The organism is Glaciecola punicea (assembly GCF_001756615.1).
Taxonomy (GTDB): domain Bacteria; phylum Pseudomonadota; class Gammaproteobacteria; order Enterobacterales; family Alteromonadaceae; genus Glaciecola; species Glaciecola punicea.
Window position 1 is genome coordinate 115,344 of sequence record NZ_LZXY01000001.1, and the last position, 115,343, is coordinate 230,686.

127 protein-coding genes, 4 tRNA genes and 6 pseudogenes (2 of these 137 cut by a window edge) are annotated in these 115,343 nt (G+C 39.2%); 92 read left to right on the forward strand and 45 right to left on the reverse strand.

The annotated features are described in order from the left end of the window. Both BAE46_RS00445 and BAE46_RS14190 read left to right on the forward strand, forming a co-directional pair. A protein-coding gene (locus BAE46_RS00445; protein WP_083256749.1) for a cryptochrome/photolyase family protein crosses the window boundary here: on the forward strand, positions 1-1,505 show its 3' portion. It extends 34 nt beyond the left edge of the window; only the last 1,505 of its 1,539 coding nucleotides appear in the window; its start codon lies beyond the left edge, outside the window; its stop codon occupies positions 1,503-1,505. Continuing rightward, complete coding sequence (locus BAE46_RS14190; RefSeq protein WP_081483890.1) at positions 1,492-1,626, forward strand: DUF2256 domain-containing protein; 135 nt, start codon at positions 1,492-1,494, stop codon at positions 1,624-1,626. Before BAE46_RS00445 ends, BAE46_RS14190 begins: the two co-directional genes overlap by 14 nt. A gap of 192 nt (positions 1,627-1,818) precedes the next feature. On the opposite strand, the gene BAE46_RS00450 is transcribed toward BAE46_RS14190, so the two are convergent. Together BAE46_RS00450 and BAE46_RS00455 are read right to left on the reverse strand one after the other, a co-directional pair. Then, on the reverse strand, positions 1,819-2,403 hold the full coding sequence (locus BAE46_RS00450; RefSeq protein ID WP_244884967.1) for a DUF3307 domain-containing protein: 585 nt from the start codon (positions 2,401-2,403) through the stop codon (positions 1,819-1,821). Continuing rightward, complete coding sequence (locus tag BAE46_RS00455) at positions 2,400-3,029, reverse strand: sigma-70 RNA polymerase sigma factor region 4 domain-containing protein (protein ID WP_006003565.1); 630 nt, start codon at positions 3,027-3,029, stop codon at positions 2,400-2,402. The genes BAE46_RS00450 and BAE46_RS00455 overlap by 4 nt, the downstream gene beginning before the upstream one ends. 286 nt (positions 3,030-3,315) lie before the next feature. Here BAE46_RS00455 and BAE46_RS00460 point away from each other — a divergent pair, with 286 nt between their 5' ends. From BAE46_RS00460 to BAE46_RS00480, 6 genes and pseudogenes are all read left to right on the forward strand, one after another. Further along, on the forward strand, positions 3,316-3,765 hold the full coding sequence (locus BAE46_RS00460; RefSeq protein ID WP_006003567.1) for a YaiI/YqxD family protein: 450 nt from the start codon (positions 3,316-3,318) through the stop codon (positions 3,763-3,765). Between the two features lie 521 nt (positions 3,766-4,286). Then, entirely contained in the window at positions 4,287-5,489 is a 1,203-nt protein-coding gene (locus BAE46_RS00465) for a cation:proton antiporter (protein WP_070111488.1), read from the forward strand. Positions 5,490-5,509: 20 nt separating this feature from the next. Further along, positions 5,510-6,335, forward strand: a pseudogene (locus BAE46_RS00470) (cation transporter); the annotation flags it as partial. A gap of 22 nt (positions 6,336-6,357) precedes the next feature. Then, the gene (locus tag BAE46_RS15150; RefSeq protein ID WP_425307084.1) at positions 6,358-6,501 is read left to right on the forward strand and encodes a hypothetical protein; all 144 of its coding nucleotides are present in this window, start codon (positions 6,358-6,360) and stop codon (positions 6,499-6,501) included. Between the two features lie 156 nt (positions 6,502-6,657). After that, positions 6,658-7,467: an SDR family oxidoreductase gene (locus BAE46_RS00475; RefSeq protein ID WP_006003578.1), complete on the forward strand. Its 810-nt coding sequence runs from the start codon at positions 6,658-6,660 to the stop codon at positions 7,465-7,467. A 161-nt stretch (positions 7,468-7,628) separates the two neighbouring features. Next, the gene (locus tag BAE46_RS00480; protein ID WP_006003581.1) at positions 7,629-7,820 is read left to right on the forward strand and encodes a hypothetical protein; all 192 of its coding nucleotides are present in this window, start codon (positions 7,629-7,631) and stop codon (positions 7,818-7,820) included. Here BAE46_RS00480 and BAE46_RS00485 read toward each other — a convergent pair. Together BAE46_RS00485 and gdhA are read right to left on the reverse strand one after the other, a co-directional pair. Continuing rightward, positions 7,813-8,688, reverse strand: a complete 876-nt coding sequence (locus BAE46_RS00485) for an NAD(P)-dependent oxidoreductase (RefSeq protein WP_006003583.1) — start codon at positions 8,686-8,688, stop codon at positions 7,813-7,815. The two genes, BAE46_RS00480 and BAE46_RS00485, sit on opposite strands and share 8 nt — an antisense overlap. A gap of 52 nt (positions 8,689-8,740) precedes the next feature. Continuing rightward, entirely contained in the window at positions 8,741-10,099 is a 1,359-nt protein-coding gene (gene gdhA / locus BAE46_RS00490) for an NADP-specific glutamate dehydrogenase (protein WP_141567200.1), read from the reverse strand. Positions 10,100-10,406: 307 nt separating this feature from the next. Between gdhA and BAE46_RS00495 the strand changes: the two genes are divergently transcribed. Continuing rightward, positions 10,407-10,724, forward strand: a complete 318-nt coding sequence (locus BAE46_RS00495; RefSeq protein WP_070111654.1) for a DUF1840 domain-containing protein — start codon at positions 10,407-10,409, stop codon at positions 10,722-10,724. A gap of 18 nt (positions 10,725-10,742) precedes the next feature. Here the strand turns inward: BAE46_RS00495 and BAE46_RS00500 are convergent, their stop codons facing one another. Further along, on the reverse strand, positions 10,743-11,288 hold the full coding sequence (locus BAE46_RS00500) for a manganese efflux pump MntP (RefSeq protein WP_006003590.1): 546 nt from the start codon (positions 11,286-11,288) through the stop codon (positions 10,743-10,745). 106 nt (positions 11,289-11,394) lie between these two features. On the opposite strand from BAE46_RS00500, the pseudogene BAE46_RS15155 reads away from it, so the two are divergent. The 3 genes and pseudogenes from BAE46_RS15155 to BAE46_RS00510 form a co-directional block, all read left to right on the forward strand. Further along, positions 11,395-11,460 (forward strand): annotated as a pseudogene (locus BAE46_RS15155) (Fic family protein); the annotation flags it as partial. Between the two features lie 1,098 nt (positions 11,461-12,558). Further along, positions 12,559-12,777, forward strand: coding sequence for a hypothetical protein (locus tag BAE46_RS00505; RefSeq protein WP_070111490.1), 219 nt, complete (start codon positions 12,559-12,561; stop codon positions 12,775-12,777). Between the two features lie 193 nt (positions 12,778-12,970). After that, positions 12,971-13,168, forward strand: a pseudogene (locus tag BAE46_RS00510) (magnesium transporter); the annotation flags it as partial. Positions 13,169-13,200: 32 nt separating this feature from the next. On the opposite strand, the gene BAE46_RS00515 reads toward BAE46_RS00510, so the two are convergent. From BAE46_RS00515 to BAE46_RS00545, 7 genes are all read right to left on the reverse strand, one after another. After that, the gene (locus tag BAE46_RS00515) at positions 13,201-14,733 is read right to left on the reverse strand and encodes a carotenoid oxygenase family protein (protein ID WP_070111491.1); all 1,533 of its coding nucleotides are present in this window, start codon (positions 14,731-14,733) and stop codon (positions 13,201-13,203) included. 77 nt (positions 14,734-14,810) lie between these two features. Then, positions 14,811-15,233 carry a DUF2141 domain-containing protein gene (locus BAE46_RS00520; RefSeq protein ID WP_070111492.1) on the reverse strand — a complete coding sequence of 141 codons (423 nt, stop codon included), beginning with the start codon at positions 15,231-15,233 and terminating at the stop codon, positions 14,811-14,813. A gap of 126 nt (positions 15,234-15,359) precedes the next feature. Then, entirely contained in the window at positions 15,360-15,530 is a 171-nt protein-coding gene (locus BAE46_RS14685) for a hypothetical protein (RefSeq protein ID WP_006003603.1), read from the reverse strand. 172 nt (positions 15,531-15,702) lie between these two features. Beyond that, positions 15,703-16,398 carry an SOS response-associated peptidase family protein gene (locus BAE46_RS00530; protein WP_006003607.1) on the reverse strand — a complete coding sequence of 232 codons (696 nt, stop codon included), beginning with the start codon at positions 16,396-16,398 and terminating at the stop codon, positions 15,703-15,705. A gap of 16 nt (positions 16,399-16,414) precedes the next feature. Further along, entirely contained in the window at positions 16,415-18,415 is a 2,001-nt protein-coding gene (locus tag BAE46_RS00535; RefSeq protein ID WP_006003609.1) for a M48 family metallopeptidase, read from the reverse strand. 59 nt (positions 18,416-18,474) lie between these two features. Next, positions 18,475-19,071, reverse strand: coding sequence for a LemA family protein (locus BAE46_RS00540; protein WP_006003611.1), 597 nt, complete (start codon positions 19,069-19,071; stop codon positions 18,475-18,477). 128 nt (positions 19,072-19,199) lie between these two features. Continuing rightward, positions 19,200-19,415 carry a hypothetical protein gene (locus BAE46_RS00545; RefSeq protein ID WP_070111493.1) on the reverse strand — a complete coding sequence of 72 codons (216 nt, stop codon included), beginning with the start codon at positions 19,413-19,415 and terminating at the stop codon, positions 19,200-19,202. A gap of 254 nt (positions 19,416-19,669) precedes the next feature. Here BAE46_RS00545 and BAE46_RS00550 point away from each other — a divergent pair, with 254 nt between their 5' ends. From BAE46_RS00550 to bfr (BAE46_RS00580), 7 genes are all read left to right on the forward strand, one after another. After that, on the forward strand, positions 19,670-19,945 hold the full coding sequence (locus tag BAE46_RS00550) for a hypothetical protein (RefSeq protein ID WP_070111494.1): 276 nt from the start codon (positions 19,670-19,672) through the stop codon (positions 19,943-19,945). Between the two features lie 122 nt (positions 19,946-20,067). Next, positions 20,068-20,709, forward strand: a complete 642-nt coding sequence (locus BAE46_RS00555; protein ID WP_051987273.1) for an NAD(P)/FAD-dependent oxidoreductase — start codon at positions 20,068-20,070, stop codon at positions 20,707-20,709. A 175-nt stretch (positions 20,710-20,884) separates the two neighbouring features. Continuing rightward, positions 20,885-21,316: an NAD(P)/FAD-dependent oxidoreductase gene (locus tag BAE46_RS00560; protein WP_141567202.1), complete on the forward strand. Its 432-nt coding sequence runs from the start codon at positions 20,885-20,887 to the stop codon at positions 21,314-21,316. 3 nt (positions 21,317-21,319) lie between these two features. Next, the gene (locus tag BAE46_RS00565) at positions 21,320-22,249 is read left to right on the forward strand and encodes an alpha/beta fold hydrolase (RefSeq protein ID WP_006003619.1); all 930 of its coding nucleotides are present in this window, start codon (positions 21,320-21,322) and stop codon (positions 22,247-22,249) included. A gap of 116 nt (positions 22,250-22,365) precedes the next feature. Beyond that, a complete protein-coding gene (locus BAE46_RS00570; protein WP_006003621.1) occupies positions 22,366-23,967 on the forward strand; it encodes a cation:proton antiporter family protein in 1,602 nt (533 codons plus the stop codon). A 182-nt stretch (positions 23,968-24,149) separates the two neighbouring features. Further along, complete coding sequence (gene bfr / locus BAE46_RS00575) at positions 24,150-24,620, forward strand: bacterioferritin (protein ID WP_006003623.1); 471 nt, start codon at positions 24,150-24,152, stop codon at positions 24,618-24,620. 18 nt (positions 24,621-24,638) lie between these two features. After that, complete coding sequence (bfr, locus tag BAE46_RS00580; RefSeq protein WP_006003625.1) at positions 24,639-25,106, forward strand: bacterioferritin; 468 nt, start codon at positions 24,639-24,641, stop codon at positions 25,104-25,106. A gap of 20 nt (positions 25,107-25,126) precedes the next feature. On the opposite strand, the gene BAE46_RS00585 is transcribed toward bfr (BAE46_RS00580), so the two are convergent. Next, complete coding sequence (locus BAE46_RS00585; RefSeq protein ID WP_006003627.1) at positions 25,127-25,507, reverse strand: hypothetical protein; 381 nt, start codon at positions 25,505-25,507, stop codon at positions 25,127-25,129. A gap of 283 nt (positions 25,508-25,790) precedes the next feature. Between BAE46_RS00585 and ccoN the strand changes: the two genes are divergently transcribed. From ccoN to rssA, 10 genes are all read left to right on the forward strand, one after another. Then, on the forward strand, positions 25,791-27,236 hold the full coding sequence (gene ccoN, locus BAE46_RS00590; protein WP_040520128.1) for a cytochrome-c oxidase, cbb3-type subunit I: 1,446 nt from the start codon (positions 25,791-25,793) through the stop codon (positions 27,234-27,236). Further along, on the forward strand, positions 27,233-27,838 hold the full coding sequence (ccoO, locus tag BAE46_RS00595) for a cytochrome-c oxidase, cbb3-type subunit II (RefSeq protein ID WP_040520130.1): 606 nt from the start codon (positions 27,233-27,235) through the stop codon (positions 27,836-27,838). Before ccoN ends, ccoO begins: the two co-directional genes overlap by 4 nt. Before the next feature lie 11 nt (positions 27,839-27,849). Next, positions 27,850-28,038 carry a cbb3-type cytochrome oxidase subunit 3 gene (locus BAE46_RS00600; protein ID WP_070111495.1) on the forward strand — a complete coding sequence of 63 codons (189 nt, stop codon included), beginning with the start codon at positions 27,850-27,852 and terminating at the stop codon, positions 28,036-28,038. Between the two features lie 4 nt (positions 28,039-28,042). Then, positions 28,043-28,993 carry a cytochrome-c oxidase, cbb3-type subunit III gene (ccoP, locus tag BAE46_RS00605; RefSeq protein ID WP_006003635.1) on the forward strand — a complete coding sequence of 317 codons (951 nt, stop codon included), beginning with the start codon at positions 28,043-28,045 and terminating at the stop codon, positions 28,991-28,993. 160 nt (positions 28,994-29,153) lie between these two features. Continuing rightward, positions 29,154-29,645 carry a FixH family protein gene (locus tag BAE46_RS00610; protein WP_040520132.1) on the forward strand — a complete coding sequence of 164 codons (492 nt, stop codon included), beginning with the start codon at positions 29,154-29,156 and terminating at the stop codon, positions 29,643-29,645. 49 nt (positions 29,646-29,694) lie between these two features. Further along, positions 29,695-32,163 (forward strand): heavy metal translocating P-type ATPase, encoded by a 2,469-nt coding sequence (locus tag BAE46_RS00615; RefSeq protein ID WP_070111496.1) that lies wholly within the window; start codon positions 29,695-29,697, stop codon positions 32,161-32,163. Positions 32,164-32,212: 49 nt separating this feature from the next. After that, a complete protein-coding gene (ccoS, locus tag BAE46_RS00620; protein WP_070111497.1) occupies positions 32,213-32,491 on the forward strand; it encodes a cbb3-type cytochrome oxidase assembly protein CcoS in 279 nt (92 codons plus the stop codon). Next, a complete protein-coding gene (locus BAE46_RS00625) occupies positions 32,491-33,162 on the forward strand; it encodes a sulfite exporter TauE/SafE family protein (RefSeq protein WP_006003644.1) in 672 nt (223 codons plus the stop codon). The genes ccoS and BAE46_RS00625 overlap by 1 nt, the downstream gene beginning before the upstream one ends. A 6-nt stretch (positions 33,163-33,168) precedes the next feature. Continuing rightward, the gene (gene fnr, locus BAE46_RS00630; RefSeq protein WP_274378074.1) at positions 33,169-33,900 is read left to right on the forward strand and encodes a fumarate/nitrate reduction transcriptional regulator Fnr; all 732 of its coding nucleotides are present in this window, start codon (positions 33,169-33,171) and stop codon (positions 33,898-33,900) included. A gap of 79 nt (positions 33,901-33,979) precedes the next feature. Then, on the forward strand, positions 33,980-34,930 hold the full coding sequence (gene rssA, locus BAE46_RS00635; protein WP_006003648.1) for a patatin-like phospholipase RssA: 951 nt from the start codon (positions 33,980-33,982) through the stop codon (positions 34,928-34,930). Positions 34,931-34,948: 18 nt separating this feature from the next. On the opposite strand, the gene BAE46_RS00640 is transcribed toward rssA, so the two are convergent. The 6 genes from BAE46_RS00640 to BAE46_RS00665 form a co-directional block, all read right to left on the reverse strand. After that, positions 34,949-35,611, reverse strand: coding sequence for a DUF2987 domain-containing protein (locus BAE46_RS00640; RefSeq protein ID WP_006003651.1), 663 nt, complete (start codon positions 35,609-35,611; stop codon positions 34,949-34,951). Next, complete coding sequence (locus BAE46_RS00645) at positions 35,608-36,408, reverse strand: glucosaminidase domain-containing protein (RefSeq protein WP_006003653.1); 801 nt, start codon at positions 36,406-36,408, stop codon at positions 35,608-35,610. The genes BAE46_RS00640 and BAE46_RS00645 overlap by 4 nt, the downstream gene beginning before the upstream one ends. Beyond that, positions 36,401-37,201 carry a DUF975 family protein gene (locus BAE46_RS00650; protein WP_006003655.1) on the reverse strand — a complete coding sequence of 267 codons (801 nt, stop codon included), beginning with the start codon at positions 37,199-37,201 and terminating at the stop codon, positions 36,401-36,403. Before BAE46_RS00650 ends, BAE46_RS00645 begins: the two co-directional genes overlap by 8 nt. Positions 37,202-37,271: 70 nt before the next feature. Beyond that, on the reverse strand, positions 37,272-37,895 hold the full coding sequence (locus BAE46_RS00655) for a LysE family translocator (protein ID WP_006003657.1): 624 nt from the start codon (positions 37,893-37,895) through the stop codon (positions 37,272-37,274). Further along, positions 37,892-38,770: a sulfurtransferase gene (locus BAE46_RS00660; protein ID WP_070111498.1), complete on the reverse strand. Its 879-nt coding sequence runs from the start codon at positions 38,768-38,770 to the stop codon at positions 37,892-37,894. The genes BAE46_RS00655 and BAE46_RS00660 overlap by 4 nt, the downstream gene beginning before the upstream one ends. 117 nt (positions 38,771-38,887) lie before the next feature. Next, a tRNA-Leu gene (locus BAE46_RS00665) sits at positions 38,888-38,974 on the reverse strand. A gap of 683 nt (positions 38,975-39,657) precedes the next feature. On the opposite strand from BAE46_RS00665, the gene BAE46_RS00670 reads away from it, so the two are divergent. From BAE46_RS00670 to BAE46_RS00700, 7 genes are all read left to right on the forward strand, one after another. Further along, a complete protein-coding gene (locus BAE46_RS00670) occupies positions 39,658-40,089 on the forward strand; it encodes a hypothetical protein (RefSeq protein WP_070111499.1) in 432 nt (143 codons plus the stop codon). Positions 40,090-40,167: 78 nt separating this feature from the next. After that, on the forward strand, positions 40,168-41,154 hold the full coding sequence (locus BAE46_RS00675) for a hypothetical protein (protein ID WP_070111500.1): 987 nt from the start codon (positions 40,168-40,170) through the stop codon (positions 41,152-41,154). A gap of 6 nt (positions 41,155-41,160) precedes the next feature. Next, entirely contained in the window at positions 41,161-43,347 is a 2,187-nt protein-coding gene (locus BAE46_RS00680) for a YfjI family protein (RefSeq protein WP_083256751.1), read from the forward strand. Between the two features lie 61 nt (positions 43,348-43,408). Further along, positions 43,409-44,149, forward strand: a complete 741-nt coding sequence (locus tag BAE46_RS00685) for an AAA family ATPase (RefSeq protein ID WP_070111501.1) — start codon at positions 43,409-43,411, stop codon at positions 44,147-44,149. An 11-nt stretch (positions 44,150-44,160) separates the two neighbouring features. Beyond that, positions 44,161-44,898: a hypothetical protein gene (locus BAE46_RS00690; protein WP_070111502.1), complete on the forward strand. Its 738-nt coding sequence runs from the start codon at positions 44,161-44,163 to the stop codon at positions 44,896-44,898. After that, a complete protein-coding gene (locus tag BAE46_RS00695) occupies positions 44,898-45,455 on the forward strand; it encodes a hypothetical protein (RefSeq protein ID WP_070111503.1) in 558 nt (185 codons plus the stop codon). The genes BAE46_RS00690 and BAE46_RS00695 overlap by 1 nt, the downstream gene beginning before the upstream one ends. After that, positions 45,452-45,865 carry a hypothetical protein gene (locus BAE46_RS00700; RefSeq protein WP_070111504.1) on the forward strand — a complete coding sequence of 138 codons (414 nt, stop codon included), beginning with the start codon at positions 45,452-45,454 and terminating at the stop codon, positions 45,863-45,865. The genes BAE46_RS00695 and BAE46_RS00700 overlap by 4 nt, the downstream gene beginning before the upstream one ends. Before the next feature lie 428 nt (positions 45,866-46,293). On the opposite strand, the gene BAE46_RS00705 is transcribed toward BAE46_RS00700, so the two are convergent. The 3 genes from BAE46_RS00705 to tnpA form a co-directional block, all read right to left on the reverse strand. Further along, positions 46,294-46,947, reverse strand: a complete 654-nt coding sequence (locus BAE46_RS00705; protein ID WP_070111505.1) for a hypothetical protein — start codon at positions 46,945-46,947, stop codon at positions 46,294-46,296. 334 nt (positions 46,948-47,281) lie between these two features. After that, complete coding sequence (tnpB, locus tag BAE46_RS14200) at positions 47,282-47,446, reverse strand: IS66 family insertion sequence element accessory protein TnpB (RefSeq protein ID WP_083256752.1); 165 nt, start codon at positions 47,444-47,446, stop codon at positions 47,282-47,284. Then, the gene (gene tnpA / locus BAE46_RS14525; protein WP_070111507.1) at positions 47,446-47,730 is read right to left on the reverse strand and encodes an IS66 family insertion sequence element accessory protein TnpA; all 285 of its coding nucleotides are present in this window, start codon (positions 47,728-47,730) and stop codon (positions 47,446-47,448) included. The genes tnpB and tnpA overlap by 1 nt, the downstream gene beginning before the upstream one ends. Before the next feature lie 385 nt (positions 47,731-48,115). On the opposite strand from tnpA, the gene BAE46_RS00720 reads away from it, so the two are divergent. Both BAE46_RS00720 and BAE46_RS00725 read left to right on the forward strand, forming a co-directional pair. Further along, positions 48,116-48,883 (forward strand): hypothetical protein, encoded by a 768-nt coding sequence (locus tag BAE46_RS00720; RefSeq protein ID WP_070111508.1) that lies wholly within the window; start codon positions 48,116-48,118, stop codon positions 48,881-48,883. Positions 48,884-49,579: 696 nt separating this feature from the next. Next, a complete protein-coding gene (locus BAE46_RS00725; protein WP_070111509.1) occupies positions 49,580-49,813 on the forward strand; it encodes a hypothetical protein in 234 nt (77 codons plus the stop codon). A 137-nt stretch (positions 49,814-49,950) separates the two neighbouring features. Here the strand turns inward: BAE46_RS00725 and BAE46_RS00730 are convergent, their stop codons facing one another. The 3 genes from BAE46_RS00730 to BAE46_RS00740 form a co-directional block, all read right to left on the reverse strand. Then, positions 49,951-50,154 carry a hypothetical protein gene (locus BAE46_RS00730; protein WP_070111510.1) on the reverse strand — a complete coding sequence of 68 codons (204 nt, stop codon included), beginning with the start codon at positions 50,152-50,154 and terminating at the stop codon, positions 49,951-49,953. 384 nt (positions 50,155-50,538) lie between these two features. Next, a complete protein-coding gene (locus BAE46_RS00735) occupies positions 50,539-52,137 on the reverse strand; it encodes an MORN repeat-containing protein (RefSeq protein ID WP_141729306.1) in 1,599 nt (532 codons plus the stop codon). A 664-nt stretch (positions 52,138-52,801) separates the two neighbouring features. Next, entirely contained in the window at positions 52,802-53,197 is a 396-nt protein-coding gene (locus BAE46_RS00740; RefSeq protein WP_083256753.1) for a transposase domain-containing protein, read from the reverse strand. A gap of 88 nt (positions 53,198-53,285) precedes the next feature. On the opposite strand from BAE46_RS00740, the pseudogene BAE46_RS15160 reads away from it, so the two are divergent. Together BAE46_RS15160 and BAE46_RS00745 are read left to right on the forward strand one after the other, a co-directional pair. Beyond that, positions 53,286-53,472, forward strand: a pseudogene (locus BAE46_RS15160) (transposase domain-containing protein); the annotation flags it as partial. A gap of 291 nt (positions 53,473-53,763) precedes the next feature. Next, on the forward strand, positions 53,764-54,444 hold the full coding sequence (locus tag BAE46_RS00745) for a hypothetical protein (protein ID WP_070111513.1): 681 nt from the start codon (positions 53,764-53,766) through the stop codon (positions 54,442-54,444). Positions 54,445-55,020: 576 nt separating this feature from the next. Here BAE46_RS00745 and hhe read toward each other — a convergent pair. The 3 genes and pseudogenes from hhe to BAE46_RS00755 form a co-directional block, all read right to left on the reverse strand. Continuing rightward, entirely contained in the window at positions 55,021-60,780 is a 5,760-nt protein-coding gene (gene hhe, locus BAE46_RS00750) for a DUF4011 domain-containing anti-phage protein Hhe (RefSeq protein ID WP_425307086.1), read from the reverse strand. Between the two features lie 47 nt (positions 60,781-60,827). After that, positions 60,828-61,587: pseudogene (locus BAE46_RS14955) on the reverse strand (5'-3' exonuclease); the annotation flags it as partial. A 900-nt stretch (positions 61,588-62,487) separates the two neighbouring features. Beyond that, the gene (locus BAE46_RS00755; protein WP_244884968.1) at positions 62,488-63,423 is read right to left on the reverse strand and encodes a tetratricopeptide repeat protein; all 936 of its coding nucleotides are present in this window, start codon (positions 63,421-63,423) and stop codon (positions 62,488-62,490) included. A 1,280-nt stretch (positions 63,424-64,703) separates the two neighbouring features. On the opposite strand from BAE46_RS00755, the gene BAE46_RS00760 reads away from it, so the two are divergent. Beyond that, positions 64,704-65,063: a hypothetical protein gene (locus tag BAE46_RS00760; protein ID WP_070111515.1), complete on the forward strand. Its 360-nt coding sequence runs from the start codon at positions 64,704-64,706 to the stop codon at positions 65,061-65,063. 702 nt (positions 65,064-65,765) lie between these two features. On the opposite strand, the gene BAE46_RS00770 is transcribed toward BAE46_RS00760, so the two are convergent. Continuing rightward, positions 65,766-66,560 carry an HNH endonuclease family protein gene (locus BAE46_RS00770; protein ID WP_244884969.1) on the reverse strand — a complete coding sequence of 265 codons (795 nt, stop codon included), beginning with the start codon at positions 66,558-66,560 and terminating at the stop codon, positions 65,766-65,768. A 181-nt stretch (positions 66,561-66,741) separates the two neighbouring features. Here BAE46_RS00770 and BAE46_RS14535 point away from each other — a divergent pair, with 181 nt between their 5' ends. From BAE46_RS14535 to BAE46_RS00780, 3 genes are all read left to right on the forward strand, one after another. Further along, the gene (locus BAE46_RS14535) at positions 66,742-66,960 is read left to right on the forward strand and encodes a hypothetical protein (RefSeq protein ID WP_141729307.1); all 219 of its coding nucleotides are present in this window, start codon (positions 66,742-66,744) and stop codon (positions 66,958-66,960) included. Between the two features lie 240 nt (positions 66,961-67,200). Next, the gene (locus BAE46_RS00775; RefSeq protein ID WP_070111517.1) at positions 67,201-68,094 is read left to right on the forward strand and encodes a DUF4357 domain-containing protein; all 894 of its coding nucleotides are present in this window, start codon (positions 67,201-67,203) and stop codon (positions 68,092-68,094) included. Between the two features lie 3 nt (positions 68,095-68,097). Further along, positions 68,098-68,775 (forward strand): hypothetical protein, encoded by a 678-nt coding sequence (locus BAE46_RS00780; RefSeq protein ID WP_083256756.1) that lies wholly within the window; start codon positions 68,098-68,100, stop codon positions 68,773-68,775. A 153-nt stretch (positions 68,776-68,928) separates the two neighbouring features. On the opposite strand, the gene BAE46_RS00785 is transcribed toward BAE46_RS00780, so the two are convergent. From BAE46_RS00785 to BAE46_RS00815, 6 genes are all read right to left on the reverse strand, one after another. After that, complete coding sequence (locus tag BAE46_RS00785; RefSeq protein ID WP_070111518.1) at positions 68,929-69,168, reverse strand: hypothetical protein; 240 nt, start codon at positions 69,166-69,168, stop codon at positions 68,929-68,931. 84 nt (positions 69,169-69,252) lie between these two features. Next, positions 69,253-69,552: a GIY-YIG nuclease family protein gene (locus BAE46_RS00790; protein WP_070111519.1), complete on the reverse strand. Its 300-nt coding sequence runs from the start codon at positions 69,550-69,552 to the stop codon at positions 69,253-69,255. An 865-nt stretch (positions 69,553-70,417) separates the two neighbouring features. Continuing rightward, a complete protein-coding gene (locus BAE46_RS00800; protein WP_070111521.1) occupies positions 70,418-70,681 on the reverse strand; it encodes a hypothetical protein in 264 nt (87 codons plus the stop codon). An 86-nt stretch (positions 70,682-70,767) separates the two neighbouring features. Then, a complete protein-coding gene (locus BAE46_RS00805) occupies positions 70,768-74,031 on the reverse strand; it encodes a type I restriction endonuclease subunit R (protein WP_070111522.1) in 3,264 nt (1,087 codons plus the stop codon). After that, entirely contained in the window at positions 74,028-75,368 is a 1,341-nt protein-coding gene (locus BAE46_RS00810) for a restriction endonuclease subunit S (RefSeq protein ID WP_070111523.1), read from the reverse strand. Before BAE46_RS00810 ends, BAE46_RS00805 begins: the two co-directional genes overlap by 4 nt. Next, positions 75,368-77,731, reverse strand: coding sequence for a type I restriction-modification system subunit M (locus BAE46_RS00815; protein ID WP_070111524.1), 2,364 nt, complete (start codon positions 77,729-77,731; stop codon positions 75,368-75,370). The genes BAE46_RS00810 and BAE46_RS00815 overlap by 1 nt, the downstream gene beginning before the upstream one ends. Before the next feature lie 406 nt (positions 77,732-78,137). Here BAE46_RS00815 and BAE46_RS00820 point away from each other — a divergent pair, with 406 nt between their 5' ends. The 3 genes from BAE46_RS00820 (at position 78,138) to BAE46_RS00830 (ending at position 78,944) form a co-directional block, all read left to right on the forward strand. Then, complete coding sequence (locus BAE46_RS00820; protein ID WP_070111525.1) at positions 78,138-78,320, forward strand: hypothetical protein; 183 nt, start codon at positions 78,138-78,140, stop codon at positions 78,318-78,320. 129 nt (positions 78,321-78,449) lie between these two features. Continuing rightward, positions 78,450-78,644: a hypothetical protein gene (locus BAE46_RS00825; protein WP_070111526.1), complete on the forward strand. Its 195-nt coding sequence runs from the start codon at positions 78,450-78,452 to the stop codon at positions 78,642-78,644. Positions 78,645-78,731: 87 nt separating this feature from the next. Continuing rightward, positions 78,732-78,944, forward strand: a complete 213-nt coding sequence (locus BAE46_RS00830) for a hypothetical protein (RefSeq protein WP_070111527.1) — start codon at positions 78,732-78,734, stop codon at positions 78,942-78,944. 620 nt (positions 78,945-79,564) lie between these two features. Here the strand turns inward: BAE46_RS00830 and BAE46_RS00835 are convergent. From BAE46_RS00835 to BAE46_RS00845, 3 genes are all read right to left on the reverse strand, one after another. Continuing rightward, on the reverse strand, positions 79,565-80,098 hold the full coding sequence (locus tag BAE46_RS00835; RefSeq protein WP_070111528.1) for a hypothetical protein: 534 nt from the start codon (positions 80,096-80,098) through the stop codon (positions 79,565-79,567). A 108-nt stretch (positions 80,099-80,206) separates the two neighbouring features. Beyond that, positions 80,207-80,635 (reverse strand): hypothetical protein, encoded by a 429-nt coding sequence (locus BAE46_RS00840; RefSeq protein WP_070111529.1) that lies wholly within the window; start codon positions 80,633-80,635, stop codon positions 80,207-80,209. 126 nt (positions 80,636-80,761) lie between these two features. Further along, positions 80,762-81,298: a hypothetical protein gene (locus tag BAE46_RS00845; protein ID WP_070111530.1), complete on the reverse strand. Its 537-nt coding sequence runs from the start codon at positions 81,296-81,298 to the stop codon at positions 80,762-80,764. Positions 81,299-82,585: 1,287 nt separating this feature from the next. Here BAE46_RS00845 and BAE46_RS00855 point away from each other — a divergent pair. The 42 genes and pseudogenes from BAE46_RS00855 (at position 82,586) to BAE46_RS14960 (ending at position 108,510) form a co-directional block, all read left to right on the forward strand. After that, the gene (locus BAE46_RS00855; protein ID WP_171900993.1) at positions 82,586-83,017 is read left to right on the forward strand and encodes a hypothetical protein; all 432 of its coding nucleotides are present in this window, start codon (positions 82,586-82,588) and stop codon (positions 83,015-83,017) included. Between the two features lie 475 nt (positions 83,018-83,492). Continuing rightward, positions 83,493-84,284 (forward strand): hypothetical protein, encoded by a 792-nt coding sequence (locus tag BAE46_RS00860; RefSeq protein ID WP_070111533.1) that lies wholly within the window; start codon positions 83,493-83,495, stop codon positions 84,282-84,284. Between the two features lie 241 nt (positions 84,285-84,525). Then, on the forward strand, positions 84,526-85,026 hold the full coding sequence (locus BAE46_RS00865; protein ID WP_141729308.1) for a hypothetical protein: 501 nt from the start codon (positions 84,526-84,528) through the stop codon (positions 85,024-85,026). 159 nt (positions 85,027-85,185) lie between these two features. Continuing rightward, positions 85,186-85,344 (forward strand): annotated as a pseudogene (locus BAE46_RS14210) (Gp49 family protein); the annotation flags it as partial. Next, positions 85,344-85,829: a DUF2829 domain-containing protein gene (locus BAE46_RS00870; RefSeq protein WP_070111535.1), complete on the forward strand. Its 486-nt coding sequence runs from the start codon at positions 85,344-85,346 to the stop codon at positions 85,827-85,829. The pseudogene BAE46_RS14210 and the gene BAE46_RS00870, both read left to right, overlap by 1 nt. 350 nt (positions 85,830-86,179) lie before the next feature. After that, on the forward strand, positions 86,180-86,398 hold the full coding sequence (locus BAE46_RS00875) for a hypothetical protein (protein WP_070111536.1): 219 nt from the start codon (positions 86,180-86,182) through the stop codon (positions 86,396-86,398). A 751-nt stretch (positions 86,399-87,149) separates the two neighbouring features. Then, entirely contained in the window at positions 87,150-87,440 is a 291-nt protein-coding gene (locus tag BAE46_RS00885; protein ID WP_070111538.1) for a hypothetical protein, read from the forward strand. 412 nt (positions 87,441-87,852) lie between these two features. Then, complete coding sequence (locus BAE46_RS00895; protein WP_070111540.1) at positions 87,853-88,152, forward strand: hypothetical protein; 300 nt, start codon at positions 87,853-87,855, stop codon at positions 88,150-88,152. A 287-nt stretch (positions 88,153-88,439) separates the two neighbouring features. Continuing rightward, the gene (locus BAE46_RS00900; RefSeq protein ID WP_070111541.1) at positions 88,440-89,333 is read left to right on the forward strand and encodes a hypothetical protein; all 894 of its coding nucleotides are present in this window, start codon (positions 88,440-88,442) and stop codon (positions 89,331-89,333) included. Continuing rightward, positions 89,327-89,521, forward strand: a complete 195-nt coding sequence (locus BAE46_RS00905; protein WP_070111542.1) for a hypothetical protein — start codon at positions 89,327-89,329, stop codon at positions 89,519-89,521. Before BAE46_RS00900 ends, BAE46_RS00905 begins: the two co-directional genes overlap by 7 nt. Positions 89,522-89,622: 101 nt before the next feature. After that, the gene (locus BAE46_RS14690) at positions 89,623-89,796 is read left to right on the forward strand and encodes a hypothetical protein (protein WP_171900994.1); all 174 of its coding nucleotides are present in this window, start codon (positions 89,623-89,625) and stop codon (positions 89,794-89,796) included. After that, positions 89,789-90,031, forward strand: a complete 243-nt coding sequence (locus tag BAE46_RS00910) for a hypothetical protein (protein WP_070111543.1) — start codon at positions 89,789-89,791, stop codon at positions 90,029-90,031. The genes BAE46_RS14690 and BAE46_RS00910 overlap by 8 nt, the downstream gene beginning before the upstream one ends. A 107-nt stretch (positions 90,032-90,138) precedes the next feature. Next, entirely contained in the window at positions 90,139-90,606 is a 468-nt protein-coding gene (locus tag BAE46_RS00915; RefSeq protein WP_070111544.1) for a hypothetical protein, read from the forward strand. After that, positions 90,603-90,938: a hypothetical protein gene (locus tag BAE46_RS00920; RefSeq protein ID WP_070111545.1), complete on the forward strand. Its 336-nt coding sequence runs from the start codon at positions 90,603-90,605 to the stop codon at positions 90,936-90,938. Before BAE46_RS00915 ends, BAE46_RS00920 begins: the two co-directional genes overlap by 4 nt. Positions 90,939-90,949: 11 nt before the next feature. Beyond that, positions 90,950-91,222 (forward strand): hypothetical protein, encoded by a 273-nt coding sequence (locus BAE46_RS00925; protein WP_070111546.1) that lies wholly within the window; start codon positions 90,950-90,952, stop codon positions 91,220-91,222. Positions 91,223-91,236: 14 nt separating this feature from the next. Continuing rightward, on the forward strand, positions 91,237-92,436 hold the full coding sequence (locus BAE46_RS00930; RefSeq protein ID WP_070111547.1) for a DNA-directed RNA polymerase: 1,200 nt from the start codon (positions 91,237-91,239) through the stop codon (positions 92,434-92,436). A gap of 377 nt (positions 92,437-92,813) precedes the next feature. After that, complete coding sequence (locus tag BAE46_RS00940; RefSeq protein ID WP_070111549.1) at positions 92,814-93,161, forward strand: hypothetical protein; 348 nt, start codon at positions 92,814-92,816, stop codon at positions 93,159-93,161. A gap of 102 nt (positions 93,162-93,263) precedes the next feature. After that, a complete protein-coding gene (locus tag BAE46_RS00945; protein WP_070111550.1) occupies positions 93,264-93,458 on the forward strand; it encodes a hypothetical protein in 195 nt (64 codons plus the stop codon). Continuing rightward, entirely contained in the window at positions 93,458-93,871 is a 414-nt protein-coding gene (locus BAE46_RS00950; RefSeq protein ID WP_070111551.1) for a hypothetical protein, read from the forward strand. Before BAE46_RS00945 ends, BAE46_RS00950 begins: the two co-directional genes overlap by 1 nt. Next, on the forward strand, positions 93,868-94,260 hold the full coding sequence (locus tag BAE46_RS00955) for a hypothetical protein (protein WP_070111552.1): 393 nt from the start codon (positions 93,868-93,870) through the stop codon (positions 94,258-94,260). Before BAE46_RS00950 ends, BAE46_RS00955 begins: the two co-directional genes overlap by 4 nt. Beyond that, positions 94,257-94,754: a hypothetical protein gene (locus BAE46_RS00960; protein ID WP_070111553.1), complete on the forward strand. Its 498-nt coding sequence runs from the start codon at positions 94,257-94,259 to the stop codon at positions 94,752-94,754. The genes BAE46_RS00955 and BAE46_RS00960 overlap by 4 nt, the downstream gene beginning before the upstream one ends. Positions 94,755-94,757: 3 nt before the next feature. Further along, positions 94,758-94,940 carry a hypothetical protein gene (locus tag BAE46_RS14695; RefSeq protein ID WP_070111554.1) on the forward strand — a complete coding sequence of 61 codons (183 nt, stop codon included), beginning with the start codon at positions 94,758-94,760 and terminating at the stop codon, positions 94,938-94,940. Positions 94,941-95,010: 70 nt separating this feature from the next. After that, the gene (locus BAE46_RS00970; protein ID WP_070111555.1) at positions 95,011-96,024 is read left to right on the forward strand and encodes an AAA family ATPase; all 1,014 of its coding nucleotides are present in this window, start codon (positions 95,011-95,013) and stop codon (positions 96,022-96,024) included. A 9-nt stretch (positions 96,025-96,033) separates the two neighbouring features. Then, on the forward strand, positions 96,034-96,375 hold the full coding sequence (locus BAE46_RS00975) for a hypothetical protein (protein ID WP_070111556.1): 342 nt from the start codon (positions 96,034-96,036) through the stop codon (positions 96,373-96,375). Between the two features lie 9 nt (positions 96,376-96,384). Beyond that, entirely contained in the window at positions 96,385-96,636 is a 252-nt protein-coding gene (locus tag BAE46_RS00980) for a hypothetical protein (protein WP_070111557.1), read from the forward strand. A gap of 9 nt (positions 96,637-96,645) precedes the next feature. Beyond that, positions 96,646-97,752: a vWA domain-containing protein gene (locus BAE46_RS00985; protein ID WP_070111558.1), complete on the forward strand. Its 1,107-nt coding sequence runs from the start codon at positions 96,646-96,648 to the stop codon at positions 97,750-97,752. An 80-nt stretch (positions 97,753-97,832) separates the two neighbouring features. Then, positions 97,833-99,125, forward strand: coding sequence for an ATP-dependent DNA helicase (locus BAE46_RS00990; RefSeq protein WP_070111559.1), 1,293 nt, complete (start codon positions 97,833-97,835; stop codon positions 99,123-99,125). Beyond that, positions 99,109-99,606 carry a hypothetical protein gene (locus BAE46_RS00995; RefSeq protein ID WP_070111560.1) on the forward strand — a complete coding sequence of 166 codons (498 nt, stop codon included), beginning with the start codon at positions 99,109-99,111 and terminating at the stop codon, positions 99,604-99,606. Before BAE46_RS00990 ends, BAE46_RS00995 begins: the two co-directional genes overlap by 17 nt. Further along, on the forward strand, positions 99,607-102,174 hold the full coding sequence (locus BAE46_RS01000; protein WP_070111561.1) for a DNA polymerase: 2,568 nt from the start codon (positions 99,607-99,609) through the stop codon (positions 102,172-102,174). Positions 102,175-102,340: 166 nt separating this feature from the next. Next, entirely contained in the window at positions 102,341-102,877 is a 537-nt protein-coding gene (locus tag BAE46_RS01005; RefSeq protein WP_070111562.1) for a hypothetical protein, read from the forward strand. Next, on the forward strand, positions 102,861-103,304 hold the full coding sequence (locus BAE46_RS01010; protein WP_083256757.1) for a deoxycytidylate deaminase: 444 nt from the start codon (positions 102,861-102,863) through the stop codon (positions 103,302-103,304). Before BAE46_RS01005 ends, BAE46_RS01010 begins: the two co-directional genes overlap by 17 nt. A gap of 449 nt (positions 103,305-103,753) precedes the next feature. After that, the gene (locus BAE46_RS01025) at positions 103,754-104,275 is read left to right on the forward strand and encodes a hypothetical protein (protein ID WP_070111566.1); all 522 of its coding nucleotides are present in this window, start codon (positions 103,754-103,756) and stop codon (positions 104,273-104,275) included. Then, entirely contained in the window at positions 104,268-105,140 is an 873-nt protein-coding gene (locus BAE46_RS01030) for an FAD-dependent thymidylate synthase (RefSeq protein ID WP_216094976.1), read from the forward strand. Before BAE46_RS01025 ends, BAE46_RS01030 begins: the two co-directional genes overlap by 8 nt. A gap of 438 nt (positions 105,141-105,578) precedes the next feature. Then, a complete protein-coding gene (locus BAE46_RS14700; RefSeq protein WP_171900995.1) occupies positions 105,579-105,716 on the forward strand; it encodes a hypothetical protein in 138 nt (45 codons plus the stop codon). Next, on the forward strand, positions 105,716-106,378 hold the full coding sequence (locus BAE46_RS01035; protein WP_070111568.1) for a dUTP diphosphatase: 663 nt from the start codon (positions 105,716-105,718) through the stop codon (positions 106,376-106,378). The genes BAE46_RS14700 and BAE46_RS01035 overlap by 1 nt, the downstream gene beginning before the upstream one ends. A gap of 364 nt (positions 106,379-106,742) precedes the next feature. Beyond that, positions 106,743-106,916 carry a hypothetical protein gene (locus BAE46_RS14705; RefSeq protein ID WP_171900996.1) on the forward strand — a complete coding sequence of 58 codons (174 nt, stop codon included), beginning with the start codon at positions 106,743-106,745 and terminating at the stop codon, positions 106,914-106,916. Beyond that, entirely contained in the window at positions 106,916-107,080 is a 165-nt protein-coding gene (locus BAE46_RS14710; protein ID WP_171900997.1) for a hypothetical protein, read from the forward strand. Before BAE46_RS14705 ends, BAE46_RS14710 begins: the two co-directional genes overlap by 1 nt. Positions 107,081-107,131: 51 nt before the next feature. Further along, complete coding sequence (locus tag BAE46_RS01040; protein WP_070111569.1) at positions 107,132-107,464, forward strand: hypothetical protein; 333 nt, start codon at positions 107,132-107,134, stop codon at positions 107,462-107,464. A gap of 28 nt (positions 107,465-107,492) precedes the next feature. After that, positions 107,493-107,732 (forward strand): hypothetical protein, encoded by a 240-nt coding sequence (locus BAE46_RS01045; RefSeq protein WP_070111570.1) that lies wholly within the window; start codon positions 107,493-107,495, stop codon positions 107,730-107,732. Further along, positions 107,729-107,980 carry a hypothetical protein gene (locus BAE46_RS01050; RefSeq protein WP_070111571.1) on the forward strand — a complete coding sequence of 84 codons (252 nt, stop codon included), beginning with the start codon at positions 107,729-107,731 and terminating at the stop codon, positions 107,978-107,980. Before BAE46_RS01045 ends, BAE46_RS01050 begins: the two co-directional genes overlap by 4 nt. A 46-nt stretch (positions 107,981-108,026) precedes the next feature. Continuing rightward, entirely contained in the window at positions 108,027-108,281 is a 255-nt protein-coding gene (locus BAE46_RS01055) for a hypothetical protein (RefSeq protein ID WP_070111572.1), read from the forward strand. A gap of 49 nt (positions 108,282-108,330) precedes the next feature. Beyond that, a complete protein-coding gene (locus BAE46_RS14960; protein WP_280513150.1) occupies positions 108,331-108,510 on the forward strand; it encodes a helix-turn-helix transcriptional regulator in 180 nt (59 codons plus the stop codon). Here BAE46_RS14960 and BAE46_RS01060 read toward each other — a convergent pair. From BAE46_RS01060 to BAE46_RS01090, 7 genes are all read right to left on the reverse strand, one after another. Next, positions 108,507-109,769, reverse strand: a complete 1,263-nt coding sequence (locus BAE46_RS01060) for a tyrosine-type recombinase/integrase (RefSeq protein ID WP_070111573.1) — start codon at positions 109,767-109,769, stop codon at positions 108,507-108,509. The two genes, BAE46_RS14960 and BAE46_RS01060, sit on opposite strands and share 4 nt — an antisense overlap. Before the next feature lie 194 nt (positions 109,770-109,963). After that, positions 109,964-110,037: transfer RNA gene (locus tag BAE46_RS01065), tRNA-Cys, on the reverse strand. A gap of 93 nt (positions 110,038-110,130) precedes the next feature. Further along, a tRNA-Gly gene (locus BAE46_RS01070) sits at positions 110,131-110,206 on the reverse strand. 116 nt (positions 110,207-110,322) lie between these two features. Then, complete coding sequence (pgsA, locus tag BAE46_RS01075; RefSeq protein WP_040520270.1) at positions 110,323-110,895, reverse strand: CDP-diacylglycerol--glycerol-3-phosphate 3-phosphatidyltransferase; 573 nt, start codon at positions 110,893-110,895, stop codon at positions 110,323-110,325. Between the two features lie 63 nt (positions 110,896-110,958). Further along, a complete protein-coding gene (gene uvrC / locus BAE46_RS01080; RefSeq protein WP_070111574.1) occupies positions 110,959-112,791 on the reverse strand; it encodes an excinuclease ABC subunit UvrC in 1,833 nt (610 codons plus the stop codon). After that, entirely contained in the window at positions 112,792-113,433 is a 642-nt protein-coding gene (gene uvrY / locus BAE46_RS01085; RefSeq protein ID WP_070111575.1) for a UvrY/SirA/GacA family response regulator transcription factor, read from the reverse strand. Between the two features lie 237 nt (positions 113,434-113,670). Continuing rightward, positions 113,671-113,762: transfer RNA gene (locus tag BAE46_RS01090), tRNA-Ser, on the reverse strand. Between the two features lie 219 nt (positions 113,763-113,981). On the opposite strand from BAE46_RS01090, the gene BAE46_RS01095 reads away from it, so the two are divergent. From BAE46_RS01095 to BAE46_RS01105, 3 genes are all read left to right on the forward strand, one after another. After that, positions 113,982-114,641: a Bax inhibitor-1/YccA family protein gene (locus BAE46_RS01095; protein WP_040520138.1), complete on the forward strand. Its 660-nt coding sequence runs from the start codon at positions 113,982-113,984 to the stop codon at positions 114,639-114,641. Between the two features lie 102 nt (positions 114,642-114,743). After that, entirely contained in the window at positions 114,744-115,142 is a 399-nt protein-coding gene (gene tusD, locus BAE46_RS01100) for a sulfurtransferase complex subunit TusD (protein WP_070111576.1), read from the forward strand. After that, positions 115,139-115,343, forward strand: partial view of a DsrE family protein gene (locus BAE46_RS01105; RefSeq protein ID WP_006003739.1) — the 5' portion only. It continues 176 nt past the right edge of the window; only the first 205 of its 381 coding nucleotides appear in the window; it begins with the start codon at positions 115,139-115,141; its stop codon lies beyond the right edge, outside the window. The genes tusD and BAE46_RS01105 overlap by 4 nt, the downstream gene beginning before the upstream one ends.

A 115,343-nucleotide genomic window follows, 5' to 3' on the forward strand; every position in this document is an offset into this window, starting at 1 on the left:
TTAGCCTAAACATGTCTTCATTAAGCAGCATCAATAAACAAACCGACACGGTATTATTGTGCGAGGTGAAAGCAGAAGCCACCTATGTAAAGCATCACAAAGCCAAAATTGCATTTTTGTTTAGTGCTATGCGTCACTTTGCCATATCCCTGCAAGATAATGGTTATAAAGTCGAGTACGTTCACTACAACGATGAAAACAACCAAGGCTCGCTGTTCGCTCAGGTACAATACATGGTGAAACAGCTCGGCATTGAGAAGGTGGTGCTAGCTAAACCTGGTGAATATAGACTATTTCAAGATGTTGAGACGTGGACTGCAAAGCTTAACATTCCTGTGGTGGTAAGAGATGACAATCGCTTTATGGCCAGTGAACAGGATTTTACTGATTGGGCAGAAGGTAAAAAACAGTACCGTATGGAGTTTTTTTATCGTGAGGTGAGAAGGCGTTTTAATATTCTGATGGATGATAAGCAGCCCGTAGGCGGAAAATGGAACTTTGACGCTGACAACCGAGAAAAGTTACCTAAAAACTTATCACCGCCCGAGCCAACTACGTTCCCCCCAGATGCAATGACTAAAGACGTCATCGCTTTAGTGAAAGAAGAGTTTGGCGATCACTTTGGCGATATTAACGACTTTCATTATGCGGTTACCAGAGAGCAAGCCTTAGAAGTGCTAAAGGTGTTTATAGCCGATAGGCTGCCCAAGTTCGGGACTTACCAAGACGCTATGGTGCAGGATCAAGCGTGGATGTATCACTCACATGTTTCGTTTTACATAAACGCAGGCATGCTGCACCCTGAAGAAGCAATACTGGCGGCGCAGGAGGCTTATTATAGCGGGCATGCGCCCATTAATTCAGTGGAAGGTTTTATTCGGCAAATACTCGGATGGCGTGAGTACATGCGCGGTTTTTATTGGTACTTTATGCCAGGCCTAAAAACGGATAACTATTTGCAGGCGGTAAACGCGCTTCCCGAGTTTTACTGGGACGGTAAAACCGACATGAATTGTTTGAGCCAGTGTGTAAAGCAAACTAAAGAGCATGCCTACGCTCATCATATCCAAAGACTCATGGTACTGGGTAATTTCGCTTTATTGGCAGGGCTTGATCCTGAGCAGGTAAACGAGTGGTATCTGATTGTATATGCCGATGCTTACGAATGGGTAGAATTGCCCAATGTAAGCGGCATGATCTTATACAGCGACGGCGGTCATTTGGCCAGTAAGCCTTATGCGGCAAGTGGTTCATATATTAATAAAATGTCTAATTACTGTAGCCATTGCCACTACAGTGTGAAAGAAAAAACCGGTCCGCAGGCCTGTCCTTTCAACTACTTGTACTGGGGCTTTATTAATAAACATAAAGATAAGTTTGAGAAAAATCCACGAATGGCCATGATATATCGTACTATGGCAAAAATGGACCAAACCAAGCTAAGCCATATGCTAGACGACGCCGACAAGTTCATCATTAAATTAGAACAGAATGAAAAAGTCTGATTTACCCACTAAAACCTGCTTGGTTTGTTCCTTGCCCTTTACGTGGCGTAAGAAGTGGGAGCGAAACTGGGACAGCGTGAAATATTGCTCCCAAAGATGTAGGCGCAATAAGCGGGGATGACTACTTTTCGTTTTTGACAGGATAATCATGCCAATGAGCAAGATTAAAATAGATTTTTTATACTAAGGCCCACTAACAAGGCAAAACTAAAGCTCAATAAAGTCCCTAGCATAATATACTCAGTTAATTTTCTGTCGTTTTGACGGCGCATATCGCCAAATCTAAAGACACTTTTGGCGGCTAATAAAAAACCTATTGCGGCAAATTGACCCAATAAAAAAAAGTAATAATTAAAAATCGCTCGAGTGCTCCTATGTATTCCCCCGCGGTTTGTAAGCCTGAGTTTTCTTGAGTTGCTGCTTCAAACTGTTGAAGGTAGGGTCTTAATAGCAGTTGAATTAGGATTGACAGTGGCTTATAAGCGAGCAGATAGCCAATAATGATAGCGAAAACACCGATGGTAAATTGCGTTTGCATGAAGCTTAGTATACTGGCAAACGTTATTCCCGACAGCCACAAGCTGACACCTAGCAAGATGAGTAAATGGCCCGTTTGGTCTAACACAAAATATTTAGTCGTAAAGCCCATATAGGTTTTCCATATGTCAATCATGTAGTGAGTCACAATAATAATGAGCAAGGCTAAGGCCAATTCGCTCGACAGCGCTACACCGCCAACATATAAAGCAGTAAAGGTAAGCAAGGTATGCACGCTCATGTGCTTGAGTAGGCCCACCGATTTTATCTTATATTTTACTTTATCCATTATCCACGAATAAGGCTGTAGATAAAAATCGGCCACAATATGTGCTAGCACTAAGCAGGCAAATAACATCATAAAATCAGCTCCTTTACGTTGTCTTCAAAATAATATATAAATTGTTTGATTAAATCGGCATTACCACGCAGCAGATGCGCGTTAACATTTTGCCGCGACATATCAAGTAAGGAGGCAATTTTTTTTTGTTCAGGAAAATCGTGCTTAATGTACCAGTAAATAACCAGCGCCTGCTTGGCCGATAGCCCAGTAAGAATCCGATTTAAAAAAGCCAAACTCAAATAAGACGCGCGATTAAAGGACTCTACATACACGCCTAGTTCTGCGCTGTTTACGCTGTCTAATTTACGCCCGGACTGCACAAATACATCGTCCATTCTATCATGCAGGCTAGTCACAGGCGTACTAATAAAGCCAAGTGCCAAAGATTGGGTAATATTGACAGGAACGTTAAGAGTCGACAACATAAAGAGTTTTAATAGCAGCGAACTGCGCAGTGAGGAAACGGCATTAGGGTACATAATTTGAAATGCGTCACCTCGGTAGAACTCAATAAGACTGTCTTGTTCTGTTTGAATATTACCTAGACATTTTTTTAAAGAAGCCATTGTTAATGCCAGTTGATCCACTGGTATTGAGGTTGAACCCACCAGATCGCTGGTTTCGACTGCTATAAGGTTTTTCATTCTTGTTACTCTATTTACATTTTACGCTACATACTGAGTATGCAATAAGGCGACACTAGGTGCAAACGAAAATAATTGCTTTACCATACGCAATTGATTTAGATTGCATCACAAGCTAGCTAACTTTTTAGGCTAAGTGCAAGTGGTAAAAGCAAAAATATTGTAATTGTTGAGTGTGCAAACGAGCGTACTTAGTATTCATTTCGCATATTACTGCTTTAACAAGTCATCGCAGCATCATTATTGTATACTTTAACTAAGCCATACCTCTACAACAGTAAAATTTATGAAAATTATCGTTGATGCAGACGCTTGCCCAGTTGTCATTAAAGAAATATTATTTAAAGCAGCGCAGCGCACCGGAATATCGCTACTATTAATCGCCAATCATGCGATGAAAATACCGCCTAGCAGCAATATTCAGTTCATACAGGTGCCTGGAGGATTTGATATTGCCGACGACGAAATAGTTGAAAGAGCCCAAGCAAATGACTTGATAATAACGTCTGATATACCGTTAGCAGCAGACGTTATTGCCAAAGACGGCTTGGTGCTCTCTCCGCGCGGCGAAGTGCTCGATAAAGAAAATATAAAGGGGCGCTTAACCACGCGCGATTTTATGGATACAATGCGCGCAAGCGGCGTGCAAACTGGCGGGCCACCGCCTATGAGCCAACGCGAACGCAAAGAGTTTGCCGGGCATCTTGACCGTTTTTTAGCAAGCATCGCGCGTTAGCGTATTGTGGGTTAAGCAGCAGCCTAGCAAAAGCGATGGGCTGAAACTGCCTGCCAGTATCATAAACATCGGTATTAAAAGCGCAGAAAAAAGCGGTAAAGCTGCACAAAGCCAGTTTAGGTAAGCAACCGCGATAGAGCAGTCTAATGTAGTATTGTTGCTTTCTACTTTACAGATGGACAAATTTAATGAATAGTAAAAAGGCCTTAAGGTTACTGATAGATATAAAGATTTTGCCTTCTCTTTTACTGCAGAAAATTCAACGTCCTAACTCGATTTAATTTACGACGTTTATCTCGCTAAATTTAATTCAATCTGCTTTCACCACTTGGTGCCCGGTTCTGTTTTTTCTAAGCAGACTAAGCCATCAGTATAAATGTTTACTTTTTTCAATTGTTAATAATGCGCCAATTACGCATTATTAACGTCATTTCTTTGATACCATCAATAGTATAGAAGACCCACTGAAAGTGTTCATAATTATATTATATCACCACACATATTTTAAGGTAATTTAGCCAATGGAAATGGGTATTTTGGTCATATTGGTTTGCGTAGGCGGTTATTCAATGCTGGCTAAACGCTTATCTTCAACGGTTATTACCGCGCCAATGGTGTTCATCACCCTTGGTTTTTGTGTGTCCTACTTTGGTATTTTGCAAGTAAACGATTTTGACGAAGTGCTATACCTAACAGCCGAAGTCGCGCTTGTTGTGCTTTTATTTTTAGATGCATCACAGGTAAACCTGAGACACTTACAAAAAGAAAATAGCTTACCTCTGCGCATGTTGACAATTGGTTTACCGTTTGCCGTTTTGCTAGGCACTTTGGTCGGTATGTTGTTTTTTCCTACATGGTCACTAGCACTTATAGCACTTTGCGCAGCCATACTTGCACCTACCGATGCCGCCCTTAGTCAGGCGGTTATCACTAACAACATAGTACCTGAAAATGAGCGCCAAACCTTGTCGGTTGAAAGTGGCTTATACGACGGCCTTGCGCTACCGGTCATTTTATTTTTTGCCAGTTTTTTAACCCTGCATGAAACACAATCAAGCAATTATATTAAGTGGTTGGCCCAAGGCGGTAGCCAAATTCTTATTGGTGTTTGCGTTGGTGCAGCAGTGGGTTACGTTTGCGGACGCGTGTTTTTATTTGGTGAATCGCACAAGTTTTCCTCCAGTATTTTTGAAAGTATTGGTGTACTGGCCTTAAGTGGCACCGCTTATTTAAGCGCTACTATGTTGGGTGGCAACGAGTTTATATCTGCTTTTGTGGCTGGCCTTACCTTTGGTCAATTAGTTAAAGGACACTGTCGATTCATTTATAAATTTACTGAATCTGAAGGACAAATATTGGTTTGGGCTGCATTTACGGCCATTGGCATTGGTCTGTTACCGCAAGCTATAGATCAGCTCACGTTACCGGTAGCCGGATTTATTCTTGTGAGCTTGTTTTTTGTGCGTCCCATCGCCATCTACATATCATTATTAGGATCTAAAACCAAACCTGTCACGCGTTTGTTCATGGGCTGGTTTGGCCCAAGAGGCTTAGCCACCGCTTTGTTTGCTTTGTTAGTGTCGCGTGAAATATTACCAGAGCATAGTCAGGCGGTATTGGTTGTTGCCATTAATGCAGTTTGGATGAGTACACTACTGCACGGTATGTCAGCGGTTTTTTTAGCCAAACGCTACGGACAATTTACGGCCAAGAAACGTCGCTAATGTGTTAAAAGGAGCATTTTATGAAAAACCATAGCAGTACTGGCAAAGACCAGTTAGAACATCGTCTTATTGTTGAAGGCGCAAGTTGCGCCAGCTGCGTGAGTAAAATTGAAAAGGCGTTGAGTAATATACAAGGTGTGCAAAGTGCCCAAATGAATTTTGCACAAAGAACCGTCACGGTGGTGTGCAATGTAGCCGATGCTTCATTAATTTCATCTATAGAAATAGCAGGTTATAACGCAAAGATTGACACTAGCGAGTCAGAAGAAGCGATTGATGAAAAAGACAAAGTAGACGCTCAATACTATAAAGAGCTAATGCGTGATATGTCACTGGCACTGCTGCTGGGCGTACCGCTCATGATTTATGGGTTCACTATTGGCGAAATGACCGTCAACACGAATACCGAAAGACTCGCGTGGTTTGTAGTTGGTCTATTAACATTGGCGGTTATGGTATTTCCAGGCCGCCATTTTTATGTGGGAGCCTATCATTCGTTTAAAAATCATTCTGCTAATATGGATACGTTAATCGCGCTTGGCACGGGAATCGCTTGGTTATACTCAATGATGGTGGTTGCCTTGCCTGATTTGCTGCCACTAATGGCGCGCCATGTTTACTTTGAAGTGAGCGCCATGATAATAGGCCTCATTAATCTTGGCTTAGCGCTTGAAGTTAAAGTGCGAGGTAAAACGAGCCCAAAATTCTAAACCGCCTATTGGACGCTTAGCGGATGTTATTTCCGCCTTCTTTGTCCCTACTATCAAGATTATCGCGGTATTAAGCGCAATGGCTTGGCTGAACTTTGGGCCAACACCCAGTATTGCTTTTGCCATGGTTTCGAGTAGGCTCGGAACATTCACTGGCAATGGCAATTGTTGATAGCGCTAAAGAGCAGGGCATAGATCCGCGAATCATTAGCGATTTTATGTCAACTGCAGGGCAAGGCGTACAGGCCACTTTAGATAACAGCTCGCTTTTATTTGGAAGTGAACCTTGGGGAGTTGAGTAGTCGAGTAGTAATGTCAATAATCCACACTTAGGATTAGAAAAACAGCGTTAATTAGGCGGGACTTAAAATGTCTCGCCAAAGAAGCAATTAGTCTATAATGTGCACAATGTCAGTTAATATGCAATTTTTAAAACTCGCACAAAGGAGCAAATCAATATGTTTGATTCATCAACTCTAAAAGATAAAGTGGTTTTTATTGCTGGCGGTACCAGCGGTATAAATCTTGGGATAGCCAAGGGTATGGCAGCAGTAGGTGCGAAGGTGGCTGTACTTGGCCGAAACTCAGACAAGGCGCAGGCAGCCGCGCAAGAGATTACCCAAAGCGTTGAAAATGCTAGTGGGCACAATGCAATAGCCCTGTCTGGTGATGTTAGAGATCCCGAACAAGTAGAGATGGCTTTACAGTCTTGTGTTTCACAACTGGGCAAAATTGACTGTTTAATTTCTGGTGCCGCTGGGAACTTTCCAGCACCGGCTTTGGGGATCTCACCAAAGGGTTTTAAGACGGTTGTCGATATCGATCTGCTTGGCACATATAATGTGTTTCATTTAGGCTTCAAGCATATTAACAAAGGTGCTTCATTAATCGCGATAACGGCTCCACAGGCAGTAACAGCAATGCCGTTTCAGGTTCATGTTTGTGCAGCCAAAGCCGGTATTAATATGATGATTAAATGCTTAGCACTTGAATGGGGTGCATCTGGCATTACGGTCAATGGCATTTCGCCAGGGCCAATCAATGGCACTGAGGGCGCCGAGCGATTAGCACCTACGCCTGAAGCGAAAGCAACAATGGTGGGCCAGATTGCTAGCAAGCGGTTTGGTGAGACCAAAGACATAGCCGATGCCGCAATATATCTTGCCAGTGACATGGGTCGCTATATAAATGGGACTATTATGACAGTAGATGGAGGCACAGAACTTGGAGACGCTAGTGCAGATTGTCTTATTGTTCCATCTCGCTAATATAAGCTTTATTGACGCTAAATATGCTAATTTATCAACTTGATGCAAATTGTGAACATCTATGTTCAAGGAAACTGCAAATGCATCTATACTCATGGCGATGGCACTGTGGTTACTTCAATGATCGGGATTAATAGTTATAAGCGTTTTATGGCGCATATTTGACTTTATCTACCGACGGTTGGAAAGTCGCTAGGACGAGTCTACAAACCCGCAACGAAAACAATAAAGCTGACGCTTGGGAAATACAAACACTGCATGGCTTCAATGCGCTATATCCTAATGATCTTGCAACTGGACATGTATTAGGCGACGTAAGAGGCGCATTGACTTTGAGCAATGGCCTTAAGTAGATTTTGGCTTATTGAGTAAACTAATTAGGCTAGAGGTGTCGTAGCGATTGCCGCCGCGGGCCTGAACCTGCGCATAAAACTGATCTACGAGGGCAGTAACTGGCAGGGCGCTTTTATTTCTTTTAGCCTCGTCTAGCACAATACCTAAGTCTTTGCGCATCCAGTCTACTGCAAAGCCAAAATCAAACTCTCCTTTTATCATGGTGGACCACCTATTCTCCATTTGCCAGCTTTGCGCAGCGCCTTTGCTAATAACGTCTATGACTTTGTCTACTTCTAATTCAGCATTTTGGGCAAAATGAAGGGCTTCAGACAAACCTTGAACCACACCGGCTATGCATATTTGATTGACCATTTTAGTTAACTGGCCTGCGCCAACAGGGCCCATAAGCTGATGCTTTTGGCTATAACAATTTAAAAGCGCAATAATAGCGTCATAATGCCGCTGATCACCGCCCAGCATAACCGTCAGTTTACCATTTTGTGCACCGGCTTGACCGCCAGACACGGGTGCGTCTAAAAAGCTTATGCCTTTATCGCCGCAGGCGTGCGCTAATTCGCGCGCAAGCTCGGCAGAAGTGGTGGTATGGTCAACCAAAATACTGTTGCTGGTCATAGAGGCAAGTACACCATCTTTTCCTAGCACAACTTCTTTAACGTCAAAATCGTTGCCAACACACAAAAATACCACTTGGGCGTGTTCACATGCTAATGCGGGAGTCGCCTTGCTATGTCCGCTGTAGCTTGAAAGCCATGATTGAGATTTACTGCTGGTACGGTTATAAACCGTAACGTCATGCCCGGCGCTTGCTAAATGACCTGCGATAGGAAAACCCATCGCGCCTAAACCAATAAACGAAACTTTCATTTAATATCCTTTTTATCGTAAATAACGTGAAATAATAGTTATTCTATATAAGCTACACGACTCCCTGCGCAATCATCGCGTCAGCTACCTTAACGAAGCCAGCTATGTTGGTGCCTTTCACATAGTCAATATATTCGTCATCGCCTTTTCCATATTTGACACACTGTTTATGGATTTCCTTCATTATATTGAGCAAACGTTCTTCTAGTTTTTCAGCCGTCCAACTGTATCCAATTGAGTTTTGGCTCATTTCTAAACCAGATACTGAAACGCCGCCTGCATTAGAGGCTTTGCCTGGAGCAAATGCTATTTTGTGACTATGAAGAAGACGGACAGCATTGGGCGTGCAGGGCATGTTTGCCCCTTCTGCTACTAATATACAGCCGTTATCTATAAGTGCTTGCGCTTCTTCTTTATTTAGCTCGTTTTGAGTAGCGCAGGGAATTGCAATGTCGCAGCTTACTGACCATGGTCGTGCGTTTGCCACGTACTTTGCATCAAAAGTGTCTGTATATTCTTTGATACGTCCACGTTTGTTATTTTTTAAATTCATTATAAAATTGAGCTTTTCGTCATCTATACCATCCTCATCATAAATATAGCCAGAAGAGTCGCTCATTGTGACTACTTTAGCGCCAAGCTCTATCGCTTTTTTGCAGGAAAATTGAGCAACGTTGCCCGATCCTGAAATAACAACCACCTTATCATTGAGCGTTTGCTGCTTAGTCTTTAGCATTTCCACAACAAAGAATATGCATCCATAACCCGTTGCCTCTGGCCTAATTAACGAGCCGCTGTAAGACAAGCTTTTACCAGTTATTACTCCCGTAAACTCATTCTTTATGCGTTTGTACTGACCAAAAAGATAGCCGATCTCGCGTCCGCCAACGCCAATATCGCCCGCAGGAATGTCGGTGTTAGGCCCAATATGACGGAAAAGTTCGGTCATGAAGCTTTGGCAAAAACGCATTACTTCGTTGTCTGACTTTCCTTTTGGATCGAAATTTGATCCGCCTTTAGCACCGCCAAGGGGAAGGGTGGTTAAGCTATTTTTAAAGACTTGCTCAAAGGCTAAAAACTTTAGCACGCTTAAATTAACTGAAGGGTGAAAACGCAAGCCGCCTTTAAAGGGGCCAATTGCGCTGTTCATTTCCACTCTGTAGCCTCGATTAACCTGAACGTTACCGATATCGTCTACCCACGGCACCCTGAAAATAATAATGCGTTCTGCCTCGACCATTCTTTCAAGAATATGATTTCCCCGATATTTTTCATTTGCATGAATAAAGGGAATGATACTGTTGGCTACTTCGTCTACTGCTTGTAAAAACTCGGGTTCGTTAGGGTTACTGTCTTTAACGCGTTGAATAAATGCGTTAATGGTATTTTTTACCGATGGGTTATTTGTCATTATGCCTACTTTATTGCACCTTGAGGTGTTGGTTAAAACAGCGGTCAATTTGCGTGTAATAAATCGATAAAAAGATAATTGAGCGCGCATTATTGTTGGAAAAGATTACTATAGTAGATATTTTGATTACACATTGTATTATTTTAATAAGTTGACACTATGTAAAAAAAATATCAGTTTTCGGTAAATAATGACCTTAGACACGACGCTGATTAAGTAATTAGGCGGTGCGACTATAGTTTTTGTGTTAATCTTTAACCGTAAAATTCATCGCAATTATAACACCATACAAGCAGGAGAACCCATTATGCTAGTCACTTTTTCTAATCGTTCGCACGGTGACATAACAATGTTCGGCGATGTGGCCGTTAACTTACTTAAATTTATGGGGCACAGTGGTAAAGTACCAGGCGCGTTTTATGCGCAAGATGTCCCTGCCGCGCTAGCGAAACTCGAAGCTGAGATTGAATTAGTTAAGGAATCTGCACAATCACAAGAGCAGGAACAAGACAGTGACGATGAAACTTTTGATGTCAGTTTATCCAAGCGTTCTCTGCCATTAATTGATTTGCTGAAAGCGGCAATTCGTGACGAGACTAGCGTAATGTGGGTCGATAAGCGCTAAATTCTCATTAAATGTACGTCATAGCAGCAGCACTTTACATCCAAGTAAAACTAGCACAATACCCCCAAAAAGTTCAGCCTTATTACCCAACCAATTAGAAGTTCGTTGGCCTAAGTGTACACCTACATAACTGAATATAAACGCAGTAATGCCTAATAATAAACAGGCGTAAACACCGTTCGCGCTCATTACTGTGAGTGTAAAGCCTGCGGCGAGAGCATCTATACTTGTGGCAACTGCCAGTAGTAACAAGGCATAGTGAGAATATGTGCGCGATGTCGAGCTATTTTTATCTGCAAAAAAGATAGCTTCATAAATCATTTTAAGACCAATAATGACCAGCAATATAAATGCTATCCACTGAGCAAAACTGCCAAGCCAAGCTAATATTGCGATACCGCCAAAGTAAGTAAACAGGGGCATGATCCCTTGAAACGCCCCAAAATATAGAGCTGCAAGCCATGCTAATTTTCGCACGCGAGTGATATCGCGGACGCCTATCGTTAACGAGACTGCAAATGCATCCATACTCAAGGCAACAGCAAGGGTTATGACGTCAATCATGGTGACTATTTGTTATTTTCATGTTGTGATTTTTTAGATGTTAGATTTTATTACACTTTAACAAAGTATAACCGAAACTATGCGTAAATGATGTGGGTATTAATGATGTAATCATCCGTTTGCAGACGGCAACGGTAGAATGGCACAAGCAATATCTGGACACGCTTTATGAATAAATACAAATGTTTGCAGCTGGCGATTTGCTGCATTTAGAAAAGCTGAATAAAGTATTGTCCTAGCTGGAACATAAATAAAATTTTGCTTTCATGAAAAATTCAAAGGATATGAATTGGTCTGCTTAATGATGTGTAGGCTATTGTTTAATATAACATTACATTTATTCACATGTTATACACGAATAGTTCCAGTTATTATACACAGATATTAAAATGGCGTATAATGTATATTATGTTAAATAAGAACTTATCAAGGTTTAATCCACAATTGAGACTGTTGTGAAATTTATCGTATGATTAAGTAAAAGTGCCAGTAATTGCATTGCTCCCCTCTTTTTTACTCATCTATTTTCTATTTTAAATAAAAGTGCCTGTAATTAATCTGAATTAAATAGATAAAATTCAATTGGTTAGGAGCGTTATTAAGTGAAAATGACAGTAATTCTGAGCCTTAGGATTTTAGTATCACAAAATTGTGGGTTTTAAGGGACGCATCTGTTGAAATTAACAAGCGGTAAATCATTTATTACTTGGTCTGAAAGCTCCCGATGTCGGATAATTTTAGGATTTATATTGCTGTCATCTTGTGAGTGACCCTTGGTGGGTTTTATAGTACGTAATAACGGGACGTGATTACTTCAACTAGGTATAAATTGCAACTTCTGCACACTGTCATGTGCCTATTTTTGAGCAGCCGCCTGCGTGAAATGTAAACAACTAATTTACATAGAACAGCCGAAATAGACTATCCAAAGTATGTTGTTCTGGTCAAGTCCAACCAGGCACCCTACTCAATTTTCAACGCTTTTTTAACGATATTCAATTTCATTATCAATGCTTCGATGATGCGTGGCATTTTTAAAATAAAAATATATTAGGAGATTAAAAAAAGCTTACCAACGTCAGTAATTGGTGGTTATACTTTTTTATGCAAAGATTCTTATGTCTCGTATGGCACGTTAGATGAGCTGTTATGCCCGTTTGGTAAAAAACATAATACTAAGTGTATTACCAAGACAACAAATACAGCTGCATCCAATGGACTAGTTTACTTTACATTACGGGATAGATTTGAAAATAAACTAGAAAGTCCATTGATTAAAAATATTTCAGCGCATATAGGGTTAGGCGTTGAATATTTAAGAGAAATATCTATCTGGACAAACACCGGGAATGTCCAACATAGAAATGAACTTAAAATAATGTCTATCTCCTTAAGTGTCGATGAAGGTTTGTTGGTGCTAACATCAGTTAAAAAAAGTGAAATTGACAAACTAGAAGAAAGTAAATCAGACAAAATGAGAAAGGTTTAGGCCTAAAGAGTTTGGCAAAACATAAGCGAATAGTTATATATTCGACTGGTCAAATATTGAGCCTTAGACAAAGTAGTATCGACCAGTAAAAATGGAATAAACCATCTTCATAATTTCACCTTTTCTAATGACCGCAATATATCGATTGCGGCCTTTTTAGCCGGAGCAAGAGTGACAATTTAGTGGCAAAAGCAGTTTGCTTGATGTCGTTATAGGCATTGCAATACTCCTTAATATTATTGCAGTTGCGGTTACAGGTGTAATATTGCCGGTAGTACTGTCCAAGTTGAAAAATGACCCAGCCCTGTCGGGCCCAGTCATTTTAACTACCGTTACTGACATTGTGGGATTTGTCGCATTTTTAGGCCTAGGCAGTACTTTTCTACTGTAAGATGTGGATGACAATACCCTAATGGCATGAGCTTACCCCGCCACATATGTTCCATGAAAACCTAGAGGCAAGGTGCGTTTCATACTAGCTTGTGCGATGGGTCCGGCCTGCAAATTATTCGCTTCAAACACATTAACACCCGACTTTTTGTGTGAGCCTACATCTAAAAACGTTTGTAAAATATACCCAGCATGGGTTTCACTTGCGCCTGCTATCTGCTGCGCCGTTACCAAAATAGGCTCTTCGACCATAACCCCTTTTGGATAGCGATAACTGTCTACTTCACCATCATATGGGGTAAACGCCATCAGCGTATCGGCATGCTCAAGCGCTTGTTGACTGTGGCTAACGCCATAAATCGTACTATTTTGCATTACTGCTCGATCATCAAAGCCAGGAAACTCAAGTGTAGTTTGGCTTTTCACTAACTTTGCTTGGCCAGTGCGCATATTCGCTACTACGGTTGCAGCAAATGCCCGATCAGCGTTAATCTGATTACCAGAGCGCATCAGCTCGCTCATGCCTTGTTGCATCAAATTGGCATTGTCATACCAACACATGTTGACCTGCAAATTTCCGTTTTCTTCAGTAGCATGTCCAAAATGAAAGACAAACCCGGCCGGCAATTCAAACCACTGCTGTTGACTCAAGTCATCTTTGTTGACCACTAATAGCCTCGCTCCTAGCTGTGGCTGCCACTGAAATTTATCAACAAACGTTTTTCCTTTACCATTAGTGAAGGTATAAGGCGGCACAACAAATACAAGTGATTTTTCAGTTTGTGCAAAATCATGCATGAAACCTCTAAAAGGTAAGTCAATCACTTGGGATTTTTGCAGCCCTTTTTTAGGTTCAATATAGTAAACAATTACTTTACCGCTCTTACCCGCATAGGGCGCAAAGCCGCAATTCCACATATTGCCATCTTGATCTATTAATGGATGAGCAGAAAAAGGCATATTAGCTAATTCGTCATGCCATGTTTTTATGCCTTTCGTTTGTAAGTTTTCGGCGTCTAGACGATATGCTGAGCCTCCTTCCCACAGCGCAAGAAGTTCACTATCCCACATTTGCAATGCGGTATTGGCAGTATTAATAGTGTCGTTATTGCGCCCTGGTAGCGCATTTTCAATGACAGTTCCGGTGCCGTTGTATAGGAACCTTTGTGCTTTTTCTTCTTGTTTATATTTAAATGTATGTACGTATTGACCCGAGTGCGTAATACCGCCATCTTGTATCGAAAATTTTTGTACCATACCATCACCATCAAACCAATGCTGATAACGTACCTTGTCTCTTTGTAGCTTAGCGGGACCGTTACGCAAATAATTTCCGTTAAGCCCATGCGGCAATTTACCCTCGACCTTCATTTTTATGGGCGCAAAACTATCTTGTTCAACCGACTTCCAGCCTAGTTTCCAATCGTAGTTTGTTGCAGCGAAACATTTGCTAGCGCCCATTAATGTGCTGCTAATGCCCGCAACCGCAACGGTACTTAAACTTTGTTTAATAAAATCACGGCGTGGCAAGCTAGCTTGGTTCTTATGGCTGTTAGTAGATATCATTTTGATGCTCCAAAGGCATATTTTGTTATAATAGATAGTACTTAAATTTTGAAGGTCGTTTAAACTGCGCAAATTGACTAGCGCACAATAATTTCTATTGCTGATATGCCATCAACCGCAAACGCGGCATCAATGAAGTCAGGCTCACCGAATTTACCGACATTGTTGCTAAAGCCATATCCTTCTTGTGGTATACCAAACATATTAGTATCCATTTTGCCATTGTTGTTCACATCATGAAAAAGCTTAATAGCATAGGTTCCTTTTTCAAGATCCTTAAATGTATAACTCACTTTTTGCGCGCTAGCAGGCACGCTTGCATATTGAACAGGACTACCTTCACCTTTGTAATTAGCCTTCGAGTTGTATAAGGCAACCATTAAGTTACCCTCATTTTTTTCGATATGTTTAAACGTCACATTGAGTTGACTCGTTGTAGCGCTAACGCATAACGCAGTACTCAATAGTGTTACTGTAAGTAAAGTATTTAGAAGTTTCATTTTATTCATCCTGTTGGTTTAGTTGACAGGTGTAGAATAAGCAAAAAAGCACTTGTGCGAATGTGCCAAAGGTTGTTTTATTTAATGTGACTTTTGGCCTATCAATCTACAAAAGCGAATGCATCTTTACCATAACGAATATTCAAGGCATCGGTTAACTGAGCTTTGAGGACCAAAGCCATCGTTTTCAATTTCGATTAATCCAATAACACTCGCATCAAGAGCAACTAAGGCTTCAACTATTTTCACCAATCGTTCTTCATACTCTTTAAAGGTATCTGCGCCGCGATATAGCATTAGCAAAGTGACTCCACTAAGCGCGATAGAGCGACAAATAGCCACCTTCAAAAAACTTAGGATCAAGCCAAATAAAATAATTAAAAAACAAAAAGGCAAAGGCATTAGCCAAATGCTAATTAACTTTTTGAGGATGAATCCGACTTCTATATTTTACCTTTATTAGTTTTTATTATATCGCGGTATCTGATGTCAGCACCACGGGACTAAAACTACTGTATGCTTGCTTACCCTTATATGTTTTTACCCGCTGGACATTTAGCGTCGGGTACAACGTCGGATTATCTAAGACATAATTAATGCTCTCGTGCTGCTGAATATTTGCGTCTAGCCATACCTTTAAGAATTCATCATCTGTAGGTAAAAAACACGGAAAAGCTTTATCATGATAAGGCGCCATTTTTGGGTGTGTATCACGGGTAATAACCGCGCAACTGTACTTACCGTTGCTATGTTTTTGATACAGCACCCCTAATATAAACACAGCCCCACTAGACATATAATATTGGTGCTTGGTCTTGCCCACTTTTTTTGATTCACCAAGGCCAGTCGCAAGTAAAATAGCCCTTTTACATCGAAGACTATGCGACCAGTAAGGACTCAATAAGTTACGCGCATTGAAAGTTGTTCGAGGACCCACTATTAAAAAATCATCTTTAACGCTGCAGTCAAACCACCAGGTAGCGCTAACTTGCTTTAGAGTACCTTCTTCTTCAATGATGATATCAACCGTCTTATTGGGCTCTTGACCAAACGCAGGATAAAACGATTTATAAGAATCTGACAAGAAAGGACGCAACACAGCGCTGGTCATTAAGTATTGATCTTTACTTATTCCGGCACCATCAATCTCAACAAATCCACACATTTATTTTCCTATAAAATCAAGACCCCTTGATTTCTTTTTTACCTACTGGTCCGGTATCGAGGGGCATTGAACAACCCAAACATTCAGCAACGGCTCGCAGCACTTCATGTTCTTGTGGCGAGTATTCGTTATCTTGCGTGACTGCAAACACACATAATTGTATTACCTTTTCTTTTACATCAAAAGCCAATACCCTTAAAACACTCACTGCGCCGGCAAAATCTTCGATTGATACCTGAGCTTGCTCTCTTAACTGTAAATTACGAAGATAAAGTAAGTGTTCAGCTTTATTTAAAATAATAGGATGCTGACTCGGCTCGCAAAACTCATTGACCAGTACACTTAGCATCGTTTCAATATGCTTTCTAAGCGCGTCAATAGAAAGATATTTGACTTGTCTAGTGTCGGCTGTTTCAAATTCTGTTTTTAAATATTGCGCAACAATATTGGTAATAGACCATTCAAAAATACTCAAGGTATTATTAAAAAAGACTAAATAGCGCATTTGTTCAAGCATGCCTTCATAACGCAGACTGGGTATTTGACGAAGTTGCGGTAACGCGATTTCGAGCAAAGGAAGTCTATATTCTATTGGTAGGTCATATACCAAGTCACCAATATCGCGGGTGGTACAATATACTTCAGTTGGCAAGTAAGTTGACAAATATTGCCATTGTTTACCGATAACAGCATCATCTTGCATGCCCTCTTTTTTGTCATGCGGCTTATCTGTTAGCAATAATGCATACACATATGCTTGCGCGCCAGTAGGTGTGCGTACCGCGGCTATCAAAGATTCAGGTATTGCTTGTAAATAGGCTTTAGCAAGATCTAGTTGAGATTGATCAATCTGTCCAATGCCTGCGGTGAAGGCCAAATGGCTTTTCACGCCTTTACTGATATTTTGCTTAGGCACTTGCTGCTCGGCTTTGTGACTCCTCGAACTGCCTATAAGCTGACTAATACCAGCAGCGTTCGCGGATATTTGTGCATTATCTAAAACCCGCGTATTTTCAAATTTACCTGACCAGTTAGGCTGAAGCTGCTTGATACGTTTACCTAAGGGAGGATGTGTAGAAAATAAAGACGTAACCTTGTTAGTTAGTGCGTTTGAAAAAAACGCATGACTCATACTTTGTGCTTCAGCCGCATCAAGTTTCGAGCCTGGCTTATAACCACCGATCTTTTTAAGCGCATTCGCAATACCTTGGTTATCGCGGGTAAATTGCACCGCCGAGGCATCGGCTAAATATTCTCGCTGTCGTGATACAGATGCCTTAATAGCGTTCCCAAAAAATGTACCGCCATAGCCAATAACGATTAAGCCTAAGCCTAAAAACACCAGTTTACTGCCATCTTTAGAGCGACCTTTAAACGCCGATGCGCGCATAATGAAATAGCCAAGCAGGCCTATTAATAAAATTCCGTGCAAAATGCCCATTAAACGCATATTCAAGCGCATATCACCGTGCACAACATGACTAAATTCATGCGCGATTACGCCTTGTAATTCTTCGCGATTAAAACAATCTAATGCCCCCTGGGTAACCCCAATAACGGCGTCGTCAGTGCTAAACCCGGCAGCAAAAGCGTTAATTGCAGCTTCTTTTTGAAGCACATATACTTGTGGTACCGGCGTACCTGAAGCAATCGCCATTTCTTCTACTACGTTCAGCAGTATTTTGTATTGCAGATTATCGCTTGAATGCGTCACTAAGGTGCCCCCAAGAGATTCGGCCACTACTTTACCACCACTCGAAATCGCCACAGTTTTATATACGCTCCCGACTAATATAAAAACAAAAACAAGTGCCCCAATCACGCCAAAAACTTGCCAATCAAACTGGTTTTTAATGTAATCAACCGTGAACGGCTGGCCTTCAAGGTTCAGATATCCATTTAGACCCATAAAAAGAAAGTTGGTCAGCACAATTAGTGAAAAAACCGCCAAAGCAAAGAGTAAAATCAACTTTTTGGTTTGGCTACGCGCTTTGGCCTGAGATTGAAAAAAATTCATTAAGTCACCTAGCTACATTGCTTGAAAAACAAAACCTGTAAAGCCTTTAACTAATGGCCTTAAAATGACACTTTAGGCGCAGCTTGGATAGCCGCGCTGTCTTCAAATTCGAGTAAACTGGCATCTTGTGCATGACCGAACATGCCTGCAAAAACAGTCTGCGGAAAGCTTTGTTTGTAGGTGTTGTAGGCTAGTACTTGGTCATTATAGGCCTGGCGTGCAAAACCTACTTTGTTTTCAGTGGATGTAAGCTCTTCAGACACTTGCATCATATTTTGATTGGCTTTTAAATCAGGATAGGCTTCCATAACTACGTTCAACTTACCCATTGCCGAGCCTAATATTGCTTCAGCACCCATTAGCTCTTGCATTGCACCGGCATCGCCTGGCGCGTTTGCGGCACTAGAAAGTCCTTTTTGCGCTTGATTACGAGCAGCAATAACGTCTTCAAGCGTTTCTCTTTCATGACTCATATAGGCTTTAGCTGTTTCAACTAAATTGGGAATAAGATCATAGCGACGTTTTAGCTGCACTTCAATTTGCGCAAAACCATTTTTGAACTGGTTTTTTAGCGCAACCAGTTTGTTAAAAATAGTAATAACATACAGCACTATTAAAACGGCAATTACGATAATAACAATAGTACTAATACTCATGTAAGTTTCCTCATATAAAATTTATGTGCACATAATAGATCATCGAATTGTAGAATAAACGCTTATTCATCTATGTACAACACGCCAAAATTGCAAAAGTACTCGTTTACCGACGTCAATTAATTACACTAGCTATGTTCAGCCAACAATTCACTTTTTACACGGCATTTAGCCATGGTGTCTTGGTTCTCATGGTATTGGCTAATCGTAATTGATGCCGCAAAGTAGTTAATAAAAAAGGCGCAAAGTTGCCTTGCCCCAGCATCTCCTTTGAAAGAACACAACGTAGCCTCAAGCACACGAGAAAAGCCCGAGTCATTTTGCTTATTGGTTACATTGTTCATAAACGCATTAATAAATATAAATTAAGAGGATTGCTGTCTGCTTACAGTCTTCCGTACACAAAATGGCATTGTCAACTTTCCGAATTTAGATGATGAGAATAAGTTTTCAGTAGCTTATGCTAAATCCTGAGCGCAACTTAACCATAAGAATAAAAGCAGCCAATCAAATCGAGTGCACCAGGCAAACTGATATCGCCGTGCTTTATATATGCTATTAGAATATTTTCAAGCACATACCAATTCTGCTCTTCGAGATGAAACTTACCGGCGGGCACCTGCTGATACAAATATGTGCGGCTGGTTTTATTGTGTACGGCATGTTTGCGCTGCACTTGCTACCACAAAGGCCTGGTTTTTTAGTACTATTAGTGTCGGCCCCTCATCTTTTAATGGGCCTTGCATATGCATTGTCATCGCCTGAAGCGTCGGCGTTTTTGTATCCATTGTGGTCTATAGAACTTATGCTAATCGCCTGTTTATATGCGTATTTAGGCATTAAAACAAACAATATATTGTTCAAAATGACTTAACCTTATGTTAGCAAATGGCGCACTAACACTTACTTTTCGTCACTACCGAAACAAGCTTCTTTAAAAGTGAAAGTTATCCAAATCTGTTTGACTTGAATTACTATGAGGCGATTTTACTCAGTATGAATTGGCTAATATTAGACGCGGTATATTTGTGGCGCAAGCAGTATACCAATAAGCCAGGTTTGCACTGGGTATACGGCACAATATTAATTACGAGCAGCGCACTACTTCATAGTTACCTTAGTGTGCGCAGTAATCCATTCATCGTTTATCAAGAAACCGGATCAGGTATATTTTCTGTGTTGTATATTAATGGCTTTATTCGAGGCTTATACCACCTTGCACTTTCTTTTGTTGCATTTGATATTGGCCAACAAGAACACTACGTCTATTCAATCGTGTGGTTAGTTATTGCCGCTGGCCTTATTGTGTTCGCGCAGTCCTCTAATAAAACGCTTATTAATAAAGTAGGAACTAGTTTTCATTGCAATGACTGGGAGCAAAATTTCGACTTAGGTAATAAAACGGTCGCGATTATCGGCAGTTTTGCTAGCGCAGTTCAAATAATTTCGGCAATAGTAAACAAGGTTAAAAAGCTTCATTTAGTGCAAAGAATACCTCACTGGATATTGCCTAGGCCGGATTGGACCATTCCTATACTTTTGCGTAAGCTTTTCGCCTTAGGGCCTATTTACACTCTTATTAGAGGGCTCACTTATTGGCTTTTAGAGTTACGCGTAATCGCTTTTAATTGGCTGTAAGCGTATCTTAATATCGAACACTTATTATCCTGCCTTACAACAAGCTAACTGCACACTGCATGATCCCCACGACCATATAGTTGAATTTACTGCAAAGGGTATTCGCTTTGAAAAGTCAGGTGAAACAAACCTTGATGTTGTCATATTTGCAACAGTGTATAATGCGGTTGACGCGATGATTTCTTATTCTGTAATTGGTAAGAACGGACGAAAGTTATCATGCCAATGGCAGGAATACCCGCGGGCTTATTTAAACACCAGTATGCCGAATTTCCCCAATCACTTTGTGGTAACAGGGCCAAATACTGGCATTGGACATACCAGCGCAATATTTGTGATAGTATTTCAACTTATCTATATAATGCACTGCATACATGAAATTATTGGTAATAAAGCGCTGGCAATAGAACCCAGTGAAATAGCAGAAAGCGAATATACCACTATGATCCATCGTGAAATGTCAAAAACAGTATTGTCTTATGAACAATGCACAAGCTGGTATCAAAATGCGCAAGGTAAGGTTATTGCCATGTTTCCGGGTTTCACGTTTACGTTTCTTCGTATGTGCAAAGCATTTAAACCACATCATCACATAATTAAAAGGTAGCCTATGTTTCTTTTATTTTTAACAATTGCGTTTATCGTTTGGTGTCTTTTTTATACCAAACATCATGGTATAGGTAAGTTTATATATGAATCTAGCAATTCGCTGGAAACAAAAGCAGCTAAATTAATTCATGTAGCGCAAACCAAAAACGGCGAAGCGTTTTCGTACCTGACGAATCATCAGCCATCAAAACCTCCTATGCTGCTGCTTCACGGCTTTAGCGCTGACAAAACCATTTGGCTTAAATATGCCAAGCTAGCGAGTAAAGATTATAATCTATTCATTCCCGACTTAATGGCCCACGGTGATATTCAATATAATGAGCAGCAAAATTATAGCGCTTATGAGCAGGCCAAATACGTAAGGCGTTTTTTGGATATCATTAATTTAAAAGAGCCAATTAATATTGTGGGTAATTCCATGGGAGGTATGATTGCGGCTATTCTGGCCAAAGTCGACACTGCCAACAATGACGATGATCATAAAGCCATTGCGATAAATAAGCTTGTACTGCTAGACCCAGCTGGCGCTAAAACAGAATTGGCCTTGCAGCGCAAACAAGAAGAACACAATCCTTTTGCACACGACAGCGTAGATGAGTCTATTGCATTTTTTGACCTCACCATGCACAAGCCCCCTTTTGTGCCGCCTGCGGTGAAAGCTTATCTTGCGCACACTAATTTTCTATCAAGAAAAGAGCAGTTAACGCATATGCTCACTGATTTTTTTAATCCTGACGAATTTTTCGATGTGCCATTCACGACTCGCGCTAATCACATAATTTTAATATGGGGCAAAGAAGATCAGCTTCTGCCTGTATCTGATGCTCAGCACTGGGAAAACCTGCTTGGCTGTAAAGCGTCAGTACTTTGCGGCATTGGCCATATGCCCATGGTGGAGTGTCCAAAACAAACCTATTCATTCATACACTGATTTACACCTATATGCATTAGGTTTTGATAGAGTAGCCTGCAAATACATGTATGCTTAATACATAGCGTTAGGTCTATTTAACTGATTACATTATTAACGAGCCGGTAATCTTAGCTATGGAATTTATACTTTTACTGATTGCTTTTATATTCGGTTTTGCCTGCAAAATAATTAAGATGCCTCCCCTAATAGGTTTTTTGGCAGCTGGTTTTGTGCTAAACGCGATGGGCTACACGCTAGGTGCAGGCTTAAGTACTATAGCCAATTTAGGCATTACCGTAATGTTGTTCACTATTGGGCTTAAACTCAATATAAAAGACCTAGGAAAGACCGAAATTTGGTTTACCAGCCTCGCCCATGCTTTAGTTTGGGTACTAATTGTGTGTCTAATTATACTGCTGTTTATTAACTTGTCGTTGCCCCTCATTAGTGACCTAACTATTCAACAAGCTGCATTAATCGGCTTTGCTTTTAGCTTTAGTTCTACTGTGTGTGTTGTCAAAACTTTAGAGGAGTCGGGTGAAAGTAAAACACGTCATGGCAAAGTGGCTATCGGGATATTAATTATACAAGATATCTTGGCGGTGCTTTTTTTAGTTGCGGCTACTGGAAAACTGCCCTCTATTTATGCACTGGGACTATTTTTATTAATTCCGGCAACGCCCATTTTACGAAAACTACTAGAAGAGGCTGGTCACGGCGAACTGCTACCGCTAAGCGGATTGGTATTTGCATTAGGCGGATATTTCTTGTTTGAGCTAGTGGGCGTTAAGGGTGATTTAGGCGCATTAATAATAGGTATATTGTTGGCTCGCAGCACTAAAGCCGCTGAATTATCCAAATCGCTATTAAGCTTTAAAGATTTGTTTCTAATTGGATTTTTCTTATCTATAGGATTAACCGCGATGCCTACCCTGAACATGGTATTAATAGCGCTATTATTTAGCTTGTTACTGCCAATAAAGTACCTTTTATTTTTTAGCTTGTTCGCCGGCGCTGGCTTACGGTCTCGTACTTCCTATTTGACCAGTTTAGTAATGTCGAACTACAGCGAATTTGGCCTTATTGTGATTGCCGTGGCAGCAAGTGCAGGCATGTTGGGTAACGATTGGCTGGTGGTAATGGCAATGAGCGTTTCGTTTTCGTTCGTCATATCAAGTGTTTTGTATAAACGCTCACATAAGCTTTATATCAAGATAAAAGATAGCTTAAAGCGATTTCAGTTATCAAAAGTGCTGGCAGAGGATCAATACCCTAGCATGAGCGAGGCTGAGGTCTTAGTTATTGGCATGGGACGTGTTGGTAAAGGCGCGTTTAAAGCTCTTAACAATACTTTAGGCAATGTAGTATGGGGCATGGACGCGGATAGCGATCGCGTAAAGAGTTTAAAAAAACGCGGACAAAATACCATTGTAGGCGACGGTGAAAATATTGACCTTTGGGAAAATTTAGACATCTCCAATATAAAATTAGTGCTGTTAGCCTTACCATCAATTGACGACTCATCAAGCATCACTGCACAACTGCGTCAGGTCAACTACAAGGGGCGTATAGCCGCTATAGCCCGATATGAAGATGAAGTAGAATTCTTACTTGGAGAAGGCGTAGATCGCGTGTTTAACTTTTTCAACGACGCTGGTCTGGGTTTTGCTGAAGAAAGTATTTCGCTTCTGGATGAAATGGAAGTCGCCCAACCAAGTAACGCTAAGGATATGTAAAGATAGTAAATATGCTTTGTGGGACTGTCTGGATTGTGGCTGTTATCTTATTAATAATAGTCTAAATGAGAATGATTATATTTCATATCTATATGAAATATATACAGAAATTTTTCTAATCATTGGCGAGTGCGTTCTTTCGTGTTAGTATATCACTATCACCTTGGCCAAAGGATTATCTTATGAAAGGTTCCGCATCAGTTATTAAAGCATTAAATGAGATGCTCACCATAGAGTTGACATCTATTAATCAATATTTTTTACATGCGCGTATGCATAAAAATTGGGGGTTAGAGGGCTTAAACACCGCCGCTTACAAAAAATCGATTAAAGATATGAAGCAAGCAGACAAGCTAATCGAGCGTATTTTGTTCTTAGAAGGCCTGCCAAATTTACAGCAGCTAGGTAAGCTTTTCATCGGTGAGAACACACAAGAATCCTTAGCCTGCGATGCTAAATTCCAGCAATTACAAATTCCAAAACTGAAAGTTGCCATGGCGGTGTGTGAGAAAGAACGCGATTATGTTAGCCGTGATATTTTAAATCACATTCTTGCCTACGAAGAGGAATATTTTGATTGGTTGGAAACCCAAGAATATCAAATTACTAAAATGGGTATTGAAAACTACCTGCAGTCACAAATTGACGCTTAATCCATGAAGGAGAATATTATGAAAGGCAATCAAAAGGTTATCGATGGTTTAAACAGCCTACTTGGTTACGAGCTAGCCGCTATGGACCAATATTTTATTCATTCACAGCTTTATGATGATTGGGGGTTTACCAAGTTGTTTGAGCGTATTAGCCACGAATCTGAAGACGAAAAAGGACATGCAACCAAACTTATTGAGCGTATGATATTTCTAGGTGGCAGTCCTGACATGGTGACACGTACGGGGCTACAAATTGGTAATGAAGTCATCGACATGTTAGAAAGCGATTTGCGTATAGAATATGATGTGGCGGCTAGACTAAAAGAAGTGATGGCTTTGTGTGAGACAGAACAAGACTATGTGACGCGTGACATGCTACTTGTTTTGCTAGACGACACTGAAATGGATCATGCACGTTGGTTAGAGCAGCAACTAGGGCTTATTAAGCGCTTAGGTCTACCCAACTACTTGCAAGCTCAGCTATAGCATTTAACATGTGAAAGAGCCTATTCAGGCTCAGTTATAAATAATACAGAGTAGACTATGGTTTGCTCTGTGTTCTCGTTTTGTAGCTCAACAAAAAGTTGCCACTGCATTTTGGGTTCACTGCAACTTCCCAAAAAGGTTATGCCTGAAGTATTATCAAGATGTGTACTGCTTTGCATAATAACGGGGGTTTTACCCATATACATATTATTGCCCTGTATCCACGCAGACTTAATAATAAAACCTGATGAATACGTGAAGTCGATAGTTAGTTCCTCTTCGATAACGGGCGTGTTGGTAAATTCGACGCTTAACTCGAGTGTCTCATTACTAAAAAAACAGGCGTTATTTTGTAATTGGCATTGTGTGGTTTTCGTTAACGGTTTGTTTACATTAGCCATATATATGCCAAAAAATACTATAATTACAAGGCTTGCGAAGACTATCATTTTTAGTGCCGTAGGTTTTTTATTCACAATAAATTTACCGTAAAGATTCCTTTATTGACCAAGATCAAAGCTTAGGCAACTAAAGTATCTTTTTGTATTTAAAAATATTAATATTATACCCAGACGAGTGCTTAGTTTACTGGTTTTTATACTATTCAAGCAGTGTAAGATACTATACAAGCTAATTATCACAAGTTAAGTTTTCTACTATTTCTCGACGCGGAAGTTTCAAAAAATGAGTCAAACAAGCCAGGTTCACCCTGATTACAATTACAAGGTAGTTAGGCAGTTCACGATCATGACGGTTGTATGGGGTATTGTCGGAATGACAATTGGGGTTTTGCTGGCTGCACAGCTTTTTGCACCAGCGTTAAACTTTGACATTCCCTATTTAACATACTCTCGGTTACGTCCACTGCACACTAATTCGGTAATATTTGCTTTTGGTGGGTGCGCTCTATTCGCCACCAGTTATTATATTGTCCAGCGAACTTGCCAAACAAGGCTTTTCAGTGACAAGTTAGCAGCTTTCACCTTCTGGGGTTGGCAAGCGGTAATTGTGTCTGCGGTTATTACCTTGCCTTTAGGATTAACCTCTAGCAAAGAGTATGCAGAACTAGAATGGCCAATTGATATTCTACTTGCAATAGTCTGGATAGCCTACTGTATCAATTTCTTTGGTACATTAGTGATTAGAAAGACCTCGCATATCTATGTTGCAAACTGGTTCTTAGGCGCATTCATGCTTACGGTAGCAGTACTTCACATTGGTAACAGTATGGCGGTTCCTGTGTCAATGTTTAAGTCTTACTCCCTTTACGCCGGCGCAGTAGACGCAATGATGCAGTGGTGGTATGGACATAACGCCGTAGGTTTCTTCTTAACCGCTGGTTTCTTAGGCATGATGTACTACTTCGTACCCAAGCAGGCTGGGCGCCCAGTTTACTCATATCGCTTGTCAATAGTACATTTCTGGGCACTTATTTCTTTATATATATGGGCCGGCCCGCATCACTTGCATTACACAGCACTGCCTGATTGGACTCAATCTTTAGGCATGGTTATGTCAATCATATTATTTGTACCTTCTTGGGGCGGTATGATAAACGGCATAATGACCCTCTCGGGCGCTTGGCATAAGCTTCGTACTGACCCCATACTACGCTTTTTAATTGTATCTTTGTCGTTCTATGGAATGTCTACGTTTGAAGGTCCAATGATGGCGATAAAAACAGTAAATGCGCTGTCACACTATACCGATTGGACAATTGGTCACGTTCATTCTGGTGCACTAGGATGGGTAGCGATGATTACTATAGGCTCGGTTTATCACTTAGTGCCTATTTTGTACGGCCAGCCTAAAATGTATAGCACTAAACTGATAAACGTGCATTTCTGGTTAGCCACAATTGGCGTCGTCTTATATATCGTAGCCATGTGGATGAGTGGAGTACTTCAAGGTATGATGTGGCGTGCTGTCAACTCAGACGGTACCTTAACCTACTCGTTTGTAGAATCGTTAGAAGCCTCTAAACCTTTTTACGTAGTTCGTTTTATTGGTGGTTTATTTGTAGTCACGGGGATGCTTATTATGGCTTACAACTGTTACAAGACAATTGCTGCACCAAAGGTACAAGAAGATACAATAGACGCCAGTCTTGCTATAGGGGGTGCTAAGTGAAGAATCCACATGAGTTGATTGAAAAAAATGTCGGCTTACTGACCATTTTAGTGCTAATCGCCATTAGCTTTGGCGCTATGGCGCAAATACTGCCGCTGATGTTTCAGCAGCAGGTACTTGAACCTGTAAAGGGCCTGCGTCCTTACACAGCTCTTGAAATGGAAGGCCGTGACATTTATATACGCGAAGGCTGTGTTGGCTGTCACAGCCAAATGATCCGCCCTTTCAGATCAGAAACAGAACGCTACGGCCACTACTCAGTAGCCGGTGAGTCAGTATGGGAACGCCCTTTCTTATGGGGTTCTAAGCGAACTGGCCCTGATCTGGCGCGTGTAGGTGAACGTTATAGTGATGAGTGGCACAGAGTACATCTAATTAATCCACGTAACGTGGTACCAGAGTCAAACATGCCTGGTTACCCGTGGTTAGCGGAGAATATTCTCACTGGTAAACATACCGCGAGAAAATTAGAAGTAAACAAAATGCTAGGGGTTCCTTACACAGAAGAAGATATTGCAGGAGCAAAAGCGGCTGTTGAAGGTAAAACCGAAATGGAAGCGTTGATTGCTTATCTTCAGTCCCTTGGTACACACTTACAATAAGGAGTGATGAAATGGACCAGGGTATTATAGGAAGTATATATACTGTTATCGTGTTTGTTGCCTTCATCGGTGCTATTTGGTGGGCCTTCAACTCAAGAAATAAAGATAAGTTTGATGACGCCGCGAACATCATTTTTGAAGAAGAGAAGCAAGAGAAGCAAGATAACAATCAGTCAAGCAAAAAAGATCAGGAGTCATAATTAAATGACTATGTTTTGGACAATATGGATCAGTGTAATTAGCCTAGGCACAATTGTAGGCTGCTGGGCCCTTTTGGCATGGACTCTATCGAATAATACCGGTGTTGCTGAAGGTGAAGAAATGGGCCATGAGTTCGATGGCATTACCGAGATAAATAATCAACTCCCTAAATGGTGGACTAATATGTTTTATCTCACCATGATTTGGGGCGTGCTTTATTTAATCGCCTATCCTGGCTTGGGCGCCTACAAGGGTCTTTTAGGCTGGGAAAGTTCGAATCAAGGTATATTAACGCTGGCTCAATCCCAAGAAGAACTCTTGCTAGATATCGCTGAAGATAACCTTAATGAATATGCAATTACGATTAAAAGAGCACAAGAAAGATTTGATCCTATTTTTGAAGAGTATGCAAGAACACCTGTTGAAGAGCTTTCGTTAAATGAAGAGGCTATTCAGGTAGGTAAACGTTTATTCCTACAGAATTGTGCACAGTGTCACGGTTCAGACGGTGCTGGTCAGCGTGGTGGCTTCCCTAACTTACGCGACAATGACTGGCTATATGGCGGTTCTGGTGACAAAATAAAAGAAACCTTAATACTCGGCCGTAAAGGGGCCATGCCTGGCTGGTTAGCACCTTTTGGTGAACAAGGAATTAAAGAGATTGTTGCTTACACATTAAGCCTTAGTGGAAGAGTCGTAGACCAAGGACTTGCCACAGCAGGCAAAGCACGATTCATTACGTGTGCGGCCTGTCACGGAATGGATGGTAAAGGCAATCAAATGATTGGTTCTCCTAATCTTACCGACAACATATGGTTATATGGCGGCAGTGAGCGTGCGGTAACTGAAACGCTAAACTACGGTCGTAACGGTGTTATGCCAGCGTTTGACAAAACGTTGGGTGAAAATAAGATCCACGTTGTATCTGCCTACGTTTATAGTTTGTCTAAATAAGCGAACTATTTAATCGGCTTATCCGTTGAAAAATGATACAAAAAGCCTCGTTTATCGAGGCTTTTTTAATTAAAATAAAGAAAGTGCGCTGCGCATTCTACGCAGCGCACATCACCAATAATATCACCTATCTTAATGGGCGATATTTTATAGGATATTTATGCAAGAAAGAGACACAAAACCTTGGTATAAGCACTTTTGGCCGTGGTTTCTAATGGCTATCCCGCTTTCCTCCATGATGGTGGGATCACAAGTAATTCGCCTTGCATATGATGGCACTAATTCCCTTGTTGCAGATGATTACTACAAAGAAGGCAGAGCAATTAACGCAAGACTCGATAAAATCGAAAATGCGATTGCCCTAAATATACAAACTACTTTAGATGTGCAAGATGGTAGCATTACACTGGAATTCATCAGCGGAGCGCCTCCCACAGGCGAAGCCTTAGTACTAGATTTTTTTCACGTTACACAAGACTTTAAGGATTTTACTGTCCTGTTAACACGTGATGCTGCTGGTATATATAGAAATAATGAAGAGTTTCCAATTCAAGGCAAATGGCGTTTACGTCTGCACCCTATAGATGACGTTTGGAAAGTTCAGAAAAAACTGAGTCTACCGCAGCGTCAGGCATTTAAATTTAATCCCTAATTAAACGGCCGCTTTTTACAAGCGGCACAAGGTATATTAAGAGTCGTTAATGAGCATCGTAATAACATCTGGTCACTGCTTTCACTGCGGTTTGCCCAATACCGAAGGCAACGCGTTCCCTACTACAATTCAATCTATTCTTCACCATATGTGCTGCCCTGGCTGTCAAGCGGTTTCCCAAGCCATTGTTGAAAACGGTTTGGAAAGTTATTACGAGTTTCGTACAGAGCCTGCTGCTCGAGGCGACGCAGCGCTTGACAATACTATGTCAAAATTGGCGGTTTACGACGAACCTGAGCTGCAAGAAGAATTTGTGTTTGAGGAAGGTAAATATAAATCTATTCAGCTAACAGTTGAAGGTATAACCTGCGCTGCTTGTGGTTGGTTAATTGAAAAACAGTTGGCTAAATTAGACGGTATAAAGCAGGTATCGGTAAACGTGTCATCTCGCAGAGCGATGATTAGTTGGGATGAAAGCTTATTAAAGCTGTCGGGTGTGCTGTCTAGGCTAAAGTCGGTTGGATACGAGTCTTTACCTTTTCAGCCTGATCGACATGAGGCTTCTTATAAAAAAGAACAAAAAGCGTTTATTAAAAAGTTAGGTCTTGCAGGCATAATGACTATGCAAGTTATGATGTTGGCTATGGGGCAATATTTCGATGTATTAGGCAGTCTTGAAGATGAAACGGTGTCTTTTTTCAACGCGGTAAGTTTACTGCTGACGACGCCAGTCGTGTTATATTCAGGCAGTATTTTTTATGTGAGTGCATTTAAAGCGCTGATGGCGCGCACGGTTAATATGGATGTACCTGTAACAATTGCTATCGTAGCCACTTATATAGCCGGCATACGAGTGGTAAATAAAAACACGGGTGAAGTATATTTTGAATCCATCTGTATGTTCATATTTTTCTTGTTAATAGGACGCTACTTAGAACATCGAGCACGCCATAAAGCATCGCTTACTTCTGCCAATATGCTAAAACTTATCCCCGTTACTGCGCAAAAGCAAACAGCAGATGGCTTTGTGTCAGTATTGGCAAAACAGCTCGTTAAAGACGATATAGTGTTAGTGAAAGCAGGTGAAACAGTGCCAGTAGACGGTCAGATTACTGAAGGCAGAAGTTATTTTGATGAATCTATGTTGACTGGTGAATTTGAACCTGTGGTAAAAACGGTCGGTCAGCGAATCTATGCAGGCTCGCTTAACCAACAAGACTCTATTGTAATGGAGGTAGAAGCCTCTGTTAAATATGCGATGATGAACCAAATACTGCGCTTGCAAGAATTGGCAATGGCGAATAAACCCAAAGTAGCTGCAATTGCTGACAAACTATCCCGCTATTTTGTGGTGGTGGTGCTTGTTATAGCAGCTTTAACTTATTCGTACTGGACGATGCAAAACGATCCGCATGCGTTTTGGATTGCTATTTCAATCTTAATTGCTACCTGTCCTTGCGCACTCAGCTTGGCCACGCCTTCAGCGTTAACGTGCGCCATGGCGAAACTTAACGAACTGGGAATATTGCTCAAAAGAGCTGATGCTTTAGAGCAATTGACACAAACCACCGACATTGTGTTTGATAAAACCGGCACACTGACTCGCGGAGAATTTGCAATTGCACGCACGTGGATAAACCCAATCAGTGAAACTCACTTTGATATCCAAAAAGACACTGTTAAACCCTATGTAATGGCATTAACTAACTGCATAGAGTCTCGCTCAGAGCATCCTATTTCGAAAGCTTTCGAGCGTTATATACACGACAATAATGATACTGAATTTTCAAGTAACGATTTCTCAATAAGTGATTATACCGTGAGTATTGGCGAAGGGGTCAAGACTGCCGTAAATCAACAGCATTATCTGTTAGGCAGTCAATCAATGATATTATCTTCACTAAATGCGCCACTAAGCCGTGAAATTGGTGAGGCAATTAAAGGTGCAAATGTACTGCTGTCGTCGGGTGGCGTTGTATTAGCCGCTTTTTGGGTAACGGATACAGTGCATCCAGACGCCTTAGATATTGTGCGCCAGCTGTCGCAGCATGAGCTCACCATCTTAAGCGGTGACACACAGGTAAATGTAAACAGCATTGCCATCGAATTAGGTATCAAAAATGCGGTGGGTAATAGCACCCCAAAAGACAAACTCGACTATATTGGCAAGTTACAGGCAGATAAAAAGCGCGTAGTAATGTTAGGCGACGGCATAAACGATGCACCTGTATTGGCGGCGGCGGATGTCTCAATAGCGGTTGGCAATGCCTCTGATTTGGCCAAGAACGCTGCTGATGTCATACTGCTTAATCCAAAGCTACAGTCGGTGGTAGATGTGCTTACGATGGCTAAACGGACAAAACGCAAAATCAAACAAAATATAGCTTGGTCTTTAGGCTATAACATTTCGGTGTTACCATTTGCCGTCGTGGGTTGGTTAACACCATGGCAGGCAGCGCTTGGCATGTCGTTAAGCTCTATAATTGTGGTTTATAACTCAACCCGGCTGATGCGTTAAATGTCTAATGAATACTGTTTAATAAGGGCAATGCGATGAGAACTAAATAATGAGCATAATTTATGTATTAATACCGCTGGCAATTATTATAGTAGCTATAGCCATTGCTATATTCTTTTGGGCGGTAAAATCTAATCAGTTCGATGATTTAGAACGTCAGGGCTACAGTATTTTGTTTGATGACGACATACAGCAAAATAACACAAATAGCGCGAAATCAAGCACTAACAAAAGTGTTGAAAATGACGACGCTGATTTAGACAAAGCTTCTTCAACAGGTGAAGCCAACAGTAAAAGCAAAACGCCCATCAATAAAAGCAAGTCATAGTGTCAGAGTATATTTATTTATCGGCTTTTCTGATTGGCTTGGCAGGAGGTGTTCATTGTATTGGAATGTGCGGTGGTATTGCAGGTGCCTTTACCTTTGCTATTCCTAAAAATAAATCCCATACCCCTTATATAGCATGCTATAACGCAGGCAGAGTATTTTCGTATACTATTGCAGGCGCGGTAACTGGGTGGCTCGGCAGCTTGTTTACTTCCTCTGTTGTAACCGGGTTGTTAATACTACAAAGCCTAAGTATTGTTTTTTTATTGCTGTTGGCACTTTATATTAGTGACTTGTATAAAGGCTTAATACACTTTGAAAAAGCAGGTGCTCGTTTATGGCGACGCTTAGCCCCTGTCGCTAAAAAACTAATCCCATTTAAGAGCCCTGCCCATACCTTCCTATATGGCATGGTATGGGGTTGGCTACCCTGTGGTTTAGTATACTCCGCGCTCACCTGGTCTTTAGCTAGCGGTAGCTTTTTACAAGGCGGACTGTTTATGCTTTGTTTCGGGATAGGGACACTACCAGCGCTGGTAGCGTCTAGTATGGGAGCGAGTTTTTTAATCCCAATTCTGCAGCACAAAGCAACACGATTAGGTATTGCCGGCATATTGTTCTTGTTTGCGCTATATTTGATTGTCGATTTATTCAAGGGTGTGGCATTATAATGAATAATAAACCGTAAAAAGGAATTAGCATTTATGTCTAACACTGAAGTCGCTATTAACTGTCAAAGCTGTAGCTTTAGCCATTTATGCCTGCCTGTTAGCCTGAACGAACAAGAACTTGAATCTTTAGATGATATTATTGAACGCAAAAGGCCTTTGCATAAAAATGACAAACTCGTTAATGCAGGCGATAAATTCCACTCCTTATATGCAGTCCGTTCTGGTTCGTTTAAATCCTACATTAGCGATAAAAATGGTGTTGAACAGCTCACAAGCTTTCATTTTCCAGGTGATATCATAGGTTTCGATGCGCTTCAAAATGACATCCATCAGAGTAATACACAGGCGCTAGAAACGGCTATGGTATGCGAGCTACATTATGAAACACTTGATCAAGTGGCCAGCCAGTACCCAAAGCTTAGGAAACAAATTATGCGTTTTATGAGTTCTGAAATAAAACACGACCAAGAGTTTATGATGCTGCTCAGTAAGCGAAGCGCTGAAGAGAAACTGCTGTATTTTATTAATCACTTATCGCAGCGTTTTAATGAGCGAGGGTACTCAGCCAAGCAATTTAATCTACCAATGACCAGAAGTGAAATTGGTAATTATTTAGGTTTAACGGTTGAAACAATTTCGAGATTATTAACGCGTTTTCAAAAAGACGGATTAATTCAAGTTAACGGCAAGTTAATCACCATTACCAACTTTGATGGTGTGCAGCAGCATATTCGCTAATGCAGCAGCATATTTGCTATGAACGATATCAAAATTAGCGAAAGAAAACCGTTAACTGCGCGACCAACATAGAGACAACATGAAAATAGGATTAGCATTAGGCGCAGGTGCAGCCAGAGGTTGGGCCCACATTGGCATCATCAAAGCCCTGCAAGATCTCGGCGTGAAGATTGACGTGGTAGCCGGCTGTTCCATAGGCGCATACGTGGGGGCAGCATTCGCTAGCGGTAAACTAGACGAACTGGAAGAATGGGCTTTTACGCTGTCTGAATGGCAGGTATTTAGCCTATTGGGAATAGGCTTTAAGCGCGGCGGCCTAGCCAGTGGTCAAAAAGTTTTTATTAAGCATAAAGAAGAATTTTGTGCGCCTACATTTGAAGAAATGAACATTCCGTTTACGGCCGTTGCTACCGATTTATATTCGGGTAAAGAAGTGGTGTTCAATCAAGGCGAAGTGAACGATGCTATTAAAGCATCCTGCGCTATTCCTGCTCTTTTTCCGCCTGTAGAACATGAGGGTCGTTGGCTTGTAGATGGCGCGGTAGTAAATCCCGTACCAGTGAATCAATGCAGGCAATTAGGCGCTGATTTTGTCATTGCGATTAATTTAAGCGCTGACTTTAGACCACAGCTAATTGAAAAGTTTGAAAAGGAACACCAAGCGAATCAGCTCAAAACCGACAAACTCTTGGGTAATGCCAGCGGTGGCCTCGTGAAGCAGTGGTTCTCTCCTGATCCTAAGCCAAATAAACTGCAGGCACCGGGTATTGTGAGTGTAATGAGTAGCTCACTGGAAATTTTACAGGCTAGGGTAACCCGTTCTCGTTTGGCAGGCGATCCGCCTGACCTTCTTATTGAGCCTCAGTTAAGGGATGTGAGCTTGTTGGAGTTTCACCGCGCCCAAGAGCTATCTCAAAAAGGCCGAGACGCAGTCAACAGATTAGCGCAGCAAATAGAGTTTCAATTAAATTTAGTAGGAAAGTCGGACAGAACAGAAGGCACCGATAAGAAAGCCCTACTAATACAGTAAAGCCATTATAAAATAGGCTTAACGACTTGTTTTAGCCGTAATACGTAAAGGGACGCTTGGTAATATCACGTTGTTTAATATTGGCAGTTCGTTAGAACTCAATATTAGCTTGCCATCCTTTATTTGCATGCCATTAGACAGCGCTGCCGTTAAGTTTTTGTCTTTAAATTGAATCGTTAAACCGTCAACTTCGGGCATCATAAACGACATAAAACCACCGATATCATCAAAAAATGTGGCGAACTGGTCATACAATAAATCTAACTCTTGGCTCGTATAACTAGATTTTACATGCTCTGGTTTTGTCTCTAACTGTACCGATATATCACAAATGTTAGAGGGCTCTGTTAAATCGAGGATGACAACGGCGTCTGCGAGCCTAAGTGCCCTTTCAGATGGCAATGTAAATCGATATTCCGGCGTAATTTCTATAGGGATTTGCTGTTTTTCAGTGCTGATTCTTGCACTGTTTATTTGGCATAATGATTTGGTCCGAATATTCATAAATCCAAATGCGAACTGCAGCGCATTCGTTTCTTGTGAATCCAATTTTTTAACATGGCTGTAAAACGTTTTGTAAGCAACTTGTAATTCTTCAGATTTTGCCGTTTTTGACGCACTTAGCGACATTATTACTATTGTTAAGCTTATCGCAAAGGTCTTGCCTATTCTTACAATCATGGATTAATTAATTCCTCGTTTATTCTCATCATATGGTGTAGTTCATCAATATATTCTTCACCGCGCTCAGAATATCTGATCAAACCTTCGGCCATTGCGTGCGCGGTAATTGGTTTTTGATTCATGCGTGATTTTTCGCGTATTCTACGCATGTCTTTGTATGCAGGATGACTATTTAGATTTCTCATGTAGGCATACATGGCACTGGAGAGGTCATCGAACTTGGCCACTTCGTGAGCTGCACCGTCGGGGCGTCTGCTCGGCACGAAGCCGCAGCCTTCTCTGAAACACCATAAACCAAAAAAGTTGTACCCTTTTGTGGCAAAACGTGAGGTGCCCCAGCCTGATTCATTTGCGGTTTGCACAAGTACTAATTCGACTGGTATTATATCAATTTTGCGAAATAGCTCTGTAAAAATAGCGTCAAATGATTGACTTGTGTCAACGCGGTACTCGTTTAATAACCAATCGAACTCCGCTTGCTGCTTGCGTGAAAAGTCTTCCCCTGCTAGCTGTTTCGCCTGCAAGCCCTGCACATAGAGTCTTACATTGCGTATATAGTCATTTTGCGCTTCGGCAACAGGTTTTAGATAGCTAAAAAAAGCCTCTTTTTTATCTCTGACTTGCGTAAATTGGGTAAAGTCAGGTACAGGTTTATAAGCATGCTCAATAGTGGCAACTTCTTTAACGCTAGGAATATCGTTAAACTCATCAGGTTGAGGTTGAAAGTACATCAAACCAATAATTAATAGAAGTACAAAGCCAAGTGCAATCGATATTATTTTAAACTTATGCATTGAATAATCCTTCATTTTTAATTGATGACTCATCAGACTCTGAAGATTGATCTATACAAAATAAGTCTTGATATAAAACAGCCTTAGCGTTGAAATACAAAGGCCCAATCCACAAATACGCAATTCCAAAACTAATAAACACAACAACTAGCATAGCTAAAAATATCAAATATAGTTGTAACATTTTCCAAATATACACATTGCTCATTTTAATGGAACACATAATTGCTTTAAGTGGTCGTATTTTTTTGTCTGCAATCAAAGGCAAGGTAAAAGTGGTTACTGCAAATATATAAAAACCAGGAATAAAAAACAACGTAAAGCCAAAAGTAAACAAAATATCGACACAAATAGACGCAAGTGCAAGAGCGGGCAGTAAACGAAAGTATTGAAATATACTAAAAACGGGTACCGATTTGTCTCGCATAGTGTTTATTGCTAGCATATTCACGCCTGTCCATAAAGGGGCTAAGGCGAACGTTAAGGTTAGCTCTATCATGACTTGCTGTGTTTGTGTTAACGGCGATTCTGGCGTAATAAGTAAGGCTATGTCAGTAATGCCAAAAGCGTCGATGTATACTAAATAGATAGCTAAAGTGGTAGCCCAAATGCAGGCTAAGGCTAGTACCAAGGTCCAATTATTTTGTGAAGAAAGCGTGTGGGCTCGTTTGAGGATGCTTTTTATATCAAAATCGTAGCCGCCATTAAATCCATTGAAGCGACCATTTTCAGCAGCAGGCTCATTGGGTGAAGAGTGATTGTTTTCAGGTGGTGGCGTATTATTTTCTGACATATCGCTCTTTAGTTACGTTAAGCTTATAAGAATATATGCACTAATTATAGCAAACTATTGTGATTAGGTGCTATGCCCATAGCAGTATTATTGCCATGACTATCAATACTAGTCCCATCGCTCGATCAAACCAGTGTCCATGTGACTGATAGCTGTCGCGTATTTGTTTGAAATTGGTGATATAAGACACAAAACAGAACCAGGCACCTGTTGCTAGGGCTAAATAAACACCGTAAAAAGTTTTGGTGGCTAAATTTGTGTCAATGGGAATGGCAGCGGTAAAAAGAGCTAAAAAGAATAATGTGGCTTTAGGATTTAGGCCATTGGTAAGAAAACCAATGCCAAAAGCTTTGTACCAAATAGACTTAGTGCGCTGCTCAGGCGATTCATCTTTGAGACTGCTAGGCTTACTGCGCAATGCTGACACTCCTAGCCATATGAAATAGGCTGCGGCTAAATATAGTAAGGTTTGGTAGAGCCAAGGTGTAGTGGCGATGACCAAGCTTACTCCAAAAATAGAGTATGCAACGTGTAGTAAAATACCCGACCCAATACCTAAACTTGTCCATAATGCAGGACGCAGTCCTTTTTGCAGTGACTGCTTTAGCACTATCGCAAAATCGGGACCTGGACTAATAACCGCAACAAAATGCATCAGGGCGATTGCAGCCCAAACGCCTGCATCAATATTCATGTATTGCCTGTTGATAAAGGTAAGCTGCTATCGGCACCCCATTGCGACCAAGAACCGTCATATACCTTTATTTCATTTATGCCAGCTATATATGCTGCTTGGGCCAGAATGCAGGCCGTAACGCCACTTCCGCAGGTAAATGCTAGTGGCGCGCCCTTATAAGGATCAAACACTTCTTTTAATGCTTGCAGTGGTAAAAAGTGGCCGTGTTCATCCTGTATATTGACGTAATGAATGCTGTTTGAATTAGGAATGTGCCCTGCTCTCACATTTGGTTTTGTCTCAGGACTTAGCCCTAAAAAGCGTTCTTCGCTTCTTGCATCTAATACCGTTGTGGTTTTAGCTTGTAAATTATTGTTTATAAAGTCTTTGCCGACAAAACTAAATGCAGGATCTAATACGCAGGTGTATGTCGACTTTAGGTTTGCCACGGGCGTATGTAGCGCATCTTGAGTGGGTAAACCCGCACGCAAATAGCCAGGTAGGCCGCCATCGAGTACGCGTACATCTTTATGGCCCATCGATTTGAACATAAACCAAACTCTTGACGCGCAGAAGTTGCCATAGTCATCATAAATTATAAGGGTGTCTGTATTTTGGATACCAAGTGAGTCGGCTTCATTCGCAAACTTATGGATATCGACCATAGTATTTGACAACTCACTTTGGGGATCGGCAAACTGTACTTGAAAATCAAATAAAATTGATTTTGGAATATAGCTATTGGAATGTGACCGCACAATATCGGGTTTAAGACCTGGGCCGTCGCGCATAGTAGTGTACAATATTTTGACGTGTGTGCCTTTACTGCTATTTGCTTTAGCATAAAACAAATTGAAATTACTAAGGGATATTAGAGTATTTGTAGGGGGCATATAAATCCATAATTGATGTGGTTTTACATGATGTTGTATGTAAACTGTGTGCTTGTCAAATAGGCCTATTTGGCATGCCTATCTGAATTACAGTTTACACATGAGTTGGAGGTAGAATGGTGCCCGGGGCCGGACTTGAACCGGCACACTATTGCTAGCGAGGGATTTTAAGTCCCTTGTGTCTACCAATTTCACCACCCGGGCAACGCATATTTCACTCATTATGTCTTGCACAAAATCTGGAGGCGGAACCCGACTCCGTTAAGTTAACCTAAACTACTGTTTTAATTAACTAATTACAAAACGTCTTTCTTAATGTACCAACGTATGTACCAACAAACTTTTTTTAGCTGCTTGCTGAACAGAACCGCATTATACATATTGAACCGGACTGTGCAATAACAAAATTGAACCAAATAACTAAGTGAGCAATTTATGCACAACCAGATAACTTACGAATATTTTTGTGTTCTTGGAGGACTAGCAGATAAAAGATGTTATAAAATTTTAAACCAGAATGGTTCTTATATTTATTTTACTTATCACATTAATTTAAACTAAGGAGTGTTTATGAAATAACTACGCGCGTGTTATATATATATAAGTAATACTTAATAGTTATCTTATATATATAACCTTTATAAATAACGTGTATCCGCTTGTGCTGGCGCACCGCTTCTACACATCATTTATAAAGGGTATCTCTGCTGTGGGTTAAAACTACCATACTTTACTTAATAATACTATATATATTATATATGTATTAATACTATATATATATTAATACTATAATTATTTATTAGACTAAAGCGTATGTGTTACCATTTGCATTCGCAGTTAAAGCAATTAAGTCTAATAAGTTAATTAGTAACAAAAGGAACAACTAAATGTTTGATAGTGGTTGCCGTGATAAAAAATATCAATACTCTTTATCACAACCTAAGACAGAAAAAAAAGATTACCAAGTGATAAGTTCTTTTACCACTAATGAAGAAAATAACAAAACAGATATACTTGAGCTTATGGGAAAACTCTCCCCTGCTTCGCAAGTGTTGTTGTTGGAATTAAAACGCACTTATACACCAACAAATAATGTTGTTACTTACCCTAAATTTTCAACTACCGATTCTCAAAAATATAAGACTTTTAGTAAATACATAACGCCTATAATTAAATTAGGTATTATTAAGCGAATTGCTATTAATCATGTAAGAAATCTTGAATTGTCTGAAGATAATTATAACTACTTATTTAACCCTGAAATAATAAACTGTACCAGACAGCAACAAGCTAAGTATGTTTGGAAAATGCTTAACTAACATCTATTAGTAAATCCTTTCTATAAGCCCAACGTCCGTTGGGTTTTTTTGACTTTATAATAAATAGGCAATCTCTTTATGACTACTACGTATACAAATCGTAGCAACCTAGCATTGTCAGTTGCTACGTGGTTAGCGCATGATACTTACGATCACAACCCTGATAAAAATCACTTCTCTGCTACCGACTTACTAAAACCAGTCAAGCAATTGGTTCTTGCTACCAGAGTACCAGCATCACAAAGCATTCAAGACATATCAGGCCTAGTTGCTTCGCGTATGGGAACAGCAATACACGACAGCATTGAAGAAGCATGGGTTGGGTCAAACCGAATCAATAACCTCATAGCGTTAGGAATACCCAAGGGTGTTGCAAAGCGCATTGTAGTGAACCCTGTGCCATCTGAAGTAACAGATGACCAAATACCGGTCTACCTTGAGCAACGCTCTACAAAGTCCATTGAGGGCTTTAATATCAGCGGTAAGTTCGACTTCATTGGTGAAGGCAGAGTCGAAGACTTTAAAACCACCAGTGTATACACATACATTCATCGAACCAACGATACAAAGTACATTATGCAAGGCAGCATTTATCGCTGGCTTAACCCCGACATCATTACCCGTGATGATATGGCTATTCAGTTTATATTTACTGATTGGTCAGCAAGAGATGCAAACATACAAAAGAATTATCCACCCGCTAAAACTCTCGAACATAAACTCTTACTTAAGCCTTTACTTGAAACAGAAGCCTTTATCCGTAATAAGTTAAAGCTTTTTGTTAAGTATAAGGATGCACCTGAAGAAGCTATGCCAGCTTGTACAGATGAAGATTTATGGCGAAAAGATACCGTATGGAAATACTACAGCAAGCCAGATGCTAAACGCGCAACTAAGAACTTTGATAACCCGGCTGAAGCTAATGCTATGGCTTCCATGAAAGGTGGAATTACCAAAGAAGTCAAAGGGAAAGTTGTAGCCTGTAGATACTGCGCTTCATTCCCAGTATGTAAGCAAAAAGACGACTATTTACGCACAGGAGATTTAGAAATCTCAGGAGGATAACCACACATGCGCCAACTTAATTATTTTAATCCAGATGAACGAAAGTACCACCCCAAAGCTGAGAAGCTTGCTCAATTCCTATGTAATCACTGTGAAAATGAAAGCCCTATGTTCTTTAGAATGATAGTGTCTTATCACCTGTCTAAGATTGCCTCAGAGATGCGAGCTACTGTTAAGACTCACAAGCAGGCCAATCTACCTATTAACATGTATACGGTCAACCTAGCCCCTTCAGGCGCAGGGAAGACCAAAGCCATGAACTTCATGGAAGAACAAGTAACCAACCTATTTGCAGAACGCTTCAAAGAAGAGTTATTGCCTGAAGTTACTGAAATCAATATGGCTAAGTTAGCCGTTCAACGTGCTAATAGAAATGGTACAGATGATGATGCTGAGTTAAACCAACTTCGTGCTGAATTTAGTTTAGCCGGTGAATGGATGACTTCATTTGATAGTGCCACTCCTGCTGCATTAAAACAGTTTAGACAAAAGCTATTACTCGCTAATGCTGGAGCCTTAAACTTTGAGATAGACGAAATTGGTGACAACCTTACTGGTAACGCTGAAGCTTATTCTAAGTTCTTAGAGTTATACGATAAAGGTAAAATCAAAGGCTCATTGGTTAAGAACACCAGAGACAATGTAAGAATGTCAGAAATTAAAGGTGGCACTCCTTGTAACCTGATCATGTTTGGTACTGGCTCATCATTACTTGATGCATCCAAGACTGAAGAAGAGTTCTTTAAGATGCTCGAGAAAGGGTATGCAAGAAGATGCTTCTTTGCTTACACCAATGACGTTGTACGCGATCTTGACATGAGTGTTGAAGACATCTATGACCGTAACGTAGAAAAGTCTGCTAACGCATTTATAGATGATTTTAGTGAAGAGTTACTTGAGCTTGCTGACTCCATTAATTTCAATAAAACATTGGGAATGGATAAGAACGAAGAGTACTTGTTGCTAGAATATCAAATGCACTGCATGGATAGAGCCAACACAATAAGCCAGTATAATTTTATTGAACGTGCTGAGATGGAACATAGATATTTTAAGACGCTAAAACTAGCGGCTGTTTATGCTTTCATTGATAGCTCCAGTAAAATTACAGCAGATCACCTTTACTATGCTATTACCATAGCCGAAGAATCTGGTGCCGGTATTGGTCATTTACTCAATAGAGAAATGCCCTATGTCAAACTGGCTCGTTACTTAGGTGAAGCCAAGCGCCCTGTTACTCAAGTTGAATTACATGAGTACCTGCCCTTCTACCGTGGTGCTAAACAGCATAAAGAAGAAATGCTTGATTATGCTATTAGTCATGGGTATCAAAACAACATCATCATTAAGAAACAGTTCCATGATGGGATTATGTTTTTGCATGGTGAATCTTTGCAAGAAACCAACCTTGATGAGTTAACGGTTAGTTATTCAGACCACATGGCTTACAACTACTTTAACGATGCAATTAAATGGGAAAACCTAGAAAAGTTAACCCAGATGAAAGATATGCATTGGGTAGCTCACCATGTCAATGATGGGCATAGATGTGAAGACAAGATTATTCCTGGGACTAACTTACTTGTCCTGGATATTGATGGTGAAGTGCCATTAAGTTCAGTGCAACAGTTGCTTAGGCAATATAAGTCTATTATCTATACCACTAAACGTCATGGGATCACTGGTAACGGCTGCAACGGTGAAGACCGCTTTAGGGTAATCATTCCTATGAAGTACACACTTAAACTTGATGGGAACGATTACAAAGAGTTTATGCAAGGTGTCTATCAGTGGCTACCATTTCACTTAGATGAAAGTACAGGCCAGCGTTCAAGAAAGTGGGCTTGCTACGACAAAGGTGACATTTACACCAATGATGGTGAGTTGTTTGATCCCGTAGAGTTTATTCCTAAAACCAGTAAGAACGAGAAACGTAAAGAAAAGTTATTAGATCAATCATCTCTTAACAATTTAGAGCGTTGGTTCATTAATAATACTGGTCAGGGTAACCGTTCAAACCAGCTAATTAAATACGCCCTACTTTTAGTAGATAGCGGCAAAACAATGGTGAAGATTGAACAAGCGGTTAATTCATTAAATGATAAGTTGCAAGACTCATTACCAGATGAAGAAATCACAAACACTATTATGTTATCTGCCCGTAGAGCTTTTAATAAGTCTGTATCCCCTTAACTAAATTGCCAACATCCGTTGGCTTTTTTGATTATAAATATCTCTTGGAGAAACCAAACCAATGTCACAAAACGCACAGGTCAGTAATGACAACTTAGTTTTAATTTGCGGTAAATCAGGGGCTGGAAAGTCTGCTGCATTACGCAACATTAAAAACCCTGAAGGCGTAGTTTATCTTAATTGCGAAACAGGAAAAAAGCTTCCCTTCAAGCACAAATTCAAGCAAATAGTGATCACCGAACCTCACGAAGTTGAACAAGCGTTCGATGAAGTTGAGAACATGGATGATGTACACACCGTTGTAGTTGATTCTTTAACTTATCTTATGGATATGTACGAATCACAGTACATCTATCAAGCCACTGATGGTCAGAAAGCTTGGGGTGATTTTGCACAATTCTTTAAACGATTGATGCAGAAGTATGTTGCTTCATCATCTAAAAACGTCGTGTTTATTGCACACGTTAAAGATGTATTAAACGAAGCTGATTCTGTTATGGAAACCAGTGTACCTATAAAGGGTGCGCTTAAAAATAACGGAGTTGAGTCATATTTCTCATGCGTTATTGGGTGTAAGAAACAAACCCTAAAAAACCTTGAAGACTATGGCAGTGATTTATTGCAAATCACAGCAGAAGAAAAGGCTTTAGGTTTCAAGTATGTCTTTCAAACCAAGATTACTGCCAAGACTGTTAACGAACGTCTTCGCGGCTCTATGGGCATGTGGACAGACAAAGAAACATTTATCGACAACGACGCGCAAATGGTATTAGACCGTTTGCACGAATACTACGCAGATTAAGGAAACACACAATGAACTTATCAAACTTAAAAACAAAAGAGAACATCGTATTAGACAGTGACCGTACTGGTGGCTTTCGCACATTAGAGACTGACGTTTATGGTCTTAATATCAAATTTGCTTACTTTGCTAAGTCTAAAGGCGGTGCTATGGCACTTAACCTTGAAACTGAAACCACTGGTGGCGCTAAACTAAGTCAACAGATTTGGATTACGTCAGGCGACAAGAAAGGCAACAGCAATGTTTATAAAGACAAAGATGGTAACGAACAGTACTTACCGGGCTTTGTCGTAGCTAACTCACTTTGCTTATTGGCTTTAAAAGGCCAAGAAATTGCTGATGTAAGTGTTGAAGAAAAGACTATCAACATTTATGACTTCACAGCAAAGAAAGATTTGCCTACTAAAGTAGATATGTTAGTAGACTTAATTGGTGTTGATATTCGCGCTGCTGTACAAAAGCAATTAGTAGATAAGAACGCTAAAGATGGTAACGGTGTTTATCAACCTACTGGTGAAACCCGTGAGCAAAATGAAATTATCAAGTTCTTTAAGAACGATAACAACATGACTGTGACTGAAATTACCGCACAAGCTGAAGAAGCTCTTCACCATGACAAGTGGCTTGAAACCAACAAAGGTAATGTCTTTGACAAGTCTACCAAAACTGGTGCTACTGGTGGTGCTCCAAATAAGCCAGCCGGTAATAAAGCGGCAGGAGCTGAACCTAAAAAGTCATTATTTGCCTAATGATAATTGCAGGCCTTGATCCCAGCTTACAGAACTTCGGGATGTCAAAAGGTGTACTGTGCGAAGATACAGGCACCTTTAACCTTACCCACCTTCGCCTACAAACCACTGAACCTAGCAAAGCCAAGACGCAGCGTAAAAGTCACGACGACTTTAATCGTGCTACCACGCTCAGAAAGGCTATGTTCGACTTTATCAGTGATGTTGACCTAGTGATGGCAGAAGTTCCAATAGGCTCACAAAGCGCCAGAGCATCCGTATCCTACGGTATCTCCGTAGGGCTCTTAGCAGCAATACAAAAACCCCTCATACAAGTCAATCCAACAGAGGTTAAGTTAGCAGCCACAGGAAATAAGACAGCTACTAAAGCTGAGATGATTTCTTGGGCCATAGAAACTTACCCTGATGCAGATTGGCTTACCAAAAAAAGAAAGGGGGAATTGCAGTTTACACATGCTAATGAGCACTTGGCAGATTCTGTAGCAGTCATCCATGCGGGTGTTAAATCAGAAACATTTCAGCAGTTACTTGCATTTCAAAGGAAAGTATCACCATGAAAATAGTATTAGAAGAAAAAGACCTTAAGGCTGCTATTACACAGTACCTTCAAGGTTCAAATATATTACCCAATACAACTAGTGTCACCGCAGTTGATTTTGAAACAGAAGGGCTCTCAGTAGAAGCCACAGCGACTATTGAAACCAATCAAAGCAATGCGACCAGTTATCAAGAAAGCAAGTCTAGTCCGGTTAAGCGTACTCGTAGGTCTAAGGCTCAAATAGAGTCTGATGAAGCAGAAGAAGCTAAAGAGTTAGCGGCTGAAGAAGCGCATGAAACAGGTTTGAAAACAACTGAGCCAGAGCCTGAAGCAGTAGATGATTCTCCTGCTGAACAGGAAGAAGAAGAAGATACTGACGAAGAAGAAGTTAAGCCAGTAGCGAAAGATAAAAAATCACTGTTCGCGTAAGTGAAGAAACTATGTATAGCAATTAAGGTTCTACTTTGGACACTTATTTGCGGCATAGTGTTAGTTGTGTGTGTGGTAGGAGGTTACGTTATCGGTATATTAGGTAGCCTCCTATTCCTTTTAGGGATCATCGCACTATTTGTAACTAGCTTCTTTGTTTCAACCGACACTACAAAAACACCAAAAGACCCTTAATCGGGTCTTTTTTATTTAGGAATATTACAAATGCATAATACATACACACGCTGGACTGACGAAGATGAAAAACTAGTCATGGAACATCGACCTTGCAAAAACGGCTGACACCGACGCCCTCTAAAATTAGTGCCCACTTAAAAATAAGTGGACACTATAAATAAGATTCAGCAATATGTAACGGGCGTACGCTTTCGAATATAAAACGAGAATTGCAAATTTCTTCTTGTAAATCAGTCAATCTTAAACGGCATATTTTCGTTTGCATTATTGTATTGAAATCCAATAAATTGGCCATTATGGTCCATTTTAGGTGCTAAAACACCGTATTGCTTGCTACTTACTGCATGTGGTTCATTGCCTTCAAAATATAATTTTTTAAGTAGTAGTACCGCTTCATCATAAGACAACTTAGTTGCCACTTGATTGACCACCTGATATTCAACAACGACATTACCATCTATTAAAGTTGGTACTTCTGTTTGCTTTTCACTGTATACATCCCACTCGTTGACCTTCCAAAGCTTTGACGTGTTAGCATCCTTGTTTGCGATGTTAAACGATTTTAATACATAACCTAATGTAATTATGGAAGCCACTACGAGCGAAGTCGTGATAAGCACTTCTAAATCCTTACCTCTAAAAAAATAATTAAAACCACCTATAATTATAGCCGTAACCGCAAAATTTATGGTGTAATCTTCCTTGCCGCAAAATTCATTAATTACAGAATTTCTCTTTATATAAAACGATATTAATAGGGTTGTGACGACCCCTAAAATTATAAATATTCTCATCTCTAAAGTTAAGAAGAGCGACACTATGACTGCGGCGACCACTACGACTATTATCGTTTGGAATCCACTTGTTGATATCTCTATTCTCATTTGGTAATAATTCTTTGTATAAAAGTACATAAAATATACCCGAGTGCCACCTAAAAAGAAAATATTTAAAGTGGCAAACTCTATTCGGTCAACAAATTTGGGTAATTGTTTACCTTGCTCACTTAAAGTTTCTGTAAAATCGGGGTAATGCCGCTAGACCAAATGGTAAAGCTGATATTCCGCACCCCTTTTAAGAATAAATTTTCTGATATGCTTCCCCTAAACATTCTGTTTAGGGCTATTTTATTGTTCACACTATTAAGCTTGGCAAAGATGCCGCGCTCAAATGTTTTGGCCCATAAACAGTAACCGCCTTGATGGTAATACAATATTTTCATCTGGGTACGTTTAGTTTACGATTGATAAACACAAACCAATCGCCTAAATGCGCCTGCAACTGTAATTGATTAGTGACCATGGCCGCTAAGCCATCAAATTGCCTGCGCATATCCGTGTTGCCAGTGCACAGCCAAATTCGGCTATTGGAATTTGATAACATTAGCCTTGTGTACTTATGTTAAGCACCACTCCGTTGGGCAAGTTACGTTCAATCTCCCATTGGCGCGCGACTACTTGATTGCGTGGCTCATGATGCGAAAACGGCAACCAGTCATTGGCGGCGGGAGGCGTTAGCGTTAATTCGTTGAGTTTTTTACGCTGCAAGTAAAACGTTGACGGGTTTAGCGCATGCTGGCGGCAGAAGTCTGCAATAGACAGGCTGCTTACTTGCTGTTGTTGTATAAGGTGTTGCCATTCTTGTGGGCTTCGTCTTTTATGGGTCATTGATATTGTCTCCATGTGAAATCAATGACGCTATTGTAAGGGAATTGAGTTTTATGGGAATAACGTTCTAAAATGACCGTTTACGGTGTGTTACACACACCTACACTCATGTTATTTGATGGTATAAACGGGCTTACACTCTCATGTTAGTCTGGATTTAAATGAAAGCTAATGGATCTTATGTTTACGGAGGAATTAATACTGCAAGGTAAAATTTACTTTATTCTTACTAGTAAGTATATAGTATAGAGCAAAAATTAGACTTCTTAAAAAATAGTGTTCAAAATTGAACAAGAAACCTATAATATTCAGATGTTCAATATTAAACTAAATCTGACTTTCCCAGACCCCTCCTAGTCATACCACACAAATAGGTTATTAAAATATGAAGCTTAACAAAACAGCTCCTTCTGACTTAAAGAGGTTAGTACGTCACCCTGATATTCCATTTGATCCTGATAAAATTTATGACACACCCGAGAAAAACCCTTATGAAACAAAAAAGGAACTAACAAAACAGACGTATCTTGTAGATAAAGAAATACGAGAAAAACAAAGGCGCGACAATGCAAAAAAAGGTATCTACCCAGCCTATGTTGATTTTGATGCGTTAATGGAAATAATACCAAAATTTTTATCATTAGATGCAACTGCAGTCAGTATATTTAGACTGTATGAATCAACCTCTGATCAAGTCAATGATTGGGCAGGACGCGCCGTATATAGAGCCCCGAACAAAGACGATTTGACTCAAGTGATCAAATCATTGCTAGAGCAAAAATCCCCTGAACTTCTTCTGATGCAGAAGTACGAAGTGTTGCAAATTACGTCTATAACTCAGGCTGTTTCTTACAGTGCGGCGTTGAAAAGAATGAAATTGCAACTTGCTCTTGCGAGAAGACTTGAGCAAAAAGATAAAGAACTTCACAATAAAGATAAAATAATTACCAATTATGAAAAAGAGATCGTGTTGCTTAAAGCGTCATTAGCCGCTGGACATGGGAATGACAAGAGGCAGAACGCACTCAATCTAAAGAAACTCAATCCATGTATGTCTAAGACTGCAATAGCCAAGGCAGTTGGCTTGGGCAGAACCACAGTATCGAATCTTTTTAATCAACCAGAAAACAAGTTAGTAGACGGTTGCACTTAACCTTATTTTTATTTGCCCAACATCCGTTGGGTATTGTGATTAAATTCTATTAATACATATGCTTTAAAAAACCTGCGCTTTAACTCATAGGCCTTTGTCTGCTTACCTAATCCAAAACATATAAAGTTGAAAGTTACCTTATTTGAATTTTCGGCAAATAACGGCGCTTTTGACCGGTGTTTACAATAAATAGCCACCTGCACATTTTTAACTAATTCGACATAGCCGCAGCGCAGCGGAAGGCTATGTTTGATTAGTTAATAATGTGTAAATGGAACAAACCCAGATTATGCTTGAAGAGAGCAGATAATATAAATCACTACATTGCCAACGTTCGTTGGGTCAGGTAACACTTATTAGCGAATAAACAGAAATATACGAAATAATCAAACGCCATATTAAGTATGCCTCTTACATGATGTACTTGCCTCTTAGGTACGTTTTACGGCACTTCTTGGCTTCCACTATCATGTCTCACATCATATCAACACAGGCTCTTCTGGGGCTTTTCTTGTTTATAAACCAATCATTTATTTTAACTGCTTAAAAGGCTCAGCATGTGGCTTGCACATAGACTCAAATGCTAGGGCTACTACATGTGTAACATATTCACCAATGTCAGTTCCAAGGCTCATTTAGAGTGGCTTAAGAGCTTGATACTAATCGTACAATCAACAACAATTTAAATAGGTAATTATGAATACAAAATACCCACCCAAAGTATTAGTCGAAACGTGGTTTTTCTTAATCAACCAAAATGACGATTATGCTTTACAACAACATGCTAGAGACATGTTAACCGGCGCCTTCGGTGATATGCACAAGGCTCTTTATTATATAAATGAATTCACATTACAAAGCCATTTTGATTTTGGTACTGGCTCACAAGGCCCCTGCTCTGATCTAAATCAATGCCCCAGCATATTGTGAGTTAATTTTTATTAGGTTTAATTGCCTGCATTACTAAAGTAACGACGGTTGTTTAGATGTCATTATACTCTCTGGTTTTGGTGTACCGTCCAAGTTGAAACACCCGCTTGATACCAAAATTAATATAGACAAATGGATCATGAGTCTTTTATATCAATCAAACGCTCTCTAATAAGCTCTAAGACAATAAGTACATCGTCATGAGGCATCTTAAAGTGTTCCTCATTTGAATAGCGCCTGCCCCTTTCTATGAGCACATCTAGCAATACTTCTATTTGATCAGAGTATCTCAGTTTATTTTTGAATGCTTCTTTGCATGGTAAGTCAGTAACTATATTCATTTGGTTCTCAGATCCAGATATAACGTGAGAACATTTTAATAACTAATTAGTTACCGTATAACTGTACATTGGAACTGTTCTTTTTGGTGTTTTAAAGTATTCTTTTCAGTGTGGTGATCGCTGTATCTAACACTCCAGCCATTTGCATAACTTCGTCAACATTTAGCAAAAAACTTACCTTCCTCTGGTTTAGCCGCAAATACATCTATAATCAATATAACGTTAATGGACGTGCATGGCTTTCCATCCTACGTTCTTTGGCACTCACTTATTGGTCAGTTATTATGTGCTTACATCGCCCTACTGCTTACCTAAACTGTATATTATTGAATTTGGCAGCCGCCTCCAGAAGCATATTAACTAACGGCAGTTACACAGATTTTGTTACAGCCTCCCATTAGCCCAAGTGAATCTGCCTTCGCCTGTTCGCATGCCATCGAGGTAATCACCCTCATACACCTTACCACTAGCCCAAGTGAATCTGCCTTCGCCTGTCAGCCTCCCATCTACGTAGTCACCGTCATACATATCACCATTAGCCCAAGTGAATCTACCTTTGCCTGTTCGCATGCCATCTACGTAGTCACCCTCGTACACATTACCACTAGCCCAAGTGTATTTCCCTTTACCTGATTTCATGTCATCTACGTAGTCACCCTCGTACACATTACCATCAGCCCAAGTGTATTTCCCTCTGCCTGTCAGCCTTCCATCGACAAAGTCACCCTCGTACACATTACCATCAGCCCAAGTGTATTTCCCTCTGCCTGTCAGCCGCCAATCGACGATGTCACCCTCATACATATTACCATTAGCAAAAGTGAATCTGCCTTTGCCTGTCAGCCTCCCACCTACGAAGTCACCCACATACACATCACCACTAGCCCAAGTGAATCTACCTTTGCCTGTTCGCATGCCATTGACGAAGTCACCCTCACACACATTACCATTAGCATAAGTGTATTTCCCTTTGCCTGTCAGCCTCCAATCGACGAAGTCACCCTCATACACATCACCATTAGCACAAGTGAATCTACCTTTGCCTGTCAGCCGCCAATCGACGATGTCACCCTCATACATATTACCATTAGCACAAGTGAATCTGCCTTTGCCTGTCAGCCTCCCACCTACGAAGTCACCCTCATACACATTACCATCAGACCAAGTGAATCTACCTTCGCCTGTTTGCTTACCATCGACGAAGTCACCTTCACACACATCGTCATTAGCATAAGTGTATATCCCTTTGCCTGATTGCATGTCATCGAGATAGTCACCTTCATACACATCACCATTAGCATAAGTGTATATCCCTTTGCCTGATTGCATGTCATTGAGATAGTCACCTTCATACACATCACCATTAGCATAAGTGCATTTCCCTTTACCTGATTGCATGTCATCGAGGCAGTCACCTTCATACACATCGCCATTAGCATAAGTGTATTTCCCTTTGCCTGTCAGCCTCCCACCTATGAAGTCACCCTCATACACATTACCACTAACCCAAGTGTATTTCCCTTTGCCTGTCAGCCTCCCATCTATGTAGTCACCCTCATACACATTACCACTAGCATAAGTGTATTTCCCTTTGCCTGTCGGCCTCCCACCTACGAAGTCACCCTCATACACATCACCACTAGCCCAAGTGTATTTCCCTTTGCCTGTCAGCCTCCCACCTACGAAGTCACCCTCATACACATCACCACTAGCCCAAGTGTATTTCCCTTTGCCTGCTTTCTTGGCATCTACGTAGTCACCCTCATAAACATTACCGCTAGCATAAGTGCATTTCCCTTTGCCTGTTCTTGTGATTTTATCTCCTATAAACCAGTCCCATCCAGTTTCAGAAGCTCTGACGACTGGCTTCTCGCCAAACTTGCTGTTAATTTCTATGATCTTCTTTGGCAATGAAACATGGTGAGCGATAGGGTCAATGGTATCTAGCTTTTCGTTAAATCGGCAATCTTTCTTCACTCCCATAACATTAGTCTTACTGCTCCTTACAGATCTTTTTTCTTTCCTATTATGATTGTCAATCAACCAAATAAAAAAGACTAGTAGCAGGAGTATTAATTGCAATTCCCAGATAAAAGCTGTGAGGGCGACAATTACAAAAAAAAAGATAACACCTAGTACTGCAAAAATGTTGAATAATGCCTTACTTTTTCTATCTAACCAACCACCAATTTTCTCAAACAAAATTAATATTGTTATGCCAGCGAAAATCAACCGAAGAATTGTAAAAAATGATAAGTTCCCAGGAAAAGAATCAAAGGCACCATAGTCCGTGGGGTTGAAGCGCTCTTGCCCAGAAACTTCTAATCCTAATAAACTTAATATTAGAATCAAAACAAATTTAAACGCTACAATATACAATTTTATCACCTTTTCTACGATGGACTATTTACCTAGTATCTGAAGCATCTCTGCATGGACCAATCATTTGAATTTCATCGGAATAATCTTGATCAATTTATCAATAATACTAACAATTAATTTTTAGACATATTTTCAATAATTCTTATCAAGCCCATATCGCCTTATTCAAAACGCCGCTATGCAAGTTGCAATCTGACCTTAAAGACAGCTGTGACGATGGGTAGTGCACAGCGTTACTCTGTCCTTTACCCACCTTGTGTGGTTTTTATAGCTCATCTTCACATAGAGCTTTTAATAAATTTGGAGAGATGGGTGACGTTATGCTTTTATTTGCCGTGAGGTATCCAATAACTTTACCGCCTTTAATCATCATGGGCGGGATACTGGCGTATTCATTGAAAGGTGAATGCGAACTGTATTTACTTCCAAACGTCGTATACTCTTTCCAGATATAATTTGCACTGTATTCACTTCCATAAGTAGCGTATTCGTTAAATAGTAAGCGCTTAACCACCCTCGGTGTAGTTAATATCTTATTCTCTTTAACATGCCAAGGCAACAACGCTTCTATGTCTTCAACCGTCTCAGCATAAGGCAGCTTTTTGAACACGTAGTTGAGATAAGCATAAGGCTCAAGTCCATCTAACTTGGCTGTTTGGATAAGGCTATAATGTACTGCGTTAACGTCTGCATCGGCAGGTGTACCTGCGAATAGCCACGCTTTGCGATTAAGTTGAGCTCAACATAAAAGAAAAAATTGGTTATTTAGCCAAACCGCGACCGGCCCAAACGCCAGTGCGGTGCTTGATAGCGTTATCGAGACCTAAGGCTAACGGACTAATCCCCTTCGATTATCTTATGCACGTGCTAGAAAAATCTATCGAGCCGAATTGCAACGCAGAAAGTCTAATGCCATGGAATGTTACGCTAGACTAGGTGTAATTGGTCGGACGCTTACAATATTTTAAAATAACTCAAATAAATTTTCTCTAGCCTACGTTGATAAATTTAATCCTAGTTTACCTTCTCAGGCACTGGGAGCTTTCAAGAGGCTATTTTTCTCTACTTTATTTTTATAATTTTCTTAGATGTTCCATGTAGTTACCTACTATCCTAATTTATTAAACGTAAGCTATTTGATTTTTACGCTAAATGAAAAAGAGGAAATATTGTCCTTGTGTTGAGTTTGCGAAGAGAAACTGTTAATTTCAAAAGGTATGTAAACTAATGTTTTTTCAAGGGGCGTTTAACGAACAAACAAAGACGTTTTACTGGAGGTATGGTTTGTTTGAAATATATGTTTTTGGAGTTTTTGCTTCATTTTTAATGGCAATTTGTAATAAGGTTTTAGTGGATGTTGTGAATAGACTATTTGGAGTCTATACATATTCTCAGAATCTTCGAAAAATATTGCCATATATTTTTGATGGCAGTCCATTTATTGCCAGGCAGTTAAAAATGGTTTCGTTAGCAATACTCATATCATTGACGTCATGGATTGGTTTTTTATTTTTCCTATATACGACAATTGACGGCTGTTTTGGTGCTTTAACAGAAAAAAAACAGTTTTTGACAGAAGATTCAAAAAAGTATGCAATGCCTTTATTCAACAACCCACACCTTAGTAGAGAAAAGACTTTTGCTTACAAATGTATGTTAGACATATCCAATGGCTATGACCATAGCTTATTAGGTGAGGCTATCTATGAACGGGAAGAAGAAATTAATAATCAATTTAAACGCAAAAAAAAGTACTGTAATAGAAAAGAATTCCCTGACTTAATTAAGGAATTCTCTGGCCTAATAGCAATTTCGGAATTAGAAAAACTTGATTTTTTTGTAGATGAAACTTTAAAAGTAATCCGAAAAGACTATCAATCTTTTAAAGAGCAAGATTTAAAAGATTAACAGTGCTCTATCTTTGTTAGCTTCCCAAGTTTTTTTAATGAGAAACGCTGTGCAATCACTTTCTCTTGAGAAAATTCATCTGTGAAGCGGCATGCCATATGCTGAACCTATCAAGAGGCGGCAAAACTGACAAAGCGGTCATTCGGTAACACTCAAATAAGCGGCTAGCGTAAGCTTTCCGCGACTTCCCGCTTTTATTTGCTTTGTTAGGTCTTACTCGTTAGTTATTAAAACATTTAAATGCGACACCCATTGCTTGTGCATCCGGCGATGACCAAGCTAATTGTCGTCTAATAGCACGCACCGACGTTTAGGTCAGAATGGGTTACTGTGTCTGCATCAGGGTATCTCTCTGCAGTCTCGTCCCGCAGCCTATTTTTAATTTCCATCATTTGCTGGTTTCGGTCCCACAGCATAGTAATGCTTGCATCAACTTGAACCTGTCCGAGCATTGTGCAATTTGCAATATGAGCAGAATCTGAAGGTGTGATAAAGCCCTCTATGTCTGGATTGTTGTCGCGTCATTTTTTAATCAATGGAGACAATAATGCCGGCACATGCAAGTTTTTATTGCGTCTAATTAACACCTGAATTCAGATCTTCAAACACTGCAATAATTTCTAACACATCCCCTAAGAACATGCGCGCTTCATCTGTGGATGTATGTGTCCTCAAGTATTTAGGGATAAACTCAGAAAACTCTTCTAGATTAGTTGGTCGTTCTAAATCCAACATATCTAGCACGTCACCTCTAAGTAGTCTCTTCGCAGAAGGTGTCTGAGGAAATTCACGCTCAATAATTTGCTCGTTAAAAACTCTCAAACGAGATTTCAAGCTTTGAATAGATGAAGCTTCATCCTGAGCTAACTCATCCTTTATTTCAGATTCGCTTACTATGGTGCGTTCTAACTTAAAGGAGTCTAATTCTAAACTACTTTCTACATTACAGGTAACTTTCACAGCAGTAACTGCGTTACTAAAGGGTGTTGCTATTCGATTTAGCTCATCAATTATGGGTTTGAGCTCGGCATCTGGGTTTTTGAACCAATCCGTCGACCATATGCGTTTAATATTCCAACCTAAATCTTCCAGAACACCCTGCCGCACCCGATCACGGTCTCTAGTAGACTTATTGCTGTGATAAGTTGCACCATCACATTCAATCCCCATTAAATACCGTCCTGGCATCCCAGGATCTCGCACGCCAACATCAATTTTAAATTCTTCAACGCCTACTTGTGGCACACATTCGTAACCTGCAGCGGTCAATTGTTTCATTACAGCAATTTCAAAGTCACTATCGGGTTCTCCCTCTGAGTTTCCATTTTGCTCAATCAAGTCACCACTTTCTGCGTAGGCCAAATAATTCTTCAACGCTTTGATTCCACGGCTCTTCGTTTCGTCAACGATAATCTGCTGAGAACGCATAGAACTGTATACTTGTATGCGTTTTTTAGCTCGTGTAAATAATACATTTAAACGACGCCAGCCTTGTGCAGTATTTATTGGGAAAAACCTTTGCGGTATGCTGGTGGCACCACGGATCAGAGGACCATAAGTGAATGAAATTATAATAACGTCACGTTCATCGCCCTGAACATTTTCTAAATTCTTTATAAAGATAGGGTCTTCTGTTTGAGAATCTCGCTTTAGTCCACCATCCAGAATAGAATCGGTTGAACGTGCTGCCTCAAGTAACGATTCAATTTGATCCCGCTGCTTGGAGTTCATAGCTACTATGCCTAAGCTTTCATTTTCATTATGGATGACATGGTATTTAATCGCCTCAACTATATGCCTAGCTTCTTCGTTGTTAATACCAGTAGCAAAAACACCATTTTTTACATGATTAAACTTTATCCCAAACTCATCAGATTGAGCCCATGGAGAGGGAAAAATAACTAATTTACTGTCATAAAAATGTCTATTAGAAAAATTAATTAAGCTCTCATGACGAGACCGATAATGCCACTTGAGCATTTTTTTAGGGTAATACGAACTAATCGCCTCCAATATACTTTCTGAATCATTTATGACGGCCAAATCACCATCATCTTCCATACCGTCATTTGACGTAGCTCGCTCAAAAAAGCTAGTTGGAGGAAGCTGCTTAGGGTCACCTACAACCACTGCTTGCTTGCCCCGAGCAAAACAACTCAATGCAAATTCAGGTTTAACCTGCGAGGCCTCATCCATTACTACTAAATCAAAATGTAATTTACCAGGCGGTAAATATTTGGCGACAGCCATTGGGCTCATCATAAAACAAGGTTTGTAACCTAACATGGCGTCGCCAGCTCGCTCAACTAGCTTACGTATAGCAATATGCCCTTTTTGTTTAGATATTTCATGTTCCAATAAGAAATTACCACTAAAGCTAGATACTTTTGCTCCACTAGTGCCTTCATCAATTTCTCGCTCGAATGCTAGTTGTGCAACTCGTTTTCGTTGAAGCTCCTTTAATCCATTATCATACTTTCGAAACTGTTCTTGTATTGCTGTTTGCTCATGGCCGGAGCGGTTTGACAATTCAGGCTGCTGCGAATATACCTTGTTTGCTAAACAGGTATACATGGCAAAATTCATTACTTGCTTTCCGTATTCCAAAGTAAAGTGCGAATCAGATAAGTAGTCTTTTAGCCTACCCTGCCCACCTTCTTGCATTCGATCTTTTGCATGTAAATATTTAGTCCAGCTATCTAACCATTCAATACTTCTAACAGCTAATTCATTGCGGTCACATAGATCGGCTAAACCAAGACCAGACCCTTTAGCCCATTGCTCACGGTCAGAATCTATAGTGGACATAATAGATTTTTCTGAGCTTAAAGCGTCATTTTTTGAGTCTTGTAAGCTTTTTGAACGATTAACTAAATCAACTACAACGACTGTGCTTACTCTCTGAGTTAACAGCTTTATGAGCGTTTCGTTATTTATCGAATCGTACATATCTGACAAATAATTAACGGTTGATGTTAGAACTGAAAAGTCTTTAGGTAAGACCCCCTTTGAACCCAAGTCCAGGTTCAATGTGCTATCGAAAAAGCGTTCGCTTATTTTTGCTTGTTCAATTTTATCCCTGTGCGTACGGACTTTTTCTAGTTGGGTCAAACTATGTAATAGCTCTTTTTGGTCAATGTTAGGATTGTTCAGATACTTTTGAATTCCCTCTAAACTCAGCTGAATATTTACTAGGGCTTTCTGCAGTGGCTCTGCATTGGCAGTTAAGTTAAAATCCGAATCGGAAATACAATCAACTTTAGTGAATACTATCGCAAGAGATTTAAGGTTAGTCGTCAGTTCAGATATTTCCAAATCAATCCCACCGGATTGTAGTTGCTGAATACCTCTGAAAATATCTTTATTCAAGCTGAATAAGGCACTAGCCAAAACAGTCCTAGCACCAAAACCAATACCATACTCCTTTCGCGCAGCCTGATACCAATCCATTAGTGTTTCAATTCGATCACTATTAGTATCAATACCATTAAATTCGCGTCCTAACGCAGTTTGGTATTCGACAGCATTTTTAAGGTCGTCACACGAATCTTTCCAAGCTGCCAAATCGGCTAAAGACTTTGAGATTGTTTTTTTATTTATCTTTCGATCGTTTGTGAAGGCAACAATATCTTTTTTAGCTTTACGCCAACGGCCACTGAATACAGAAAACAAGCCACTCTCCTGCATTACATCAGATAAAAACTTTATATCTGCAGAAGCAGGTTTGCGATCTAGTTTAAAGGTTGTAGCTAAACTTTCTTTTATAGCCAACAAATCTTGTTGTTTCGTTTTAAATTCTGAAAAAATTAAAGGTAAAGACTCTTTATCATAAATATCATCGCGGTAACTCAACATTTCTGAGGGCAGTGCGATCACATGTTTAATGAAACATGCAAGCTCAGTGAATCCTGATTGTGACACTGAAAACAAGTTCTCTAATTCACCTTTATACATCGTAGGCAGGTGAGGCATTAACTCACTTCTCTTATTCGCTATAGATTGAACTATTTTGATTGTGGTCTCTAATCGTCCAATTGACCTTGCTAAATCATCAAATTGGGCTTTATTACTAACGCCTAAAGTAGCAATATTCTGAATAGACTCTTTAATCGTAGTTGATTTTACTAAATCAGATAATAAATCTTGATTGAATACAGTTCCTAATTCTTCAAAACTGGCACAAAGTACGTAGGCTGTCTTTATATAACTATTTAATTTTTCTATATGCTCTTTACTAATACTTTTAAATGCAGGTAAATACTCATCTCCACCTAAAGATTTAATAAGGCTTAACTCTTCAACCCATAGCTCTAGCTCAGGAAGTTTTAACGATCTTTCTAACTCAATGCTATGCTCATGAGATAACGTTATCAACTGCTCGTGAATCGTCTTTAACTTTTTTGTCCAGTCCTGCAACCCCGTTTGCAATTGACGCTCATCATTTCCACTTATAGATTTATTATTTACGCCGTACCAAGGATGGCTGAGCCAATTCCGAGTAAAAGGTAATTGTTGACTGACAATTTCCAAGTACTTAAAAAATAACTCTAATTGTTCTAGCTGTTCGTCTAATTCAACACGGGTAAAACTTTCTCCCGACGGCCCCTCAGGAGCTATCATTCCGTATTCCAGCGGGGCTACTTCTTTTGCATATCGAGTTGCTGCACACAAAATCTCATGAACAGTAAACCCAGTATTTTTCCATGGTTGATTAATCATAAAGCAATAATCTTGAAGTTGCTTTCTGCTTCTCTCATAGCGTTGAACTTGAACATCATAATCATCAATTTTAAATTTATGCTGATTTTCGAATTGAATGCGCTGTTTAAAACTATCCAGTACCATGCGCTTTTGCGCTTTATCGCTGTGTAGATCTAAACAGAAATCACCAAGACCCGCTTTATCTATTCGTCGCTTAACGACATCAAGAGCAGCTTGTTTTTCTGCCACAAAGAGAACCGATTTACCTTGTGATATCGCGGCAGCAATTAAATTAGTAATGGTTTGTGATTTTCCAGTACCTGGAGGTCCTACCATCACCATATTCGCCCCTCTCATAATATCGATTAGAGCGGACATTTGAGATGAGTCTGCATCTTCAACCATTGGAAAATTATCATGTAATGAGGGCACATCATCCAATATATAACTGTCGCCATAACCACTACCATTGACGCCTGAACTAGATGAGCCAGATAATTTATCCTCACTAAAAAACTTACGAATAAAATCATGCTCAACTAAATTTGCTGCTCCATCGGGCCACCGAGCAGGATCTAGATCGCGATACATTAACAATCTACCGAGACTTAATGTTGCTAAGGTTGCAAAACGGCGTACACGCCAATCTGCAAACCTCACGTCACCTTTCTTCATTTGCAGTAAGGCATCAACGTTAGAAAAGTATACTTCAGGATCAAGTAGCTTATCTTCGTCTTTCTGGTTAAATATTGAAGGCAATTCAATTTCAAAATCTTGATGAAGCTTTTCACGCAATGTAAGGTTTGCGATAATATCTTCACCAGTAAACATAATTTGGTATCGGGTGACACTTTTAGAAACGTATTTCTCTATTTTCACCGGAATCATATATAGCGGAGCTAAACGCGTCTTACCACCAATTTTATCAGCCCACTCTAAGAACCCTAGTGATAAGAACAGGATATTATTTCCTGTTTCTTCTATTGATATTTTTCCCGCGCTAGCCAGTTTTTTCATGGACGAAGTAAGAGCTGAATCAAATATAACTGTTTGAATATTATTGTCTTGATGCCTATTATCATCAGCATGGTCAGAATCGAAAGGCAGGTCATAATCAGTATTAATCCCTTTGATATTTGCCCATTTTAGAGCCGTTGGCATTGGCTTGGCTGCTATAAATTTATTTTCTTCGTCATTCCAAACTAAATATCTGTGCTCTATCAGTTCCTCTTTAGTAGGGTCGTCGACTGCATCCATAGTAAATGCCTTACCACCCAACAGATGTTCAGCAAGTTGATCCGGCAATTCATCAACTATTCTCACGAATCCTTTTGCATCTTGATTTAGATTTAATAACCGAGAACGACCACCACTTATGTCTAAAAGCTTTTTACGCATTTCTTCAAAGGTTTTTGTTAAGAAGCCATCAGGATAAGAGACTGCTGTTTTCTTGGTAATTGAAGTTGGTTTGTCGATAGCATTCATTTTATTATTCTTAATAATTGCGCTTGAATCGTTGACTGCAGAGTTGCTTTCTACTGCTTGGATATAACGGTCGGTTCCTCCGCTGACTTCATCTAACCAGCGTTTAAATTCTAATTCAGTAAACATTTCGCGCAACAGCGGTTTATCCATTTCATCAATGGTAAAAGAAGACAGCTCTAAGTTTAAGGATAATTCGGTGTCAATAGTAGCAAGCTGATACGAAAGCAAAGCTTGTTCTTTATATTGCTCCATCTTTTTTGCCATGGTTTTCGCGCCGCGAAAGTTAAGCTCAGCAATTTTATCTAAATTTTCATATATAGCTTTCACGCCGCCTATGCCGTTTAACATCGCGACTGCGCTTTTGTCATCCACACCTGGCACACCGGGGATGTTGTCGACTTTGTCACCCTTGAGGCCAAGAAAGTCGATAATAAGGTCAGCCGGCACGCCAAACTTTTTAAGCACACCGTCTATATCCATCGTGGTGCGTGTCATGGTGTTAACAAGTGTTACGTGTTTGTCTACCAACTGCGCCATATCTTTGTCACCTGTGCTAATGACGCAAGATATGCCAGCTTGTGACGCTTGACGAGCTAGTGTGCCAATAACATCGTCAGCTTCAACGCCAGGCTGCACTATCATGGTAAAACCCATTGCCTTTACTATTTTGTGCAAAGGCGCAATTTGTCTTCTTAGTTCATCGGGCATGGCGGCACGATTAGCTTTGTACTTAGGGTAAATATCATCTCTGAAGGTTTTGCCCTTGGCGTCAAACACCACTACCATATGGGTAGGCTTATAGTCTTTCACCAAAGATCGCAGCATACTAACTACGCCGTAAATCGCGCCGGTATCTACGCCTTTTGAGTTTGTTAGTGGGGGTATGCCATGAAAAGCTCTAAACAGATAAGAAGAACCATCAACAAGCACTAAAGGTGGCGTGTTATGTTTGTGCATAATTTGTTTACTCTGTTCTCGTTATTGCAGTAACGTAATGAATTCTAAGCAATCCAGTACCATGACATGGTCTAATTAATTCAACCACAACACATCTTTTTTTTAAGTGCATCGGGACCACTAAAAACATCGCACCTAAAAGACTTTAACCGGAAGTCTTTCTCGTCATCGTATTGAATTCTATACAACAAATCCAAAGAAGTCCTATCAAGTATATAGTTATACTCTACTCTACGGGTCTACCATACTTGTTTATATTGAATCCTAACTCTATCTATATCTGAATTATAGCTAGGAACTGCGCACCCTAGGGTCTGTGGGAGCACGTCATGCGCTACATAGTAGTCTGCTCCTTCTTGCCCCTTTCTGGGTTATGACTTAAATAAAAATCCACAATTAGAACACTTGTATGTTGGTTTGAGAAAGAGTAACAAAAGGCCGATAGGAAACAAAATAATAACAAAAAACCAAATTGCGCATCCTCTCTCACCATTTGAAATACTTGAACATTTTGGACAAGACAACTGCGCCATAAATTAAACTCCCTCTAAATGAAATAAATAAAACTAAGTTTATTAACCAAATTAAACTGAGCTGACATTAATTACCGGCAAGTTGCATTAAACTATAGGACTTGGTGTCTCTGGAACCGTCAGAATACTTTTCTAAAATACTCAGTTGGGTATCATCTATCGAAAACGTTATTTTTGAGTCGTATTCACCATTGCCCCAGCGTCCTGCATCACTAAGCCAGACTGCCCTATTTCCCTCCAGTCCAGACCGATATTTCTATAGTTTTCTGTCCCCTGCCTAACATAGGTCCCTATGTGTCGTGATACTCCCATACCATAACAATTTAAGTTTATTTTTCTTCAGCAATAGCTAATAGAGGCGCTCTAATCAACTTCCACAATTTTTATAATTACTTTCAAGACATCGTTTCGAAAGCGCCTGTGCTTTTGAGACATCATCCATCGACATTTCATTTTCTAAAAAGTCAAAAAGCGATTTTGTATCAGCGCCGTTACTGTTATACCTAGAAATGTTAGCCCAGCTATATGATGAAATAAAACTTTGAGGCACACCTTCACCGCTATAGTACATAAACCCTAGGAGAAGCTGCGCTGCAGCCTTGCCTTGCTCCGCTGCCAACCTATACCACTTTGCTGCCTCTTTAAAATCTTTAAGAACGCCCTGCCCGCTATAGTACATGATCCCTAGGTAAAGCTGCGCTTCAGCCACACCTTGCTCCGCTGCCAACCTATACCACTTTGCTGCCTCTTTAAAATCTTTAAGAACGCCCTGCCCGCTATAGTACATAGCCCCTAGGCGAAACTGTGCTTCAACTAAGCCTTGCTCCGCTGACAACTTATACAACTTTGTTGCCTCTTTAGAATCTTTAAGAACACCATCGCCGCCTTCGTAAATCATCCCTAGGGCCATCTGCGCTGCTGCATCGCCCTGCTCCGCTGACAACTTGAACCACTTCGCTGCTTCTTTAAAATCTTTAAGAACGCCCTGACCGCTATAGTACATACCCCCTAGAGAAAACTGTGCTTTAGCATAGCCTTGCTCCGCTGCCAACCTATACCACTTTGCTGCCTCTTTAAAATCTTTAAGAACGCCCTGCCCGCTATAGTACATACCCCCTAGAGAAAACTGTGCTTTAGCATAGCCTTGCTCCGCTGACAACTTAAACCACTTCGCTGCCTCTTTAAAATCTTTAAGAACACCCTCGCCGCGGTCGTACCTAACCCCTAGGTTAAACTGTGCTTCAGCATCGCCACCCTGCGCTAATTGTTGAATAACTTCTATTTTTGAAGTTTCTTTTTCCACAGTAGCACTTACATGTATTTGAAAAAATAACAACGCGCTGATAAAAAGTAGTTTAATCATATTTAAGGTCCAAAGAAATCTACCATGGTATGTGTTAAATAGTGTATTACAGGCTCTTAGTTGAGTAAACCATAGTTTAAAACAACGAAATAAATAATCATTTTATGGCTTGAATGTCAGGTTTTGTGGGGTTCTCAAGGGTTGAATGCGTTCTGCATATTCCAGCATTCGCGTTCAAGGTTCAGTAGTATATTACGCTTTGCTTCAAACGTATCCCATCTTATATAAACGGGTATTTCCCAATGGCTTATATCAACAAGTAAATTATTAATGTCAGGACTAGCACAACCATATAGTGCTTTTCTTAATTTGCGTATACGTCTTATGCGTCTATGCTTTAGCCGTTCAGACTGGCAAGAATAATTTAAAATCTATACACTCGCGGCAATAGTAGCCCTGTTTGATCGCGTATAAGCTCTGGCGCTGCTTTAAGCATTTAGGGCATACATTATATAGCTTATTGCGTGCGCTGCTGTCATCAAGCGTCAAGCCTATAAGGTGAGGCTTGTCGTTAATTGTGAATTGAGCGAAACGCTGGCACCTTTCCCATTAGCAAAAACGGCTAAATCATCTTCGCAAAAACCATCTAATGACTTTAAAAGCCAGCTGTAACGAAGGGTAGCTTATAGCCTTAATACCACTTATAGTCACATGAGTCGCACAATTTATAAAATAGCTCATTGAGATCGAGCTAACGGTCTAAAATGACCGCTTACATTAGAATGCACTTTTTTGCTTGTATAGGTACAAACTTGAATAACTTCTTTTGCCAAATCAACGCCAACTATAGGTGTCAGTCGTTAGAACTACACTAATCTAAGTTTACTATCCAAGGTAGTATTTCTTCTGGGTCGGACGCTTACTCAACAGCCATTGCAATTCCTTCTAAGATATCCATAAAAAATCCTATATTATTTGGTACTCACTTTCATTGTGGTAGATTTTAATGGTTAACGGTGGTTCGTTGCAGGCAATCCTTCGTTGTAATGTTTGGTAAATGAATGGCTATAGTTCAATAGGTTATGTAAGTCAGTCCTAGCAATAAGCCGACCTTCACATTAGCAAACCCAAAAGAAAGTAAATTTATCTCCTTAATTGCTTTGTAAATTATTAATCGTCGTTTAATATTTAGATTAAAGCGAGTAATTATGAAGAGTTTAGCAATAACAAGCTTTCTAAATAATACACGGTTATTTGAGCAATATAGTTAGGATGAAATTATGTACAATTTAAAACACATTACGCTGGTATTATTTATTTTATTTTTGGCGGGGTGTGCTACGAACTTTTTATCGATTAGTCTGAATGGTGTGCAAACGGGCTGGAGTAAAGCCCAATTTTTGCAATATTTCCCTAAAGATGTGGGTGTACCGCCAATTTTGAGAGCCTCACAGCAACAATCGAACGGCCAAGTGATGGAAATATTTACATTGCCGTTGATCGAGCCGAACTATGACAGAGTGAACTATTGGTTTGTTTTTAAAGGGGGCCGCTTAGTTCAATGGGGGAGGCCCAAGGATTGGCAAAGTGTTTCTGGTCGGTATGAAATTTCTTTTAATCCAGAGGCAAGCGTCAGGTGATCATAATTTAGTATATATAACAACGCCAGGTAGTGAAATTAAGCATTAATATCTCTTTTAAAAGCTCAGAAGTGCTGAGGTGATAAATTATGTTTACGACGGCTTTGTCGGACGAACTGCCCTAATTAAGGTCGTTCGCAATCCGAGAGGCCAGAATAATATGTTTAGCTCAAAGGTGACATTCAGTTTACTTCGATGTACCCCCGCAGATTGTTGTATATTAAAAGCACGTTAGGTTTCCAAAGAGATAATGATTATGGAAATAGTATTTTATATTATTTTAGCTCTAACTATAATTTCGTTATTAACATTTCCAATGTACTCAACCCCGATTGTTTTCATTTTAGTTTTTTTAGGGAGCAAGTTTTTAGATGACGAAAAAAAATACAGCTTAAAGCAACATATATTTAGAGCTATAAAATTTACTTTCTTTGCATCTATTTTTATTTGGATAATTTATTTCATGATCACTGGATCTGGCCATAGGTTTGGTGGGTAGATGGGTAAACTTAAACGACTATTGACACTATGTTTTAGACTATTCTCATATTATTTTTAGACGCTTTTACGGCGGTGTCCCCTTACTGAATTGATGCAAAACTATTGCTGATTATTAATTCGCTAATTTCTAGACAAAACTATGCGAATACGAGGATAGAAGTCGATATTTAAATTTGAAGTTTAATGTTGAGTATTCCAGAGTTATTGATTACAAGCCTTAACCATTTTATTAACAATGCGCTGCTCTGACGGAATATACTTCAACTCATATTTAGCCATTACAGCATTAAAATGAGCGATGTAATCGCACCGATAGGAATGATTAGGTGGAAGCCATTCATCTAGACCTTTAGCACCTTTCTGACGATTGAGCGATGCGCTAACTAATAGTAAGTTATCCAAATCATTAGCAAACTTCTGTTTTTTTTCCCTAGACCACATATCACCACCATGTCCATGTGCGAATTTGAGCGGAACGACATGATCTAAGTCTAAATCTTTAGAGTTGGAATAATTTTCTCCGCTATAGGGATCATACCAAGAACCCGTGAGTACATTACATTGATCATCTGATTTAAACCCTACTGCTATTTTTGACGTCGATATTAACAATTCATGCCTTGTATTTTGACAATCGCTATCAGCATCTATCCAATGATTCCAATCACTACGATCATACAAAGTGACAAAGCTTCGATTTTCATCTATTGCTTCTTGTTCAGCTATATCTATTGATGACTTAAAACCTTTGTATGGTCTACCACCCGAAGATATGCACAGGTCCATGTTTGCATACGGCGTGAAGTTTTTGGTTCTAGCAAAAGAGCCACTAGTTCCATCGTGACAGATACCAGATGACGATTTTTTAACTAAGGTTACCTTTGTCGGCACTGGTGTAACTTGGGGCTTTGGGGCACTCGCTGATGGCTCTGGTGAGCATGATAAGAAGAAAGTTCCTAAACAAAACAACATTAATAATTGAAAAGATTTTATCAATTTAGAATTCGCCTTTCATTTTTGTTGGATAGCATCAAAGTTTAATTTATATAAAACTAAAAATTTATCCTTTATTAAAGTATCCTGCTAATTCAACTAAAACAGGCTTAGCCGCACAAGTATGTTTCTCGCTTAATAGTTACAATCGCTCGCAAATCGGCAACTATACCAAGATACAGGTTTGCCCTATTACACTTGTTGCTCCTTGCTGCTAACCACAATTCAAACGGAAGTATTAAGCAATAATATTAATCTAGTCACAGAGCTTGCAGAGACGCTCTACCAAGAGAGTTTACACGAAGGTCAAGGTCATATTCCACTAAACAAGAGACAAGACCAACTAGAACGTTTAGCGACTGGCCTTGATCATATAAGAGGCGCATTATTAGCCGGGCATTAACAGGCTGCCTATAAACGTAGTTAAGTTCATCTGCAATAGCTGATATCAAAAGTTAAGCGTCCACATAACTATGGGTAGTTTGGGTTATGGATTATCAGTGGCATATCTACGTGTACAGGCGAAGTAATGCTTGTAAGCTGGAGAAAGGCTTGGGGAATATTCACCCCAACACATGATATTATGCTACACGTCGTAATTTCGAGCATAGCAGCTCTGTACAAGTTAATAAGGAATACATATATGTCACTCGGCAGAACTATTAGAATTTACCTTGATGATGGCTCCGTTAGCGGTATCAGACACGCCGAGATTGTTAACTGGACCGGCCAAGCTGTATGTTGCCCCAGACAGCAAATTAAAAAGCTATCACTTTGGCCCGAAGCACAAAAGCCAGGCTGTTACTTCTTATTCGGCATTGATGATGTAACGGGAAATCCAGCAGTGTACATTGGCGAAGCTGAAAATGTTTACGAACGATTGACGCATCATTTGGCGAAAAAAGACTTCTGGAATGAGACTGTATTTTTTACTAGTAAAGACGAAAATTTAACGAAGTCCCATGTCAAATATTTGGAGGCTGAGTTGCTCCGAATCACTAAAGAAGTCGGGCGTCATGAGCTTCAAAACAGTAATATTCCCAGGCTACCTGCGTTACCGAGAAGTGAACAAGCGTCGATGCAAGAATATATATTCAACCTTAAAACATTGTTGGGGGTGCTAGGCCATAAGACGCTAGAGCCATTGCTAACTGGTTCTGTTGAGCACACAGACAATAAGTCAGGTTCAAGCGACAATGAAGAAAGCAACGAGACTTTTTTTATCAACGTCAAAAACCTTAATGCTAAAAGTTCACTCAGTGACGAAGGTATGGTCGTCTTGAAAGGCTCACAAGCGAATGTAGAGGCAAATAGCACGTTGTCTAGTGGCGCCAGCAAACTTAGAGATAAATTAATAGACACTGGTGTACTTACAAAATCTGGCGACTTTTTAGTGCTAAATCAGAATTATTTGTTTACCAGTCCGTCGCAGGCAGCCTCAATATTAGTGGGTTATCCAATTAATGGTAGAAGTAAATGGAAAACCATGGATGGTATAAGCCTCAAGGAATATGAGGCCAATAGTTTAATAGGTTAAACAATGACTAGAGATGCGTACTTGCGATTTTTTGAAGAAGGATATATTACAAAACATCAATTCTTTGAATTTGGTCTAAAAGAAACAATTTCCGCTGATATTACCAAAGCCCAAGCAGAGTGGGAAAGCCTGAAACATCGTATTAATAGCAATGAGCAGGTATTCATCCGGGCATTTGGGAAGAACTCTAAGGAGTCACATTTATACCAGTCGTTCTATAAGAAAGTATTGGGTAATGAGAATGTTCTTATTGATAAGAATAACAATACTGAACCGACTAAATTGATCAGAAGCCTGACTGGATATACTAAAACAAAGACCAGTAAATTTGACATGGTACAGAATTATCAAATTTCTCATGTGTTTGGACGCACAAAAAATGTATTTGCATTTACAGCTCCGTGGAATCTAGTTTATCTTCCTAAGTTGCTAGATCCGTTCACGGGACATGAAGCAAAGGGTTCGATGGTTGATGAGTTTACACAATTATTTCAAAAGCAAATATTTAATAAGTTCGAATCTATGATTGCTGATTTTAATCAATTGATGTCAAACGATGAATTTAACGACAACATCACCGAATATTTTGAACGTCTCGCAAATGCCGAAACAATAAATATTGATGAATTCGGTAAGTTGAAAAAGTCAGTTACGGAAGGGTTTAGCCAGATAGTGCTATAACTCGTAACTAAAATTGCTTTAAATGATTATGGTTGCTAGTACTACAACACTATCGTTTTACCGTCAATTGTATTCTGAAAAACCTAGAATCCAAATATTCCGCTAACAAAGGGAGAAATAATGTGAGAACGTGGGTTAATCCGGCGCTTACCTTTAATCTAAATCTAATGTATAAGACACTGTGACTTTGCCGTTAGTGTTTACTATTTCATAACATCTCACGTAATTAGCGCTAAACTTGTTTACAGTTAAAGCAGATTGTAAAATCTCGCACACATCACTAGGACGATACCCATCACTTTCTAACGCGTCAATTATACAACCTATTTCGAATTCGTTGCTAAGCTGTTCGCTGATTGTTAGCGGTGGCGATTTTTTGAATAAACTAAACATTTTTACACTCCTAAAGTCTACAAGGCATTATTAACATTAATACGCTCAAATAGTTTATACCCGTGTCTAAGGCGATCTTTATTATTAACAATTATCATCAAATTTAGGCCACCTGCTATAGCCTATACTTGGATTATTAGATTGATACGTTTTTATATATTCAACCTCTTTGACCGATAATTCAGAATCTGTGCAGGTGGTTGACTCCCACAATATTTCTTTTCGTACTGAATAATCTTTTTGTTGTTCGATAGGTAGCTTTCTAAAATCTTCATCAACTACTTTCTTTGATGGACTACCAAAATATCTAAAACTTTCATAGGCAAGTTTACCAATATAAATTTTGTTAGTAGCTAAGTATGTGATTTTATATATCTGCTTCATTATAGACCCTAGTATCAATTGTTGACTAATCTACCATGTATAGGTCGAATATAAGCTTAAAGCACCATCATATAAGGATTTAGTAACAATAGCTTATGATAAAATTAACTATAAGAAGTGGCGAAAATGCAAACATTAGCCTATTAAGTAACCATACTATTTAGATGTTTCGCATATTAAAACGCATCTCTAATAACAAGTGTTATGAAACCAAGTAGGCACATTAATACGAAAAAACCTAATGCGGCAAGTATTTGAAAGTGTATTACACTAGCAATTATTGTGAACCCACTGGCCAATGCGCCGAGGCCAAAAACAAGGAGCCAAAACCATCGTTGAGTTAACAAAAACAGTGCTGTTACTCCTACAATTATTAATGTAGCTTCCATTTACTGTCACCTAACGCAGAACTAAAGGACGAAAACCGCTTTTGTTTTTGTTCACCTTGAATCTCTTGTGTATGCCCAGCATGAGCACAAATGAACAAGGTGAAAGTCCTTCGGAGAAATGCCACTATTAACAATCCATATTTATATAGTTCACTTTTAGTACACATTAATTTAATTAAAAAGTTGGGGATTGTCAAAGTTTATGCAATATCTATAATACGCGTCCTAATCAATTCTGATAGCATCATTACGTAATTGTTACTTGTTACCAAGTAATCCTCGCTTTGTGTCGCTATACCGCTAATTAGCAGCATTAAAATCATAGCATCGGCTTGTTCATGGTTTGTCGTTGTGGTGTCTTCTTATCTTCAAAAGCCGACCTTAACAGTGCACTCTATTAAATATCACCAGCCCACATTTGAATTGGCTCAGGCGGATTAAAATTCATGTTTAACAAATTATCAGCAATACAGTAATTACTCAACAACCTCATATGGCCATTGAAAAGAACTATATAAGTATTCTCCGCCACCCTCTCGGTCTGTTAATTTAGCCTGAAGTTTGAACTTAGTGCCTACCGGATAATTTTCGCTCAGCCTTTTGGCGCATTCTACCGACAAATCTGGTGAATACTTTCCTCCTGCGATTGGGCGTATATGGACACGTCCCCGCTTGCCTGAAAATTTAGCAGGCATAAAACTTTCTACTAAAACCGTTTCATATGAATTGCTCTGTGCCATTTAACCGCCTTATTACATTAATCAATGTACTTGTTACGTGCACTCAATACATGTCAAGAAGATGGTTTGTGCTGCTAACTTAAACACTACCTTGTCAGCAGCAACAGCTCAAATACCAATTTAGAAAAGCCTTTAGCTTTAGCGGGGTCTGACATTAGTTGCATCATCTGGTTTTGATGGGCTTCACTGCTGCTTAAAATAGCGTCATCTATAGCCTTGCTGAAGTCACCTAGCATGGCTTGTTCGGCAGTATTGTTATCCATCTGCTGAATGACAAACGCATTTTCACTTACTTTATCCCTAATCGTATATGCGTAATTCACCATATCATTCTTAGAAAGGTTGTCAGTAATGAACAGCTCATTTAGCCGGTTTACAAGCTGAGACAAGAACTCGGTCTTCTTATCTTTGGGAGAAGCTTTGCCTAGTCCTTCACCTGGCATTAATTTACCGTCTGGATCATCTATCTGTAACTTAATATGCTGCTGTTTAATTTTTGATAGCCGGTAATGACTAAGCTCAATGTTACTCAAATCAATATCATCCTCGTCCACTGCCGCTTCGCGCAACAATGGACGTAAATTACGCGCATATAAACTTAGCTTTTCTAAGTCTTTATCATTGTAGTCAACAATTTGAGACATAAACTCATAAAAGCGCACGAAGGTACCAAGGTCTTTCTTAAATATCTCTAAAGCATCTTTCTCTTTTTTACAGTCCTTAAAGCTATTCTCAGCGTTTGCAATTAATACAGCATCGTTGGTCTTCTTAGTGCGCTCAAACATCTCTTTGGCTTGCTTATAGGCCTCTAACGCTGACTTGTATCGTTTAGCCCACCTTTCAACCGCTGGCTTGCAAATGTTTGCAATGGCAGCACTGCTTTTATTCTTAATAAAGAACGCACTGCAGAACTGTTCGACCTCTGGCCAAAGAAAGATCCCCGTTGCACGTAACTTATCATGCAGTTCAAATATTAGGTTTGGATCAGATACATCGTCTAATTCAGCTGTTTGAAAATAAGGCTGAAACGCGTTTAAAATTTCATCAGAATCATTGAAGAAATCCAGTATAAAGGTGCCTGTTTGCGCTTTGCCGGGGAACATACGATTCAATCTGGAAAGGGTTTGTACGCACTCTACACCGCCTAACTTCTTATCGACATACATAGCACACAGCTTAGGTTGATCAAAGCCAGTTTGGAACTTATTCGCCACTATCATGACTTGATAATCGTCGGTATCAAACGCTTCTTGCATCTTCCGTCTGTGTAAATTGGGATTCATGTTAACTTCAGTAAACTTATCACCTAAGAAAGCCTCTGAATTTGGGTCTTTCTCAGTAAACTCGACTTCACCGGAGAAAGCCACCATGGCAAATATCTTGTCATAACCCTTCTCAGCAATGTATTTATCAAAGCCTAACTTATAACGTACCGCTTCTTTGCGGGAACTAGTGACTACCATAGCCTTAGCCTGACCACCCAGTAAGCCCATAACATTGTCTTTAAAATGCTCAACTATCACCTGCACTTTTTGACTAATGTTGTAGTCGTGTAAACGAACCCATTGGTTCATCTTAACTTTGGCTTTCTTACTTTCAACTTCCTCGTCCTGACCTTCTATCTTCATTGCCAAGTTGTAGGCAACTTTATAGTTTGTATAGTTCTTCAATACATCAAGGATGAAGCCCTCTTCAATGGCCTGACGCATACTGTATACATGATATGCCTCTGGTCTATTGGTTTTAGATGGTGCTTCATTAGGGTTAGGTAATTGACCAAATAACTCCAGTGTCTTCGTCTTAGGCGTTGCAGTGAAAGCCAAGTAGCTTAAGTTCTTAGAAGCCCTACGTGAGGCTACTGCTGCGTCTAGTATGTCTTCAGTGCCTAACTCTTCTTCAGGATCGCTAGAGTCAACCATCAACACTTCTTTCAACTGCCGTGCTGTAGAGCCAGTCTGAGAGCTGTGTGCTTCATCTGCTATAACCGCGTATTTACGCTCCTTTAGACTCACACTATCTTCAATGGCTTTGAGTACAAAAGGAAAGGTTTGAATGGTAACAATAATGATAGGTTGAGAGTTCTGTAAAGCACTGGCTAACTTCTCAGATTTAGAACCATCGCCTTCATTGTTGTTAATCCGCCCTACTACACCATCAGTGTGTTCAAACTGATAAATAGTGTCTTGTAGCTGTTCATCTAATACCGTTCTGTCAGTAACGATAATGACAGAATCAAATTGTTTATTACCACTTTCGTCACGCAATGCTGATAGCTGGTGCGCTACCCAAGCAATTGAATTAGATTTGCCTGAGCCTGCACTATGCTGGATTAAGTATTTGTGTCCTGCGCCTTCTGTGCGAGCGGCATTAATAAGTTTAGACACTACGTCCCACTGATGATAACGAGGGAATATTAAGGTTTCTTTCTTGTACTTTCGTCCTTCCCACGTTTCTTTTTCTTCTATCTGTAGATGAACAAAACGGCCTAGTATGTTGAGAAGGTTTTCAGGCAGTAATACTTCGTTCCACAAATAGTCAGTAGCGTATTGATTTACGTCTTTCGGCACATCATTACCGGCTCCGCCTTCGGCTGTGCCTCTATTAAAGGGTAGAAAGTATGTGTCGTTGCCCTCTAAACGAGTAGCCATGTACACTTCATATTGGCTTACTGCAAAGTGTACCAGTGCGCCACGTTTAAAGGTCAATAGTGGCTCACGCTTTTTCGTAATTGGATCTATTGCAAAACGAGTTGTTTTATACTGCTTAATGGCATTTTGCACCGCTTGCTTAAACTCTGATTTAAGCTCTAGCGTCACTACCGGCAAACCATTCACAAACAAAACTAAATCTATACGCCAAGCTTTGGCTTTAGTGCCTGTGTCAGCTAAGTGTTCTTCTGTTGACCAAGGTGAATACACTAACTCTGGCACGACTCTTAGCCTGTTGGCTTTATAAGCAGTCAGCGTATCGGGGTTGAGTTCGTGGTCTGGTTTAAACTGACATAAGCTAAAACGGGTGCCTCTGTCACGTAATTCATGACGCAGTGCGCCTAATGTGCCGAAGGTACGCATCTCTTTATTGGCAGCATTTGGGTCTGCTTTATTAAGTTGTGTTGCCACTCTTTCTAAGAACTTACTCTCTGGGTTGGTTGGATAGAGTGCACAGAACTTTTGCCATTGCTCATCTTGCGTCTCTTGCACAAAACCAAGTAAGTCCTCTGGATATAGTGCCAGTTCACGGTTGTAGTTTTCGGGTTTACCTAACAGCCAGCCGTTTGATACTAACTGTTTAATCATGTCGTTTTGAAACGTAAACTCGTTGGCTTTACCGCCACCTGACAATATGCTCATGCAACTTCCTTGTTAGTATTCGATAGTTCAGGTGCAACCCAGTTTCTTACGTCAATTTTACCGGTAACAGCTGCTGAGATTAATGCTGTGCGTCTCTCAATCATTAAACCAATAGCTGCTAGAGCTTTGATTTCGATTTGCGCATATTGTTTATGCAATTTATCAAGCATTTCCACTGTCTTATGTTGTTCTTTTAAAGGGGGAAAAGATGCTTGTACTGTACCTATACGATCTATATTTAAATTAGCCTGGGTACTTTGAGTTGATGTTTGTTCTAAAGCTTGCAGCGCGCCTATTAAAGAATACCTTAAAAACTCCAAACTCACATCATGATTTGGCTTGAAACCCACTACGCTATCTGGCGCATAAGCCTCGAAGCTTAATATAGCCGTATCACCTATGTTGGCAGCTATCGCCATTACCAGAGTGCCTGCCGGAAACTTTTGGCTAACACTAATACCCCTTTCATTTAATGTTTGCTTGAATCTTAATATATCCTTATCTGCCCGTGCAATATCACCAGTCTGTATAAATGGATATTCGCCTTCGTAAAAAGCCGGATCATTTCTTGGCCTATGACCAAATTTCCCTCGGTAAATTTGTGTAGCATACCGATAGTTCTTAACCGTCCAATGCTCAGGCACTTCACCTAACCACTCCACACCTGAGTCACGCATAGGTGCATCTGGATTAAGACCTTTAGTAACTGCATGGCTTATGACTGCCTGACGTTTCTCTTTTAGTAGTTTGATTAGCTGTTGCTGTTTGTCGATTAGGGTGTCTATTTTAGCGGTTTCATGGTCGAGGAATTGGGCAATCTGTTGTTGTTCTTCATCTGAAGGTATCACGAGAGCAGAATTTTTTAACTCATTCCCGTTGACATGAGGAATGCCCATTCCGTTTGAATGCTTTCTCATTTCAGGTTCTATACAAACGCAAAGATACCAATAAAATCTATGGTTGATATTTGTTAGATACTCAGAGGCAGCCATTGTTGAAGATACTATACCTTCTTGGCCATTAACGAATTCTCCCGCGTTTGAACCATCCCAAATTATTAAAACTTGGTCTTGCTTCGAAATATAAGAATTTCGGTTTGGTAATGCATATGAAGCATTCGCTTTACCCCGCAGATAATCCATCGACAGATACTTTACTGCGCCTTCTTCATATTCAACTAATAATACTTCTGGATTTTTTCCTTTCTGAAAAGAGGCAACATATTTATGTCTTATCAATGACCAACTTTGCGGTATACCAACTAACCATTCAGTCCCCGAACCTCTATATTCAGGATAAGCCGTATATTTTACGTTCGAGACTGCTTTGCCAGTCATTACGAATGTACCTCTTGCAGTAAACTCATAATCTCCGCTGATACAGCATCTAAATCAGCATCAATCTCTGCCAAGTCTCTGGGCGGTTGATACAGGTAAAAATGTCGATTAAAGGGTATCTCGTAACCCACTATGCCTATTTCACCGTCTTTAGCATCTGTCTTACTGGCATCAATCCATGCTTCAGGCACATGCGGATAAACTTCTTTGAGAAAGTAGGCTTCGTTTAGGGCATTAACAGATTGCCTTGGATCTAGGGCAACATTCTCATTGTCTCGAAGGTCACCATCAGTTTTAAACTCAAGTACCTTGCCTTGATATTGCCCTTCACCTGCAAACAAGCCATATAGTGGTTTAGCCTTAGCATTGTGGACTTTCTTAATCACTTTCTCTGCTGCTGGATTTTTCCAACTTACCGCAGAGGTGATTTGTTTCTTTTCTGGGGCTTCTACACTCAAATTCTTAGCTTTACACGCGGCTTTCCAAACAGTCTCATAAGTATTCATATCATCGCATTGAGCAGTGCCGATGGTACTTTGTAGCTGCTTCGCTTTAAGCATGATATGTTTTTGGGTAAGCCATGTTTTGCTATCAAGTAAGTCTTTAATCTGCTTTTCTTTTAACTCACTGAACTGACTTTTAACATAGGCCCTAATCTCTACTGAATGCTCCTGTAACTGCCCGTAAAGCTCACAATTAGCATCATCAAGCCAATCATTGCCATATTGTTCATACGCCCATTTCATGGGTGCATTAAGCGGCTTGTTAGCAAAGCGTAATTCAGCAATACGTTCATCGCTAAACTGATAAGACTCACGCAAAGGACGTTCAATGGTAATTCGACGATAACCAAACTCGTGGGTATCAAATATTTTACTTGCGAAGGTTTTCGCTGCTTCTGCCTTAGGATTAGCAGACTGACGACCACGGTTACTTTTCTGTTCTATTGGCTTATCTAACTCTCGCGCATCAACCACATCAAAGCTACCAAAGGTGCGAATGATAGTTGCAATGTCAGACTCGCCCATTTCATTACGTTTAGAGCCTAATGATTTACGCATCTTGCCGTAGAGGTTTGCTCCATTAATGAGTTGCACTTTACCTTTTCGTTCAGCAACTTTCTTGTTTGATAAAACCCAGATGTAGGTAGCAATACCGGTGTTGTAGAACATGTCATTTGGTAAGGCTACTATGGTCTCAAGTAAATCAGTCTCTAGTATGTACCGACGTATCTCTGATTCACCTGAGCCAGCACCACCAGTGAACAAAGGTGAGCCATTAAGAATAATACCAATACGTGCACCGGTGTCTCTTAATTTACTGATAAGGTGCATTAAGAAGAGCAATGAGCCGTCTGATACACGCGGTAAGCCAGCACCGAAGCGTCCATCAAATCCTTTGGTAGTACTTTCTTTTTTAATGTCTTCTTCTATCTTTTTCCAATCCACCCCGAACGGAGGGTTAGATAACATGTAATCAAACTTCTCAGCATAAAGGTGATCGCTAGACAAGGTATTGCCAAGTTTAATGTTAGTGACCTCTTGCCCTTTAATGAGCATATCAGCTTTACAAATAGCATAACTCTCTGGGTTTAGTTCTTGTCCGTAGGCCACCATGCGAGCATTTGGATTAAGCTCATGCACATATTCCATACCAGAGGATAAAAACCCGCCTGTGCCTGCTGTGGGATCATATATGGTACGAATAATACCTGGCTTGGTTAATGCTTCGTCATCTTCCATGAAAACCAAAGCAGTCGTAAGCCTCACTATGTCTCTTGGTGTAAAGTGCTCACCGGCAGTGTCATTTGAACTCTCAGCAAAGCGCCGAATTAACTCCTCAAACACCAAGCCCATATCATGGTTAGAAATACCATTTGGATTAGTAGATGTTTGGGGGCTTAAATCAATATCAGAAGAAGAAACCTTTTGAACAACTTTGTACAGTAGGTTGGCATCATTAAGCTGCCCGATGAATTCAGCAAAATTGAAGTATTCAAAAATCTCACGCGCATCTTTAGAAAAACTCTGAACATAACTGATAAGGTCAGCCTTGATGCTCGACTCACTCAGCCTTGCTAAGTCTAACTTTGATGTGTTGAAGAAAGACAAGCCACCTGATGCACGTAACAATAGTTTTTCTTGCGCTTCTTCTGGCAAGTTCATTGATTGAATTCTAGCAAGCTCATTGAGAACCTGATCTTTAGTACCCTCCAAAACACACTCTAAGCGTCTTAGCAGGGTGAATGGGAGGATAATGCGACCATACTGGCTCTGCCTAAAATCACCTCTCAGAAGGTCAGCGATAGACCAGCAATATGCAGCTAAGTTATTCGGGGCTGAGTTACTGCCGTTTTGACTCATGTAATAATTTCCTTTGACTGCAAAACTATGTTTATTTGTGTTTAAGCATGCATATTGTGAAAAAAATGATTTTAATTAGACACGTAGAAAAGGGAGTAAAACGCCCCTGCTTGAGTGAAATAATTCTTAGATAACTAAAGTATACGTTACTTAATCAGAATTCAATTGTTGGTATATTTTTATACACACATATATAAGTAATAGTAAGCCAATCGACCATATAATTAATCAAAACTATTGTTCGTAATATGCAAGGCTGAACTTTAGATTACTTATGCGAGTTCTATAGTACAGTAAACCCTCCCTCAGATTTAACTTTATACAAAACGCTTGTTGCGTCTAATTATGGATGATTATGAACAACTTTGATAAATTACCAAAATACACGACAAGTTAAAGATACGCTATGATTGAAGTAAAAAACCAAACGAAGCTAGCGTGTTTGGTGCAAGGAGACTGGACTGTGGACGTAACCTGCAGAAGCTTGAACGAAATGATTGAGATTGGTGTAGTGTTAAAAGAATCAGTGACTGAGTGGATTAATTTTCAAGCTGGTTACAGACTTTACTTGTATAAAACCTATAACTAACAAAGATTGTTGGTTACAGGTTCTAAGCCAATAAATATTTTTGAGTGAAGTAATGATGCAGGCCTTGTTTATTATTGGAATACGCAAGACCGGTGCAGCACAAAACGTGGAGAAAAGAGCCCTGACACCGTGAATACTAAAGTAATTGTTAATAACACCCAAACCAACTTAATTGATTTATCTTTAATGCTAAAGTCTGGAGCCAATGATTTAGGCTCTGCAGTTATGCTGATGATAGCTTTTTACTTTGCAGCTCCCCATATAGCAAATGCGACAAAAGTAGCTTTAAGTAAGTTTGGTAAGGTACATAGTAATAATAAATAACACTATATGCCCAGTATAGTTAACCTAAACTATATACTTATGTTACCTTTAGTCACATGGATGACCACTTACAGCAAAGGATTTCTAATGAACCCATTGAAAACATTGACACCTAAGTTACAAAATCGCAGGTATTCTTTAATCAAATTGAAAGGTAAAACTAAGCTTGCTTGTTTTGTCGATCAAGAATGGATTATAGATGCTACGTGTAAAAGTATTAATGAAATGATTGATAACGGGTTAGTCAGTAAAGACTCGGTTAGAGGTTGGGTATCCCAGCAGTGCTTCACATTTCATTAGGGTTTACCATAACCAATTAAAACACCACCAACTAACGAACCAACAAATACAATAGGCACTAAGACCCTTAGTATAAGTGAGTAGATAGTCTTGGTGGTTTTTACTGTGGGCTCTATTTCATTTAGCCTATCACCTATTTTGCTGTGCTCAAGTTGGTGCCTCTTATTAAAAAATTAGAGGCGACTGATATGCTGACATAGGGGGGATCCAATATCGTAGGTAATTTAAGGGTTTTGAGTAATCTATGCGAGCCTAAGCATCATGCTAATTTAAGTTGGCGCATCAAATAAGCCAAAACCAAGAACAATAAAGTATCACACTCGCAGACTGCAAATGGCGGGAATCCGTCCTTAGCAATTGAATATTTTTAGGCCGCTTTTCCGACTTAGCTGGCATAAGCCTTTTTTGTTGTCAGACTCAAAACAGCAAATATCAGTAAAAAAACTAGCTTGTATTTAATTCTGAGAATGGCGTTTAACTGTTCCTAGCATTTACTTTATTTTGCAGAACTTTAGATCCAAAGCGGACTTTACTTTCAAGAAAAACACGGAAACATTTGAGGCTTCAAAAGTGTAATAACTGAACGACTAAGATGGTTGCTCAAATGCATTGTTAACGTTTCAAACACCGGCTCTGCTTGCTGCATCCGAGTGCTTTGACTTGTTAACTATTTGTTCTTTTGTGGCACAGACTATTTGTCGGATTTTCTGCACCCTCTCATCAGTTCGAAATTTTTCTCTCTGCTCCTTTTTTGCTCGGCTTACACCAACGCCTTTATATTCATTGTGTAGCAAGCAACCAGTTAACTCCTGAGCCAGTTTCGATATTTCTTGATTTAGAAACCTTTCCATTTCATTAATCATATCAATGAGTCGCTTTCGTTCTTTATTGTCGTCGGTATAAGCACCAAAATGATCAAATATGTAGGTGTATTCTTTTGCTTCGTGATTGTCTATCTTATTGCGAATTTGACTATGTATTTTATTGTATGAAAAGTGATTGCCACACCTTGAGATCAACGGATTACAACCTTCACGGTTATCACCAGTTTTGCCCACATAAAGATTGAAGGTGTCACCGTCTGTTGCTACAACCACATAGACTGCAAACTCCCTTTTTAAGGCTTGCGAATTCAGATTAAAAGTATGCGCCATGATGCTCCGGATAGTTAACGCCCTAATAACAGGCTAAAACTAGTGGGCTAAAATGGAGCGGAGCGAACAGCCCGCTGTTTTTAGTCCTTGTTGATTAGCTTGTTAGGCTTAAAATGACGAACACTTTCCAATCTCCATAGTCGGTGTGTCACTATCTTTGTCAGTGATTTCATTAATTTTTGGCAGAACATTATAATAACCGGCGGTATATGTTTTTATAAAACGACCATTAACTTTATTAAACTTAAAATCTAAAAGTATTCCCTCACAAAATAGAAAGCCAGGCTCACTAAACTCATCTTCACAATATGCAAGAACGGAATCACTACCCATTTTTTGTATTTGATATTTATAACTCTCATCTTTAAATGTAGTGATCAAATACTTATTATCACTTACTTTAAAGTTTGCTTGCTTCCAACTATTTGACTTATCGTTGAAATAAAAACCAGTAGAAGCGTCACTAATACACAAATATTGTTCTGCGCTAGCAGCAAAAGATATAGATAAGAATAGAATAGTTATACAAGTCTTCATTTGAACTCTCCTTTAAGCCTAACGCCCAGCTCACCGCGCGGAGTAATTTGGCGATATTTTTTGTTTCTTTGCAAAAAAGTGCAAAATTATGGAGTCCGCTGGAGCTATTTGTTATGCATTTTAGTGTTATTTGAGTTTTGAACAAATAAGAGGCTCATCAAAACCTTCTACGATTAGCTTGTATACATCGCCATTTCGAAGAACTGTAACTTCTGGTTGTAGTTCTAGAACTAATTGCAAAGTTAGCCCCGTGACCTCATAAATGCTACCTGATGTTGTTTTAAAAATATGCCCCTGTTGGATAGTGCCACTGATACTTCCTTGGAGGTTTGTTTCCTCAAAGACTTCCCATGAATTGCCAGAACTCGCTCCACTACCTTTAGCCGTTGATAGAAGCTCAACGTTTAATTTTTTATCACCAATAATAAGTTTCCCTTGGTCTGGGCACACAATTACGGATGGATAATATTCATACATATACTCATATTCGTATTTTACTTCCCAAAAAGAACCATCAAGCAGTTTAAATACTTCGCCATCATTGCCCATAAATGGAGTTGGACTTTGGATCGAGGATTCGTAACACCCGCCTGCAATTGCCGTATTGGAGAGAACCAAGAGAATTGTTAACGCCAATAATCTTTGTGTCAGTGTCTTAATCATTTTCTTTCCTTGCATCGGTTTTATGCATAACTAGTTATTATGAAGACTGCATTGTAACCACTAGATATTGTCATTTTAATAAGCCCCCATACTATATTACTTTTAGTAGCTTACCTTTTTTTTGATGGTTATTTCTACCGTTTTCTGTGTGTTTACTATGCATGCATAGTAACCGCATATGCTGTTTTAATGTTTATTCATATAAAACAACAACCTAATGTAATTTGACCTATGAATTGATTTTGTTACTATGCGAGCATTGTAACAAAACCAGCACATCTATCCTAAAGTACAGGAATTATCTGGCCTGTAGGACAATTGTCTCTTGTGTAAAAACACCAATTTATGCTGCAGAAGAAATTCTTAAACCACTTTCAATTACTGAGGGACTTATTAGAAAGGTACTTACTGCAAGTGCAAAGGTTATTGATGCTACCGATGACTACTTCGATGGAACAACCTTCAAAGTAAAAGGCTTCTTTCAAGAAGGCCTAGCTTTACAAGCTAAGTTGTCTAAAAAGCACTATAGACGATAGTGCCCAAAATAATAGAAGCTCACTCACCTACTCTATACATTTAAGTAGGTTTCAATATAGTTAATTTGACCCATCAGAAAACCTCACGCGCAAAACAAAGAAGTGGGCAGATATATGAGTCCTATTACAAATAGCTTCTTGAAAGCTCCCAGTGCCTGAGAAAGTGAACTAAGATTAAATTTATCAACGTAGGGTAGAGAAAATTTATCTAAGTTATTTTAAAATATTGAATGTAGGTTGAAACTATACGAATATGTGCGTTCGAATTAAAGTTTGAAACTATGTATTAATGTTTGAACCTGAGTAATTAAGTTTGAAACTACACTTAGGAACCATGAAGTGAAATTCATAACTCTATAGTATTTATCCGATTCAATTTTTTGTGAAGTATTGATGGCTGATGTGCGTTTAAGCACCTATCACTAGTAATAGCCCTAATAGCCGGTTTAGATCCTTAGTGCGTTTTAGCTGTTTGTCTTGTGACGGGCAAGTATGTGCCAAAACCGGCCAGTCAGCTTATCGCCGGAATTGGCGGTAAGCCGACGAAAAAGTGCATTAATTGACATGTTGCTCCACCGACAAACCACTCATTAATACAATGTGAAGTGCCGAAGTTTTCAGGTGATTGACATCTTATTTTGAAAGACTATGATAAACTCAAGATAACGAAATTTAAGGGCTTTTAATTTTGTATAAACACTTAGCTATAATTTTAGGTCTTATTTTTTTCAGTGTTAACAATGCAATAGCAGTGGAAGATAATAACAATCCATTTGAAATTGGGATTTTTGAGCTCATAGCAAAAGCCAATGATGAAGAAGAGACGTTGTTCGTAGGTAGAGCGAGTCTTAGGTGCTCTGCACTACAATCATTAATATTTAATTTTTTTTCAAAAGCATCACCACAAAAAGATTGGTCTAATCTACAGACAAGTGCCTCAGCCCTACTGAATGTTGGTATTCAAATCAATCAGCAGAAGTTGACAGAAAGAGGGATTAAAAACGACATCTACAAGCAAGCTAAAGAACAAGCTTTTAATGAATTTAAATCATATACCGAGCTCTATACACAATGGTTGAGTGCTAATGCAATACAGCAGGGAGAGTACTTAGGCTCATCACCAAGCGCAACGTCTGAATTAGAACAATGTAAAGCTCTATCAAATACGGTAATTAATGGATAAAGCTTGTCGAAGACCTAAGTGTTCTTTCTGTGGTCATCCAACTCAGATCTGATGAACTTCTGGTATTCGAAAATAGATTCCGTTTTACTGCCAGGGTGTAATTGACCGATCGCTGCTCTTTGATGCCAGTGAGAAGAGTTTTAACTTACGACCGCTTTGTAAACGTTAACCGCCGAAAATCGAATCTATGCGAACGGCCGGTGATCGCTCATTGCAGCCAGTCAAGTTTGATTAATCGTATGATGATTTTTGGCTAAACATAATCTAATATTTCTAATTCGCTAATGACGGTAATAGGTCGATTTTGTCCAAACATCTGCGTAGCTAGCGGCCGTAAATATTCTTTAACAGGGCTTATTCGATTATTGATGAATTTTTGAATTTGTATCCATGTTTTTATGCAACACTGCTCGGAACCTAAGCGTTATTAATAAGTCAAAACTTATAAGACTGGCCACATGGCGCTTATACGAAATTGCATCTTATTAATATAAATGAATTTGAAGAATCTTTTCATTCACAAAAGCGATGCATAAAACAAAAGAATAGCCGCTGGTTTTATGGGTTTATATCGCTGTCTCTATTAATCCATACACTCATACTAGTTATACTTTCACTGACAATCCCAGCCTCTTTTACATATTCAACGTTTAATGACTCGCCCTTAAAAAGCTATATTTTTGTTGCTAAACCGCAAACAAGCTTACCTATCAATTTAGATACACTCGGACTTACCTTAGCCACTACGGAGCTTGTCCCGCAAAATTTTGAACAAGTAGAGCAAGACTCTATTGAAGCTGCAGCACCCGTTCATCCAATTGAATCCGCTGTATTTGCTGAACAAAATGCCGAATCTGAAGTTTACAACCAACCAGTAAGAGACTCTTCACAAAACTTAACACCAATTAGTTCTGAAGAAGTAAAAAACACTGCGTTAATTAATAAACAAAACATTGTTGGTGCTGTAAGAGAATATCAGGCAGCAATAAACAGCCAAGCCATTCAGCAAATGGCCGAACAAGGCACTAAAGATTATCAAAAACGTCGTCTTAGTCCTGTCATGCAACCACCAGCAATTTCTACACGAGAAGAACGTGAGGCTATTTTACGCAGGGTTGAAATTGACTGCACAAACGCGGCAAAACAAGGTTTGAGCTTTGTATCTGGTTTACTAGGAGGTACTATTGAATGCAGAAAAAATTCCACATTTCAGGAATATATTGATAAGCGTTTGGAAAAAGACGCACCGCTTGATCAAAATAATTGAGACGTATTGATATTTGTTTCTATATCCCTACACTAGGGCGTGTTGATGTTTGCTATACATAAATTAATCAGCCCATATTGGTAGTCACATCATGGCAAACCACAGTTTTTGGTGTCTGCGATAACTTGCCAGCACCACCAATAGAGCTTGGTTAATACGAGTTCAAAGTATCTTTACTTAAATCAGGTATACATATAGTGTTTAATAAATATGCTATTAGGAAATATTTATGGGCAGCAGGATGAATTTAATTAAGTTTCTTTCGATTTATGCAATGCTTTTGCTAGTTAATCCTTTACATGCGAATGCTCAATCTATATTCAAACCAGATAATTGTGAATTTAATATTTCTTTCCCCGGCGAACCTAAGGTATCCGAACTTGAATTTGCAAATGGACTTACCGCAAACAAAGCAGAGTACTTTGGGAAGGAATCATATTACCGAGCAGAATGTGCCTCTATAAACAACACAGAATTGTTAAATTTGAAGGCTATGATGATGAAACAAGCTGAGTTGGATGGCTTAGAAGGGGTGGGAATTGAAAGTGGTGAGGATACTGTTGGCAGTTATTACAAATTGAGAGGATACAAAACGATCGATGGTAGAGTCGTCACTTTTAAAATCAAATCTTATAGTGGTGTGAACTCTTTTGTTGTACTTTACGCCGCAGAACCGTCTTCAGTCTTTCCTACTGATAATATTAATCTTTTTTTGTCAAAGGGTATAACATTAAGAAAGTAAATTTTATCAACCGTTATAAAAAAGTAGATGCTACTGTCTAGTCAAAAGTCGGGGGATAAAATATCTGGTTCAGAACATTCACTGTAAATCTTCCTAAGCCATTACGACAGTTTGGGAGGCTAAGCTAAACCTAACCACCCTACTTCAGAAAATGGCTTTACTGTAACCGGTGAATCAGCTTGTGCATCACCAGAAAACTTTGACGTAGCATTAGGTGAAAAGTACGCTTTAGAAAACGCTCTCAGTCAAGTATGGAAAATTGAAGGCTACTTACTCAAAGAACACTTATACCAAGCCAGTAACTTTGAGCCAATATAATGGAATTATTTACAGGCACTAAACTGGTAAAAGCCAGAACAATGAACCGTGGACAATATAATACCTACCGTGGATGGGATATTCCAAAAGATGAAAACCCCAATGACGAAGGCTACTTAGTTGAATACATAAACACAGGTAAATCTAATCACCCAAACCATGAAGGCTATGTATCATGGTCACCGCTTGATGTGTTTAACGAAGCCTATAATAATATCAGTACAGGTATACCATTTGGTTCAGCGTTAGAACTATTAGAACAAGGCAGTAAGTTAGCTCGTTCAGGATGGAATGGTAAGAATATGTTTGTCTACCATGTACCGGCCGCTACTTACCCAACTAAGACCCAAGTAGCTAAAACAGAATTTGGTTTACACGTAGACTATGGTGCTTACTTAGCAATTAAAACAGTACAAGGCGTAGTTAATACATGGGTTCCTAGTATCTCAGATATACTCGCTAAAGACTGGGTAGTTATTAAGTAATAGACAGTCAGTGAATTTAAACTAAGCCCTCTTAATAGAGGGTTTTTTATTATCTAAAACTTATAGCTAAAATTATAAAAATAATATTTTAGGTTAATGCTAAAAGTTAAATTTAGTTTAAGTAAACTTAACAGGAGCAATCTCACCCTAGTAATAATAGTGATAAACAAAAAGGTAAAGATGGGAGTTCATAATCATAATATTCAAAAAGGTAAAGTGAAAAATTATAATTGCCTATGACTTCATTACTACCCCTTTAAGCGATAAAAAAAATTAGATACCCCCCTACCTATTTTGTGAGCCTTCGGCTTAATAGCGGGTAATACCACCCACCAATTGGAGTACATCATATGATGGCAGTAATCAAGCAACTATTAGGTTTAATCTCAATAGGCATAGCAACCTTGCACGACTTCGTTGGCGCAGCTAACGACATCAGCAAAGTAGTAAAGATCAACAGCCAAGCATTCCACGACGAGGAATTGCTTGAAGCACAGGACAAGATCACCAAACTACGTTCTCGCTTAGAACTAGCTAACCTTGTACCAACAGAAGAGAAGTCAGCATAAGCTGGCTTCACCCTCTCACAATAAGGAACATACACCATGTTCAGATTACGTATCCTACGTAAGCTACTCAAGCTAAGACTTGAGTATACAAACTTCAACTGCTATCCGCAGTCATACTACATTCAAATAGTCACCAACTACGCAAACATCAACCTTCAAATCAAACAACTAACAAGGACTCTATGAGTCCTTAAAACCTCACACAACAACAACACCCAAGACAGTACCGTTAAGGGTAGCATTCTTATTACTTACTAATACTAATAAGCTATGTACCTACTCGTAAGAGTAGGACTACCTAAGACAGTACCATCTATCATCTTACTAGTAGTTCACAGGGTAGAGAGGATATGAGGGACTATTATGGTGTATATTACTGATATATCCTTACCATATTTAGTAGCTTCCTCACTATATATCCTGATTAACTCTCTTATCATTCCTATACCTCACCTATACCCTAACTCAGAACCTTCGGTTTAATAATGAAACAATTAACCTAAAGGTAATATCATGTTAAATAAGCATATCAAAACTCTATTAAACCTCCTCATATCTGTAGCATTTACAGGTATAAGTCTAGGCATTATCTACATAGTTATGAACCATAACTTAAGTATAGAAGAAGACATTGCATTTAGTGTACTAGCACTAAGCTCCCTTATTATTGCCTTCTTTCCAGAAGGTACTGTTAAGCTTTTAAGTAGTTAACTTTAATTAGGCCCTTTAACTAGGGCTAAGGATTTATACAATGGGTAAGTTACTAGGTGAGCTACTCACCAATGACCAGTGTTGGGATGAATGGGATAAAGATAGAGCATACGACATTAGTTACGATATGTTTGAGCAAGGCTTACCAGATAACGCTATTGACTCAATAGAGTCTATTGATCTTGCTTTTGAAGCTATGGAAGCTACTCAATTACCTAAGCCAATCGACCAAGCTAGTGAAGACTTATACTTTGAGTTTCATGCTGAAACAAAGACAGTTATCCCTTATTGGGAACACTGCTTAAACAGAATTAACAAGGCTCTTTCTTGAGCCTTTAAATAAGAGGTATTTATGGAATTATATAAACGAGAAGTAAACTTTATAAACGTGTTTATGTTCATCATTAAGCTACCATTTATAGTTGCTATATTTTCAGTAATAATAGTATTTGTAGCAATTATGTACGCCTTACGTGTTATCACTATGACAGTACTTTATACCTGTGTTGGTGTTCTATCAATATTCAATAAGGATTTATAATAGTGACTAGGCATAAACAATAAACTCCCTTAATTGGGAGTTCTTTTCTTTTACACAACACAACGCCTTTTGCCGTTGGAGAGTTTAATAAGGTGTTTTACTTGTGTCAATTCGCGTTAACAATTCCTACAGCCTTCGGCTTAAATGTGGGAATAATCCCTAATCTTTAGTAATCTTTAACAATCTATAGGAATCATTAATCATGGCTTTTAACCGCGCACAGAACAACAATGCTAATACCGATGTAAACAAGCCTTTAGCTTATGCTAACGTGAACATCACCACTAAGAATGGTAAGCAGAAAGTAGGTGCAATCCCTATTGCTTCTTTAAAAGAAATTCATAAGTCTATTCTTGCTCATAGAGATCAAGCAGAAAATATGAAGTTCACAGTAGAGTTGGTGTTTATAGAAACAACTGAACTTGAATTGGACTTAGGTGTAGCTACGCCTGCTAAATCAGTAGCTAAGAAACCAGCTAACAGAACGCCTGCTAAGGCATAATAAATATCAGAGTAAGCCTTAAGGGTTTGCTCTTTTTTTTCCTCGTAAGACACTGCTATAGCTCAATAGCTTCTCTTAACATGTATTCGTAACCTTCGGTTTAATGGTGGGCAATCTTGCTCTCTTATTCCATAGGAAGAATATTATGTTTGATACTGATTTAAATGCGTATGTTTTAGAAGATTTGTGTGAAGAATTTGTCCCTGAATACTTTGAAGAATTAGACTTTGAGTAAGCCTTTGTGCTTGCTCTTTTTTCTTTTAGATAGACAGAAGTAAGGACAACTAATGATACTAGACAGAATTGAATATCAAAAGGCTATGGAACATAAATATAGTCGCAAGAACATACGACAGAAAGTAATTGATGAAGTGTTCAGTGATGCAACCTACATTGACATGTTAGAACATGGCGTAGAGCTCCTGAATGACTTTCTAAGCAACGATTACTATGAATCCAAGCAAGTAAGGCTTGCACAGTTTAATCGTGATACAGAGCAGACAGTGAAGGATATATTCATATCACTGTTCCTTGTACATGGTGACCAAGACTATACCGCTGTTGTGGGTAGTATTGTGAAAGATTTGAAGATGTCTAGCACCATTGATGGTGTGAAGACATCTTCTGAAATTTTAGCAGTGTTGTGTGAAACCAACCTGTTTGATATTTACAAAGACCACAAATACGACAGTCTTAAATTCAGGATGAACTATGAGTTGTCACCACAGCTACAGAAGTTTATTAAAGAGACTAAGTATTTACCACCAACGATAGTCGAGCCAGATGAAGTAAAAAGTAACTATGATAGCGATGGTTTAACTACTAAGGGATCTATGATCCTTGGTAAGGGTAACCATCACGATGAAGAGTTATGCCTTGATTCACTTAACTTATTTAACCAAGTACCACTTACTTTAAATGTAGATTTACTAATGTCTTTTAGTGAACAGAAACCCGGTGAGTTTACGAACGAAGACCATGAACAACAGTGGTTTAGATTTGTAAATCAATCCTACCAAATATACAAAGAACTCATTCAAGCTGGTAATGAATTTTACCTTTATCACAAGAACTGTAAGCGCGGTAGAACCTATTCACAGGGATACCATGTAAACACGCAAGGTAATAAATTTAGAAAAGCTATTATTGAGTTTGCAGAACAAGAGGTCGTAACATGTTAATTAGCGAAGAACAATTTGATAAGGCACAAATAGCTTTAGTTGAGGGAACAGCTCACGTTGAGATTGAAGCATGTAAGTTAAGTGCAGAACCATTTTGGTTATCTGTTAACGGCCTATTTGTAGAAAACTTTCCAACTTATACAGAAGCTTGTGAATGGGTTATTAGAACAGTTAATGATGGCTCATAAAATATTAAGTAACTAATACCTGCTGTACTAGACACTGCAACTAAACGCATGGAGCGAAGTAATAGGTATTAGTTACAAACCAATTAATTAAGGAAGTTAATATGACTTTATTCCCAATTCAACTTAACGACATAAATCAAAGAGATTACTACAAAGATACAAAGCACAAACAGACTTATTGTAAAGAATTTAATGAATGGTATTTCTGCAGTAAAGACGGAGAGCCACAAGAACAATTAAGCGCAACTGAAATAGAGGAAATAACAATTGAATAATTACTTAGTAAAACTAGCGTTAACTATAGACGGGTATGAGAAGCATAACCATAAACTTGTAAAAGCCACAGATGAAAGCGATGCAATACTCAGTGCATTAAAGGCAGAAAGCCACGGGGAATGTGGTTTTAATGCTCACAGTGATTGGATAGATTGTGGATCTATGATCTACGCTGTTGAGTCTGTAAAAGAACTTAATGAAGCAACCTATGACCTACTGCAAATATACCTGTAATCCAACCTAAGCAACTCAAACCTTAAACCAATCAACTTATACCACATAAGCTATGTGATGCTCCTAGTGATCATTACAGGCTTAATTGTGGGCGGAGAAATAACATTATGTCAGATGCAACATTATTTATAAAACAGTGCGAAGCATTAGTGCTTACTTTGACCGAAGCAAAAGAAATAGAAGATGCTCGTTTAGATATGGGCAACTGGGTAGACAGTTTCAAAGACCCTACTGTCAAACATTTTTGTAATACCGTTGCTTGTGTTTGTGGCTACCAAGCCATTAGTAATAGACTTGAGCATTTTAAGCAAGGTAATGCAGGTATGTACACTGAACAAATAGCTATGCGTATTAGCAACGATTTAACCGGTGCATGTCCTGAAGGCGGTAAACTTGCTCGATCTATTTTCTTTGCAGATAGGGACGAAAGGTTATGGGCGGCTACCGACTCAGGCTTATTTGGTGAATGTGATTTACAAGATTCAAACCACTTAAACGAGCATGAACCTTCATTTGATGATGCCATCGAGCATATCAAGGTAGTTATAACCAAAGTTAAAGAGGAATATTTATGAGTGAACGTAAGTGGCAAAAAGAAATACAAGCTTGGTTAGACGGTGATGAATTACAGTACTTAACCATACCATTAGGTTGGGTAATTATGGACGTTAGTAAAAATCACAAAAATCCAATTACTTGTCCCGAATATCAATGGCGAATTAGATCAGTAAACCCTAGAGATTTAGCCGCTGGTAATTATCTTGCTGGCATGGAAAATGAAATTTTAAGAACACCTGAAGTACAAAACGCTTTTAAAGCAGGCTGGGGCAAAGCAATTTTAAGCACACCGCAAGTCCGAAACGCTTTTAGAGCAGGTTGGGACAAAGCAATTGAATCAATAACTTAAGGAACAACACTATGCAAACAACGGGGCTTGAACAAAAAATAAAGGATCTTGAGTTTAAAATTAATACAACACCTCGTTGGCTTGGTAAATTCATTTACCAACGTATGTTGCATAAAACTAAAGCTATTCACAAAGATAAGCTTACTGCACATAAGCAACTAAAATTGTGTTATGAGCATCGGCAAGAAAACAATCACAGTCATTATGCAAATCATAATTGTGACCACTGTAAAGCACTTGATAAAATAAGTACTTTGAGTTCACGCGGATCAAACAGAAATTAGATTAAGGAAAAACTATGCAAAGTTTCACAGGCATCGAGTACATAAAGATAGATTTAGCTAACCACTTTGGTTTAGACAAAGAAGTATATGAAACCCGTATTCAATGGGTTGATGATAACGAAGATAACCTTGAAACTATTACTGATGCTGATGAACCTGCTATGTTTGCTGGTGCTCTTATGGCTTACCGTAAAGCACAGATAGGCATTGCCACTGGTTATATGGTTGGCTTTGATGCGGTTAGTTCTGGTGTTCAATTAATGGGTGTTATGGTCAACTGTATTACTACTGCTATGAATACTGGCTTGATACATCAAGATGTAAGAAGTGATTTATATACCACTGGTCAACATGCCATGAATGATAAGTTAGCTTCTAAATTAGCCATACCAAGAGCTGATATGAAGCAAGCCATTATGACTTACTTTTATGGTAGTAAAGCAGAGCCTGAAGCATTGTTTGGTGAAGATACAGATGAGTTAAAAGCTTTCTATTCTGCACTTAGGGACATTGCACCGGGAGCTGTTAAAGTCATGAACATGCTATTGAACGCTTGGCAACCATATGCACTAAATCATTCATGGTACTTACCTGATGGCTATCATGCCTATGTACCAGTCAATGAGCATCTTGATATGAAAGTAGAAGTTGATGAATTAGCTCATGCTACCTTTACGCACAGAGTAGAGATAAACCAAGGCAGTCAAGAAGGTTTATCATTGGCAGCTAATATTGTTCACTCAGTAGATGGCATGGTTGTACGTGAGATGAATCGTCGCTGTAATCACTTACCAGAAGACTTCATTAACGAGGTGATAACTTCTATCACTACTCACCTTGTGTTGTCTGGTTCGAGCTTACAAGGCCGCAAAGACTACTCTACTTTTATTAGTGTGGTAGAGCTTGAGCGCATTGGTATGCAAGAAGTAAGTATAAGTGATTTCACTGATGCTCAACTACGTGTGTTAGTTGAATTAGCAAACCAAGTATTAGAATATAAAACCTTTCCCATTGTATGTGTGCATGATGAATTTAAGTGTCATGCAAATCATATGAATGTACTAAGAAAGCACTATGCATTAATACTAGCGCAGATAGCTAAGAGCAATATATTGCAGGACATATTAAGCCAAGTGACTAACACTACTTATTATGTACCTAAGATGGGAAACATCGCAGATCAAATAGCACAAAGTAACTACGGCATATCATAAAGCTTATTGGGTACTCCGTACCCTTTGGCCCGTGATCTTAGGATTAATACGTTATTTAACATTAACGCCAATTAATTAATACATCAAACCAATAGTACTAAGTACTATAAAACTAAGCCCTCTTCGTGAGGGCTTTTTACTTTCCAAGACAGGACACAGACAGTCATGCGTAAACTACACATAAGAGAATTAAGCTGTTTTACACAAGTAGCGCAAGTCATTGGAGACAGTCAAGCGCAGCTACAACTATGGTTAGTTGTTCACAAACGAGAAGTTATATCTGTGGATGCTTACACTTTGCACACAGCTTTTAGTTGGGAAGACTCACCACAAGGCTTTACCTATTGGCACTCAATAATGAGAGGACTTAAACCACAATGAAAATATTAGATCACTTAACACCAGGATTACCGCTAGTCACTAAGAATGGGCATACCTATACCAACGCGGTATATGTAAGGCCTGATGAATTTGGTCATTTAGTAGTCACCGACTTTGGTAACAAGATAGTAGTAGCAGACTTAGACCGTCTATTTGAATTACCTCATTGGTTTGTACTGCAGCAGGCAACACCTGACAAATGGAGACAACCTGTAGAGACTTTACGAGACAAGTGGACACATCAAATAGAACTTCTTGAAAGACATCTAAAAACTCTCAATGAAATAGAGACAGAAGAAGCTAAACAGGCTCTCTCCGAGAGCTTTTCTGAAGACTTGTCTTAGAAGTCATTTCTATATACTAACTCAATTGAAATTGTCAATCCTGACTATACAAGCACTATACCTTAACCCTGTTTTAAGGAGCCAACCACTATGGACTAACTTATGCGAAGTAAAATACAAGAAATCGAACAACTCAAGCTCACCATATTTGGTGAAGCAGGCTCATTAGAAGAGGCCCGTCATTTTGGCGAAACCATGTGTAACTCCAAACATGAAAGAGACAACCTCAATGCTTTTGCCGATGTATTCCAAAATACACTAATCACTAAGATCACCAAATTACTAGAGAGTAACTAATGACAGTTAAAATACCCGAACCAATAGCATTAGTAATAGCCGCTTTACGTAGCGATAAATATACTCAAACCGCTGGAACACTTGAAGATAAATCAGGTTTCTGCTGCTTAGGTGTAATTGGTAAAGTAGGTGAAGCCTGTGGCATTCGCATAGATCCACAAGAGTTTGATTCATTCAATCGCCTAGCTGGTAATGATTTTATCAACTTACCTGATATTCAGGAATGGGTTAATTTTTGTGGTAGTGAAGGTAATTTTGAAAATGCTGCGGCAGACTTCAGAGACTACATTCCTCAAGGTGGCTGTAAAGCAGATTCATTAATGGAAATGAACGACACATACAATTTTACCTTTGCCCAGATAGCCGACTTTATTGAAGACAACTGGCAAATATTAGTTAAGGAACCTGTATGACTACTCCAATCATGCCAGAGCCGATCAGATTATGGATAGCTGATTTACGTAGTGGAGAGTATCAACAATCTACCGGCAACCTTGAAAATAATGAAGGTTTTTGCTGCTTAGGTGTTGGTTGTAAAACTGCTCAAAAAAATGGAATTAAAATATACGCTTATGAAGATAAACTTGAAAGTAAAGGTAAAATAATTGGTTTTTCTCTCCGTAAGCAAAAAAGTGCTCTTAAGTGGTTAAACCTACAAAATCCTTTTGGTGAATTTAGAGGGAGTAGCTTTAAAAGCTGTGACACTTTAATAGATTTAAACGATGAAGAAAACTACAGCTTTAATGAAATAGCAGATTTTATTGAAGCCAGATGGCAAGACTTAGTTAAGGAGCCTGTATGAATAAAGTACAAGCATTACAAAACCAAATAGAACAAGCACAAGCAACCGTTGCTGAATTAATTGAAGCTATGGATTTAGAAAAATCTAAGCAAAAAACAGGTATGGTTTTTTCGCAAACAGATTTTGAAAATGAACGACGCTACTTAGTAAATATTGTGGGAGTTATAGGTAAAATTCAGTGTAACGACTATACACCATCTATGGTTCAACAAGGTCACATATTTTTTGACCAAGTTTCTGCTGACCGTGAAGGTGATAAACGATTACTTAAAACCTTAGCTAAAAAAGCTATGGTAGAGAGCTGGGGTGATGAAAAAGCTGATTGGGGCACATCAAGTCAGCAAAAACATGTAGTTACATTTAACTGTAATGAAGTGCATGTACGCCAATATACTCTAACTTTTTCTCCTTTAAATTTTAAACTAAGCCATCACGCAAAAGACTTTATTCAAAAATACACTAAAGAACAGTTAGCACTAATGATTGAATGTTAGTCTATGCAACTAACCCAGTATAAACAATTCTTAAATAATCTTCTTTGGGACTACCAAGATTTACCCCTAACTGAGTTCATAAAACACGAACAAAAAATGAACCAAGCTAGGCAAATATCAAAAGTAAGTTCAATGCATGAAACCTTGTTTCTAAACACTTACTACGAATCCAAAGAAACCCAATAACGGCACATTTAATACTATGGCTTAATCGCTAGGTTTACCTGTGCCCGTCACAAAATAAAATAGGAAACACATGATTCCCCTTAACCCAAAAAAAGTAAAAGAAATTGCCATTGAATACATGAAAGTGGGAATTGTACCTATGATTTATGGTTCACCCGGCATAGGCAAGTCTGACATTGTTAAGCAAATAGCAGAACAGTTTAATCTTGAGCTAATTGACGTTCGCTTATCAATGGCAGAGCCTACTGACCTTAATGGCTTTCCTGTTATTGAAAACGGTGTAGCCTCATACAAGCCCTTTGACACCTTCCCTATTAGCGGAACCAAGTTACCCAAAGGTAAACGAGGTTGGTTGTTGTTTTTAGATGAAGCCAATTCAGCTCCTAAAGCAGTCCAAGCAGCTTCATACAAAATCATGTTAGATCGTATGGTTGGCAATTCTAAGTTGCATGACGACGTTGCTGTAATGGCGGCAGGTAACCTTGAGACAGACAACGCTATTGTTGAACCAATGTCTACTGCATTGCAATCAAGACTAGGCCACATACTCTTGCAAGTGTCTAAACTAGACTGGCTTGAATGGGCTCAATCAAACAATATTGATTACCGCATAACCTCTTACATTGATTTTGATGGTGAAAAGCTACATGTGTTTGATGCAGATCATTCAGACCTTACTTTTGCTTGTCCACGTACATGGGAATTTGCCAACAGACTTATCGAAGATAAAGTTGAAATAAACAATGATGAAATTACATTGTTATCTGGCGTTATTACCCAAGGCGCTGCATTAGAGTTTGCTGGACACGTTAAATGCTTTTTAGATTTACCGACCATTGCTCAAGTAGCCGCTAATCCTAACAGTGCCAAGCTTCCAAGCGAGCCAAGTACACAGTATGCAATTTGTGGGATGTTAGCCGGTAACGCTGATGCCACTAATATTAAGTCTGTTGTGGCTTATATAGATCGCTTACCTACTGAATTTCAAATCAGAGCCATAAGAGAAACCGTTAGACGTTTCCCTGCAGCTAAGAAAGAAAAACTCTTTTACAAAAAACTTACTGACTTAGCGCAGTATCTTTAAGGAATAACTATGACAAAAGCTTTAGAAAGCATGTGGAACTCTAACTGGAGTTTATCGCAAACTTATAAATACGTTTCTTTTAAGAAACTACCTATTACAAAAAGTATGTGTGTAGATTTTTATAAAGCTTCATACAAATTACATGGTTCATGTGGTTCTTACTCTGAAGCAAAAAAGAAAAGCTGGTCATATAGGCCTTCGAGATCAAGCCTTATAGCTAACTACTCAGCACACACTGGAATGTTTGGTAGTTATGCTCAATGGCTAGGGCTGTCAGTAAGTTACTTTTTAAAAAAACATGGCTATGAGCCTTTAACTAAACAAGAACAAATTAATTATAGAACTTATTAAGGAATAACTATGAAAATAACTACTGAAGAAACTCCCGCAAATTTTACCCCAATACAGATAAATATTACTTTAGAGTCTCAACAAGAACTCGACCTCTTGTATGCTATTAGTAATAACGGCTCTGTGTATGGAAACCTAAGTCTGCATCAAAGTTTACCAAATGATTGTGTAACTCAAAACCTTAGCCATTCATACATAACACGGTTATTTGAAAACTTTACTACAAAGATTTTCAAAGCTATAGAACACTATGTAATTTAAGGAATAATTATGAAAAAAGCTGACCATGCTTTAGATAAAGCTAAAGTGCAATTAATCGTAGGCAATGGTGCAGTATTTCTCAGTACTATTTTGTTCTCGTTAAAGTTTAAGTGGGATGAAACCATACCTACTGCTTGCACCAATGGCTTAGAGTTAAGAGTCAATCCAGACTTCTTTTTATCTTTGCCAGAGAAACAACGCATATTTGTATTGGCTCACGAAGCATTCCATGTTGTATTTATGCATATGGCCCGTGTAGGTAAGCGTGACTTTCAGTTGTGGAACATGGCGGCTGATTACGTTATTAACTTAATGCTAAAAGATGCAGGCTATGAGCTATGGCCTCCGTGCTGTATTAGCGAAGACTACCGAGGTATGATTTCAGAACAAGTCTATGACATCTTAGATAAAGACCCCAGTAAACAACCAGTAGACTTTGAACCAGACATGGAACAAATTGATGAGTCAGAGCCTGCTACTGCTGAAACTATACGAGAGATAGAAAATATCATCGTAAGAGCAACCATACAGGCTACTGAACAAGGTGAAGCTGGTTCTATACCTAACAGCGTCAATCGCTTTCTAAGCCGTTTACTCAACCCTAAGTTGCCTTGGCATAGAATATTGTCGCGTGTACTTAATGGCTATGCTAAGGATGACTATTCCTACCGCAAACCCAACCGTAGACATTTACCTGAGCTCTACTTACCAACCCTTTATTCAGAAAGTGTTGGAGACATATGTTGCTGTGTTGATGTTTCTGGCTCAGTAGGTGATCAAGAACTATTAGAGTTTGTCAGTGAAGTGCGAGCCATTAACAATCAGCTCAAACCTTCTAAAATGACAATTACTGCTTTTGACCATAAAATTACTTGCGAATACAATATTAAAGAACATAACAACTTTAATAATATTGACTTCAAAGGTGGTGGTGGTACTAACATTAATGCCGTTATGGATTGGGTTCGTGAACGTAAACCAGCAGTAATGGTTATATTTACCGATGGTTGTTTTTGGGAAGCTCCTGATATGACTGGCATTAAAGCCAAGTTGTTTTGGATTATCAAAGACAACCCCGGATTTATGGTAAATAAAGGTAAGGTCATTCATTATTAATAATAAAAAAGCATCCATTCATAACATAGCAAGCCCTACTCCGTAGGGTTTTTTGCTTTTAACCCCTAAAGGAATTACCAGTGACTATTACACTTAATCAGTGTCAAGAGTCTGCTGTTGAATCATTCGTTGAATTTCTTTGTGACCCAAGTGAAACAGAATTGGTTATTAAAGGTCATGCTGGAACTGGCAAAACAACACTTGTAAATCATATATTAGGTAACCTACATAAATACACCGCTATGGCTGATACGCTAGGTTTAGATATGAAGATACCTAATGATATTGTTGTTACCGCTACTACCCGCAAAGCCGCTTCTGTTATTAGTAAAGAGCTCAATTGTAAAGGCCAAACAATTCATTCATATCTTGGATTAATGGTACGCAATAATTTTAGAGATGGAAGTACTTATCTAGCGCTTAGTAAAAACGCTAAAGAAAAAAGAAACACTTTACTCTTTATTGATGAGTCTAGTTTTATAGACGAAAACTTGCTTGAACAAATTCGCGCACAATGCATCAACTGCAAGATAGTATTTTTAGGTGACCCCTATCAACTACTAAATGTCGATTCAGGCACAAGCCCTGTATTTGACTCTGACATAGCAACAACAACACTTACCACGGTTATGCGTAACAGTGGTGAGATATATAGACTATCTAGTCAGTTTAGAGACACCGTTAAATCTGGTGACTTTTTACCTATTACACTAGATCCCAAAAAAGACAGTGTTATCCACGTTAATGGCGACCAATTTCAAAGCATGGTAGACAAAGCTTTTACAGCTAAATCATATGTACCAGACGTATCTGCAAAGATTATCGCTTGGACTAATGATTGTGTGCATGGCTATAACGCTTATATCAAGCAGCTACTAGGCAACAATGAAGATTACTCAATTGGTGAAACTTATGTCTGCAACTCTCCTATTATTATAGAGAATAAGATAATTGCTAATACTGATGAGCTCGTCACTATTGATGAGATGCATAATGCCATTGAAGAAGACGTACTTGGTTACAGTATTTTAATCAATAAAAACTGGATATTTGCACCTAAAAACCCCGGTGACAAAAAACACATTGTAAAGCAGTATGCCGAATTGAAAGAGTTCTCAAATATGTACCATATCAAAGAAACATGGGCTGATTTGCGTCCTGTATACGCTTGTACTATTCACAAATCCCAAGGTAGTACCTACGGCACTGTGTTTATTAACTTGACCGATATGGGTCGTAACCATAAGTCAGATGAGTTAGCTAGATTATTGTACGTAGCTATCTCAAGAGCCAGTAAACAAGTTGTTTTATATGGGAGTCTACCGTCAAAACATTCAACCATAAAGGAACTAGAATATGAGCTTCAACTTTGATAAAAAAGAGTATTTACAAGTATTCATTGAATTACTTGAACGCGAAGTAACTTCATTAAAGATTGCTACTGTAGATAAACTAGCCATAGCTCACCGTGAACGTAGCGGTAGTGCCTATGGCTTTCGCTTTAGAGGTATAACTTTCCTTCACTCACAGTTTCAAGGCCTACGTAACTTTGAACTTAGACTGTTACATCCAGCTTTAGAAACAGAATGTGAAGAAGAGTTAGAGTTTATTACCGATACCGAGTCACGTATCACATTAATGAAAAGAGCTTATATTTCTGCCTTGTCTTTGTCCAAAAACACAGCAGACTTATATGCCCTATTCCCTGATGTAATACATGATGCTTTTTTACCCGGTAACGCTATGGGTGAATCTTATTTACCAGAAAGTACAATTAGACATTTCAGATTAGTTAATGCTGAAGAAATTGATTGTATGAAAGCCCACTATTTACTCAAACAATTGGAAGGCTAAATGCAACACTTTGTCTTTGAAGAAAACAATGAAGGTTATAAAGTCGCTATCCTTATTAAGACTGAAAGCTTTAATAAGCGACTAATAACTGAGCATTATGTTGATCCACTCGTTAAAGGTGGTATTCCTGAAAAAGATATTATTGCCTTTGACTTACTCTATGCACCTAACCGTAAAATACCAGTAAATTTCCAGAAAGCTTATCTAGCTGATTTATTACCTGAACTAAAAGAACAAGGTATTAAGCTATTAATGGTAGCTGATGGGGCCTATTTTAAAACACTTACTAAACAGCGTACTGCCGAACCACACCACGGCTATGTATTACCTTGTGCTATTAAAGGGTTTGAAGATATAAATGTTGTGATGATTCCTAACCACGCAGCATTGTTTTATAACCCTGACTTACAAGCCAAGATTAATATGGGTATCACTACCGTCACCAGCTTTATGGCCGGTAAGTACGCTGTTATTGGGACAGACATCATTCACAATGCTACTTATGTAACGTCTGTTGACGATATAAAGCCTTGGATTGAAAAGCTGTTAACTTATGATGCACTCACTTGTGATACTGAAACTTATTCACTTAATTTTTGGAAAACAGGTATTGGCACTATTGGCTTTGCTTGGGATAAAAACAACGGTGTTGTATTCCAATGTGATAAAGCCGCTAACTTACCTAACGAACCAGTAAAAGAATATCTTAAAGATTTCTTTACTCGTTATCTAGGTAAGCTGATTTACCACAATGCAAACTTTGATATGAAGATTATTATCAATAGTTTATTTATGGCCCACTTGCTTGATGAAAAAGGTAAACAGGAAGGTATTGAATTACTAACTCGTGACTTTGACTGCACCAAGATTATTACTTATCTAGCAACAAACAGTACTGCTGGCAATAATCTTAAGCTAAAAGAACAGGCCCATGAATTTGCAGGCAACTATGCTCAAGAAGATATTAAAGACATTACTTTAATACCTTTGCCAGTATTGATGGAATACAACCTAGTGGATTGCTTATCTACTTGGTTTGTAAGAGAGAAGCACTACCCAACAATGGTAGCTGATGATCAACTACACATTTATGAAACCATCATGAAGCCGTCTGTAAAGGTCATACTGCAAGCAGAGCTTACTGGTATGCCCGTTTGCATGAAGGCAATACAAAAAGCCCGTACAGAGCTATGTGCTGACATTAAAGTAAGTGTCGATTTTATTGATAAAAGTCCTGTTATTGATACTGTACTTTTCATCATAAGAGAAGAAGAACAAACGAAAGCAAATGCCAAACTGAAGAAGAAGGTGAAACCTCTATCTGATTTTGAGTACATTACTTTTAATTGTAATTCAGATCCTCACTTACGCACGTTGTTCTTTGATTACCTAGAGCTACCAGTACTTGAAAAAACTGATGGTGGTCAAGCCTCATGTGCAGGTGATGTACTTAAAGCACTGGTTTTTCACACTGACAATCAACATGTGAAGGATTTACTTAAAGCAGTATCAGATTTTGTAGCTGCTGAGAAAATACTAAACACGTTTATTGCTGCCTTAGAAAAAGCAGTCAAAAAATCAGATGGGCATTATTACCTACACGGTAATTTTAACATAGGCGGTACAGTTTCTGGACGTTTATCCAGTTCAGCTCCAAATTTACAAAACATCCCTTCCAGTGGCACCAAGTATGCCAAGATAATTAAGCAGTGTTTCTTAACACCGCCTGGTTGGTTATTTGTGGGAGCTGATTTTTCGTCTTTGGAGGATCGCATATCTGCACTAACCACTAAAGATCCTAATAAAATAAAAGTTTACACAGATGGTTTCGATGGCCACTGTTTCCGAGCCTTTTATTACTTTAGTGATCAGATGGTAAATATCGTTGATACACCAGAAAGTGTTAACAGTATTGAAACGATATACCCCGAATTAAGACAAGATAGTAAAGCTCCTACGTTTCTATTGACGTATGGCGGCACCTATCATGGCTTAATGAAGAACGTAGGCCTGACAAAGATTAAAGCCAAAGCTATCGAAAACAATTATCACACAATGTATAAAGTTTCTGATGCTTGGGTGCAAGACAATTTAACACAAGCAGCAAAAGATGGTTACGTTACTGTTGCTTTTGGTTTGCGGGTTCGTACTCCTATTCTAAGCCAGTGCTTTATGAATAGTAAAAAGACACCTTATGAAGCAAAAGCTGAAGCACGTACCGCAGGCAATGCAATGGGACAGTCATATGGATTACTCAACAATAGGGCGGGCATAGAATTACAAGAACGCGTATTTGCTTCACCCTATCGTTACGACATATTACCAGTGGCGCACATTCACGATGCTCAGTACTTCATGGTTAAAGATAATATAGATGCCGTTACATGGCTTAACAAAAATTTAGTTGAATGTATGGAGTGGCAAGAATTGCCCGAAATCCAACACGATAAAGTTAAGTTAGGCGGTAAGCTATTAGTCTTTTATCCACATTGGGGTAAAGAGATTGGAATACCCAATGGTGCTGTAGGCGACGAAATTAAAACAGTCGTCCAAGCCACCTTAAAATAAGCATAATCCTGTATATTTTGTTGCTATTTATATGCCCTATTAACTTAGGGCATTTTTTTTATTTGCAATTGGTGATCAAGTGTCTATAGTACTAAGCCTGCAACATCCCGCTTAGTTCCCACTAGACACCCCGATTTAAAACTCCCTCCAATATATAAGGTATTACATGAGCATAACTGTAGAAAAAGCAGTAGATAAATTTCACAAAAAAATGGCTAAACTAGGTATCAGTGTAGACAGTATTGAACTCAATTCTGAAACACTTGAAGGTAATATTTTATTAGTTGATTTTACTGAAGCACTTGAAGCATCTGATCACTCAGCTAAACTATCTGACGAAGATGCTGACAAAAAAACTAAAGACATTTATGCTAACTTAAGCCAAGTTTTACAAGACTGTTTACGTGGTAATGACTTCTTTAGTGAGCAATCTAAGATGGGCTGTGATGAACCGTCAACAACAGCTAAAGAAAATAAGTATGCTCGCACAATTGTTGGATTAGATGGCACCAAAACAATTGTTGATGCTTATAGAATACAGGCAGCTTTTCCCAACGCACCTGAAATAGACCATGCTATTAAGAAACTTTTAGTGCCCGGCAATCGTCATGACAAGTCTGAACTAAAAGACTTAGAAGAAGCTGTATGGTCTATCAATAGACGCATTTCATTTATTAAACAAACCAATGATGAAACAGCTTAATCCCCACGCTGAAAAATACCACACCTACTATATGGACATTGCTATTAAAGCTGCACAACAGTCTGTAGCGGTACGCAGAAAAGTAGGTGCAGTCATTGTCACCAATACTGGTTTAATGGCTGTTGGTTGGAATGGTACACCTTCTGGCTTTGATAACATATGTGAAACACATGACGTTATTACTAAACCAGAAGTAATTCACGCTGAACGTAATGCTTTAGACAAACTCACTAAACAAGGTGTATCTACTCAAAATTCTATTTTGTTTGTTACTACTGCTCCTTGTAACGAATGCGCTAAGTCTATTCATGCAGTAGGCGTTTCCAGCGTTTATTACTTGGTAACTCAATCCAATACTAATGGTTTACAGTTTTTACATAAAGCTGGTGTACCTACAACAAAAATGAAGCTAAACAAGGACATTTAATGAGAGCAGATCCAGTTGATCAATCTAGCGATAATGTTGCTAATTATATCAAACATAAAGTTAGATCTATTAGAAACAAGAAACGCGAATTAAACCCCTCCGGGGCTTGTAGGTGGTGTCTTGAGCCTTTTGAAGATCCTAAGTCACAGAAGCTATTTTGTGATACAGATTGTTCATCAGACTTCGAGAAATCCAACCGCAAATAAGTAATGAGTATTCACACTGACCCTTTCAAATTACTCATACCATCTTTCAATCCTACTTTTATTTCCTACATAGGTAGTAAAGAGTTCACCGTTACAGTTCTGCGCTATAACAATGAAGTAACCCCTACTTTGTTTGATATTGTTCTTCACGATTTTTATAACCAAGAATTGATCAAGCCAATAGATCCCAAAGATAAGTTAAGATTACTAGATGAATATGACGTTTTCTATAAAGAATAACTCATGCTTATACTTGAAGAATTACCATCCCTTAAACAACCTCCCCTAGACTCTGATCGTGATGAAGTTACCAAACTTATTTATGAAGGTAAATCTGATGCTGTTATAGCTGACCTTTTTAATGTTGCCAAAGTTACTATTTGGGAGCGTCGCAGAGAATGGGGTTTACCTTCTGGTTCAGAGATAAAAGAAACTCTTTTAGTGTCTGATATTAAGACCCTTTGGCAAGAAGCATTCACAACCAAAGAAATATCAGAAATACTTAAAATAAGTACCCGCATTATTTATGCCCGAATGAAAGAACATAATATCAGGGCCATACCCCGTATGGGATTAGCCTTACCTAATATGTCTTTTACTCAGATTAAGAATGCCCTTATTGATAAAGAGTTAAAAGAGGATACCACTGTAATGGTGACATATAACTCTACTCCTAAATGGGCCTTGGTGCCTATTGAAGAATACCAAGATTTGGTTACAGGAGTGTATGAGAGATTACATACAAAACAGGAAGCCAATGAATAATATAGGTGTCACCATTATTGCCCACTCAGTTAACCCACAAGGTAATTCTATTGCCACAGTGGAGCTTGAGTACCCTCGCATGATCCATGCAGAACTGATGACGCACAGAGTCTTTAGCCGTAATGCTGCTAGTAGCAGAGCCATACCTACAAAGAAGATGCGTGAGCAAGTACGAAAACAACCTGCTATGCCTGTTTACTGGGGTGCAAATCAACCCGGTATGAAAGCAAAAGCACAGCTTACCGGCAAACGTAAAACCTTTGCTATATGGTCATGGAAAATGGCCGGTAAAGTAGTAGCTAACATGCATTGGTGTTTTGAGAAAATTGGTTTACATAAACAGATTGCTAATCGTATTTTAGAACCGTGGCAGATTATGAAAACGGTAATCACTGCAACTGAATGGGATAACGCTTTTTGGCTTAGATGCCATGAAGACGCTCAACCTGAAATACGTGAATTGTTTGAAGAACTCCAGCGTGAACTTGAACACTCTCAACCAATAAAACTTGAATGGGGTGGATGGCATTTACCTTACGTCACTAAACAGTTTTTTGAACCTGTCATGCCCATTGAAAATCAATTAGCTGTATCTGCTTCATGTTGTGCTCAAGTGTCTTACAGACGCAATGACGCATCACTAACTAAAGCCAAGAAGATTGATAACATGCTCAGAACTAGCGAACGTATTCATGCGTCACCTTTTGAGCATCAAGCGCAAGCAGTACTACCAAACGTAGCCAAAGCTGATCGCAAAGACAGTGGGTTTACTCACATAGACTTTGATGGTCACTTTTGGTCAGGTAACTTTAAACATTGGGTACAACACAGACAGTTAATACCCAATAGTAATTACACCAAATAAGCATGACATGCTGGTTGGCTTCTCACCAGTACCTCAAAAGTAGAAGCACTTAATTTTATAAGGAACAAACCGTTTTGTACCAAATTTTTAATCTTTTTAAACCCAGTATTGACGCAGAGCTTTGGGCTTTGTCTGTCAGACTATAATAAAACAAACTAGATAATGACGATATACGGTCAGCCATTTTACTTCGCGGTTGTGGCACGACGCTGGATAACGTAACCAGCACCTATTAAAGATTAGTTTTAATGCATGGTGTAGTAACCAATCTTTAATGGGTACTCCCTACCTTTGAATTGGGAGATTAATTTTAACCGGCCTTTGGTACTTAATGACGATTAAGTCGCTGCCTGCTGCGAAAGTGTAGGAGCTATTTTATAAGTGTTGGTTTTACAAACAGAACCAACTTTTATGCTTAATAACAATAAGGAGACAATTATGGAACGTGATTACTATGACGAAATAAGAACAATTGTGCGTGAATGGACTGAAGACGGTGATGCTGATATTGATTTTGTTGAAGATCAATTAATTAGTATTTCCAACGATGTTCGTGAAGATCAGGAAGAAGCATAGTGTTTACTAAAAACCAACTTACTAAGATGCTTGTGCTACAAGGCCAAATGAATAGCAAAGTTAATCCACATTGGCTTACTGCCAATAATAACTGGATGTTAGCGGCTATGATGGAAAGTGTTGAAGCTATTGATCATCATGGATGGAAGTGGTGGAAGAAACAAACTCCTGATATGCCCCAGCTTCAGATGGAGCTTGTAGATATTTGGCACTTTGGCTTGTCACATATGTTGGTAACAGCTCAAGGCAATGTTGGTGAAATGATAGAAAATACTGTATTTGAGCCAATACCAATATCAGATTATTTGATGTTTGATGCTCGCCAATATAAATATCCTAAGCAAACTTTAATTGAAAATCTGCAATTGTTGTCTGGTTTATTTGGAGCAGGTAGATTTCATAGGTTTCTATTCATGCATATTGTTGAGCAAGCCGGTATGACTACTGACGACCTTTATAAGCAATACATTGGCAAGAACGTACTTAACTTCTTTCGTCAAGACAACGGCTATAAAGAAGGTATGTATTTCAAAGTATGGGATGGACAAGAAGATAACGCCCATTTGGTAGAAATACTGAACCAGCTTGATCCAAAGTCAGAAACCTTCTCAAAAGATGTGTATGACAATTTAGATAGTCGTTACGTAGAACTAACTTACTAAGCACCAGTCCCCGGTGTTGACACACGCCATTTGTCCAAATTGTTAAGGACAGCAAAGATCCCCCCTAAGTCAGTGTCACCTTTTAACTTTATATTTAGCTAAGGAATCACTATGAAAGATAACTACCCTTGCTGGATTGAAAGTACTAAACACAACCCAAGTTCTCCAGTTTATATTGATAAACCTTCTTGTACGCAGTGCAAAGATTATTTATCTATAGAGCATGGGGATCACGAAACACCAACATTAAAGTGGTGCGATAATTTGAGTTGTGAAATGTACGAAATGAATGTTTGAGTAAATTTAAACAACAAAACCCCAACCGCTGACGCTAAGGGGTTTTTTATTACCTAAAGGAAACACAATGAAAGAATTACAGGATATGACAGTTGAAGAACTTGAAGCCAAGAAAGAACACATATTGCGATCAAATGCACATTGGATGAGTTGCCAAGACGGTTCATATGGTGCCGCATTACACGGAGCTGGCTACATTAAAGTAACTACAGAACTAGAATCAAGAGGAGTACTTACCTAATGAATATAGAAAACTTAGGCGATAAAAACAGATCTGATCTTATAGAGATTATCCACACTCAAAACTTTAATCTCAGTAAGAGTGCTAAAAAAGTAGAAAGCCTTCGTCAAGGTAACATTATGTTACAAGCCCAACTTGAAGATAGCCTTAAACACAGTAAATAAAAGAATGACGCGAATAGGATTGTCATTAAGAGGGAGAGAGTGCAAAAGATAATGAAAATAGTATTAACAGCCTTACTGCTGACATTAGCCAGTGCAACAACCGCAAGTCATGCAAGAACCTGCATTTACTTAGCTAGTGTAGCAGAGCAAGTAATAGAGTTAAGGCAAAATAGCGTTAGGACTAAAGATATTAGGCACAGTTTCCCTGACTACCCCCATAGTTTTAAAATCTATAAACCAGATGTGCTACTGCTGCTAATTATAAATGACGCTTTTCAAGTACAAGTCTATGAAGTACCCACTGAAAAACTACGTGCAGTATATAATTTTGGTAACAAATGGTTTGAAGATTGTCTAGCAAAAAAACTTAAACTTAATAAGTAACCAACACAAATACATATAAGGAAACTTAATGTCAGATCCAAAATACAACTTTGATATTAACTTGTTGATAAGAGGCACACTATCTGATCGTAGATTACATGTGCTTTTATTACGTCAACAACATTTGCAAGAATGCTTAAGAACTTTTAACTTAGCTGAGTTGGTAATTGATTTTGATAACACCGAAAGAGGTTCAGATGAATTTATAGATGCTTGGACTAAGTTAAAAATAGCATCTTTGATTATTTTAGGGCCTGTAGAGTCATGAAAACTATTAGTTACAGTGAAATGTTAAAGATGTTAAACGCACAAGATTTAATGAGTAAGAAAGACAAAGAACTTGTTTCACTACGCGAGCAACTAGCACAGGCAGAAAAACAAGTGGCTAGTGCAGCATATTTAATGCGGGAATGCGATAACTATTTGCAAACTAATCAATACACAAACATCGGTCATAATTCAATATTGCACATTAAGTTATGGCAAATGGCAAACGAACTAGATGATAAAAGTTGATGAAAGTACGTGTGGTTAAAACCTAAGAGCAGATAAGGGGGATTGAATGATCCAGTCAATTGAAGATAAATCAAAGCGTGAACTCGTTGAGATAGTCAAAATACAACTTGCAGAGTTTCAGAAGTTGGACGAACAACTAACCAAAGCAACAGCTAAAACTAAAGCTGACGCTATCTATTTATTTTTAGATTTTTTAGAGCATGAATATGATGGAAGTTTTAACAGGCAAGACATTACTTATTGTTTGCAGAATTTTGCAAGCAGTTTAGAAGGCACCACAAATATCTATAAACAGGAGTAGATAAATTAATTTAGAAAACCTTGATGGTCGTCTAATCCTATTAACTAGAATACTTCGCAAAGAAGAAGTCACTCATTTATGTGGTATCAGTGTTCCTTACATGTATTCCATGATAAGCGCTGAAACCTTTCCTAAGCCAGTCAAATTAGGGATCAAGATAAGTGGGTGGGTTGACACTGAAGTACAGCAGTGGATCGAACAGCGCATTGCTGATCGGGATAACACCTAGACTCCTTTCATAATAGCCTGCTCATATGCAGACTTTACTTCAATACCATTCTTAGCTTTATATTCTAATTCATCTAAGTAATCTGACCACAGTTGTAGCATTACCCTTCTTTCATTTAATTGTGTTGTTCTATTATAGGCTCGACCATTTGCATCTTTAACCCTATGGGCCAATTGATGCTCTATGTAATTTGGGTTTTGCTTTAACTCTTCGTCTAACAAAGTACGTGCAGTTGCCCGTAAACCATGAGCAGTTTGCTTACCTTGGTAACCCATATTCCTAATGGCACCATTAACTGTATTCTCACTCATTGGCTTATGTAAGTTTCTAATGGATGGAAACACAAAAGCAGACGTTCTATTATTATCTAATAAGAACTGCAGCATTTCTTTAGTTTGTCGGGTAAAGGGGATCCAGTGATCTTGTGAACTACTCGTCTTTTTCATTTCAGACTTACTAATTTGCACACATTCCATTGCCCAATTTATGTCTTGCCACAGAAGCTTACGTAATTCCCCTGGACGAACAAACCAATTAATAGATAACCGTATGGCTATCTTAGTTGTCCAATAGCTTTTACTGCCATCAATATCACCTAGCAACTGAGCCACATCAGTAGGCGTGATCAACGCTGGATGATGGGACTCAGGTAGCGGCTTAAGTAAACTAATAACATCAAGCATCCAATTTCTATCTATTTGAATAGTTGGTTCAGCAATACAAAAAGCAAAGAACTGTTTTAATAAAGTAGCAACCTTATGAGCAGTTGGTCGCATATCTTTCTTTTCAATCCCTCTGACGATCCCTAGTACATCCTGTGCGTTTATATCAACACAGGCAACATTCCCTATCGCTGGCTTGATCCAGTTGCGTATAAGTCCATCTATGCCCCTAATACTCTTATCATCTTTATCAACACAGTACTCTTTAAAGAACATACTTAGTGCATCACTTACCGACATTCCTTTATAGGATGCAGCAATATGTTTTTTCTTAATATCATTTACATACTGGCTTGGATCTAAACCATCAGATAACACAACTCTTAGTCTATCTACTTTATCTCTAGCAACTTTAATACTGACTTCTGGATACACACCAATAGCTAAAGTTTTCTGTTTTCCGTCATAACGGTAACTCCAACGCCAATATTTACTGCCTGACTTTTTAACCAATAAATGTAAGCTTTTACCATCAGACAACTTATAGTCTTTAACGTCAGGTTTGGCGTTGAGTATAGCCATATTTGTAAGAGCCATAATTGTCCTATTTGTTGGTACATTTCAGAACCAGAAAGTAAAATATTAGCATGTACCAACAAATGTACCATCAAATTTATCAGCTGTAGCAATACGCAGCAAGAATAATAGGCGTAAAAAAACCACCTATCAGGTGGTTAAGTCATATAGAATGGGGCTTTGAAGACTGTGAGATACGTGTAAATACATTCTGATGGAGGCGGAACCCGGAGTCGAACCGAGATCCACGGATTTGCAATCCGCTGCATAGCCATTCTGCCATTCCGCCGCAAAACAATGCTAACACTTAGCAGACCAAGCGTTATTCATTTCAGAAAATCTCCTTGTGCAGATTCTTTTTCAAGAATCTATAAAAAGAGATTGGAGCGGGAAACGAGATTCGAACTCGCGACCTCGACCTTGGCAAGGTCGCGCTCTACCAACTGAGCTATTCCCGCCCTGAAACGAGCCGTGCATTCTACATGCAAATTAAAGGGTGTCAACTACAAATCTTACTAAAAAACACTGTTCAATCAAATTTTGAACAATTACCCGCAAAAGTGTGATTAGGCTGCTATTTTTGCGCCAGCAACGTTTTCCAAGCGGGTATTGTATACACTACCATTGACCATATAGACAGTACTGCTGCTGCGTATAAAAGTAGTTTGCCGAGTATGACCCAGTAAAACTGAAAGTTTATGAATTCATGCAGTCCTGGACCTGCTAATAAACCAATAAGCGCTAGCATTTGGATTAACGTTTTAGCCTTGCCTATAAAACTTACTGCAACTAAATCAGAAGCCCCTAATTGTGACATCCATTCTCGCAGCGCCGATATGTATACTTCGCGCATTAATAATATAATGGCAGGAATCGTGATCCATACAGAGGCGTACTGGTGGGTAATCATAAGTAAAGCGGCCGATACAATAAGCTTGTCGGCAACGGGATCAAGAAAGGCCCCAAACGGGCTAGACTGTTCTAATTTACGAGCAAGATAACCGTCAACCCAGTCGGTAATAGCCGCTAGCCAAAATATAAATGCGCCGACCGCAAATGCCCATTTCCAGTCAAGAAAATAGACTGATACAAAGACAGGAATTAATAAAACTCTCAATAGCGTAATTAAATTGGGAATAGTCCATATCACAGCGGCTGTATTTCTCTTATCAATTGCGTAATGATTAGGATAATAACAGATGTTGACACCTTACGAGTGTAAATAATCGTAAATGATATCGGCGAGGTCTTGGCCTATTCCCGGGACTTTCGCAATTTCAGCTTTACTCGCTTTTTTAAGGCCGTGTAAACCGCCCGTATACTTGTACAGCATTTGACGTTTCTTAGGACCAATTCCGGGAATATCTTGCAAAGGTGACGTAGTTTTTACTTTATGGCGCCTTGCTCTGTGCCCGGTAATGGCGAACCGGTGCGACTCGTCCCGAATATGCTGAACCAAGTGTAATCCGGGTGAATCAAAATCGACGGCAATGGTTTCGTGGGAATAGGCATAAATTAATGTTTCTAGGCCCGGTTTTCGGCTAGTACCTTTTGCCACGCCAATAATGAGCGGTTTCTTATCTTCAGGCCAGTCTTTGAAATGAGATTCAGCCTGAGATAGCTGCCCTTTTCCGCCGTCTATAATGAGTAAGTCTGGCAGCTTGGCATCGTTGGTAGGCGATTTGTAGCGCCTCTTAATAGCCTGTGCCATTGCAGCGTAATCGTCGCCTGGGGTGATGCCGTCAATATTAAAGGTTCGATAGTCTGATTTAAGTGGACCGTTGCGATCAAATACCACGCAAGACGCAACCGTTTGTTCGCCTGATGTATGCGAAATATCGAAGCATTCCATTCTTTTAATAGGTGAATCTAACTCAAGTATTTTTTCCAGATGAGTAAACCTGGCAAAAATAGACTTTTGTTGATTTTGCTGAGTTTCAAGCGAATTTTCAGCATTATTATTAGCTATTTGAAGATATTTGCGTTTTTCATCGCGTACGCCTTCATAAAACTTAACTTTACGTTTTGCTTCTTGGCTTAGTACCACCTCCACCGTGTTCATTTCATCAAACTTAATAGGGATGACTATTTGCTGGGGTATTAATTTGTTCCCGGCTAAATAAAATTGTAGTAAAAACGATTCAAAAACTTCTTTGTCGATACTGCCTTTAGGTATTTTGGGAAAGAATGATTTACTGCCCAAGACTTGATTGTCACGGATAAATATCCCAAAAATACAGGCAATACCATTTCGAAAGGCAAAGCCAAAAACATCCAGTTCTTGCTGGGTACCAGAGACAAATTGTTGTTCCTGTACTTTTCTAAGTGCACTAATTTGGTCTCGATAGCGCGCCGCGGCTTCAAAATTCAAATTCACGCTGGCATCTTCCATTCTGCCTACTAAAGTTGATATAACTTGCGTATTTTTACCCCGTAAAAACATTGCTGCAAGTTTAACTTGCTCGTTATAATCCTCGTCGCTTACAAATCCTTTAACGCATGGAGCACTGCAGCGTTTCATTTGATATTGCAAGCAAGGTCTTGAGCGGGCTCGGTAATAACTATCCTCACATTGGCGAATAGGAAATATTTTTTGCATAGAACGTAGACTTTCTCTGACCGACCAAGCACTTGGATAGGGCCCAAAATATTCGCCTTTCTTTTTTTTAGGGCCACGATGAAAGCTCAGTCTTGGGTGTTCGTGTTCGGATATAAAAATAAACGGATAAGACTTATCATCGCGAAGAACAACGTTGTAGCGGGGTCGATACTTTTTAATATAGTTGTTTTCTAACAAAAACGCCTCGGTTTCACTCGATACTATAGTGACATCCATATCGACTATATTGTTGACCAAGGTCTGCGTTTTTACGTTGTCTACTGTTTTGCGAAAGTAGCTGGCGACGCGTTTTTTGAGGTTTTTTGCTTTACCAACATAAATTACGTCGCCTCTAACATCATACATTCTATAAACACCGGGCTCGCCTGTGAGGTATTTTAAGAAATGTTCATGGTTGAAGGCGGGTGATGAATTTTCTAGCATTTAAGCAATTGATTGAATGATTTTATGGCGCAGTGCCAAATGTGTTAATCCAACGTCGGAAGTAACGCAGAGCTTGTCAAACATACGGTAGCGGTAGGTATTCACTGTTTTAGCGCTTATGTGTAGATACTTAGCAATTTCGGTCACTTTTTCACCGCGGGTAATCATTATTGCAATTTCTAATTCACGATCTGACAAATCGCTAAAAGGATTGTCGCTCATGTTATCAAGTTGCCCTAGGGCTATTAGCTGTGCTATTTCAGGCGAAATGTACTTTTGCCCTGAATGCACTTTATAAATAGCTGTGATCATCTCATTGTGCTCAGCGTCTTTAGTAATGAATCCATAGGCGCCTGCCTGCATCACTTTGGTTGGGAAAGGATTATCTTTATGCATTGATATACAAATAACTTTTGCGTCATCGCATATACGGGTAACCTTGCGGGTAGCCTCAAGACCACCTATACCAGGCATACTAATATCCATTAGCACTATATCAGGGCTTTGTTTTCGGCAATATTCCACTGCCTCTTCGCCTGAACCAAGTTCAGCCACAACCTTGAAATCCTTTACGTCTTTCAAAATGCGAACTATTCCTGTTCTTACAAGGTCGTGGTCATCTACTACTAAAATTTTGATCACGTTGTAACAACCTTTTTGGTGTTAGACCATACGGGCTTCTTGTCTAGGCTTATAATATACGATGAGTTTATTAATAACACTATAACTTTGTCTTTTCTAGGGCGTTTAGCAAAACTTATGTGAACAGTAATGTCTGTGAGCATAGCCATGTGTAGCAAAGCAAATTAAGACATTGCTACAAGCGGTAAATAAAATTACAGGTATAAAAAAACCGCTGTTAGGCGGTTTTTTTAAATGTGGCGGATAGCGAGGGATTCGAACCCCCGGAACGTTTGACCGTTCGTCTGATTTCAAGTCAGGTGCATTAAACCGAGCTCTGCCAGCTATCCAAGAGGGGCGCATATTAAATTTGAATGAGGTAATTGTAAAGGCCTAATAAGAAAAAAAAGTTAAAATTTCTTTAATCGCAGGTTTTTTAGTCGTTAATTACATTATTTTGTAACTTTCGTTCGAAAAAACCTTGAAAAAGTGAACCAAACACCTAACATAGTTACTAATAATAACTGAGTATTGTACTCAACAAATAATAGTAATTACTGGAGAAAGAAATGGATAGACGTACTTTGTATTCTAGTGCTGGCGAAAGCTCCGCAATAGAAGTCAATAAGGTGCTTCGCAATACCTATATGTTATTGTCGTTAACGTTAGCTTTTAGTGCTATCACGGCAACTGTAACCGCGATGCTGAATATTGGCATGGTTGGATACTGGGCGATGTTCATTGGCGCAATTATATCTATGTTTATCGTAAACAAGAAAGCAGATACCGCAGCCGGTCTTTTTTGGGTATTTGTATTCACAGGCCTAATGGGTGGTGCACTTGGTCCTATTTTAAGCATGTATGTCGCTAACGGGATGGGCCATTTAATTGGCCAGGCACTTGGTGCTACCGCAGTAGTTTTCTTAACGCTGTCTGGTTATGCACTTGTATCTAAGAAAGACTTTAGTTTCATGGGCGGGTTTTTAATGGTGGGAATGGTAGTTGCACTTCTCGCAATCATTGGAAACTTCTTTTTTGCAATGCCTGCGCTTGGTTTGGCTATTAACGCACTTATTATTCTGGTTATGTCAGGCTTTATATTGTTTGACACTAGTCGAATTATACACGGCGGAGAAACCAACTATATACGCGCAACCGTTGGACTATATCTAAGTATATATAATATCTTTTTATCTATATTGTCTTTACTGGGTGCTAATAACGACTAAGCTTTAATGATAGTTAATTGATGAAAAAAACGCCCCATGTTAGGGGCGTTTTTGTTTATAATGTCCTTAATGGTAAAGACAAACTTAGCACAGCGATAATAAATGACTAACACAATACCCACTCGTTTTACTCTAATGGTGACAAATAGCCCTTTCGATGCCCGAAATGCTCACAGCGCACTATCTTTTTGTGCAGCGGCAATTGAGCAAGGCCATTCAATCACGCAGGTTTTTTTCTATCAAAAAGGTGTACACAATGCGTCCTCACTACTACAGCCTAACGCAGATGAGCTCGACGTATATAGTAAGTGGTGTGATTTAGCCAAAAAGCATGCTATCAATCTCAACGTATGTGTAACGGCAGCTTCTCGCAGGGGCGTTGTAGACGCGCAGCTAGCACCAGAGCCAAATTACGCCAACTTAGTTTGGCCATTTACACAAGTTGGCTTAACGGCCTATTTTGAAGCACTTAACAACAATAGTGTTAATATCCAGCTATGAGTGATTTACCTGTATTACAAAATCCTTACATAGTCATTCAAACGACTCAAGCTCCCTATTCTACTAGCGACGCCACAGACTCTTTAGAAGCAGCCCTTGCTGCTACGAACATAGGTATGCAAGTGGTGTACATATTTGTCGGCGATGGCGTGTATCAGTTACTCAAGGCACAGCAAAGTACACTCATTTCACATAAATCAA

Coding starts and splice junctions, on each gene's coding strand:
- BAE46_RS00735 (WP_141729306.1), bottom strand. CDS start 52,137: ATGGGAGTGAAGAAAGATTGCCGATTTAACGAAAAGCTAGATACCATT.
- BAE46_RS00875 (WP_070111536.1), top strand. CDS start 86,180: ATGATGGCAGTAATCAAGCAACTATTAGGTTTAATCTCAATAGGCATA.
- BAE46_RS00985 (WP_070111558.1), top strand. CDS start 96,646: ATGAAAAAAGCTGACCATGCTTTAGATAAAGCTAAAGTGCAATTAATC.
- uvrC (WP_070111574.1), bottom strand. CDS start 112,791: ATGCTAGAAAATTCATCACCCGCCTTCAACCATGAACATTTCTTAAAA.
- BAE46_RS14690 (WP_171900994.1), top strand. CDS start 89,623: ATGACTTTATTCCCAATTCAACTTAACGACATAAATCAAAGAGATTAC.
- ccoP (WP_006003635.1), top strand. CDS start 28,043: ATGACTATGTTTTGGACAATATGGATCAGTGTAATTAGCCTAGGCACA.
- BAE46_RS00820 (WP_070111525.1), top strand. CDS start 78,138: ATGATTGAAGTAAAAAACCAAACGAAGCTAGCGTGTTTGGTGCAAGGA.
- BAE46_RS00520 (WP_070111492.1), bottom strand. CDS start 15,233: ATGAAACTTCTAAATACTTTACTTACAGTAACACTATTGAGTACTGCG.
- BAE46_RS00950 (WP_070111551.1), top strand. CDS start 93,458: ATGACAGTTAAAATACCCGAACCAATAGCATTAGTAATAGCCGCTTTA.
- BAE46_RS00885 (WP_070111538.1), top strand. CDS start 87,150: ATGGGTAAGTTACTAGGTGAGCTACTCACCAATGACCAGTGTTGGGAT.
- BAE46_RS00900 (WP_070111541.1), top strand. CDS start 88,440: ATGATACTAGACAGAATTGAATATCAAAAGGCTATGGAACATAAATAT.
- BAE46_RS00915 (WP_070111544.1), top strand. CDS start 90,139: ATGTCAGATGCAACATTATTTATAAAACAGTGCGAAGCATTAGTGCTT.
- BAE46_RS00705 (WP_070111505.1), bottom strand. CDS start 46,947: ATGAGAATAGAGATATCAACAAGTGGATTCCAAACGATAATAGTCGTA.
- BAE46_RS00465 (WP_070111488.1), top strand. CDS start 4,287: ATGGAAATGGGTATTTTGGTCATATTGGTTTGCGTAGGCGGTTATTCA.
- BAE46_RS00865 (WP_141729308.1), top strand. CDS start 84,526: ATGAATTTAATTAAGTTTCTTTCGATTTATGCAATGCTTTTGCTAGTT.
- BAE46_RS00945 (WP_070111550.1), top strand. CDS start 93,264: ATGCGAAGTAAAATACAAGAAATCGAACAACTCAAGCTCACCATATTT.
- BAE46_RS00660 (WP_070111498.1), bottom strand. CDS start 38,770: ATGCCCCCTACAAATACTCTAATATCCCTTAGTAATTTCAATTTGTTT.
- BAE46_RS00970 (WP_070111555.1), top strand. CDS start 95,011: ATGATTCCCCTTAACCCAAAAAAAGTAAAAGAAATTGCCATTGAATAC.
- BAE46_RS00725 (WP_070111509.1), top strand. CDS start 49,580: ATGAATACAAAATACCCACCCAAAGTATTAGTCGAAACGTGGTTTTTC.
- BAE46_RS00540 (WP_006003611.1), bottom strand. CDS start 19,071: ATGAGTATTAGTACTATTGTTATTATCGTAATTGCCGTTTTAATAGTG.
- BAE46_RS14705 (WP_171900996.1), top strand. CDS start 106,743: ATGAAAGAATTACAGGATATGACAGTTGAAGAACTTGAAGCCAAGAAA.
- BAE46_RS14700 (WP_171900995.1), top strand. CDS start 105,579: ATGGAACGTGATTACTATGACGAAATAAGAACAATTGTGCGTGAATGG.
- tnpA (WP_070111507.1), bottom strand. CDS start 47,730: ATGACCCATAAAAGACGAAGCCCACAAGAATGGCAACACCTTATACAA.
- BAE46_RS00500 (WP_006003590.1), bottom strand. CDS start 11,288: ATGATTGACGTCATAACCCTTGCTGTTGCCTTGAGTATGGATGCATTT.
- BAE46_RS01045 (WP_070111570.1), top strand. CDS start 107,493: ATGTCAGATCCAAAATACAACTTTGATATTAACTTGTTGATAAGAGGC.
- BAE46_RS00450 (WP_244884967.1), bottom strand. CDS start 2,403: ATGATGTTATTTGCCTGCTTAGTGCTAGCACATATTGTGGCCGATTTT.
- BAE46_RS00685 (WP_070111501.1), top strand. CDS start 43,409: ATGTCACAAAACGCACAGGTCAGTAATGACAACTTAGTTTTAATTTGC.
- ccoS (WP_070111497.1), top strand. CDS start 32,213: ATGAGCATAATTTATGTATTAATACCGCTGGCAATTATTATAGTAGCT.
- BAE46_RS00805 (WP_070111522.1), bottom strand. CDS start 74,031: ATGAGCATATTGTCAGGTGGCGGTAAAGCCAACGAGTTTACGTTTCAA.
- BAE46_RS00925 (WP_070111546.1), top strand. CDS start 90,950: ATGCAAACAACGGGGCTTGAACAAAAAATAAAGGATCTTGAGTTTAAA.
- BAE46_RS00555 (WP_051987273.1), top strand. CDS start 20,068: ATGAATTGGCTAATATTAGACGCGGTATATTTGTGGCGCAAGCAGTAT.
- hhe (WP_425307086.1), bottom strand. CDS start 60,780: ATGGATAAACCGCTGTTGCGCGAAATGTTTACTGAATTAGAATTTAAA.
- BAE46_RS00495 (WP_070111654.1), top strand. CDS start 10,407: ATGCTAGTCACTTTTTCTAATCGTTCGCACGGTGACATAACAATGTTC.
- BAE46_RS00835 (WP_070111528.1), bottom strand. CDS start 80,098: ATGGCGCATACTTTTAATCTGAATTCGCAAGCCTTAAAAAGGGAGTTT.
- BAE46_RS00775 (WP_070111517.1), top strand. CDS start 67,201: ATGTCACTCGGCAGAACTATTAGAATTTACCTTGATGATGGCTCCGTT.
- BAE46_RS15150 (WP_425307084.1), top strand. CDS start 6,358: ATGGCAATTGTTGATAGCGCTAAAGAGCAGGGCATAGATCCGCGAATC.
- BAE46_RS00940 (WP_070111549.1), top strand. CDS start 92,814: ATGAAAATATTAGATCACTTAACACCAGGATTACCGCTAGTCACTAAG.
- BAE46_RS00845 (WP_070111530.1), bottom strand. CDS start 81,298: ATGATTAAGACACTGACACAAAGATTATTGGCGTTAACAATTCTCTTG.
- BAE46_RS00460 (WP_006003567.1), top strand. CDS start 3,316: ATGAAAATTATCGTTGATGCAGACGCTTGCCCAGTTGTCATTAAAGAA.
- BAE46_RS00690 (WP_070111502.1), top strand. CDS start 44,161: ATGAACTTATCAAACTTAAAAACAAAAGAGAACATCGTATTAGACAGT.
- BAE46_RS00800 (WP_070111521.1), bottom strand. CDS start 70,681: ATGGCACAGAGCAATTCATATGAAACGGTTTTAGTAGAAAGTTTTATG.
- BAE46_RS00720 (WP_070111508.1), top strand. CDS start 48,116: ATGAAGCTTAACAAAACAGCTCCTTCTGACTTAAAGAGGTTAGTACGT.
- BAE46_RS00930 (WP_070111547.1), top strand. CDS start 91,237: ATGCAAAGTTTCACAGGCATCGAGTACATAAAGATAGATTTAGCTAAC.
- BAE46_RS00810 (WP_070111523.1), bottom strand. CDS start 75,368: ATGACTGGCAAAGCAGTCTCGAACGTAAAATATACGGCTTATCCTGAA.
- BAE46_RS00780 (WP_083256756.1), top strand. CDS start 68,098: ATGACTAGAGATGCGTACTTGCGATTTTTTGAAGAAGGATATATTACA.
- BAE46_RS00980 (WP_070111557.1), top strand. CDS start 96,385: ATGAAAATAACTACTGAAGAAACTCCCGCAAATTTTACCCCAATACAG.
- BAE46_RS00790 (WP_070111519.1), bottom strand. CDS start 69,552: ATGAAGCAGATATATAAAATCACATACTTAGCTACTAACAAAATTTAT.
- BAE46_RS01025 (WP_070111566.1), top strand. CDS start 103,754: ATGCTTATACTTGAAGAATTACCATCCCTTAAACAACCTCCCCTAGAC.
- bfr (WP_006003623.1), top strand. CDS start 24,150: ATGAAAGGTTCCGCATCAGTTATTAAAGCATTAAATGAGATGCTCACC.
- BAE46_RS00650 (WP_006003655.1), bottom strand. CDS start 37,201: ATGTCAGAAAATAATACGCCACCACCTGAAAACAATCACTCTTCACCC.
- BAE46_RS00785 (WP_070111518.1), bottom strand. CDS start 69,168: ATGTTTAGTTTATTCAAAAAATCGCCACCGCTAACAATCAGCGAACAG.
- BAE46_RS00640 (WP_006003651.1), bottom strand. CDS start 35,611: ATGATTGTAAGAATAGGCAAGACCTTTGCGATAAGCTTAACAATAGTA.
- BAE46_RS00515 (WP_070111491.1), bottom strand. CDS start 14,733: ATGATATCTACTAACAGCCATAAGAACCAAGCTAGCTTGCCACGCCGT.
- BAE46_RS14685 (WP_006003603.1), bottom strand. CDS start 15,530: ATGCTATATCGCGGCGCAGATACCTTTAAAGAGTATGAAGAACGATTG.
- BAE46_RS00745 (WP_070111513.1), top strand. CDS start 53,764: ATGTTTTTTCAAGGGGCGTTTAACGAACAAACAAAGACGTTTTACTGG.
- BAE46_RS01050 (WP_070111571.1), top strand. CDS start 107,729: ATGAAAACTATTAGTTACAGTGAAATGTTAAAGATGTTAAACGCACAA.
- BAE46_RS00760 (WP_070111515.1), top strand. CDS start 64,704: ATGTACAATTTAAAACACATTACGCTGGTATTATTTATTTTATTTTTG.
- BAE46_RS00680 (WP_083256751.1), top strand. CDS start 41,161: ATGCGCCAACTTAATTATTTTAATCCAGATGAACGAAAGTACCACCCC.
- BAE46_RS01000 (WP_070111561.1), top strand. CDS start 99,607: ATGCAACACTTTGTCTTTGAAGAAAACAATGAAGGTTATAAAGTCGCT.
- BAE46_RS00815 (WP_070111524.1), bottom strand. CDS start 77,731: ATGAGTCAAAACGGCAGTAACTCAGCCCCGAATAACTTAGCTGCATAT.
- BAE46_RS00600 (WP_070111495.1), top strand. CDS start 27,850: ATGGACCAGGGTATTATAGGAAGTATATATACTGTTATCGTGTTTGTT.
- BAE46_RS00955 (WP_070111552.1), top strand. CDS start 93,868: ATGACTACTCCAATCATGCCAGAGCCGATCAGATTATGGATAGCTGAT.
- BAE46_RS00535 (WP_006003609.1), bottom strand. CDS start 18,415: ATGAATTTTTTTCAATCTCAGGCCAAAGCGCGTAGCCAAACCAAAAAG.
- BAE46_RS00545 (WP_070111493.1), bottom strand. CDS start 19,415: ATGAACAATGTAACCAATAAGCAAAATGACTCGGGCTTTTCTCGTGTG.
- BAE46_RS00585 (WP_006003627.1), bottom strand. CDS start 25,507: ATGGCTAATGTAAACAAACCGTTAACGAAAACCACACAATGCCAATTA.
- BAE46_RS00920 (WP_070111545.1), top strand. CDS start 90,603: ATGAGTGAACGTAAGTGGCAAAAAGAAATACAAGCTTGGTTAGACGGT.
- BAE46_RS14710 (WP_171900997.1), top strand. CDS start 106,916: ATGAATATAGAAAACTTAGGCGATAAAAACAGATCTGATCTTATAGAG.
- BAE46_RS00485 (WP_006003583.1), bottom strand. CDS start 8,688: ATGAAAGTTTCGTTTATTGGTTTAGGCGCGATGGGTTTTCCTATCGCA.
- BAE46_RS00565 (WP_006003619.1), top strand. CDS start 21,320: ATGTTTCTTTTATTTTTAACAATTGCGTTTATCGTTTGGTGTCTTTTT.
- BAE46_RS00995 (WP_070111560.1), top strand. CDS start 99,109: ATGAGCTTCAACTTTGATAAAAAAGAGTATTTACAAGTATTCATTGAA.
- BAE46_RS00730 (WP_070111510.1), bottom strand. CDS start 50,154: ATGAATATAGTTACTGACTTACCATGCAAAGAAGCATTCAAAAATAAA.
- BAE46_RS00455 (WP_006003565.1), bottom strand. CDS start 3,029: ATGAAAAACCTTATAGCAGTCGAAACCAGCGATCTGGTGGGTTCAACC.
- BAE46_RS00610 (WP_040520132.1), top strand. CDS start 29,154: ATGCAAGAAAGAGACACAAAACCTTGGTATAAGCACTTTTGGCCGTGG.
- BAE46_RS00830 (WP_070111527.1), top strand. CDS start 78,732: ATGAACCCATTGAAAACATTGACACCTAAGTTACAAAATCGCAGGTAT.
- BAE46_RS00530 (WP_006003607.1), bottom strand. CDS start 16,398: ATGTGTGGATTTGTTGAGATTGATGGTGCCGGAATAAGTAAAGATCAA.
- BAE46_RS00550 (WP_070111494.1), top strand. CDS start 19,670: ATGAAACTTACCGGCGGGCACCTGCTGATACAAATATGTGCGGCTGGT.
- BAE46_RS00645 (WP_006003653.1), bottom strand. CDS start 36,408: ATGCATAAGTTTAAAATAATATCGATTGCACTTGGCTTTGTACTTCTA.
- BAE46_RS00870 (WP_070111535.1), top strand. CDS start 85,344: ATGGAATTATTTACAGGCACTAAACTGGTAAAAGCCAGAACAATGAAC.
- rssA (WP_006003648.1), top strand. CDS start 33,980: ATGAAAATAGGATTAGCATTAGGCGCAGGTGCAGCCAGAGGTTGGGCC.
- BAE46_RS01030 (WP_216094976.1), top strand. CDS start 104,268: ATGAATAATATAGGTGTCACCATTATTGCCCACTCAGTTAACCCACAA.
- BAE46_RS00905 (WP_070111542.1), top strand. CDS start 89,327: ATGTTAATTAGCGAAGAACAATTTGATAAGGCACAAATAGCTTTAGTT.
- BAE46_RS14695 (WP_070111554.1), top strand. CDS start 94,758: ATGCAACTAACCCAGTATAAACAATTCTTAAATAATCTTCTTTGGGAC.
- BAE46_RS00615 (WP_070111496.1), top strand. CDS start 29,695: ATGAGCATCGTAATAACATCTGGTCACTGCTTTCACTGCGGTTTGCCC.
- tnpB (WP_083256752.1), bottom strand. CDS start 47,446: ATGTTATCAAATTCCAATAGCCGAATTTGGCTGTGCACTGGCAACACG.
- BAE46_RS01010 (WP_083256757.1), top strand. CDS start 102,861: ATGATGAAACAGCTTAATCCCCACGCTGAAAAATACCACACCTACTAT.
- BAE46_RS14190 (WP_081483890.1), top strand. CDS start 1,492: ATGAAAAAGTCTGATTTACCCACTAAAACCTGCTTGGTTTGTTCCTTG.
- BAE46_RS01060 (WP_070111573.1), bottom strand. CDS start 109,769: ATGGCTCTTACAAATATGGCTATACTCAACGCCAAACCTGACGTTAAA.
- bfr (WP_006003625.1), top strand. CDS start 24,639: ATGAAAGGCAATCAAAAGGTTATCGATGGTTTAAACAGCCTACTTGGT.
- BAE46_RS00670 (WP_070111499.1), top strand. CDS start 39,658: ATGTTTGATAGTGGTTGCCGTGATAAAAAATATCAATACTCTTTATCA.
- BAE46_RS00895 (WP_070111540.1), top strand. CDS start 87,853: ATGGCTTTTAACCGCGCACAGAACAACAATGCTAATACCGATGTAAAC.
- BAE46_RS00570 (WP_006003621.1), top strand. CDS start 22,366: ATGGAATTTATACTTTTACTGATTGCTTTTATATTCGGTTTTGCCTGC.
- BAE46_RS00975 (WP_070111556.1), top strand. CDS start 96,034: ATGACAAAAGCTTTAGAAAGCATGTGGAACTCTAACTGGAGTTTATCG.
- BAE46_RS01095 (WP_040520138.1), top strand. CDS start 113,982: ATGGATAGACGTACTTTGTATTCTAGTGCTGGCGAAAGCTCCGCAATA.
- BAE46_RS00675 (WP_070111500.1), top strand. CDS start 40,168: ATGACTACTACGTATACAAATCGTAGCAACCTAGCATTGTCAGTTGCT.
- BAE46_RS00840 (WP_070111529.1), bottom strand. CDS start 80,635: ATGAAGACTTGTATAACTATTCTATTCTTATCTATATCTTTTGCTGCT.
- BAE46_RS00700 (WP_070111504.1), top strand. CDS start 45,452: ATGAAAATAGTATTAGAAGAAAAAGACCTTAAGGCTGCTATTACACAG.
- BAE46_RS00475 (WP_006003578.1), top strand. CDS start 6,658: ATGTTTGATTCATCAACTCTAAAAGATAAAGTGGTTTTTATTGCTGGC.
- tusD (WP_070111576.1), top strand. CDS start 114,744: ATGACTAACACAATACCCACTCGTTTTACTCTAATGGTGACAAATAGC.
- BAE46_RS01055 (WP_070111572.1), top strand. CDS start 108,027: ATGATCCAGTCAATTGAAGATAAATCAAAGCGTGAACTCGTTGAGATA.
- BAE46_RS01005 (WP_070111562.1), top strand. CDS start 102,341: ATGAGCATAACTGTAGAAAAAGCAGTAGATAAATTTCACAAAAAAATG.
- BAE46_RS01040 (WP_070111569.1), top strand. CDS start 107,132: ATGAAAATAGTATTAACAGCCTTACTGCTGACATTAGCCAGTGCAACA.
- gdhA (WP_141567200.1), bottom strand. CDS start 10,099: ATGACAAATAACCCATCGGTAAAAAATACCATTAACGCATTTATTCAA.
- BAE46_RS00560 (WP_141567202.1), top strand. CDS start 20,885: ATGATTTCTTATTCTGTAATTGGTAAGAACGGACGAAAGTTATCATGC.
- BAE46_RS00655 (WP_006003657.1), bottom strand. CDS start 37,895: ATGAATATTGATGCAGGCGTTTGGGCTGCAATCGCCCTGATGCATTTT.
- BAE46_RS00960 (WP_070111553.1), top strand. CDS start 94,257: ATGAATAAAGTACAAGCATTACAAAACCAAATAGAACAAGCACAAGCA.
- ccoN (WP_040520128.1), top strand. CDS start 25,791: ATGAGTCAAACAAGCCAGGTTCACCCTGATTACAATTACAAGGTAGTT.
- BAE46_RS00695 (WP_070111503.1), top strand. CDS start 44,898: ATGATAATTGCAGGCCTTGATCCCAGCTTACAGAACTTCGGGATGTCA.